We start from the raw sequence: 111,198 nt of genomic DNA, 5'->3' as shown, positions 1-111,198 counted from the left end.
CTTTCGCTGCTCACGCCGTCCGGCCGGTTCTCCGACCGATCCGAGTACGGCGACTACTCCAACGCCCTCTCGCAGTCGCTCGCCCTCCTGGCGCTGGACCGCACCCCGGGCGGCGCCCCGGCGTCGGCCGTGACGTTCCTCGCGGGCACCCAGTGCGCGGACGGCGGTTTCCCGCAGAACTTCGGCGAAGCGACGTGCACGAGCGACGTCGACGCGACCGCGACGGTCGTCCAGGCCTTGCGCGCCGTCGGTGACCCGGTGAACGCCCGCGAGGGCACGTCGTGGCTGGTCACGAAGCAGCACGCGAACGGCGGCTTCGGCGTCGGCGCGAACGCGCCCAACGCCAACAGCACCGGCCTCGCCGCGGAAGCGCTGGCCGGTCATCGTCCCGCCGCCGCGGTCAAGGCGCGGGAATTCCTGCGGTCGCTGCAGACCGGCTGCGCCGGCGCCGAGGCCGACCGCGGCGCGATCGCCTACGACGCCACCGGTCCGAACCCGACGACCGCCCCGCGCGCGACCGCGCAGGCGATCCTCGGTCTGGCCAGGGTTCCGCTGAGCGACCTGCACGGCGGTGGCCGTCCGCAAGCCCCGGTCCTCGCCTGCCCGTGAGGTGAGACCGTTCCCGTAGTTCGCGTGATTGAAGACCGAACTCGCGTGATTGAAGGCGGAACTCACGTGTTACGCCTCCAATCACGCGAGTCACGCCTCTGAGCACGTGAGTCACGGGCAGCGTCACTCGCCGGTGGCGACGCGGCGCGCGAGTTCCACGCGGGACCGCACCCCCAGTGCGGTGAAGATGTTCCGCAGGTGGTGGTCCACCGTCCGGTGGCTGATCACCAGCCGCCGCGCGATCTCCTTGTTCGTCTCCCCCGCCGCCACCAGCCGGGTGATGGCGTCCTGCTGCGGCGTGAGGCCGGCGAGCGATCGGTGCGGAGCGTCGACGGTCTCGCCCGCCGCCCGCAGCCCGGCTCGGGCCCGTTCGGCGAACCGGGTCGCGCCGACGTTTTCGAAGCCGCGCAAGGCATCGCGGAACTGGTCGCGGGCGTCACGGGTCCGGCGATGCCGCCGCAACAAGGTGGCGTATGCGAACCTGGTCCTGGCGAGTTCCACCGCGCCGCCCGCCCGCCGGTGCGCCTCGATGGCCGACTGGAAATGTCGTTCCGCCACACCGGGATCCGACGCCATCAGCGCGTGACAACGGTGGCTCAACGCGAGCCAGCAGGGTTCCGCCCCGGCCAGCGTCCAGCGGTCGAACACCTCCAGCGCGGCACGGGCGCGTTCGGGACGTCCGGCACAGACAGCCGCCTCGACGAGTTGCGGTGTGGCCAGCACGCGGATCACCGGCTGGTCGCCGGAGACGCCCGAAGCGAGATCTTCAAGTCTGCTCAGCGCGTCGTCGGGCCGGTCCTCGGCCAGGTCCAGGCAGGCGTACGCCCACGCGGCGACGGCGGCGGGCCTGCCGAGCCCACGTTCGGCGATGCCCTCGGCCGCCTCGTCCAGCTCCGGCGCACGGTCGCCGAGGAGCGCGGCGGCCAGCCCCAGCAACGTCAGGTGTTCCATCCGCAGGTTGTGGGGCGCGCGCAGGCCGTCGCGGGACGCCGCCCGCGCACACGGGATCCGGTCGAGCGCGATGGCCGAAAGCGCAAGATAGATCAGCGCCCACGGCAGTTCGGCGTGGCGTTTGCCGAGCCGCGCGCGGCTCACCGCGGCCGCCGCGTACTCATGTGCCTGTTCCGCGTGCCCGCGGGCGAAGGCCGCTTCGGCGGCCCAGACGGCTCCGGCGACGTCGGTGTCGGCCATCCCCTTGGCGACGGCTTCCTCCAGCGGGACGACGGCGGCGTCGTGCCGACCGGCGTAAACCGACGTCAAACCCTGGAAATGCGCGAAGGCCAGCCCTTCTCCGGCCGGGACCGTCCGCGCCAAAGCCCGGTAGCCACCGAGGTCGCCGCCGAGCCTCCGCGCCTCGCCCGCCAGCAGCAGCGCGGCGGCCGGATCGGGCAGCAGCCGCGCCGCCGTGCCGAGTTCGTGGGTGGCGACGGCGGGATCGCCGTCGCGCAGCTCGATCTCCCCGTGCAGCAACGCGACCGCGCCCGGTTCGGCGTCGGCTCTGGACAGCAGCAGCCGCGCCCACCCCGGTCTGCCCGCCTGCCAGGCCGCGTCCGCCGCCGCCAGCAGCCGGGCCGCCCGCAATCCCGGATCGGCGGTCAGCGCGGCGGCGCGTTCGAGATGCCGTGCCGCCGCCGCGTGATCCATCGCGGGTGCCGCGGCGAGCGCGTCCGCGAGTGGCTCGGACGGCGTGGCAGTCGCCATCGCGCGATGCCAGAGCGCGTCCGGCCCCTCCTCGACCGAGGCCAGCCGCGCGTGCGCCGCCCGCCGGTCGGCCGGTGAAGCCGCCGCGTACCAAGTCGCCTTCCGCGCGGAAAAGTCCATACAGGTGCCGAGAAAACGCAGACGCTCGTCGAGCGGCATCGCGTCGAGCTCGGCCGTGTACCGAGGCAGCCGGTCACGCAGGATCGGCGAAACCGGCTCCCGTCCGGCCGCCTGCGCGGACGTAAGCGACGCCGCCAGTGCGACCAGATCGGCGGGGTTCCCGTCGCCCAGTTCGACCAGCTGCGGGCGTACCCCGGCGGGCACACCGTGGTCGCGCAGCACTTGATCGGCGGCGGATTCGCTCAACGGTGGCAGCTCGACGGAGTCGAACTCGTCCGATCCGGATCGCGACGCGAGCACCATCCCGACCGGCGCGCCCGCCAACCGCCGGGCGGCGAAACCCAGTGCCGCCAAGGATTCCTGGTCGATCCAGTGCGCGTCGTCGACCCAGCAGATCGTCGGAGCCGAGACGGCGCCGAGCCGGTCTCGCGCTTCCGCGCCGCTGGAGACCGACGCGCCGAACATCCGCTGCAGGGCACCGTACGGCAGCGTGCTTTCCGCCCGCAGGCCCCGCACCCCGACGAGCCGGACGCCGAGGGTGGCGCGCAGCTCGGCGAGCAGGGCCGACTTGCCCAGCCCCTCCGTGCCGCGGATCAGCACGGCGCGCCCGGCGGCCGAGCGCAGCCCGCAGAAGAGGTCGTCCCTGCCCCGCAACGGGTACACAGGCATCCGCGCCTCCTCGAGATCCCTCTCGATGAAACACCAGGCGCAAGTGTTTCACAAGGTCTTGCTCGGCACCCGTCCTTCCACCAGCGCTCCGAGCAGCGTGGACGCCGCGTCGAGATCGGGGGTCCGGGAGGCGAGGACGTCCGAATACAGGAACGCCTCCCCCAGCCGCACGATGGCGTAGCAGAGGCTGTCCAGCCCGACGCTGGGCTCGAAGCCGCCTGCGTCGACGTCGCGGCGCAGGAGCTCGACATGCGCTGCGATCACCCTCGGCTGGACACGGCCGTCCGGGTCGGTGAGCAGCCTGATCGCCAGCACCGGCTCGTCGTCGAGGAAGCGGCGGAACCCCGCGCTCGCCGCCAGCACCGACCGGTATTCCCGCATGATCGCGAGACAGCGCAGTTCGCCGGCCGCGTTGCGCACCACGTCGCCCTCTTCGCGCTCCCAGGTGCGCGCGGCGGCCGTCAGGGTGCGCTCGGACAGGTAGTAGAGGGCATCACCGAGCAGGTCTTCCCGGTTTCCGACGCGACGGAACAGGGTGCTGCGCGAGATGCCCAGATCCTGGGCGAAGGCGGAGGTGTCGACGCGGACACCGCGATCGATCCACCGGGCCGCCGCGCGGACTATGTCCTCGGCTGAGGGATTCACGATCGCCGATCGTACGGGCGCCCGGCCCGGCGGGGGCGACCGCGGACCAAGACCGGCGATTTCACCGATGCAGGCGCCTCCGTCCGTTTGTCAGAGTCCATCACCACGGACTGTGTTCAACGGCGAACGGAGACGGCACCATGCGTAGTACGACCCGGATCCTTTGTGGACTGGCCACCGTCGCGGCACTCACTGTCGCCCCCACGGCCTACGCCGCCGAGAACCCCTACGAACGAGGACCGGACCCGACCGAAAGCAGCATCGAAGCCTCGCGCGGCTCCTTCGCGGTGTCGCAGACCTCCGTGTCGAGCCTGGCCGTGACCGGCTTCGGCGGCGGAACCATCTACTACCCCACCAGCACCGCGCAGGGCACGTTCGGCGCGGTCGCCATCTCGCCGGGATTCACCGCGACACAGTCGAGTATCGCGTGGATCGGCCCGCGGCTGGCGTCGCAAGGCTTCGTCGTGTTCACGATCGACACCAACACCATCTACGACCAGCCCGACAGCCGCGGTGACCAGCTGCTGGCCGCACTCGACTACCTGACCCAGCGCAGCACGGTCCGCTCCCGCATCGACACCTCCCGGCTCGCCGTGGCCGGGCATTCGATGGGCGGTGGCGGTTCACTCGAAGCGGCACAGGACCGGCCGTCGCTGCAGGCGGCGGTGCCGCTCGCGCCGTGGAACACGCAGAAGTCGTGGTCCTCGCTGAAGGTGCCGACGTTCATCATCGGCGGCGAATCCGACACGGTCGCGCCGGTGGCCTCGCACTCGATCCCGTTCTACACCAGCATTCCCGCATCGGCGGAGAAGGCGTACATGGAGCTGGACAACGCCAGTCACTTCTTCCCGAACACGGCGAACACGACCATGGCCAAGTACACGATCTCGTGGCTGAAGCGGTTCGTGGACAACGACACCCGCTACGAGCAGTTCCTCTGCCCCGCCCCGGACGACCGCGCGATCAGCGACTACCGGGACACGTGTCCGCACGCCTGAGTGTCCTCGGCCCCGGCGCACCCGCGCCGGGGCCCCCTTCCGCCGTTGGGAGTTCTTGCGTGACCCTGTCGACCTTCGAGATGTCCGGCGTATCGGTGACCTTCGGTGGTCTCGTCGCGTTGTCGGACGTCTCCCTGACCGTCGCGCCGGGCCGGGTGCTCGGGGCGATCGGCCCGAACGGGGCCGGCAAGACCACGCTGTTCAACGTCGCCTGCGGTTTCGTCCGGCCGGACACCGGCGGGCTGACCTGGCGCGGCACGGAACTGCGGCGGCTGCGCCCGCATCACCTCGCCGGCCTCGGTATCGCGCGTGGCCTGCAGGAACTCGGCTTGTTCGACCGGATGACCGTGCTGGAGAACGTCCTCGTGGGCGCGGGCAGGCACGCGAAATCCGGCTTCTGGTCTTCGCTGCTGGGGCTGACGAAGGACGAGAAGGCCCTGACCGAGCGGGCGATGACGCAGCTGGAGGACTTCGGCATCGCCGACGTCGCCCAGCGCTACCCCACCAGTCTTCCTTACCCGGTAAGGAAAAGGGTCGCTTTGGCGCGAGCGCTGGTCAGCGAACCCGACCTGCTGCTGCTCGACGAACCGGCGGGCGGTCTGTCGTCGGCGGAGATCGACGAGATCGGCACGCTGGTCCGCGGTCTCACCGAACGCATGTCGGTGATGCTCGTCGAGCACCATATGGATCTGGTGATGGGGGTCTGCGACGAGATCGTGGTGCTGGACTTCGGCAGGGTCATCGCCCGCGGCACCCCGGACGAGATCCGCGCCGATCCGGCGGTCCAGGCGGCCTACCTCGGCGAGGAGGTGGCCGGTGCTGACCGTTGAGCGACTCTCGGCGAGCTACGGCCCGGTGCGCGCACTCGATTCCGTGAGCCTTTCGGCCGCCGAAGGCGAGATCACCGCGGTGCTCGGCGCGAACGGGGCGGGCAAGACCACGTTGCTGCGCACCATCTCCGGCCTCGTCCGCCCCTCTGACGGCCACGTCCGTCTCGGCGGCAGAGACTTGAGCCGAGTGTCCACAGAGGACCTTCCCGCGCTGGGGCTCGCGCATGTTCCCGAAGGCCGCGGCGTACTGGCCGAACTGACCGTCGAGGAGAACCTGCGGCTCGGCGCGCTCGGGGCCCGCGGCCGGGTGACGACGGCCGACCTGCGCCGGATCTACGACCTCTTCCCCGTGCTCGCCGACCGCAAGAACGGCCTCGCGCACGTCCTTTCCGGCGGCGAGCGGCAGATGCTGGTCATCGGCCGCGCGCTGCTCTCCCGGCCCAAGGTGCTGCTGCTCGACGAACCGTCCTTGGGGCTCGCACCCAGGATCGTGGCGCGGATCTTCGGGCTGCTGCGCGGTCTCGTCCACGACGAAGGCCTGGCCGTCGTGCTGGTCGAGCAGAACGCGCGCAGCGCGCTGTCCATCGCCGATCACGGCGTCGTGCTCAACCTCGGGCGGGTCGTCGTCCGGCGGGACGCGGCCGCGCTCGTCGCGGACGACGCGCTCCGGCACGCCTACCTCGGATTCTGAAAGGGAGCTTCGTGCAGCAACTGCTCACCACCGCGCTCACCGGCCTGACGCTGGGCGTGGTCTACGCCGCGTTCGCGCTGGCGCTCGTGCTGATCTGGCGGGCGACGCGGATCGTGAACTTCGCGCAGGCGCCGATGGCGATGATCACCACCTACGTCGCGCTCGTCCTGATCGACGCGGGCTGGTCGTACTGGGCGGGTTTCGCCGTCGCCCTGCTTTCGGGCCTGGTACTCGGCGCGCTCGTGGAACGGTTCGTGATCCGGTTCGTTTCGGGGAAACCCGAGGTCAACGCCGTCATCCTGACCCTGGGGCTGTTCATCGTGCTGCAGGCGCTGGCGGCGCTGGTGTTCGGTTCGCGGTACCGGTCGTTCCCGGCACCGTTCGGGCTCACCGGTTTCCAGGTCGGCGGCACGACGATCGCGCTGACCGGGTTCGGCGTGTTCACCATCGCCGCCGTCGGCGTGGTGCTGATCGGGCTCGTGGTGCTGTTCCGCGGTACCGATCTGGGCCTGCGGATGCGGGCCGCGGCCTTCGACCGCGAGGTGGCCCGCCTGCTCGGCGTGCGGGTCGGGCGGATGCTCACGCTCGGCTGGGCGCTGGCCGCGCTCGCCGGTTCGCTGTCGGGTCTGCTGATCGCCGGTGGCGGCCTCGTCCATCCGTCCTATATGGACGGTGTGGTGGTGTACGGCTTCGTCGCCGCGGTGCTCGGCGGGCTGGACAGCCCGGTCGGCGCGGTCGTCGGCGGCGTCGTCCTCGGCCTGTCGCTGAGCCTGGTGAGCGGCTACGTCGGCGCGGAACTGGTGCCCCTCGCCGCACTCGCGCTGCTCATGGCGGTGCTGCTCCTGAAACCCGGCGGCCTGTTCACGAGCGTTCGCGAACGGAGGGTCTGACGTGCTGCGCCGTCATCTGCTGAGTGCGCTCGCCGCGTTGGTCGTCGTCGTGCTCGTGCTGGAGAACTCCGGGCCGTACCTCACCGCGCAGTTCACGACGATGGCGTATCTCGCGATCGCGGCGGGCGGGCTGACCGTCCTTACCGGACTCAACGGGCAGCTCTCGTTGGGACACGGCGCGCTGATGGCCGTCGGCGCCTACTCGACGGCGCTCCTGCTGAAATCGGATGCCTTGCCACTTCTGGTGATCCTGCTCCTGGCGATGGTGATCACCCTCGCGGTCGGGGCGCTCGTGGGGGTCGCCGCCGCCAGGCTGCACGGACCGTATCTCGCCGGGGCGACGCTCGCGCTGGCCGTCGCCGTCCCCGGGATCCCGTTGTTCTTCGGCGAAGCGCTCGGCGGCGAGCAGGGCTTGCCGGTACGGATGCCGGAGATCCCCGGCTGGCTGGCGGACGCCGCGTACTTCGTCACCGGCCAGGACCTCACGTCGATCCGTTACCTCGCTTACCTTTCGTGGTTCGCGGTGATCGCCGTGTTCGTCCTGCTGGCGAACCTGTCGCGCGGTCGCGTCGGACGCGACTGGCGGGCGGTCCGCGACGAGGACGTCGCCGCCGAGCTGGCCGGGATCGACCTCGGCCGCACCAGGGTGCGGGCGTTCGTGGTCAGCGCGGGATGCGCGGGCCTGGCCGGGGCGCTCATGGCGTTGTCCGCGCGGCTGGCGGCGCCGAGCGGTTTCGCGCTGACGCTCTCGCTGTTACTGGTGTCCGCGGTGGTGCTCGGGGGTCTCGGAAGCCTCACCGGAGCGCTCGCCGGGGCCGCGCTGCTGACCTTCCTGCCGCCGCTGGTGACCGGCGCGGGAACGGATCTCGGGCTGTCCGACGTGCAGGCCGCGCATCTGGCGCCGTTGATCTACGGCCTGGTCACCGTCCTGATCGTGCTGCTCGCACCGGCGGGCCTCGCCGGCGGGCTGCGGAAACTCATCCACTGGAGGCGAAGTTCATGAAACGCTGGACCAAGGCCGTGGCCGTCTTCCTGGCCGTGACGGTCACCGCCGCCTGCGGCGCGGGCGGCAGACCCGAGGGCGACCAGAAGGGCTCGACGGTCGGCGTCACCGACACGACCATCAAGATCGGGGCGCATTTCCCGCTGACGGGCGTCGCCGCGCCGGGCTACAGCGAGATCCCCAGTGGACATCAGGCGTACTACGACTACGTGAACGCGAACGGCGGCGTCCACGGCCGCAAGATCGAATTCGTGGTGAAGGACGACGGCTACAACCCGACCACGACCAGCGCCGTCACCAACGAACTGGTGCTCAAGGAAGAGATCTTCGCGATGGTCGGCGGCCTCGGCACGCCGACGCACAGCGCCGTCGTCGACTTCCTGAACAACTCGAAGGTTCCGGACCTGTTCGTGTCGTCGGGTTCGCTGCGCTGGGGCGACGACCCGAAGAAGGCGCCGTTCACCTTCGGCTGGCAGCCGGACTACGAGATCGAAGGCAAGATCATCGGCGACTGGGTGCGCAAGAACCTGCCGAACGCCAAGGTCGGCCTGTTCCTCCAGGACGACGACTTCGGCCGCGACGGCGAGAAGGGCGCGCGGCGCTACCTCGGCCAGCAGATCGTGGAAGTCGCGAAGTACTCGCCGGGCAACACCGACATCGCGCCGCAGATCGCGAAACTCAAGGCCGCGGGCGTGGATCTGGTACTGGGCTTCACCGTTCCGTCGTACACCGCGCTTTCGCAGCTGGCCTCGCTGAAGATCGGGTTCAAGCCGAAGTGGTTCTACAGCAACGTCGGTTCCGATCCAGCGCTCGTCGGTTCCCTGCTCGCGCGGTTCTCCGAGGGCAAGGTGACCAACGGCGCGTCGCTCATCGACGGCGTGGTCACCACCGAATACCTGCCCGGGGTCGACGCGCCGGACAACGCGTGGACGAAGCTGTGGCAGAACATCTGGAAGGCCCACGGCAAGGGCGGCGACCTGACGAACTACCGCATCTACGGCATGGCGCAGGCGTACACGTTCGTCCAGGCGTTGCAGGCGGCCGGAAAGGACCTGACGCGGGAACGGATCGTCGAGGTGCTCCAGCAGTCCGGAAAGGCGTTCGAGGGACCGGGCCTGGCGCCGTTCCGCTACACCGGCGACAACCACCTGGGCATTTCCGGAATGTCGGTGGTCAAACTCAAGGGAGGCGTCGGCAAGGATCTGACCCCGGTACTGGTGACCGACCTCGGCGACGCCCCCATCGAAGCGAACGACTCGGCGGCGAACGACGCGCCGCCGCCGGACGGGATCGCCGGTAGCTGAGTCACCGTGCGGGCAGCACGCGTCCCCGCACCTCGCCGAACCCGATCCGCGAACCGTTCGCGCCGGGCGCGGTGCCGGTGATCACGACCTCGTCGCCGTCCTGCAGGAAGGTGCGCTCCTCCCCCTTGACCGTGAGCGGTTCCTTGCCGCCCCAGGACAATTCGAGGAACGCGCCGCGCTGGCGCTTCTCCGGTCCGGAGATCGTGCCGGAGCCGTACAGGTCACCCGTGCGCGACGAGGCGCCGTTGACCGTCAGGTGCGCGAGCATCTGCGCGGGTGACCAGTACATCTCGCGGAACGGCGGGCGGCTGACCTCCTCGCCGTTCCATTCGATGACGAGGTCGATGTCGAGCCCCCACGGGTCGCTCTCCCGCAGGTACGGCAGCGGTTCCGGATCGGTCTGCCCCGGCAGCGGGATCCGGGCGGCTTCCAGCGCCAGGATCGGCACCACCCACGGGGAGATCGAGGTCGCGAAGCTCTTGCCGAGGTGCGGGCCCAGCGGGACGTACTCCCACGCCTGGATGTCGCGGGCCGACCAGTCGTTGAGCAGGACCGCGCCGAAGACGTGGCGGGGGAAATCGTCCGGCGTGATCGGGGTGTTCAGCGGCGTACCGGTGCCGACGACGAACCCCATCTCCGCCTCGATGTCGAGCCGCGCGCTCGGCCCGAACACCGGCGCCGTGTCGGCCGGGGCCTTGCGCTGACCGTTCGGGCGCACGATGTCCGTACCGGAGACCAGGACCGTGCCGGAGCGCCCGTGGTAACCGACCGGGAGGTGCTTCCAGTTGGGCAGCAACGGTTCCGCGTCGGGGCGGAACAGCCTGCCGACGTTCGAGGCGTGATGTTCGGAGGCGTAGAAGTCGACGTAGTCGGCGACCTCGATCGGCAGGTGCGGTGTCACCCGTCCGATCGCGTGGACCGCGCCGTCGGGGAGTTCGCCGGAGACCAGGTCGCGGATCCGCTCGCGGACCGCCACCCAGCGGTCGTATCCCTGCGCCATGAACGGGTTCAGCGTCGGCGCGGCGAACACGTCGTCGCCGAGCGCCGCGGCCAGGTCGACGACGGAATCGCCGACGCGCACGCCGACGCGCGGGGAATCGCCGTCGACGGAGAACACGCCGTACGGCAGGTTGTCGATCCCGAACAGGGAGCCTGCGGGGATGTCGATCGTGGTCATGCCTCTCCTCGGGGCGCCTCGAGCAGGCCGAGTCCGGCCAGTTCGGTCAGGGGGTCGGTGATGCTGCAGGTGCCGAACGACGTGAAGCCCGCGCGGACCGTGGCGACGCGATCCGCGTCCAGTGCGCGGAGCCGCTCGGCGACGACGGCGCCGTCTCGTTCGGCGAGAACGGCTTCGGCGTCGCCGCCGGTGAGGACGGCGTCGGTGGCGAGCATCAGGTTGAGGAAGCCGTGCTGTTCGAAGCCGGTCTCCGGATCGGTGTTGCGGAGGGCGTGGTGCAGCCCCGCGGTGGCCTTGAACGGCACCCCCGCCGCGACCGCCGCACGGACCGCGGCGGCGAGTTCGGCTTCGTCGGGGTACAGGTCGGCGCGGACGCCGCCGGTGCGGAACTTCGCCTGGTGGCCGGTGCCGGAAAGGGCGGTCAGCAGCGGGACGCGCCGCTCGTCACGCGGGATCTCGACGAAGACCGGCGCGGTGGCGCGGGAAAGCGCGGCGAACACCTCGTCCGGACCCATCCCGTCCGGGACGGCGATCTCGAGCGCTTCGAGTTTCACCGGGAGCTTCGCGACGGCCTCGTTCACTCCGTCGAGCTGCGCGGGTCCGCCGGGCAGGGTCACCGAGACCGGCAGCGGGGTCTCGCGACCGTCCAGCACTTCGGCGAGGTCGCCGAGCGCTGTCGCGGCGATGACCAAGGGCCCGACCAGGCCGGCGTACCAGGCACCGAGATGCTCATCGTGTGCGGCTACGGCGTCCGGTAGTGGAGCCAGGCCCGGCGGGAACACCGCGGCGTCGTCGCACAGCCCGGCGAAGAGCGCGGGAATCGGTCCGCCGTCCACCATGGTCTCCTCCTCGCCGATTTAGTTCACACTTTGACTATCCATCGGGCAGCGTAGTCCGGTCTTCCGGGCGACGGGAAGGCCTACTTGCGGCTCCGGGTGCCGAACTCGGCGCGGCTGGTGATCAGCTTGCCCAGCAGCATCACGAGGATGCGCTGTTCGGTCTCGGTCAACGCGTTCGTCCAGCCGAATTCGCGTTCGTTGTGCTCGCGGAAGACCGAGACCATCTCCTCTTGTCCGGCGTCGGTGAGCGACAACCGCACCGAACGTCCGTCGCGCTCGTCCGGGGCCCGGTCGAGCATCCCCTCGGCGACCAGCGTCTTGACCAGATTCGACACCGCGGCCCGGCTCATCCCGGTCAGCCGGGCGGCGCTGGTCGGTTCGAGCGATCCGGCGAGCCACACCACGAACAGCAGCCGGAACGCCGACCAGGACCGTCCGCGCGGCCGGTGCACCGCGGCTTCGAGATCGTAAGTCACCAGGTCGGAGGCGCGATTGAGGGTCAGCAGCACCTCGGTCGCCAGCTGGTGACGGAAGCCGTACTCCTGCGCGAGCCGCCGGTTCGCCAGCGCCACGAACGACCAGAAGTCCAGCCCGGCCGCGTCCACGTCTTCCATCGGCGCACAGTAACCCGGTCCTGCGAAAATGGTCAAAGTCGAAACTACTTTTACCCGGAACTCGCGTGCTTGGAGCCGGAACTCGCGTGATTCCAGCCGGAACACGCTGTTCCGCCTTCAATCACGCGAGTTCCGGCTTCAATCACGCGTGATTGGCCTGGAGGTTTGTCTATCTTGGGTGCTTGATCATGGAGGTTTCTCCATGGCGAGACGTCGGTCCCGCCCTGTTTGCTGGGGGCATGAGCAGAACGGAAGTGCCACCAGGGACCGGCAGGGCCGTCCGCGTGGCCGCAGGCGACCTGATCCGCGTGATCGACGTCGACGGCGGCCAGGTCGGGGACGTGTTCGCCTTCCGCGACGGCGGCGGGGCCGAACTGGCCGAGCACCACAGCGCGGCGCACACCCGCGCCGGCGTCGACAGGCTGTTCCCCGCCGTCGGCGAGGCCTTCCTGACCGACCTGCGCCGCCCGATCCTCACGCTCGTCGAAGACACCTCACCCGGCGAGCACGACATGCTCATCCCGGCGTGTGACCCGGCCCGGTACACCGCGCTGGGCGCACCGGACCACCGGTCCTGCGCCGTGAACCTGCGAGAGGCGCTGGCAGCGGAGGGCCTGGGCTTCACCGGCCCGACCCCGCAGCCGATCAACGTCTTCATGCGCGTCCCGGTCGGCGAGGACGGACGCCTGAACTGGCTCACCGCGACCTCGCGGCCCGGCGACGCGGTGACCCTGCGGGCCGAGATGGACTGCGTCGTCGTGGTCTCCGCCTGCCCGCAAGACCTCGTCCGGATCAGTGAAGCCGGACTCTCCCCGCTCGCCATCGAAACCGTCCACAATGGAGGAACCCGGTCATGACGACCACCGTCGAACACCCCGCTCTCACCCCGGCCGGCCTCGGCGGTCTCGCGCTGCGCAACCGCTACGCCGTCGCCCCGATGTCCCGCGTCTCCGCGCGGCCCGACGGCACCCCGACCGGCGAAATGGCCGACTACTACGCCGAATTCGCCCGCGGCGGTTTCGGGCTGGTGTTCAGCGAGGGCACCTACCCCGACAGCGAGGCCAGCCAGGGATACCTCAACCAGCCCGGCCTCGCGCGGGACGAACACGTCGCGGGCTGGCGGGTGGTCACCGCCGGAGTCCGCGCCGCGGGCGGCAGGATGATCGCGCAGCTCATGCACGCCGGGGCCATCGCGCAGGGCCATCCGAACACCGTCGGTCCGTCGGCCGTCCAGCCGCGCGGCGAGAAGATGCGCGCGTACGGCGGTTCCGGGCCGTGGCCGGTCCCCCGTGAACTGACCACCGCCGAGATCGACGACGTCATCGACGGCTTCGCGGCCGCCGCCGTGCGTGCCCGTCAGGCCGGCTTCGACGGCGTCGAGGTGCACGCGGCCAACGGATACCTGCTCGACCAGTTCCTCACCGACTACACCAATCACCGCACCGACTCCTACGGCGGACCGGTCGCGAACCGGATCCGGCTGACCGCGCAGGTCGTGACCGCCGTCGCCGAAGCCGTGCCGGAGCTGGTGACCGGCGTGCGGTTGTCGCAGACCAAGGTCAACGACTTCACCTATCGCTGGCCGGGCGGCCGCGCCGACGCCGAGGTGATCTTCGCCGCGGTCGCCGAGGCTGGCGCGCAGTATCTCCACATCGCCAGCGAAGGGCGGAACTGGCTGGAGACGGCGAAACTGGCCGACGGCGGCACGATCACCGCGCTCGCCCGGCAGGTCACCGGGCTGCCGGTGATCGCCAACGGCGGGATGCACGACCTCGCGCAGGCGCACGAGGTCCTGACCGGCGGGCACGCGGACCTGCTGTCGATCGGGCACGGCGCGCTGGCCAACCCCGATCTGCCCGCGCGCGTCGCGGCGGCGGAACCGCTGGCCGAGTTCGACCGGGCGATGGTCTCCCCGACGGTCACGGTGGCGAACGCGCGCCGTTGGCGGGAGAGTCGGCAGGCGTGACGGAAGCAAGCTGGCACGGCGGCGCGGCCGCGGTCGCGACCCTGACCTTCGACGTCGACGCGGAATCCCCGATCCTCGCCCGAGGACGGGGCTACGCGGACCACCTGTCGACCATGTCCCATCAGGCGTACGGGCCCCGGGTCGGGGTGCCGCGCGTCCTCGATCTGCTCGACGAACTGGCCGTGCCCGCGACGTTCTTCGTGCCGGGCTGGGTCGCCGAACAGCGGCCCGGCCTCGCCGCCGCGATCGTGGAACGGGGGCACGAGGTGGCCCACCATTCCTACAGCCACCGGCCGCCGACCGCGATGACCGCGGCCGAGCAGCGAGCCGATTTCGAACGGGGCATGGCGGTGTTCGCCGCGCAGGACATCGAGATCAGCGGTCATCGCGCGGCGGGCTGGGAGTCCACTTGGGACACTCCGGCGCTCGTGGCCGAACACGGGCTGAGCTACGACTCGTCGCTGATGGCCGACGACCGGCCGTACCTGATCGAGACCGGGGCCGGCCGGATCGCCGAACTGCCCGTGCACTGGTCGCTCGACGATTGGGAGCAGTACGCGTTCCTTCCCGCGCCGCACATCGGCTCGGTGATCACGTCGCCGATACGGGTGCTGGAGATGTGGCGCGCCGAGCTGGACGCGATGCGCCGCTATCGGTGCCTGTTCAACCTGTGCCTGCACCCGTTCCTTTCGGGCAGGCCGGGTCGGCTGGAGGCGGTGCGCTCGCTCATCGAGTTCGGGCTCGGGCTCGGTGACGTCCGGTTCGCCCGCTGCCGCGACGTGGCGGCCGCGGCGCTGGCCGACCCCGCCTTGCCCGTGGAACCGTTGCGGCACCTCGAAATCGACCCGGCTGTCTATCCGGACTGAGCCGCTTCCAAGGCCAGGAACAGGTCGACCCGGTCCGCGGTCCGCCCGACGTCGCGGCCGGTCAGCTCGGTGACCTTGGCCAGCCGGTTGCGCAAGGTGTTGACGTGCACGAACAGCGCCGCGGCGGTGGCCGCCCACTGGCCGTCGTGATCGAGGAACGCCCGCAGGGTCGTCTCCAGTTCGCCGTCGCGGACGCGGTCGTGCTCACGCAGCGGGCCGAGCAGGGCGTCGGCGAAGGTGTGCTGCCACTGCTCGTCGTGCGACTCCAGCAGCAGCCGGTAGCTGCCCAGCTCGGCGAAACTCGCCGCGATCGGCCCGCCGCGCCTGCCCCGGAGCACACGGCAGGCTTCGCGGCTACGCGACAACGGCATCCGCAATTCGGCCGCGCCCGGCGCGGGGTCGGCGAGCCCGACGACCACGCGCCCACCGGAAAGCCGGTGCGACACCGCCGCCGCCAGCCGCGGCGCGAAGGCGGCGGGTGACTGCCTTCCCGAACGGAACGGCAGTACCGCGACGACGTCCTGGCTGCCCGCCGCCACGACCGCGGGGAGCCCGTCCGCCAGGAGGAAGTCCGTCACCGCCTCGGCCATCCCCGGCGGGGTCGCGGCTTCGTCCCCCGCGAACGCCAGCGCGATCACCGCCAGCGGCCCGTCCGGATCGACCCCGAAGGCCCGCAGCCTGCCGGGCACCTCCGCGGCCCGCTGCGCGCCGGAGAGCACCATGTCCAGCAGCTCGACGGCGAACCGCATCTCGATCGCCTGCACCGCCTGGTGCCTGGCCACTTCCAGGCTGAGATAGCGGGCGGTCTGCTCCAGCGCGTCCCGCTCCCCGCGCGTCAGCTCCGCCGCGGGACGCAGGCACAACAACGCGGCGTCCGCGTCCCCGATCGCGCCGACGGGGAACAACGCCGCCCGCGTCCCCGCGCCGAGATCCGCTTCCAGCGGCGGCGGATGCCCGGCCAGCGCCTCGGCCGCGGCGCGCGTCTGCCCGGCGTCCAGTTCGGCGCCGGCGGACGCCAGTTCCCGGCCCATCCGGTCCACGACCGCCAGCGGGAGTTCGTGCTCACGGCGGAGGACCGCGAGCACCCCGGACGCGCCCGCTCCCCTCGACAACGCCGAAGTCAGCTCGTCGCCTCGGCGCACCAACGACATCAGCGCGTTCTGCCGGTCGGTGGCCTGGATCGCCGCGGCCGCGCGGGTGACCGCCGTGAACGGCACCGCCACCGAGATCTCCAGCAACGGCAACCCGGCTTCCCGGCAGGCGTCGGCGAGCGCGGCAGGGGTCTCGCGTTGTTCCACGCGCAGGCCGAAGATGATCCCCGCCGCTCCGGCGCCGACCACCCTCGCGACGAAATCCGCCGGATCGACGCGGTCCAGCCACAGGCCGTTGGTCAGCACGACCTCGTGCTCGCGCACGTACGGTCCCGGGTCGGGGAGCTCGGTGTTGTGCACCCACAACACCTGCCCGGCCAGCGCTCCGTCGCGGCCGGGGACGACCACCCGCAGTTCCAGGGCCGGGTCGTCGACCAGCGCCGCCAAGGTCAGCATGACTGTGAATATATCCAGCCGCGCCGGTCCTTTATGGATGAACGGCCATTTCATCGTTTTGTCATGAGCCCTGGTTAGCGTGCCTCGGAGACCCTTCAGGATTCGAGGAGCCCTACTGTGACGGCAGTTTCCAGCACGATCGCCGAGCGCTACACCCTGCTCGAGAAGCTGGGTGGCGACGGGACGGCCGTGCTGTGGCGCGGCGAGGACGGGCCGGACGGTCCGCGGGTCGCGATCAAGGAGCTGCCGCTCCCCACGCACGAGCCGGCCCGCGTGGAGCGACTCAAGGAGGCAGCCCTCGTCGCGGTGGATCACCCGTCGGTGGTGCCCGTCCGCGATGTCGTGGTGGCGGACGGAAGCGCGTTCATCGTGATGGACCCGGTGGAGGGCCGGACCCTGGAGGACCTCGCGTCCGCGGGCCCGCTGCCGCCGCGGTTCGTGGCCGACATCGGCGGAAAGGTGCTCGGCGCGCTCGCCGCCGCGCATACGGCGGGCGTCGTGCACGGGGACGTGCGGCCCGCGAACATCCTGGTGGGTCCCGACGGCGCGGTGAAGCTGACCGGCTTCGGGATCGCCAAGGCCCTCGACCCGGTGGGCACACCGGCCTTCCTCGCCCCTGAAACGATCGCGGGGCACGAAGGCACGCCCCATTCCGACCTCTGGTCGCTCGGCGTGACGCTGCTCAGCGCGAGCGAGGGCGGGAACTTCTTCCAGCGGGCGAACGTCGCGGCCACGCTGTACGCCGTCGTCAACGAGCAGCCCGCCATCGACCGGACGCCCGGCCCGCTCGCGGACGTCCTCCGCGGTCTGCTGGCGAAAGCGCCACACGCGCGCATGCTGCCGGACCACGCGCTTCCGCTGCTGGCCCAGGCGGCGAGCGGGATCGAAACGCCGGTGCCGATCCGGTCCGCGCCGTCGCGTCCCGGCCTGACGCCGCCGTCGGTCTTCGCGGTCCTGGCCGGGGTGGCGAGCATGCTCTTCGGTTTCTACGTGCTGGTGGACGCGATGATGATCCACCGCGCGTACTACGTGTTCGACCTGCTATGGCCACCACTGCTGCTCGCCCGCCTCGGCATCGTGCTGGCGGGCGCGCTGTGGGTGGCCGGTGGTGCGCTCCTGTTCGCCAGGGTCCGCCATGGACAGGTCATGCTCGGCATCGCCGGCGGGCTGACGCTGCTCACCGTGCTGATGCTGAACGCGGTCGACGACGAACGCGAGTACTTCGGCCTCGCCCTGCAACCGGGTCTCACCCTCGACGTCGTCGCCCTCGTCTTCGCCGTGCTGTTGACCATCACCGTGTGGTTCGTCCCGGCGAAACGCCCTGCTGTGGGCTGATCCGCTCACAGCAGAGAAACCGGCGGGCGGCCGGGCCCGGGCGGCATGGTCGGGGCATGAGCGACAACGAGAAACAGCCACTCTTCGACCAACGGCAACGGGAACGGTTCTTCAGCCAGCGTGTGCTGGTCCTCGACGGCCCGCTCGACGACGACAACGGGACGGTCCTCACCACCCAGCTGCTGTCACTGGCGAGCGAGGATCCGCGCAAGGACATCGCGTTGTGGATCCACTCGCCGGGCGGTTCGGTCCCGTCGATGCTGGCGATCCGGGACGTGATGCGGCTCGTGCCGTGCGACGTCGCCACGCTCGCGCTGGGGCTGGCGTGCAGTGCCGGGCAGTTCCTGCTCTCCGCGGGCACCCCGGGCAAACGGTTCGCCCTGCCGCACGCACGGATCCTGATGCACCAGGGTTCGTCAGGCATCGGCGGCTCGGCCGTCGAGGTCGAGGTACAGGCGGACGATCTGCGCTACACGCGGGACACCGTGCTCGGGCTCATCGCCGACGACACCGGACAGCCCATCGACCGGATCTTCGCCGATTCGCTGCACGACCGCTGGTTCACCACCGAGCAGGCCCGCGAATACGGCTTCATCGACCACATCGTCGAAAGCCTCGACCAGGTCGTCCCGGTCCGCACCCACAAACTCGGCCTCGGCACGGAAAGGGGTGCGGGCGCATGAGCACCTACACCATCCCCAACGTCATCTCCCGCAGTCCCGCCGGCGAGCGGATCATGGACGTCTACTCGCATCTGTTGTCGGAGCGGATCATCTACCTCGGGACCGCGATCGACTCCGGGGTCGCGAACGCCCTCATCACGCAGCTGCTGTACCTGGAGGCGGACAACCCCGAGCAGGAGATCAACCTCTACATCAACACCGAGGGCGGCGACCCGTCGGCGATGCTCGCGCTGTACGACACCATGCGCTTCATCAAGGCGCCGGTGGCGACGACCTGTGTCGGCCAGGCCGTCGCGGCGGGCGCGATCCTGCTGGCGGCGGGCGAGGCGGGGCATCGCTTCGTGCTGCCGCACACCCGGGTGGTGCTGCACCAGCCCGCTGCGCAGGGTCGCGGCACGATCCCGGACCTCATCCTGCAGGCCGACGAGGTCGTGCGGGTGCGGACGCAGCTGGAGGAGATCCTGTCCGCCCACACCGGCCGCGCCGTCTCGGATCTGCGCCACGACACCGACCGGGACCGCGTGTTCGACGCGGCGGGCGCCGTCGCCTACGGGCTGGCGGACCGCGTCCTCGACGAACGGGCTTAGCTCGGACTCGACCGCTCAGGCGGCCATGAGCACGGGCCCTCGCGGACGCCGTCCGACCGCGAGGCCCGTGCTGCCGCCCCGGCTGATCGTGCCCGCGATCCCGAAAAGCAGGTCCGCGAGGTCGAGCCCGAGCGCGCCGGTGACCGCGGCGATCATCTCGCTCGACGGCTCCTTGCGTCCGCGCTCGATCTCGGAGAGGTACTGCGGCGAGATCCCGGCGCGTTCCGCGACGTCGACGAGGCGGCCGCCCTGGTCCTCCCGCGCGGCGCGCAGGCTCCGGCCCAGCACGTCACGCCACAGCGGTTCCGGCTCGGGACGCTTCTGCTGGAAAGGGAGGATGTCCGCCATACGGTCATCGTGACATCCGGGCCGGGGCCCGCGTGCGCCGTTCCGCTCAAGGCGAAACCGGGCCACGGAACGCGCGCCGGTACGCGCCCGGCGTCGTGCCGACCTGATCGCGGAAGCGGCGGCGGAGGTTCACGGCCGACGTCAGGCCGACGCGGGCCGCGATCACCTCCACCGGCAGGCCGGTCTCCTCCAGCAGGGTGCGCGCCTCGGTCACCCGGCGCGTCAACAGCCACGCGCCCGGCGTCGTGCCGAGCTGATCGGCGAAGCGCCGGGCCAGCGTGCGCGGCGAGACGTTGAGGTGTGCGGCCAGATCGCCCACCGACAACGGCGTCCCGAGTCGGGTGCCCGCCCATTCGAGGAGACCGTCCAGCTCGTCGCCGGGCGGCGGCGCCGGGACGAACTGCGCCTGCCCGCCGTCGCGATGCGGCGGCATCACCATGTGCCGGGCGACGAGGGCCGCGTGCGCGGCACCGTGGTCACGCCGGACGAGGTGCAGGCAGAGGTCGATCCCCGCGCCCGCCCCGGCGCTCGTGGCGACGTCGCCGTGGTCCACGTAGAGCACGTCCGGCTCCACCTTGATCAGCGGGAACTCCTCCCGCAGCTGAGCGGCGCGCGCCCAATGCGTGGTCGCCGACCTGCCGTCGAGCAGCCCGGTGCGGGCCAGCGCGAAGACACCGGAGCAGATCGTGACGAGCCGCGCTCCCCTGGCGTGCGCGCGCAGGAGCGCCCGGCGCACGGGCGCCGACAGCGGTGCCTCGACCGGGGACCAGCCGGGGATGAGCACGGTGTCGGCGTCCGCCAGGGCGGAAAGGCCCTGCGTCACGGACATCGCGTACCCGGCCGTGGTCGGCACCGCGCCGGGTTTCTCCGTGCAGACGTCGAATTCGTAGTACCGCGGCACCCCGGCCCGCTCCGTACCGAAGACCTCGGCGGCGATCCCGAGCTCGAACGTCGACTGCACCGGCCGCACCAGTGCCCTCACCCGATGCATGGCAGAAAAGTACCCCATGGTGTCTTCCCTGACACTGTCCGGCGGCCGGACGGTCCCGGCAGCATGGGGTCATGCACCCAGAGATCCTCGCCCAAGAGGGCTACACTTCCGTCTCCGTCAAGGAATCCCCCGCGCGCGAGCTCTTCCCCGGAATCCGCCTCCGTCCACTGTGGACAGGCGCGGACGGCGCGCACGCGAATCTGCTGGAAATGGATCCCGGCACCTCGTGGCCGCACCGCGACGTCCACGAACCGGGCCCTGAAGAAGTGTTCGTCGTCTCCGGCACCTTCAACGACGGCGCGCGCGACTATCCGGCCGGGACGTTCTTGCACGCTCCGGCGGGCTCTTGGCACGTGCCCGCCTCGGCGACCGGGTGCACGCTCTTCGTCTTCTATCCCGAAGGCTGAACCGACAGGCCGCTCTCGGTCGCGAGGATTCCGGCGACCGAGACGGCCTGCTCGCCGGTGATCTTCGCGCCGCGCAGGGTCAGCAGACCGCGGACGCCGGACAGGCGCGAGCCGCGGAGGTCGCAGTCCACCGCGGAGGTCGCCGCGAATTCGGTCTCGGTGAAGTCGCAGTCGACGAAGGTCAGCCGGGAAAGGTCGCCGGAGAACACCGTCTCCCGGAACGAACATCCGGAGAACACGACCGCGCCCTTCACTCGCTCGACCGTCACAGAGGCATAGTCGAACCGCGCGTTCTCGACGTACAGATCGGTGGCGGCGGTGATCGCCACGCCGAGCCCGATCGCCCGGCAGCGCAGGATTTCGACCCGGCGGGCCGACAGGTCGCGGATCGCCGCGTTGGACAGGTCGACGCCTTCGAAGACCACGTCGGAGAGCGTCAGCCTGTCGAGCCGGGCGTTCGCCAAGCTCACTTCCGAGACGAGGGAGTGCGCGATCTCGCCGCCACCGCGGACGCCGTCCTGCTCACCGCCGTCGAGATGGACGGTGTCGAAATCGAAGTCGCCGCCGAACACGGCGGGTTCGCTTTCGAGGTCTTCGCGCTCGACCGAAGGCCGCCGCACCTTGATGCCGTCGAAATCCCGGAACTCCATGCCCCGGACCGTACCGGGGCCCGCCTCGGCAGGCGGGCCCCGGCGGTCACGAGGTCAGTCCCGGACGCCCTTCACCGCGTCCTTGATCTTCTCGCCGGCCTGCTTGACGTTGGCCTTGCCCTGCTCGGCCTTGCCTTCCGCCTGCCACTGTTCGTTGTCCGTGGCGTTCCCGGCGGCTTCCTTGGCCTTGCCCTTGAGTTCGTCGATCTTGTTCTCGGCCTTGTCGTTCATCGGAGCCTCCTTCGTTGTCCGTTGACCGACGGATACCCGGCTCACGGCCCCGAAAACGGCGTATTCGCTGTGGCGCCCGCCACGTCACCTTTCGGCGCTCGTGTGGCCGCAGGGGTACTCCGCCCTGGCGACGACCGCCGCGCAGGCCGGGCAGTTGTTCACCGGCCGCTCACGACGGCCCCAGTAGGGATGAGTGGCTCCGCAGAGCGCGGTGACCGGCTCGCCGAGACCGGGGTCCGGGTGGCAGACCCGGCAGTAGGCGTGCGCCGCCCGCTCGATTCCGGCTGTCATGCTCGACCTCCTGACGGGTACATACGGTACGCGTATCGCCGGCGTTCCCCCGGGCGGAATCGGCATGTCCTGTTCGCAGCCAACGGAAACGGCGCGGCGACCAGCGCACTGCCGCGGCTCGGCCGTTATCTCACCCGTGCGGAGAGTTCCGTACACCTCGCCGGAGGTAGCTGTACACGACCAGCCCTTCGTTGACCTCGGCCACCTTGTCGTACAGCCCGCGGGCCGGGGAATCCTCCAGCGTGTTCCAGTACAGGCGGGGGAAACCGCGTTCCTCGGCGTCCCGCGCGACCCACGCGATCATCGCGGCCGCGACACCCCGCCGCCGGGCGCCCGCGTCGACGAACAGGTCCGCCAGATAGCACCGCTGCGCTCCCCAGATCCCCGCGTGGAACAGGTAATGCGCGAATCCGACCGGCTCGCCGTCCAGCCGTGCGGTGATCCCGATCGGCTGCCCGTCGTCGACCAGGCGCCGCCAGGTCCGGTCGTAGGCGTCGTCGTCACGTTCCACGGCGAAGTACGCGTCGTTGTCGCGTGCCAGCGCTTCCCAGGAGGGGCGATCGGACTCGGTCAGGAAGCTGATCTCCACCATCCACCCATCGTGCCCGATGGTCCCCCGATCGTGGCTCCGCGGGCCCCTGAATGGCCGCTGTTCCTCTACTGCGTCCGGTTCTATCGTTCGGACGCATGGCAAGCGACTTGCAGCGGCGCAAGGTGTCGGGGGTCTTCGCCGCGATGGACGTCGACGGCGACGGTTTCCTTGAGGAGCAGGACTTCCAGGCCTTGGCCGACCGCTGGGCGCGGCGGCGCGGGCCGGGTGACGAACGGCGCCTGACCGGCATCATGCTGAGCTGGTGGACGACGTTGCTGGCGGCCTCGGATCTGAACCGCGACGACAAGGTCACCCTGGACGAAGTACTGATGGTGGTCGACAAGCTCCCGGACACGCCGGAGGCCGTGACCGCCACGGCCGACGCGATGTTCGAAGCGGTCGACGAGAACCGCGACGGCCTGATCTCCGCGGCGGAGTATCACCAGATGATCGAGGTGTGGAACGGCCGCCCCACCGACACCGACGCCACCTTCCCGCTGCTGGACTCCGACGGCGACGGAATGCTGTCCCGGGACGAGTTCGCCGCGCTGTGGCTGGAGTTCTGGGCGGGTGACGACGCGGAGGCGCCGGGCACCCTCGTCTTCGGCCCGCTGGCCGTCTGACGGCTTTCGGGCGGACCCCGCGTCCATACGGGCCGACTCCGGCCGCCCGGCACGTCGCCACCGTCCTGGCCGCTCAGGATGGCACGCGTGGAAGCCGACTCGATGGTCTCGCGCGCGATCGCGCTGTGCCTGCGGGACCGGTGGACGGAAGCGGCCGAACTGTTGGCGGGGAACGATTCCTGGCTGGGCGAGCTCTTCGGCGGCCTGGCCGAGCTCTGGGACGGCCGTTCCGCGCGATTCGGCGCGAATCTGACCGAGCGCGAGCGATGGCCGTCGAGGACGGTACCGCGACACCTGAACGACCAGATCGCCTCGTACGTGGCCGCGTTGCTGGTGCTGGGCGAACGAGCACGCGCGGAGAAGCTGCTCGCCGACGAGGCCTTCCCCGAATCCGGCCTGCGGGACAGCGAACGTTCCCTGCTCGCGGCCATGCGCGGACAGCCTGCTCTGGCGATCGACTTCGCGCACCGAAGCCTGGCCGGCCGTTCCGGGCCCGGCCATGACATCGGGGCGTCCGCGATGCACCTGTCGACCGTGTCGGTCCTGCTGTCACGGGGAAAGCCCACCGAGGCGCGGGAACTGCTGACCGCCGCCCGCGCCACGGCTCCGACGCTGGCGCATCTGCTCGGCATCGCCGAAGCCCGCATCGACATCGCGGCGGGCGAAATCGAGCGCGCCACCCGGCGCCTCCACGCGGCGACCCGCGGCCTCGCGGTCGGCACGGACATCGCCTGGGCCGACCTCGCCGACCTCGCGTTGCGGAGGAACGACCGGGCGTCGGCGAAGCAGGCGCTCGACGCGCTGAACGCACTCGCCGCCGCGATGCCGACGGGACGCGTGTTGCTGCATCGTCATCTGGTCCGGGCCTGCCTCGGTGAGGAACCCGCCGACGAATGCCTCTGGCTGGCCCGCGAACGAGACCAGCCGCTCGAACTGGCCGTCGTCGCCGAACGCCTGGCGAGCCGTGCGGCTAGATCACCCCGGCCCGTACGGCGTACGCGACGGCATGCGGACGGTTCTTCAGCTTCAGCCGTCCGGTGATGCCCTGGATGATGTGCTTCACGCTGCGTTCCGAGTAGCTGAGCTCACCGGCGATCTCGACGGTGTCCTTGCCCTCGGCCATCAGCCGCAGCACGTCGATCTCCCGCGTGGTGAGCCCGGCGGTGTTGACGCCCATCGGGTCGAGGACCTCGCGCTGCAGCCGTTCGACGTGTTTGAGCAGTTCGCCGAGCAGGCTCGGCGGGAGCACCCCGCCGCCGGTGGCCGCCGCGCGGACCGCGTGCGCCAGCCGTTCGCCGGTCGTGGCCGACCGCGGCAGGACCGCCACCACCCGGCATTCGATGGCGGGCACGAGCTCCGCCTCGCTGATCTGGCTCACCACGAGCACCACCGGTTTGCCGTCCTCGGCGGCGAGCCGCCGCAGCCAGAGCACGATCTCCGGCGTCAGGCATTCGGCGGCGAACACCAGTACGTCGGTCTCGGCGCGCCGCTCCCAGTCCCGGATGTCGATCCCCTGCTGCGTGCCCAGCTGGCTGGCCAGACCCGCCGTGGTGATCGGATCGGGCGCGTGCACCGCCACGGTGATCTGTCGGGTTTCCGTGTCCACTTCGTCCCCTCCGCTTGTCCGCGGCCCCAGTCGGATGGATGGGACACAGTCTGCGAAAGAGCTCTTCACGAAGTCTCCACGAGACCTCAACGAGGCGTGAAGGACTTCGTGGCCTGCTGAAACGCCTCGACGTACTTGGGCAGCTCGTCCAGAAGCTCGCGGAGCCTGCCCTCGGGGCCGGTGTAGTCCGGGTCGGCGAGGAGGGCGTAGCCGTACGCCAGCGTCCGGCGAAGTTCGGCGACGCGGGCTTCCGCCACGTCGGCGTCCACGACCAGCCTGCCGTTCTGGGCGAGACTGAGCAGGACATCACCGGCGAACAGCTCCTGATCCTGGCTCACCGGCACAGCATGCACAGCCACGCATGCCCGCCACCAGCGCCGGACGACTCTTTGCCCCTGCGAACGTCCGGGTCTGCCCACTCGCCCGTCACCCGTCCGGGCGGCGGAAACCCACATGAACGGACATCCGATAGTCCATCTCTCGGCGAAATCCGGTCATGGCCGGCCAAACCCACACGGTGAGTGTCCGATTGATTGCGAAACCCACATCGGCGCCACTAGGCTTTTCGCCGAGCGGGACACTCTTTTCGGCGGTCGGAAGCACAGGCGGCAGGTCATGGACGAGGTTTCCTCGCTGACGGTGCGGCTGCTGGGCGGTTCCCCCGCTCGCCACGGCGACGGCGAGATCGCGCTGGGTCCTGCCCAGCGGCAGGCGGTGTTCGCCACGCTCGCACTGCACGCCGGCCAGTTCGTCTCCCGCCGGGAGATCATCGACGCCGTCTGGGGCGAGCGGCCTCCGGACAGCGCCACCGGCATCGTGTACACCTACGTCTCGGCGCTGCGCCGCGCGCTGGAGCCCGCCGGCGAACCGCTCGTCGCCAGCCGCGCGGGCTATCGCCTCGACCTGCCGAAGCAGCAGGTCGACGTCCACGTCTTCGAAGCCGAGCTGGACCGTGCCCGCGCGCACCGGCTCGACGGCGCGCACCAGCGGGAGCTGGAGTCGCTGCGGTCCGCGCTCGGGCAGTGGCGGGGCTCCGCGCTCGACGGGATCCCCGGCCCGTTCGCCGAGACCCAGCGCGCGCGGCTGAACGAACTGCGTCTGAGCGCGCTCGAACGTCAGGCCGAGGTCGCGCTGCGGCTCGGCGAGCATCGCGAACTCGTGGACGAGCTCGCCGTGCTGGTCGAGCGCCATCCGCTGCGCGAAGGCCTGCACCGCATGCTGATCACCGCGTTGTTCCGGTCCGGGAGGCAGGCCGAGGCCCTGGCAGCGTTCGACCGCGCCCGCGAGACGATCATCGAGCGGTCCGGCCTCGAACCCGGCCCGGAACTGCTGGACCTGCGGCGACGGATCCTGAACGACGATCCGGCACTGCACGGCCGGCAGGAACGCCCCCGTCGGACGCAGGCCGTCCCCGCCCGGCCGTCCGCTTTCGTCGGCCGCGAATTCGAGCTCGGCCGCCTGCGACGGCACCTCTCCGCCCTGCTCGACGAAGGCCGCGGCGGAACGGTCTGGCTGGACGGCGAGGCGGGCAGTGGCAAGAGCGCGTTCCTGGCCGAGGCGCTGGCCACGGTGAGGAGCAGGACACGCTGGGTCGTGGCCGACGAGCTGAGCGGCGCGGTCCCGATGAGCCTCATCGCCGACTGCCTCGGCGCCGCGGCGCTCGACGATCTCGGCAAAACGGTCACCGAACTCTGCGAAGACGGGCCGCAGGTGCTCGTCTTCGAAGATCTGCACTGGGCCGACGAGGAAAGCCTGCTCGCCTGGCAGCGGCTTCACCGGCTCACCGAGCGCCTGCCGCTGCTGCTGATCGGCTCGGCGCGCCCGCTCCCCCGGCGCCGCACGCTCGACGTCCTCCGCTCGGAGTTCGACGGCGAGATCGTCCCGCTGCCGCCGTTCGACGGCCCGGCCGTCGCCGCGCTCGCCGAAGAGACCATGGCCAGGGCCCCGGGCGACGACTTCCTCCGGTTCGCCGCCGAGTACACCGCCGGGAACGCCGGCTATCTGCGCGAGCTGTTCGCCGAGTTCGCCGACGGCCACGAGCCGGACACCGCGCCGCATGGCAGGCTCTCCGCCGTGGTGGAGACTCATCTCGCCACGCTTTCCGTGCCGGGCAAGCGAACGCTGAGTTCCGCCGCGCTGCTCGGCTCGTCGTTCACCGTCGCGGATCTCGCGGGCGTCACCGGCCGCGAACCGCGGTCGCTCACCGGGGCGGTCGAGGAGGCGCTCGCCGCGCACGTTCTCGAAGCCGAGGGAGAACGTCTGCGGTTCCGCGTTCCGCTCGTTCGAGCGGTGTTCGCCGCGAACACCCCGCCCGCCATCCGCGCCGTGCTGCACCAGGAGATCGCCACGACCATGGCGGACTCCGGCGCGCCCGCGGATCGTGTCGCCGAACAGCTGCTCCAGGCAGGCGACGAGCTGACCGCGCCCTGGATCCCCCGCTGGGTGCTCGACAACGTCCGCGCGCTGTCCGCCGGGACCGCCGTCGAACTGCTCGATGTGCTTTCCCACCAACGGAATCTCACCGAGGAGCAGCACGAGGAGCTGACCGGCGAGCTCGCCGCGCTGCTGCTGCCCGAATCGGCCGCCGTGCCCTCCTGGCCCACCCAGCCCTGGTGCACGCCGCTGCACGCACTCGCCCGGGTGCGCAACCCGAGCGCACCGAGGACGTCCTAAACTGCGGGGACACACACCAGTGATCCGGCCACTTTCGCTGTAAGACGAGAAATGGAGCCGGCGTGACGAACGGGCTGCGCGTCGAGCTGCTCGGGCCGCCTCGTGCCTGGCTGGACGACGTCGAGCTGAAGCTCGGGCCCGCCCGCCAGCGTGCGGTCTTCGCCACCCTGGCGACGCGGCGCGGCCAGGCGGTCTCCCTCGGCGAGCTGATCTCGGACGTCTGGGGCGGGTCGGCGCCCGCCAGCGCCACCGGCAGTGTCCACACCTATGTCTCCGGCCTGCGCGGGGCGATCCGCAAGGCGGGCGGGGACGCGCACGGAATACTGCGTTCGTCCGGATCGAGCTACTCGCTGCGGCTGGACGGGGAAGCGCTCGACGTCCACCGGTTCGAAAGGGACGTCGCCGCCGCCAAAGCGGCACACGCCGATCAGCGGGACGCGGCCGCGCGGCTCACCTCCGCGCTCGGTCTCTGGCGCGGCGAGGCCTACTCCGGCGTGCCCGGCCCGTTCGCCGAAGCGGAACGCGCCCGGCTCGCCGAACTCCAGCTCACCGCCGTCGAACTGCGTGCCACGGCCCTGCTCGGCATCGGCGACCACCGTGAAGTGGTGGCCGAGCTGACCGCGCTGGTGCAGCGGCATCCGTTGCGCGAGTCCCTGCACGAGACGCTCATGCGCGCCCTGCATGCCAGCGGGCGCCAGATCGAGGCGCTCGGCGCGTATCGCGAGGCCAGGCGGATCCTCCGCGACGAACTCGGCGTCGAACCCGGCGCCCCGCTGCGGGATCTGCACCAGCGCATCCTCGACGGCAGCGAAAAGCCCGTCACCGCGCCGAAACCGGTGCCGGTCCGCGTCGTGCCGCCGCCGGTGGCCAAGGCGATCGAACGGGGCGGCCATGGCCACCTGCCCGGCCGTGCCCGGCAGGTCGAGCGGCTCGACGGCTTCGTCACCGACGTGCTCGCCGGCCGCGGCCGCCCGGTCTGGCTCGAAGGCGAACCGGGCATCGGCAAATCGGAACTGCTGATCGCCGGGCTGGCCGGTGCCGCGGCGCGCGGCTGCCAGCTCGCCTGGACCGCGGCCGACGAGCTGCAGCAACGGTTCCCGTTGCAGGTGATCATGGAATGTCTCGGCGTGCACCACGGCGCGGCGGATCCGGCCAAGGCCAAGCTGGCCGGTGAGCTGCACGCCGAACCCGCGCACGGGGACTGGGGCCCCACCGATCCGATCTTGTCCACTGTGGACAAGTTGCTGACGCTGGTCGACGAGACCTGCGCGGCGGGCCCGCTGGTGCTGGTGATCGACGACCTCCACTGGGCCGACGAGGCCAGTGTGCTGTTGTGGCAGCGGCTGGCCGCCGCCACCCGCCAGCTGCCGTTGCTGCTGGTCGCCGCCACGCGCACCGGGCACGGCCGCCGGGACCTGGCCCGGCTGCGTCGCGGAGTCGAAGCGAGGGACGGCGAGATCATGCCGGTCGAGGTGCTGACCGACGACGACATCGCCGCCGTGTTCGAGGTGATCCTCGCGGCGAAGCTCGGGCCGAGCCTGCGCCCGCTGGTCCGGCGCGCGGCCGGGAATCCGCTCTATGCCAGGGAAGTCGCGCACGACCTGGTCCGGAGCGGCGCGGTGAGGATCACGGCGGGCGTGGCCGAGGTGACGCTGGACGGCACCGAGAACGCGCCGCGGTCGTTGCTCGCGGCGGTGGCCAGGACGCTGGAGACCCTCGACCCGGCCACGACCGAGATCCTGCGCACCGCCTCCCTGCTGGGAGCGGAGTTCGCCGTCGAGGACATCGCCACGCTGGCGGGCAAGAGCCCGCTCGAGGTCCTGCAGGAGCTGGAGCCCGCCACCACGGCGGGCGTCATCGAGTACGCCGGCGACAAGCTCGCCTTCCACCATCCGTTCCAGCGGCAGGCGCTCTACGGCGCCATCCCCGAACCGGACCGTGCCGCGCTGCACCGGCGTGCCGCCGAATCGCTCGCGCGGGCGGGCGCGCCGGTCAAACGGGTCGCCGAACAACTGGCGGCCGGGCCGGTGCCGTTCGACCCGTGGCTGGCGGGCTGGCTCACCGCGAACCACGTCGCGGTGTCCAACCGCGCCCCGCATATCGCGGCCGACCTGCTGCGCGGCGCTCTCGACAGCACGGTGCCCACCCGTGAACAACGGGAGACGCTGATCGCCGCGCTGGTCCGCGTGCTGTTCCGGCTCGAACTCACTCCCGAGGCCGAAGCCGAGGAGGCGGTGAAGACCGTCGTGGACAAGGCGGATCTCGCGCAGATGCGGCATTTCCTGGCCGCGCTGCGCTACCGCCGGGGCGACACATCCGGCGCGATCGAGGCGCTCGGCGACACCGCGGACGATCCGTCGATCCCGGAACTCTGGCGCACCAGCACCCGGACGCTGCTCGCCAACTTCCGTCGCGGCACCCTCGACGATCTCGACGAGACTGAACGGATCGCGCGGGGCCTGCACACCGAGGCGGTCGAAGCGGGTGAGCGCTATCCCGCCGCGCACGCGCAGCAGACGTTGTGGCTCGTGCACTCGATCCGCCGGGAGCACGACCGGGCGCTGACCGCGATCGACGCCGCGCTGGAGACCGCCGGCCACGAGGCCGACCTGGCGACGCTGCGGTTCGACCTGCTCGACAACCGGCTCTTCACCCTGCAGAACCTCGACCGGCTCGGCGAGGCCGACGCCACGCTGCACGCCGGGTACGAGACCGCGGCACGGCATGGTCTGCCGACCGGTCCGCAGGTCTCGGCGGCCGTGCACTACTACTGGACAGGGCGTTGGGACGAGGCGCTGGCCGAACTGGACTCGGTCACGGAGGACGGCCCGGCGATCACCTTCTACGGCGTGCGCGAGCCGGGTGCCGCCGCCCTGTTGCTGCACGGGGTCGCCGCGCTCATCGCGGGCCATCGCGACGAACGCGTCGCCGTCCGCGCCCATCTGGAAGCGGCCGAGGCGCACTCGCCGTCGAACTCGTCCGAACGCGAGAGCTGCGACTTCTACCTGGCGGCACAGGCGATGGCCGCCGAACAACGCGGCGAACTCGACGACGCGTTGCGGCTGTTCGCGCCGGTGCTGCGCCCCGACTACGCCCGGATGATGCTGCGCCACCAATGGCTTCCCGACGTCGTCCGCGTCGCGATCGCGGCCGGGAACGACGCCGTCGCCCAAGAGGCGCTCGCCGTCTGCGCCGAAGAGGCGAGCCAAGAGACCGTGCCCGCCAGGGCCACCGCTGCCGCCCTGAGGTGCCGGGCGCTGATCGACGGCGACCCCGAAGGCATGCGGGCCGCGGCCGATCACTACCGCGAGGTCCGTCGGCCCATCGAACTCGCGGCCGCCCTGGAAGACGCCGCCGAACTGCTCGGCCGCGCCGGGTACCTCGAAGAGGCCACCCGCTCGCTCACCGAGGCCTGCGAAGTGCTCGGGCCGGTCGGTGCCACCTGGAGCATCCGCCGCGCGGAAAGCAGGCTGCGCCGCTACGGCGTCTTGAGCCGCGCGGAACGGGGCCCCCGGCACAGCGGGGCGCTGTCGCCGCTGGAACTGCGGGTCGCGCGGCTGGTGGCGGCGAAACTGTCCAACCCGGAGATCGCCGCGGAGCTGAGCCTTCCCAGAAGGACGGTGCAGTCGCTGGTGTCCAGGGTGCTGACCAAACTGCACGCCGATTCCCGGCTGACCGTCGGCGATCAGCTGCCGAGACGACTCGCCTGACCGTACGACCGAGGAGAACCATGACCCGCATGCTGGCTGGATTGACGGCCCTCGTGCTGCTGCTCGCCGGCTGTTCCGGCACGCCGGAAGCCGGCGGCCCGATCAAGCTCACCGTCGCCACCTTCGGCGAGTTCGGGTACGAAAAACTCTTCGACGACTACGAAAAGGCCCATCCGGGCATCACCGTCGAGGGCCGGGTCGCCGACTTCGAGACGCATCACCGGCAGCTGGCCACCGGGCTCGGCGCCGGACGCGGCAGTGCCGACGTGGTCGCGATCGAAGAGCAGTATCTTCCCAAGTTCCGCCAGTCGACGGACAAGTTCAGCGATCTTTCGGAATTCGGCGCGCAGGGCCTCCGCGAGCACTGGCCTGCCTGGAAATGGGACCAGGGCACCGCCGAGGGCGGGAAGTACGTGATGGGCCTCGGTACCGACATGGGCAGTCTCGCGCTCTGCTACCGCCGTGACCTGTTCGCGAACGCCGGCCTGCCGACCGAGCGCGACCAGGTGGCCGCGCTGTGGCCGACCTGGGAGAAGTTCGCCGAAACCGGAGAACGGTTCAGCTCCAAGGCACCGGACGACGTCAAGTTCGCCGACTCGGCGGGCACCGTCTACACGGCGATGCTCAACCAGGCGCAGGAGAACTACTTCTCCAAGGACGACAAGTTCATCGCCGACACGAATCCCAACGTGCGCAAGGCCTTCGAGCTCGCGGGCGGGATGGCGCTGAAGAAGGAGACCGCGGCGGTCACCACCTTCACGCAGCCGTGGACGGTGGCGATCAAGCAGAGCCGGTTCGCCGCCATCACCTGCCCCGCCTGGATGCTCACCCAGATCCAGGAGGCGGGCGGCCCGGAGCTGGCCGGAAAATGGGACGTCACCTCGGTTCCGGGCAAGGCGGGCAACTGGGGCGGTTCGTTCCTGACCGTCCCGAAGCAGGGCGCGCACCGCAAGGAGGCCTACGACCTCGCCGTCTGGCTCACCGCGCCCGAACAGCAGAAACGGATCTTCCTGGAGAGCGGGTTGCTGCCGAGCGCGCTGGGCGCCTATCAGGACAGTGCCGTGCTTTCCCATACCAGCCCGTATTTCAGCGGCGCGCCCATCGGCAAGATCTTCGCCGCGTCCGCCGAGGCCTTGCGGCCGAACTACCGCGGGCTGCGCGACGGTGAGGTGCGGCCGGTGTACGGGCACGCGCTCGGCCGCGTCGAAGAGGGGAAGCAATCCCTGGAGCAGGCCTGGAACCAGGCCGCCACCGAAGGCCGCGCCGCGGCCGCCAACTGAGCGGGGGCGGCGTGACACTGGGGTTTCCGGACGGGTTCCGGTGGGGTACGGCCACGGCGGCGTACCAGATCGAGGGTTCGACGACGGCAGACGGCCGCGGACCGTCCATCTGGGACACTTTCACCGCGAGATCCGGCCTGGCCAACGGTGATCCGGCTTGCGACCACTACCGCCGTTACCGCGAGGACATCGGCCTGCTGCGCGAACTCGGCATACCGTACTACCGGTTCTCCGTCGCGTGGTCGCGAATCATGCCGGACGGCCGCACGGTGGAGCCACGCGGGCTCGCCTTCTACGACCGTCTTGTCGATGCGTTGCTGGAACATGGAATCACCCCGATGGTGACGCTCTACCACTGGGACCTGCCCGAGGCATTGCAAACGGAAGGCGGCTGGCCGAATCGCGAGATCGCGGACCTTTTCGCGGATTACGCGCGTACTGTCCACAAAGTACTCGGTGACCGCGTGCGGCAGTGGACCACGATCAACGAGCCGTTCTGCGCCGCCTTCATCGGCTACGGCAACGGCGATCACGCCCCGGGCATCCAGGACGAGGGCGCGGCGCTGGTCGCCGGACACAACCTCCTCTTGGCGCACGGCAAGGCCGCGCAGGCGTTGCGGTCTGACGGCGGCGAACAGGAAGTGTCCATCGTGCTCAACTTCGCCCCCGTGCTGACCGATGTGGACGACGCCGCCCACCGCGAAGCTGCGCGCAAATTCGACTTCCTGCACAACAGGTTCTTCCTCGACCCCCTGCTGGGCCGCGGCTATCCGCCCGAACTGCTGGCGGACCTGGCGCACCTCGGCACCCTGGAACCGGCGATCGCCGACGGTGATCTGGAGATCATCGCGCAGCCGCTGGACGTCCTGGGCGTCAACTACTACGCGCCCGCCCGCGCGATGCCGCTCGAAGATCCCGAAGCCGACAGCAACTGCCCCCTGCCGGGCCTGCGCGGGATGGACGTCCAGCCGCCACGCGGGGAACTGACCTCGCTCGGCTGGGAGCAGCGACCGGAGTGCTTCACCGAACTTTTGCTGTGGCTGCAAGAACATTGTGGCGGCCTGCCGCTCGTGATCGCCGAGAACGGTGCGGCCTTCGAGGACGAAGTAGTCGAAGGCCGCGTACACGACGAGAAGCGCGTACGGTACTTCGCCGACCACCTCGCCGCCGTACACGCCGCGATCGAGCGCGGCGCCGACGTCCGCGGCTACATGGCCTGGTCGCTGCTGGACAACTTCGAGTGGGCCATGGGGTACACGCAGCGATTCGGTCTCGTGCATGTGGATTTCGAAACTCAGGAACGGGTACTCAAGGACAGTGCCCTGTTCTACGCGGATGTGGTGGCGCGCAACGGTATTTAGCGGTTGGTCTTGGCTGTTGCCGGAAATCGGCGACGTGGTGGACCGACCGGCTTCCGGGTCCCAGGTGCCCGTCGCCGAAAACCGACGACACTCTTGGGGCCGGAAACTGTCGGTGGTCGGTTGTAAGTTCTGGGTGTGGACACTCTCAACGCCACTCTGGCGCTCTTGAAGGAAATCACCGAGTCGGATGCGTTCCGGGAGGTCAATGCTTCTCTGGATTCATTGGGAGACAACGACGCCATCGCCGCAGCAGTCGCGGCGTCGGAAGGGATCGCGAGACTGGAGGCCGTCCGGTTTCGTGCCTTGAGACAGCTGGGACGTCATCGCGACGATGCCGCCAGTGTGGTGCAGGAGGTCGCGTTCGCACTGTCCGTTGTGGACGGTCACGCGGCCGGGCTGGTGTCGACGGCGGCGGCGTTGATGTCTCGCCTGCCTCGCACACTGGGGCTGCTGGATCAAGGCAAAGTGGGTGGATATGGGGCGATGAAAGTCGCCACCGCCACCGCGTGGCTCTCCGACGACGATGCCCGCGCGGTCGACGCGGTCCTGGAGGACCGGATACCGGACCGGAACTCCGATCAGATCCGGAAAGCGGCCAACCACGCCGCGATGATGGCCGACCGTGACGGAGCGGCTCGGCGGACTGAACGCAATCGCGCCGGACGCCGGCTGTCTGTGCGACAGGGAGAGACCGGGGTGGCCTCCATCGAAGTCGAGGACGGCCCGGTGGAGAAAGTGGCCGCCGCCTACACCCGCATCGACCGCGAAGCACGAGCACTGCGGGCCGGTGGAGAGACCCGCACGCTGGATCAGCTGCGGGCGGATGTCGCCCTTGATCTTCTGCTGGGTGGCCAGGGTGGGAAGAGTGAACGGTCCGAGGTGTTTCTCTATATGGACCTCAACACTTATCTCGGGTTGAACGACGATCCGGCGGAGATGGCCGGACACGGGCACATTCCGGCGTCGCTGGCCCGGCAGATCGCCGGCGGACCGAACACCGTGTTGCGGCGGATCATCACCGATCCGCTCTCGGGGCAGGTTCTCGATCTTGGCCGGGATCGGTACCGGCCGACGGCGGGGTTGGATGAGTTCGTGCGGGTACGGGACCGGGAATGCCGAAGACCGGGGTGTCATCGTGTGGCGCAGGCTTGCGATCTCGATCATTCGGTGCCGTGGCAACACGGTGGCCATACCGCGGATACCGAGCTGATCGATCTATGTCGCCGTGATCATCGGTTGAAGGACGAGCCAGGCTGGAACTATCGGTTGGCCTCCGATGGGACCCTCACGATCACCACGCCCACGGGGCGGAGTTATGACAGTTCGCCTCCGCCGCTGCATGAACCCCGTGCCGAGGAACCACCACCGTTCTGAGGCGTCGCCGAAAAACGACCACAACGCCACGGCGCCGACCACCGTTCCCCTGCCCGCGAGCCCTCGACCCCCGTTGCCGAAAAACGGCAACAGCCTGGCAGCTCAACGCCACTCAGCCCCGCGGAGCCCCCCGCATAACCCCGTCGACCACCTTCCTCGCCAACACGATGAACAACCCGACCACCGGCAGCACCCCGATGGTCGCCGCGGTCAGCATCAGCGAGTAATCCGTGAAGTACCCACTAGCCAGCCGCGACAACGCCACCTGAACGGTCGGGTGCGCATTGGGGTCGAGCACGATCAGTGGCCAGAAGAAATCGTTCCACGCGGTCATGAACGTCAACATCCCAAGCACCGCAGCCTGAGGGCGGATGGCGGGCATGGCGACGTTCCAGAACAGCCGCACCGTCGAGCAGCCGTCGACGCGGCCGGCGTCCAGCAGTTCGCCGGGGATCGCCTCCTCGCACGCCTGCCGCATCCAGAACACGCTGAACGCGCCGACCAGTCCCGGCACGATCACCGCCTCCAGCCGTCCGTACCAGCCGAGTTCGCCGACCACCAGGTACAGCGGGATGACACCGAGTTGCGCGGGCACCATGGCGGTGCCGATGACGACCAGGAACAGCGAGTCGCGACCGGGGAACCGCAGCCGCGCGAAGGCGAATCCGGCCATGCTGGAGAGCAGCACGTTCGAAACGGTCACCGTGCCGGCGACGATCAGCGAGTTCTGCATCGCCAACCAGAAATCGACGGTCCCGAAGACCCGCTCGACGTTCTCGATCAGGTTGCCGCCGGGCACCAGCGGCGGAGTCGTCTCACCGAGGGCCGAGTTGTCCTTCGAGGACACCACGAACGACCAGTACAACGGGAAGATCGACGCGACGACGACGGCGAGCAGCAGCCCATAGACGACGAAACCGGTCCGTTCTCTCGCAGCCACGGTCATTCACCGCCCCGCATCCGGCGCACGAGCGAGAAATTGACCAGCGCGAACACCGCCGAGAACAGGAACAGCACCCACGCGATGGCCGCGGCGTACCCGGCGTCGAACTCGCCGAAGCCCTTCTCGTACAAGTACATGGCCAGCGTCTGGAACTGCCGGTCGGCGCCACCGGTGCCGTTGACGCCGGTTTCGTCGAGCAGCTGCGGCTCGGCGAACAACTGCAACCCGCCGATGGTCGAGACGACGACGGTGAAGGCGATCGTCGGCCGGATCGCGGGCACCGTGATCGACCAGAAGCTCCGCCACCGCGAGGCACCGTCGAGCATCGCCGCGTCGTACCGTTCCTGCGGCACGGACTGCATGGCCGCCAGGTAGAGCAGCGCGTTGTAGCCGGTCCAGCGCCACATCACCATCGCGCTCACCGCCACATGCGACGCGAACCGATCCGACCGCCAGTCCACCGGATCGAGCCCCACCAGACCCAGGGCCCAGTTGACGACGCCGTAGTCCTCCGCGAACAGCTGGCTGAACACCAGCGCCACCGCGACCACGGAGACGACGTTGGGCAACAGCACGCTGGCCCGCCACAGGGTCCTCGCCCGCAGGGGACGGTCGAGCAGGGCGGCGAGCCCGAGCGCCGCGAACAGTTGAGGGACGGTCGAAAGGACGAAGATGCTGACCGTGTTGAAGAGCGCGTTGTAGAAATGCGGATCCTGGAGCAGGACACCGAAGTTGTCGAGGCCGGCGAACCCGGTGTCACCGTTGACCAGATGCCAGTGATGCAGCGCCACCCACGCGGTATAGAGCAGCGGGAAAAGGCCGAACACGCCGAAGAGGACGTAGAACGGCGCTGTCATCAGGTATCCGGCGAGCCGCTCGCCCGTACGCTTCAAACGATGATCACCTTGACGCCTGCCTGGCCGATCTCGTCGAGCTCCCGCGGTTCGGCACCGCGGTCGGTGATCAGGGTGTCGACATCGCAGAGGTCCCCGAACCGGGCGAAGTGGTCGTCGCCGATCTTGGTGTGATCGGCCAGCAGCACCGTCCGCCGCGCGGACGCGATGGCCGCGCGCTTCACCATCGCCTCGGCGGTGTCCGGGGTGGTGAGCCCCCGCTCGACGGAAAGGCCGCTGGTGCTGAGGAAAGCGACGTCGACGTAGGTGTCCTTGAGCGCGTCGAGCGCCCAGCCGTCGACCGAGGCCATGGTGTGGCCGCGCAGCCTCCCGCCGACCAGCATCAGCGTGACGCCGGGCCGGTTCGCGAGCGCGCACGCGTTCGGCAGCGAAGGGGTGACCACGGTCAGGTCACGATCCGAGGGGACGAGATTCGCCAGCCTGCCCACCGTCGTTCCCGCGTCGAGCAGGATCGCGCCCCCGTCGGGGAGCTGCTCCAGGGCCGCGGCGGCGATACGGTCCTTCTCCGCGGTCATCACCGCGTCACGGGCGTCGAGGCCCGGCTCGATACCCTGCCGTTCGACGGGAATCGCGCCGCCGTGCACCCGCCGCACCACTCCGCTGCGTTCCAGCGCCGTCAGATCACGGCGGACGGTCTCGCTGGTGATCTCGAAGGCCGCCGCGAGCGTCGCCACGTCGACCCGGCCGTTCCGCCTGGCCTGCTTGAGGATGGCGCGCTGCCGCTCTTCGGCGTACAACGGTCACCTCCGGTCATGGCGGACGAGCGGTCATGGCGACAATAGTTGGTTTCCCGCCGGTCCGACAACGGAACCCCTCCGTCCATTGAGGACAGAGTGTTGCCCGAAACTACGACAGGACTGCCCGTTTGGCCGCCAGGAAAGCGCGTTCCGTGTCGTTGGTGGCCAAGGCGATCGCCTCGTCGTAGGCGGCGACGGCTTCCGCCGTCCGGCCGAGACGGGACAGCAGATTCGCCCGCGTGGCGGGCAGATGGTGATAGCCCGGCAGGTCCAGGTCCTCGATGCCGGCCAGCGCCTCCGCCGGGCCGTGCACTTCGGCGACGGCGACCGCGCGGTTGAGCGCGACCACCGGCGACGGGGCGAGCCGCCACAGCTGGTCGTAGAGCGCCAGCACCTGCGTCCAGTCGGTCGCTTCGCCGTCCGTGTGCACGGCGTTGATCGCGGCCTGCACCTGGTACGGGCCAGGCCGGCCCAGACGCAGGCAGCGCCGCACCAGCTCGTGTCCTTCGGCGATCAGTTCCCGGTTCCACAGCGACCGGTCCTGCTCCGCGAGCACCACCAGCTCACCGGACGGCCCCACCCGCGCCGGCCGCCGCGCTTCGGTGAGCAGGAGCAGCGCCAGCAGCCCGGTCACCTCCGGCTCACCGGGCATCAGCTCGGCGAGCGCCCGCGCGAGCCGGATCGCCTCCAGGCAGAGGTCCGTCCGCAGCAGCTCACCCGACGTGGACGTGTACCCCTCGTTGAACACCAGGTAGAGCACGGTGAGGACGGAGTCCAGCCGCTCGGGCAGTTCGCCCTCCCCCGGCACCCGGTACGGGATTCCCGCGTCGCGGATCTTCTTCTTCGCGCGGACGATCCGCTGGGAGACGGTCGTTTCCGGGACGAGGTACGCCCGCGCGATCTCCCCCACCTCCAGCCCGCCGAGCAGGCGCAGGGTGAGCGCCGCCCGCGCGGGCGGCGAAAGCGCCGGATGGCAGCAGGTGAAGATCATGCGGAGCTGGTCGTCGCGTACCGGCCCCACCTCGCGCGGTTCGTCCGGCGCGTGCAGGAGCAACGCCTGGGCGTGCCGTGCCTCGCGGGTGGATTCCCGGCGCAGGCGGTCGATCGCGCGGTTGCGGGCGGTGGTCACGATCCACGCGCCCGGATTGGGCGGCGTCTTCTCCCACTTCTCGACCGCCGTCGCGAACGCGTCCTGAACGGCCTCCTCGGCGAGCGAGATGTCGCCGAGGAGGCGCGTCAGGGTGGCCACGCACCGGCCGTACTCCGCCCGGTAGATCCCGTCGACGTCCATCACCGCCGGAGCGACGGGTCGCCGAACGGCCGCACCTCGATCGGCTGCCCGCAGGCCAGCGCGCATTTCCGCGCCCAGGCCAGCGCCTGGTCGAGGTCCTCGACCTGGATCACCCAGAAGCCGCCGAGCTGTTCCTTCGTCTCGGCGAACGGGCCGTCGGTGATCGTGGTCGTGCCGCCGGCGGGCCGGACGACCGTGGAGGCGTCCGAATGCTCGAGCCCGCCGACGAAGACCCACGACCCGGCGGCCTTCATCTCGTCGGTGACCTTGCCCGTCCTGGCCAGCATGGCCCGGACCTCGTCCTCGGGCGCGTCCCGCTCGCTTTCGTCGAGCTGGACGGCGAGCAGGTACTGCCTCATCGCGGACTCCCTCGATCGCTGAGGGCGGAAATCATTCCACGGTGACGGACTTCGCGAGGTTCCGGGGCTTGTCGATGTCGTGGCCGAGGATCAGCGCGGCGTGGTAGGCCAGCAGCTGCAGCGGGATCGTGAGCAGGATCGGGTCGAGTTCCGGCTCCGAACGCGGCACCACGAACCGCGGCACGTCGAGATCGCCGAAGTCCACGTCGTCGTGCGTGATCGCCAGCACCTGCCCCTTGCGCGCCTTGATCTGCTGCATCGCGGCCAGGTTGCGGTCGGCGAGGTCGTCGGACGGCACGATCGCGACCGTCGGCAGCTCCTCGTCGATCAGCGCGAGCGGGCCGTGCTTGAGTTCCGAGGTCTGGTAGGCCTCCGCGTGCCGGTACGAGATCTCCTTGAACTTCTGCGCGCCCTCCCGCGCCACCGGGAAGCCACGGACCCGGCCGATGAAGAACAGGCTGCGCGCGTCGGCGCAGATCTTGGCGTGCTCGGCGATCTGGGACTCGGCTTCGACGATGGCCGCGACCTGCTTCGGCAGCGCCCGCAACGCCGCGACGATGCGCTGCCCGTCCGCGTTGGACAGGTCGCGGACGCGGCCGAGGGCCAGCGCGATCATCGCGAAGCCGACGGCCATGTTGGTGAGCGCCTTGGTCGAGGCGACCGCGATCTCCGGACCGGCGTGCAGGTACAGGCCGCCGTCGCAGGCCCGCGCGATCGTCGAGCCGACGACGTTCACCAGGCCGACCACCCGGCCGCCCTTGCGCTTGACCTCTTCGACGGCGAACGCGGTGTCCGCGGTCTCGCCGGACTGGCTGACCGCGATGTAGAGGGTGTCCGCTTCGATGATGGGGTTGCGGTAGCGGAACTCGGACGCCGCCTCCGCGTCGGCCGGGACCCGTGCCAGGTCCTCGATCATGGTGGCGCCGATCTGGCCCGCGTAGTACGCCGAACCGCAGCCGAGGATCTTCACACGCGCGAAACCGCGCAGATCACGGGGAGTCAGGTTCAGACCGTCCAAACGGGACACTCCGAACCGGTCGTCGAGGCGGCCCCGGATCATGCGCTCCAGGCATTCCGGCTGCTCCTGGATCTCCTTGTACATGTAGTGCTGGTGACCGCCGAGGTCGAGATCGTCGGCCTGGATGTCGATCGCGGTCGCGGCCTTGCCGGTGTCGCTCTCGTCGACGGTGAAGGTGCGGTAGCCGGTGGCGGAGACGCTGGCGAACTCGCCGTCGTCGAGGTGCACCACCTGCGACGTGTGCCGGACCAGCGCGGAAAGGTCGCTGGCGACGAACATCTCCCGGTCGCCGACGCCGATGATCAGCGGCGAGCCGTTCCGCGCGACCACGACACGGTCGGGGTGTTCGGTGTCGGTCACGGCGATCGCGTAGGTGCCGGTGACGCGGGAGACGGCCTCGACGACCGCGTCTTCCAGCGTCTTCGCACCCGACCGCGCGATCAGATGGGCGAGCACCTCGGTGTCGGTCTCCGACGACAGCGTCACCCCCGCCTGGGTGAGCTGCTCCCGCAGCGCGTCGGCGTTGTCGATGATCCCGTTGTGCACCACGGAGATCCGGCCGTCTTCGGACACGTGCGGATGGGCGTTCGCCTCGGTCGCGGGACCGTGCGTCGCCCACCGCGTGTGCCCGATGCCGACCTTGCCCGCGAGCCGCTTGGGCAGCGCGGCCGTCAGGTTCCGCACCCGCCCCACGATCCGGTGCACCTGGGCGCCCTTACCGCCGAGGACGGAGATCCCGGCCGAGTCGTAGCCGCGGTACTCCAGCCGCGTCAGCCCCTCGATCAGGATCGGAGCGGCGTTCTGGCCGCCGATGTAGCCGACGATTCCGCACATGACGAGTCAACCTCACAAAGAAAACGGACGGGCGTGGTCCGTCAGCCGTAGACGATGCGGCGCAGTTGCCGCTCGGACAGGTCGGGAGGCGCGACGAGACGGCGGCTCAGCTCACCGGCGATCAGGGGGAAGATCTCGGGGTTCTTCCTGCCCTCCGCCTGCAACTGGGCGTGCCTGGACCGGACGTACTGCTCGGCGGGCTGCCGGTAGAACGCCAGGACGTCCTCGACGACACGGGCGGCGATGGCCGTCGACAAACCTGTCGACAAGGCCACCTGCTCGACGATGTCCGCGTCCTCCACGGAGCTCATCATGCACATCCGGCTGCCGAAACGCCAGTTCTTGCCCGAAATCGGGCAAGAACTGGCTCGTGAGCCGACACGGACCTCGGCGGCCGACTCGGCCGACGCCGCCGCGCCTAGGATCGGCTCATGCTCGAGAACCTGCTCACGCCGGAGACCAGGACCGATCCGTACCCGTTCTACCGTCAGGTCTTCGACCGCGGCCCGGTCTTCGCGGCCGCCGACGGGTTCTTCGTGGTCAGCGGCTTCGAAGAGGCGTCCGCCCTGCTCAAGAGCCCCGCGTTCGGCCATGGGGAGCCGGAGGTGCTGCCGGATCCGCACGAGAACGAGCCGGTGGACGAGCAGGGCCGGGTGGTCCGGTCGTTCCTCGCGCTCGACCCGCCCGATCACACGCGGCTGCGGCGGCTGGTCTCCAAGGCGTTCACGCCGAGGATGATCGAGCAGCTCGCCCCGAGGATCGAGGAGCTGGCGAAGGAACTCGTGGCGAAAGCGCTCGAAATGGGCGAATTCGACCTGATGACCGAGATCGCGAAGCCGCTGCCGGTCGTCGTCATCAGCGAGATGCTCGGGGTACCCCTCGCCGACCGCGGGCGTTTCGAGGGCTGGTCGCACGCCATGGGGCGCGCACTCGACCCGTCCTTCCTCATCGCGAAGGAGACCGTCGCTGCCCGGCGTGAGTTCGTCGCCTACTTCCGTGAGCTGGCGAAGGAACGGCGGAAGCGGCCGACCGGCGACCTGTTCTCGGATCTGGTGTCGGTCTCCGACGAGGGCGACCGGCTCAGCGAAGGCGAACTGGTGATCACCGCGATGCTCCTGCTGGTCGCCGGGCACGAGACGACGACCAACCTGATCGGCAACGGGATCCTCGCGCTGCTGAACCATCCGGAGCAGCACCGGGAACTGGCAGGCGACCGGTCGAAGATCCCGAACGCGGTCGAGGAGATGCTCCGGTACGACTCCCCCGTCCAGCTGACGACGCGGCTCGCCCTGCGGGACACGACGATCGGTGACGAGGTCGTCGGCAAAGGCGCCCAGGCGGTCGTACTGCTGGGAGCGGCCAACCGTGACCCGCGCACACACGAGAACCCGGACCGCTTCGACGTGGATCGCCCCTCGCCGAGGCATCTCGCGCTGGGACAGGGCATCCACTTCTGCCTCGGCGCCCCGCTCGCGCGGATGGAGGGCCGGATCCTGTTCGAGGCGCTGCTCGGCGCCGGCCGCGCCTTCCACCGGACCGCCGATCCGGTCTGGGTGAAGCAGGTGACGCTGCGCGGCCTCGAAAGCCTGCGGCTCGAATTCGCCTGAAAGTCCGGTTTTCGACCTTAGGCGGTTGCCGACCGGCGCCGGACTGCGCATGCTTTGCGCCAATCCGGCGTCGGCGGGGGTGCCCATGTACCAGGAACGCGAGGTAAGAACCGGTCAGTTCCATCGCGCCCTCTCCGAGGCGGTGGAGCATCGCGGCCTTTCCCTGTCCCGTATCCGCGCGCATCTGGCGGCACGCGGCGTTTCCGTGGCCGAATCGACCTTGAGTTACTGGCAGCGCGGGCTCCGCCATCCGTCGACACCGCGGTCGCTCGACGTCGTCCGCGCGCTCGAAGCCGTGCTCGGCCTGCCGCCGGACAGCCTCATCGTCCTGATCGGCCCGCAACGACGTTCCGTCGGCGACGACCGCAGGCCCTCGGTCGCCGAACTGCGGCAGAGCTGGGCCGAAACCTGTTCACTGCTGGACGAGCTGAGCGCGTCGCCCGGCACGGAGGGCAACGCGAAGCTCGACGTCGTGACCGTCGTCGACGTGCTCACCATGACCGGCGAAGGACGGATCTCGGAGATCACCTCGACCATGGTGGTGCGGGCACGGGAGCCCGGCGCGGACGGTTTCGTGGTGACCCATCAGGACGAGCCCGGCACCGACATGGAGGCCACGACGGTCTTCGCCACCGACGGCTGCCGAAGAGGCAGAGTGCGCCGAAGCGCCACATCGCCGGGGATGGTGTTCGAGCTCCTCTTCGACCGCGGTCTGGCCGAAGGGGAAACGCACACATTCGCGTTCACCCTGCGGCTGGCCGCGTCGGTCCGTTCGACCTGTTTCCACCGGACGGTGCGGTCGCGCATGTCGGCGTACCTGCTTCGCATGCGTTTCGACGGCGCGCTCCCCGCGCGATGCGTCAAAACCGTGCGGGAGCGCGAAGAACTCGCCCCCGTGGTCAGCGAGCCGCTGCATCCCGGACCGGGTGCGACGGTCAGTGCGTACTTCGAGGAACTCGACGTCGGCATCGCGGGGATCGACCTCATCTGGGAGTGAGCCGGCGCCGCCGCCACACCGCGACCAGCACGACACCCACTCCGGCGACCCCGGCGGTGATCAGGCCGGCCACGATCCCGATCGGAATCCCCGTTTCGGCGGGCGGGGCCACCGGCTGCGTGAAGCCGATCCCGCCGCCGCGCTGGTAGTCCGATCCCGGCAGTTTGTCGGCATAACGGCCGTGTACTTCCCTTTGGTAGTCGGAAAGCGGGACGAACTTCCCCACCGGCGACTGCGGCAGGCTCGCCTGCAGCAGCACCACACCGTCGGGCCCCAGTTCGTACCAGCCGTTGATCTGGGGTTCGTTGAGCAGGACCGCGCCGGGCTTCAGCCGCGCGCTCAGGGTCTCTTCGTCGTTCCCGGAGAACACGCTCGCCGCGACCCACTTCCCCGGTCCTTCCGGCATCGCCTGCAGTGTGGCCTTCTGCCCGGAATCCGCGGTGGCCGTCACGGCGACGGATCTGAGCATGCCCGCCGGGGCCCCTTCGACGCCCCTGACGAAGTCGGGATTGAGGGTGTAGACCGGGATTCCCTTCTCCGCCATGGTGATCCGCCGCGGTTCGATGTGGTCGACCTGCCGGAAGTTCGATCTCGCGAGTCCGATCGCGTCGGGCTGCCCGGCGACACGCACGGCCGCCGCGACGTCGCCGTCCGAGGGCGGGACGACTCCTTCGCTCGCCGAGGCGGGCGGCGTGGCGGGCAGCAGCGTCGCGACGGCCACCGCGAGACAACCGGCGAACTTCCGGCAGATCGTGTTCATGACCGCGCCTCAGCCCTTCCGGATGTTGACGATGGTGTCGTTCCAGCGGAACTGGCCGTTGCTGCGGTACTGGTTGTAGTTCCAGGTCTGGTAGCGCTGGTAGGTGGGCCACGGGTCGCCGACCATGATCGACTGGTTCGCCGAGTCGTAGCCGTAGATCACCTCGGCGTGACCACCGCCGGAGGTCCAGTAGATCCCCGTCAGGTTCAGGATCCCGGCGTCGATCTGGCTGACGACCGAGCTGAAGCCGATCGGGCCGCCCGCGTCCTGCGCGGAGAAGCCGGTGCCGCGGAAACCGCGGACGATCTCGTAGATCTGGGCCGGCTGGTTCGGGCAGTACCCGGCCGAGGTTCCCTTGCCGGCGGCGCAGAACTGGGCTTGGGTGGCGGAGCCGCCCATCGACCGCTCGATGCTCGAACCGTCCGCGGCCCAGCACCATTGGTTGTACTGCTGCACCTGCTGGGTGTAGTTCAGCTGCTTGGACGCGGCCGTCGCGGCGACCGTCATCGCGGTCCCGGCCACCGGCGCGATCTCCCGCACTTGAGTGTGGGTCTGGGTCTTGATCAGGCCGCTGGGCCGGTCCCCGTCGCCGGACTGCGCCAACGCGGTGGCGGGCAGCATGCTCAGCGCGAAGACGGCGGCTCCGGTCGCCAGCACGGCCCTCGAAAGGCTCTTCACAGATGTCTCCTTTGACACGGGGATGGGGAGATCACCGTGCGCCGCCCCGGCTTCGGGAACAACGCCCTCACCAGGCGCGAAAGAGGATCTGTGATCGTTCACGGTCCGCCACCGGCGGAGTACGGGCCGCCGCGCAAGATTCACGGTGCCTTCACAAAGGCTGTGAATCCGCCACGGGTGTCGCGAGCGTGGTGGGCTGAGACCGGCCCCGCAAGGTGACGTCCTCCGTCGCCTTCCACCGCGAGGCCTCGGCTTCGGCGGCCGACTCGATCGCCGTCCACGAAGCGAGCAGACGGGCTTCGACGTTCTTCGCCAGCTCGGTGAGCCTGGCCGCTTCGTTCACCGGATCGCCGATCACCGTGTACTCGAACCGCCGCGGGTCGCCGACGTTCCCGGCCACCACCTCGCCCGTCGCCACCCCGATCCCGGCCGGGCATTCCGGCACCTCCGCCGCCAGCCTGCGCGCGATCGCCCGTCCCGCGGAAAGCGCGAGGGTCGCGTGGTCCTCCAGCCGCACCGGCGCGCCGAAGATCGCGAGCGCGGCGTCACCGACGAACTTGTTGACCAGCCCGTGGTTGCGGTCGACCTCGTCGACCACCACCGCGAAGAACCGGTTGAGCAGGCCGACGACCTCCTCGGGCGGACGGCTCGCGGCCAGCGCGGTCGAGCCGATCAGGTCGACGAAAAGCACCGACACCGTCCGGACCGTGCCACCGAGTTCGGCCGACGTACGCATCGCCTCGCTCGCGACGTCCTCTCCGACATGCCTGCCGAACAGGTCCCGCAAACGTTCGCGTTCGGCGAGACCGACGGCCATCCCGTTGAAACCCGCCTGCAGCAGACCGAGTTCGGTGCCGTCGTAGACCGGGATCTCGACGGTGAAGTCACCGGCACGGACCCGGCCCAGCGCGTGCTGCACCGACCGGATCGGGTTCACCACGGCGCGGGCGGTGAACACCGTCACCAGCAGCCCGAAGACCAGCACCACCAGGCCGAGGGCGATCACCGAGATGGCGAGTTTCGTCGTCGACACGTCGCCGCGTGCCCACGCCAGCACCGCCGTGACCACCAGCCCCGCCACCGGCACCCCGGTGCCGAGGCACCAGAACAGCAGCATCCGCAGGTTCACCCCGCCACTGAGCGGCCGCGCCGGCACCGTGCCGGACAACGCCAGCGCCGCGTACGGCCGCAGGATGAATTCCCCGGCCAGATAGGCGATCGCGCACACGACCACCCCCGCGAACGCGACGACGAGCAGTTCGGTGAGCACGACCCGCGGCTGCACCAGCGCGGCCAGCACGCCGAACACCACGGTCGCGATACCCCACAACACCGCCTGGACCAGCGTCAGGCGCAGCGGGACCCGAAGGCTCGACGCGCGTTCTTCGTCGGTCGGCGTCCGGCCCTCGGCCGCCCACCGCAACGTCCGCAGCGCGCCGCGGGTGCCCCACAGCGCGCCCACCACCACCGCGGAGACCACGTAGACCGGAACCGCGATCGCGGTCACCCGGATGAGTTCGCCGGACATGCCGGGGGCGGGCATGAGCAGCGCCGCCAGCCCGACCACGACCAGCGCGCCGATGACGTTGGTCGCGATCAGCGTCCCGGTGAGCAGTCCCTGGACGCGACGGCGCAACACGGCCGGGTCCTGAGCGAGCGGGCCGAGCAGCCAGGAGCCGAACGGCCCTTGCCCGCGGCCCCGAACAGAGGAGTCGTTGTCTGATCGCACCCGTGTCCCGCCGTTCACCCGGTTTGAGTGAACGACTGTACACCGAAAGGGTCGCGCCCGTCAGCGGACGGTGCCGGAGCCGATCAGGGTGGTGGCGTCGAGTTCGGTCAGCCCGTCGGCGCGCAAGGACTCGAGGTAGCGCTCGCGCACCCGCTCGACGACGTCGGGCTCCAGATCGTCGAGCAGTCCCCGGAATCCGGAGCCGATGACGACCAGCCAGGCGATCTCCGGTGTCATGGTCAGCCGCAGTTCGTTGACCACGACGTCGACATCGGACAGATTCCGCCCGGAAAGCCACTCGGCATAAGGACCCGCCTGGTCGATGCGGTCGATCAGGCTCGGTTCACGCTCCGGCGGCGGCGCGGACTCGGTCACCGCCGCGACCGCGCGGCCGAGATGACGGCCCGCGGCCACCATGGCCCCGCCGCGCCAGATCGTGAACACGGCCCGGCCGCCGGAACGGGCCCTGGCGATCAGCCGCTCGGTCCCGTCCGTCATGTCGGGGAAGAAGAAGATGCCGAGCGCGGACTGCACGACGTCGTAGCCGCCGGTGTCCCACGCCGTCGCGTCCGCCTCGTGCGCGCGCAACTGCGGCAAGCCTGCCGAAAGACGGCGCAGCTCGCCGATCATCGGACCGGAGAGGTCGAGCGCGTCCACCACACCCTCGGCACCGACCGCGTGCGCCGCCGGAATCGCCGAAGCCCCGGTGCCGCAGCAGGCGTCGAGGACACGGTCTCCCTCGGTGAGCCCGGCAGCGGCCACCGTTGCCGCCCCGATCGGCTCCCACAGATACCGCCCGAGCGCGGCGAAATCGGCGGCGGCCGCGTCGAAGGCGCGCTGGGTTCCCACTTTGCGAGAGGACATGCCGCGACGATATCCGTTTCGCGCTCCGTGCGAACCCGCCTGCGACGGACGGAGGCCGCGGGAACGCCCATCCAGCGGGCGATTCGAGGACGTTCCGGCCCTAGCGTGGTCGGTATGAGGAAAACTCTGCTCGCGCTGCTCGGCGCGGCCGCCGTCCTGGGCTCGATCGCCACCCCGGCCGCCGCGACCACGCTGGAGACCAGGGAGTTCGTCGGCTACGGATCGAGCGACTTCGGCCTCGCGCTCTTCTACGCCCGCCAGGACGCCAAGAAAAAGGCGGAACGGGCCGGGTTCACCGACTGCGAGGAATACTCCAAGATCGTCATTTCACCCTACGACGCGACGGTCTTCTGGCGCTGCACGCGCTGAGACCGATCCGGCGCGGCCGTGGCTCCGAATACCGGACATGGATCAAGGAGACCTCGTCCCGGACTTCACCCTGCCCGACGACACCGGCCAGGACCGCACGCTGTCGGAGTTCCTGTCCACCGGCCCGGTCGTGCTGTTCTTCTACCCCGCCGCGATGACCGGGGGCTGCACGGCCGAGAGCTGCCACTTCCGCGACCTTGCCGCGGAGTTCCGCGAGGTCGGCGCCCACCGCGTCGGGATCAGCCCGGACGGGATCACCAAGCAGCGGGAATTCTCCACCCTGCACGGCTTCGACTACCCGCTTCTGTCCGATGTGGATGGAGAAGTCGCCAAACTCTTCGGCGTCTGGCGCCGGTTCAGCCCATTGCACGCCAAGCGGCGCACCTTCGTGATCGACACCGATCGCCGGATCCTCGCGGTGATCAAGAGCGAGCTGAAATTCGACGTCCACGCCGACAAGGCGCTCACGACCCTGCGGGAACGGACTCCCCGCACCTGACCCGGTCCTCGTGAGGACGGTTCTTGAGAAGAAGTAAGTCAAAGGTGTCGTGGTCGCGGGCGGGTCGGTGGTGGGGTGAAGGCTCCCTTCGCCGCGTCTAATGCGGTGCAGGGAGCCTTCGCCCCGGCCACTCGCCCGCGCCGGCCACTTCCCACCGGCGAACGTGTCGCGAAAGCCACTTTCGCGACGTCTGATGTCCCGAAAGTGGCTTTCGCGACACGTTCGGCAGGCGGAAGAGCTCGGTGACTCCCTACGCCACGTTTGCCTTATCCCTCAACAACCGTTCTTACCACTCACGAGGCGGGAAAGGGCGGCCGTGCCGTCGAAGAGCGACCGTGAGCGGGCCGTGATCCCGGCGTCCCTGGCGGCGAGCGCGGAAGCGACGTCCTCCAGCCGCCGGGATCGCCGCAGTTCCGGCATCAGTGCGCGCAGGGGCGCGACGCGGTAGCCCGCCAGCCGCAGCTGATGCACGATCCGCGCGTCCCGCACCTGGGACGGCGTGTACCGCCGCGTCCCCCGCTGATCGCGGCCGGGCACGACGAGCCGTTCCGTGTCCCAATGCCGCAGGGTCGACGGGCGCACGCCGAGCGCCGACGCGAGTTCGGAGACGCTCATCGAGTCCGAGCCGCGCACGTCTTCGATCGGCTCCCTGGAGATCACCCGGACGGCTTCCCTGGCGTCCTGGAGATCCGCGCGTTCGGCGTCGAGCCCGGCGTGGGCCGCGTCGAGGCGCGCGAGGACCTCGGGGAGCGGATCCCGGTGCACGGCGCGGACGATCTCCTTGGCCTCGACCGGCCCCACCGCGGCGGCGAGCGCGCGGTAGGCCAGCGCGGACCGGAGGTGGATCTCGCCGTAACTCCGGTAGCCCGAAGCCGTCCGCGACGCCGCCGGGAGCACGCCGTCGCGTTCGAGATTGCGCACCTGCTGGACGGAGTATCCCGACAGGCGCGCCACCTCAGCCGTGCGCATCGATTTGAGACTTGACACCTTGACTCCGTCGAAAAAGCACTTGAACCCTCCACAAGCACTTTAATGCCACGCTTGAGCACATGACCATCGAAGAGATCATCGGCCTCGTCTCGGGCCTCGACGGCGTCCTGACCCTCACCCCGGGGCCGGGTGACGAATGGCCGGAGCTCAGCTGGGGCGACGCGTTCTTCTACTACTCCCCCGACGGCGTCGTCCCGACGAACGTCCAGCCCTTCGCGACCATCGTGACCAAGAACTACCCCGGCGACGAGACCTCGCGGCTGGATCGCCCGGACACGTTCCGCGTGAACATCCACGCCGGCAAGAAGGAGTTCGCCCGCGGTCTTGGCCAGAACCCCGCCGATACCGACATCCTGATCGCCCATCCCGTGTACGGGAACGCGGGCTGGCTGGCGGTGGTGAACCCGGCGTCGAACACCGGAACGGCCACCCGCGAACTGCTCGAAACGGCCTATCGGCTGGCCCGCGCCCGGTACGAGCGGCGGGCGGAATCCGCGCGCGACCGGTAGAGCGAATATCGTGGGGCGGTGGGCCGGAATCTTCGAACCCGTGAGCGGCTCAGGCCGGTCGACCTCGCGCGCGAGCACGGCCTGTCCGCCCAGGCGGTCCGCAACTACGAGGCGGACGGCATCCTCCCCGCCGCCGAACGCGGCCCGCAGGGCTATCGCACCTACACGCCGCTGCACGCGCAAGCCCTGCGTGCCTTCCTCGCCCTCGTGCCGGGACACGGCCACGCGACGGCGGCGTCGATCATGCGGGCGGTCAATCAGGACGACGTCGAGGAGGCGCTCCGGCTCGTCGATGAAAGCCACGCGCAACTGCTCGACGACCGCCGCACCCTCCAGGCCGTCACGGCCGCGCTCCGGGATCTCGAACCCGTGCCCCAGGAACGGGGCGACCTGTTCGTCGGACCGCTGTCCCGGAAACTCGGCGTCCGGCCGGCCACCCTGCGCGAGTGGGAACGGGCGGGCCTTCTCCGTCCCGAGCGTGACCCGAGGACGGGCTACCGTGTCTACAACGCGGCGGACGTCCGCGACGCGAAGCTGACCCATCAGCTCAGGCGGGGCGGCTATCTCCTGGAGCGGATCGCGCCGGTGCTCGACCAGGTCCGCTCGGCGGGCGGCGTCGTTCCGCTCGAGTCGACGCTGCGCGACTGGCACGCCCGGCTCGCGGCGAGGGGACGCGCCCTGCTCTCCGGTGCCGCCGCGCTGGACGCCTACCTCGCTGACACTTTTGGGACAATGACACTTCCGCGCAATTGAATACGCGGGCAATTCGCGCTTTCCGCATACGAAAGTAGGTCCGCGATCACGGATCCTACTTTCGGCGCTACGACATGCCGTACGGGCACTCGTACTGTGCGTCACGTCGAGATGAACCGCCCGGTCCCCTGCGCTTTCCGAACATATTCCGGCGGTTCGTCGTTCCCTCCTTATCGAAGGAAATTCGCATGCGAATTCGCGGACCCGTCATGCTCACCCTGTTCAGCGTCTGCGCCGGAATCGGCGCGCTCGCCGTCCCGGCGACCGCCGCGCCGGTCACGTCCTACGACCAGACGATGCTCGAGACGCTCGCCGCCCAGCTCAAGGTCAGCCCGCTTCAGGCCGCCCAGAAGCTGGACCATGAGAAGAACCTGATCGCGTCGCTGGACAACGTCAGAAATCGTGGCCTCCACACCGACGGCGCGTACTTCGACAACGCAGGCGCCCTCGTGGTGAACGCCGACGCCGGTTCCGCGAAGGAGCTTCGCTCCGCCGGGCTGTCCCCGCGCACCGGTGCTCGCGGCGAGAACGCGCTGAACGCCCTGTCCGCCAAGGTCGGCACGGTGATCGGCAAGGACGTCACCCAGGTGCAGTCCTGGGGTCCGGAACTCGCGGCCGACCAGGTCGTCGTCACCGTGCAGCCGGGTGCCGACAGCGCCCTCGTGCGCCGTCTCACCGCGCTGCCCGGCGTCGCGGTCCAGACCGGTGTCGCCAACGGAAACACCACGCAGGCCGACGTCATCCCCGGCCAGATCATGGACCTCGACCCGGGCACCAACTGCTCGCTCGGCTTCCCCGGCACCACCAGCAGCGGCAACAACGTGCTGCTCACCGCCGGGCACTGCGTCGAAGGCAACCCGGACATCCTCAACCGCAACGGCGTCCACATCGGCCGCGGTGTCGCCACCCAGTTCCCGTCGACCGACATGGGCCTGATGGACATCGACGCCGAAGACACCGGCCGCGGCTACGTGGACACCCGCAAGGGCACCACGGTGCGGATCACCGGCAGCTCGAAGGCGCCGGTCGGCACCACGCTGTGCAAGGCGGGCAACACCACCGGCTGGACCTGCGGCAAGATCACCGCGTACAACCAGACCGTGCGCTACAGCGGCGAAAGCGTCGCCACCACCGGGCTGGCGAAGTCGACCGTCTGCACCGAGGGCGGTGACAGCGGCGGCGCCTACATCGCGGGCAACACCGCGCAGGGCATGACCTCCGGCGGCCCGGCCGACGGCCACGACTGCGGTTACAACGAAGGTGCCAACGCCACCGGCTCGTACTCCTACTACCAGCCCGTCGTGGACGCGGCGAACAAGTACGGCGTCACGCTGACCCGTTCCTGACGAACGAAACGACGATGCCGGGGAGCCATCGCTCCCCGGCATCGTCGTTTCTAGGAGTTCAGGATCTGCTCGCGCAGGATGTCCGCGTGGCCGCCGTGCTGGGCGAGTTCCCGCAGCATGTGCAGGTACACCCAGCGCAGCGGGAGCGGGCCGCGCCGGTTCCCGTGGAGCAGGTCGTCCAGATCGAGGGCGGCCGCGGCCTTGCGGGACACCTCGCAGGCTTCGCGGTACGCCTGCCGCACGGAGGCGATCGTGTCCTCCTCGGTGAGGATGAACGATTCGTCGGGTGTCTCGGGGAGACCGATCTCGGTCCGCGGGCGGCAGGTGATGCCTTCGACGAACCACACCTTTTCCACGAAGGTCGCGTGCTTCACCAGACCGAGCAGGGTCGTCCGGGAGGGGACGAGCGACCGGCGTGCCTGTTCCTCGGTCAGCCCTTCCAGGGATTCGTCCAGGACACGACGATGTTCGTCGAGGAAGACCTCGAACTGCTCGCGGAACGGGTGGTTGAGGACTTCCAGCGTGGACATGCGCGAAGCATCGCAAAGGTTCTCGATCTCGGGCAACCTACTTCAGGAAGCCGATCAGTTCGGCGCTGACGAACGCCGGATTCTCTTCGGCGAGCCAATGTCCCGCCTTCGGCACCTCGACCGCGCGGGCCAGGTTCGCGACGCGCGGCGCCAACGTGGCCTTCTGCGGTTCGAGCAATCCTTCCGCTGTCATCAGCAAAGTCGGCGTGGAGATGGGTTTCGCGCCGGCGTTCGCGGTCACGTCCTGCCCGAGCGTCCGGTAGAGCTCGAAACCGCCGTGCAGGACCTCCGGCCTGGAGTAGGTGCGGGCGTACTCGTCGATCTCCGCGTCGTCGAACGGTGACGGCGCGCCGGGACCGCCGAAGGCCGTTCCCGAGTAGGCGACCTGGGGATAGAACAGGGACAGGTACTCGCGCACGTCGTCGCCGACGACGGCTTCGGGAACCGTCTTCTGCGAGTGGAACGCGATATGCCAGCTCAGGTTCCGGTAGGCCGTCGCGTCGAGCGCGGGTCCCGGCAGCGGCAGATCGAGATAGGCGAGTTTGGTGAGATCGCCGGGGAATTGCGCGGCGTATTGGAAGGCGACGGCGGCCCCGAGGTCGTGGCCGACGACGCGGGCGTCGCGCAGGCCCAGCCGTCCGGCGACGAGGCCGTGCACGTAGCGGGCGAGGGTGGCCTTGTCGTAGCTGGGCGGCGAGCCGTCGCTGTCGCCGAGACCGGGCAGGTCGAGGGCGTACACCGTGAAGTGTTCGGCCAGCGCGGGCATGACCCGGTGCCAGCCGTACCAGGTCTGCGGCCAGCCGTGCAGCAGCACGAGCGGGGCGCCCTTGCCGCCGGTGACGTAATGCATCTTCACCCCGTCGACGTCGGCGAATTCGTGCCGGAACCCCGGGGGCGGCGTGGCGGTGACCGGAGGTGAACCGCAGGCCGTCAGCAGGACGAGGGCCGCGACGAACGCGGCGGCTCGGTGGAACATGGGGATCTCCGTTTCAGCGCCCGGTGGCGCCATCGATCAGTTCGCGCAGGATGTCGGCGTGTCCCGCGTGCCGCGCGGTCTCCTCGATCAGGTGGGTCAGCGTCCAGCGTCGCGATGCCCGGCGGGGCCCCGCCGCGGTGAGGTCGTCCCAGGAGGCGATCGCTTGATTCGCCTCGGCGACGGTTTCCCGGTAGGCGGCCAGAATCGACGCCGTCGTGTCGTCCGGGCCCGGGTGGAACGTCGCCTTCCAGTCGGTGACGCGGTGGCCGAGCAGCCAATGCCGTTCCACCTGGGTCAGGTGCTGGACCAGGCCCAGCAGATTCGTGCCGGACGGCACGCCGGGAACGCGGGCCCGGTCTTCCGGAACGCCTCCGGCCTTGGCCATGACCGCGGCGCGAAGATAGTCGAGGAACCCGGCGAGCACGTCCTTCTCGCCGGCTCCGGTCGACGGCGGCCCGGTGTCGCGTTTCCGGCTCATCGCCCGGCCCGCCGGAGGATCAGGATGTGGTCGACGACGGTCGCGGTCCGGCCCGCCGGGCCGGTGGCCAGGCGTTCGGCCGCCTCCGCGCGGTCGATCGACCAGACCGCCGGGTCGAGGTCCAGTCCGGCCGCCACCTCGCCGGGAGTGGCGAACTCGGCGTCCTGATCCCACGACCACGGCGCGGCGGAACCGTGGTCGACGACGACCAGCCGCCCGCCGGGATTCACCGAGCCCGCGGCGGTGCGGAGCACCCGCGCCCGGTCCAGTTCGAAGGGCGTGTGGAAGTACTGCGCGGACACCAGGTCGTAGGTGCCCTCGGGGAAGTCTTCGGCGAGGTCGACGCGAAGCGCCGTGATCGGCTCGCCGCGTGCCTGGAGCGAGCGCACGGCCGCTCCGGAGATGTCGACCGCGGTCACCCGCCAGCCTCGGGCCGCCAGCCAGAGCGCGTCTCCCCCGGCTCCGCAGCCGAGGTCCAGCGCGGTGCCCGGGGTCAGCGAGCCCGCGATCTCGGCCAGTCTCGCGTTCACCTCCGGCGTTCCGGCGGCCCGCCGTTCGTGGAGTTCGTCCCAGAATCTCGTAGCGCTCATGATCGCACCTTCGCCGCCGGTCCGCCGGTTTGGCACGAAAACTTGCCGACCTGGCAAGATCGAGGGCATGGACGAAACGGACGAGGTGCTCGACGCGGTCGGCCCGCGGTTACGAGCGCTGCGCAAACACCGCGGCCTGACCCTCGCCGAACTGTCGGCGGCGACCGGGATCTCGGAAAGCACCTTGTCACGGCTGGAAAGCGGCGGGCGGCGGCCGACGCTCGAACTGCTGCTCCCGCTCGCCCGGGTGCACGGCGTGCCGCTCGACGACCTCGTCGGCGCTCCCCGGACCGGTGATCCGCGGATCCATCTGCAGCCGATTCACCGCCACGGCATGACGTTCCTGCCGCTCACCCGGCGCGCGGGCGGGGTGCAGGCGTTCAAGATGCTCATCCCCAGCCGGGACGCACCGGCGGAACCCACGCCGCAGACCCACGGCGGCTACGAATGGGTGTATGTCCTCAATGGACGGTTGCGGCTGGTGGTCGGCGACCGGGACATGGTCCTCCCGCCGGGTGAGGCCGCCGAATTCGACACCGCGCTCCCGCATTGGCTCGGCTCGGCCGACGGGCACGCCGTCGAAACCCTCGTCCTGTTCGGACCGCAGGGCGAACGCGCCCATGTGCGGGCGCGTTAGAGCCAGTCGTGCTCGCGCGCGTACCGGGCGGCCTCGTGCCGGGTCTGCGTCTGGGTCTTCTGCATGGCGTTCGAGAGATAATTGCGCACGGTGCCCTGCGCGAGGTGGAGCCGTCCGGCGATCTCGGCGACCGAATAGCCCTCGCCGGTCACCCGCAACACCTCCAGCTCCCGCTCGGTGAGCGGACAGTCGTCGACGACGGCGAGCGCGGAGACGTCCGGGTCGATCCAGCGTTTTCCCTGATGCAGCGTGGCGATGACGAACGTGATGTGCGACGGGTCGGCGGCCTTGCTGACGAAGCCCTGGACGCCGAGTTTGAGGGCCTTGCGGAGCACACCGGGTTTCGCGTGCCGGGTCAGCATGAGGATGACCTGGTCCGGCCGGGTACGCCGGATCTCCGCGACCGCGCCGAGCCCGTCCACACCGGGCATTTCGAGGTCGATGACGAGGACGTCGGGCTCGTGCCGCAGGGTGGCCTCGACTGCCTCGTCGCCGTTCTCCGCCTCGGCCAGGACGGTGATCTCGCCTTCGAGCGGGAGCAACGCGGCCATCGCCTTGCGCAGCAAGGCTTCGTCGTCGGCGAGCACCACCGTGGTCATCGTTCCTCCAGGGCCGGGAAGGACGCCGCCGTCACGAACCGCCCGTCTTCCTGCTCCACCGTCAGTTCCCCGCCGTCGGCGACGACGCGTTGTTCGAGCGCGGCCAGCCCGCGGAGTTCGGGCAGTGGCGTTCGCGGGGCGCCGTCGTTGACGATACTGATGCTCCATTCCGACAGGGTGATCCGCACGCGGGTCGCCTGCGCGTGGCGCAGGATGTTGGTCGTGGTCTCGCGCAGGACCTGGCCGAGCAGCCTGCCCGCCGCCGGATCGACGTCCGCCTCCCGGTCGACGCGCACGCGGATCCCCGCGGCCTCGAAGAGGTTCCTCGCGTTCTCCAGTTCGGCGGAGAGGTTGAGCCGGCGCTGGGCGTAGGCGAGTTCCTTCGTCTGGGTGATCGTGTCGGCCACGAGCGCGTGGATCTCCGCCAGTTCCTGTTTGGCCCGCCCGGCGTCGATGTCCACCAGTTTCGCGGCGAGCGCCGTCTTGAGCTTCACGACGTGCAGCGTGTGGCCCTGGATGTCGTGCAGATCGCTCGCGAACCGGACGCGTTCCCTGATCACGGCCAGTTCCGCCTCCCGCTCGCGCGACTCCTCGAGCTCCTTGACGACGTCGTAGAACCGTTTGTTGGGGAACATCAGGCCGAGCACGACGGCGGTGATCGCGGCCGGCACGAACACGAAACTGACCAGCTCACCGGACACGTCCTCGTGCGAGACCAGCAGTCTCAACGCGCCCACCGCGGCGATGTAGCCGACGAGCGCGACGGCCGCCGGGATCCGATGGCGTGGCAGTTGCGGGACGACCAGGGAACCCACGAGGAAGACGCCGAAGAACGCCGAACTGCCGCCGACGAGCAGCACCGAGAACGGCCACACGGCCGCCGTGATCACCAGGCACGGGATCGCGACCCGCAGGACCTCGCCCGCCGCCCAGCGCACGAAGGCGACCAAGGCCGCCAGCACACCCACGCTCAGGACGACCGCGTGCCACCAGGTCCGCGAATCCGAGGCGACCACGATCACGCCGCCGACGACGAGCAGCGGGACGAACATGGTGAGGTTCAGCTTGCGCAGCTGTCCCTTCGCCGGCTCGGTGTCCACATCAGACATGAACCCAGTATCGGCTCTCCTTCGGCGGGGGCAACAGTGACACCACGTCATGGTTTCCTCGTGACGTGGCCGCACTGGCCGGGGCGTGCCCGGACGGCTGAGATCGAGGTATGACAGCGATCGACGTTGACCGTCTGAACGTGAAATACGGCGACTTCCACGCCGTGAAGGATCTGTCCTTCCAGGTCCGGCAAGGCGAGTTCTACGCCCTGCTGGGCACGAACGGGGCCGGCAAGACCTCGACCTTGGAAACCCTGGAAGGACACCGGAATCCGACGTCGGGCACCGTCCGGGTGCTCGGGAAGAGCCCGCGGGACCGCGCGGCCGTGCGCCCCGAGATGGGCGTCATGTTGCAGGAGAGCGGTTTCTCACCGGATCTGACGGTGAAGGAGTCGATTCGCCTGATCGGGGCGCTGACCCGCCGCACGGACCGGCTCGAACGGGTGCTCGGCATCGTGGACCTGAGCCGCAAGGCCGACACGAAGGTGTCCCAGCTTTCGGGCGGTGAGAAGCGGCGGCTCGACTTCGCGACCGCGGTGTACGGCTCGCCGCGGCTGGTGTTCCTGGACGAGCCGACCACCGGGCTGGACATCCAGTCGCGGGACGCGCTGTGGGACGCGGTCGACAACCTGCGCGAGGACGGCTCGACGATCGTGCTCACGACGCATTACCTGGAAGAGGCACAGCAGCGCGCCGACCGCATCGGCCTGATGCACCGGGGCACGTTCCACCGGGAGGGCACGGTCGCCGAACTGACGCGGACGCTGCCGTCGGTGATCCGGTTCTCCCTGCCGTCCTCGGCTCCCGCGCTGCCGGTGCAGGGCAAACGTCAGCACGACGGGAAGTTCGTCATCGAGACCTTCGGGCTGCAGAAGGACCTGCACACCCTGCTCCGGTGGGCGCAGGACCACGCGATCGAACTACCGGATCTCGAAGCGGGACCGACCCGGCTCGACGACGTGTTCCGCGCCATCGAAAACGACTGAAGGACTGAGTTCTCATGCTCTCGATAGCCCGTAGCGAACTGATCCAGATCTTCCGGAACCGGTCGGTCCTCATCACCAGCTTCGTGATGCCCCTCGCCATTTCCGCGTTCTTCGTCTACCAGCACGAGGTCTTCGCCAAGATCGGCAGCCTCGGCTATATCGCGGCGATCGTGATGTTCACCGTGTGCGCGTTCGGTCTCTACACCAGCGCCGTGACCACGCTGGCCTCACGACGGCAGAACCTGTTCCTGAAGCGACTGCGCTCCACCGCGGCCGGCGACGCGTCCATCCTGGCCGGGCTGGTGCTGCCGGTCACGGTCATCTCACTCGTCCAGGTGGCCGTGATCATGACCGTGCTGGGCGTCGTCACGGACACGCCCGCCAACGTCGGTCTGCTGGTGGTGGCGGTGCTCGCCAGTGTCGCCATGATGATCGGCCTCGGCCTGGCCACCGCGGGTCTGACCAACTCCCCCGAACACGCGCAGGTGACCACCCTGCCCGTCAGCCTCGGCGTGATCGCCGTGGCGAGCTGGGTCGGCATCTCCGGCACTGACGATCTGACGCTGCTCAAACGCCTGCTGCCCGGGGGTTCGGCCACCGAACTCGCCGTCAACGCGTGGAACGGCGGCGTGGCTCTCACCGATTCGCTGCTCCTGCTCGCCCCGACCCTCGCGTGGGTCGTCGTCGCCGTCGTCCTGGCGACGCGGCTCTTCCGCTGGGAGCCGCGCCGATGACCGGCAGATCCGGTCGGCTGGAAGCCTGCCGCTCAGCAGGTAGTCACGCACTGCCGTGTCGACGCACGCGTCACCCTTCAAGAAGACCGAGTGGCGGTACGCGCCTTCCACCGTCACCATGCTCGACCCGGCGAGCGCCCTGCGCATGGCGAGTTGTCCCGCGTAGGGCGTCGCCGGATCGCCGGTCGAGCCGAGGAGCAACGCCGGCGCGGTGGTGCGGATGCGGGTGGCGGGTTCGGCGGGGGCCACGGGCCAGAACGCGCACGGGGTGATGTTGCGGGACAACGGGCCGAAGAGGGGCTCGGCGGCGCGATGCTCCTGGATGTCCCGGTAGTAGGTCATGGGATCGCGGTCGGCCGCGCGATCGGCGCAGACGACCGGTGTCCCGGCCCGGTCGGTCGCGGCGCCGGAACCCGTCGTCAGGCCGTCGAGAAGCGCGCTCAACGCGGGCGAAGGCGTGGCGGGCAGACCGGCCGCGGCGGCTCGGAGAGTCAGTACGGTGGCGGTGAACTCGGCCTGCGAAGCGGGCCTGTCGTCATAAAGGTTCGCGAAGAACACATACGGCATCGTGTGACCGTCCACTGTGTACTTTCCGACCGCGAACGGCCGCCGCTCGGCCGAACGCGCGATGTCCCGCACGGTCGCCAGGACCTGGTCCACGGTCTCCCCCAGGCCCTTCGCCGTCCGTGCCCAATTTCGCAACGCGGCGTCGAGCGACGGCGCGGTCGGGCGGAGCAGCCCGGGCCCGTAGGCCTCGGGATCCACCGCCGAGTCGAGCACGAACCGATCGGCTCGCGCGCCGAACATCTGGAGATACACCGCGCCGAGGTACGTCCCATAAGAGGCGCCGATGTAGGAGATCTTCCGCTCGCCGAGCGCCTCGCGGACGAGGTCCATGTCCCGTGCGGTGTTGCGGGTCGACGCCGCCCGCAACAACATGGGGTCGTTACCCGAACAACCGCGTGCCAGTTCTTTCGCGAGGGCCACACTTTCGCCGAAACTCTTCAAGTCGGGCCCGGCCGACCGCGTGAACGTGTCGGTCTGCCAGTCGCACCGCAGCGGCGAACTGCGCCCGACGAACCGCGGATCCATGCCGACGAGGTCGTACCGCGCGGCGATCTCCGGCATGAACGCCCCCGCCAAGACCAATTCCCTCGCCGGCCCGCCCGGCCCTCCCGGGTTGAGCAGCACCACGCCGCGGCGGCGCGCGGGATCGGTGGCCTTCATCCGGGCCAGCGCGACCGTGATCCGGCGCCCGCGCGGATGGCGGTAGTCGACCGGCACGGCGACGTCGGCGCACTGCGCGCCCGCTTTGTCCAGCTCCACGCCGACGCTGTCGCCGGGCCCGGTCGCGCAACCGTGCCAGGTGATCGACTGGGCCGCGGTGGCGGTCGCCGGGGTCAACGCGGCGGCGACCAGTAATGCCACCAGGGCGGCTGTTTTCCTTGGCAACGCGAACTCCCTGATGTCGAGGAAAATCCCGGGTTTCAGGCTAGGGAGCCGGCTTGTGCGGGGGCGTCCGTCTGCGGTCGGAGACGTCTAGCCCGCTGGGGGGCTTTTCGGGGTTTCATGGCATGAAAGCAGGATGAAAGCGCTCCCGGGATCGTAGGTGCCTCGCCCGAGGTGGGCGGGGAAACAGCTGACGCGAGTCCGGATCCGCCCCGATGGGTGCGTGGTCCGGGCGCTGTCGGCAGATCACGAGGGGATTGTCATGAGAGCTCGTTCGAGGGTCGTCGCAGGTCTTGTGTCGGTGTTCATGGCGCTCGCGCTGACGTTCGTCGGCGCGGGATCCGCGGCGGCGGACCAGTCGAAGTCCCTCTCCGGGAAGTCACCGGACGGCGGCGCGAGCTTCAGCGGGACGCTGACGTGGACCGGCCGGGGCAGCTTCAAGGCCGACGTCACGTTGAAGGACGCGAAGTGCGACGGGAACCCCGTCTACTTCTACTTCATCATCAACAAGGGGTGGACGAGCGAGTGGCAGGGCAAGCGGCGCGACAACAACGAGGGCTGCGGCAAGACCATTACCTGGAAGGGCATCTCGGGCTCTGACAGCAACGGCATCTACGGGCCCACACTGCGGGTGTGCACGGACATCCGGCCGGGGTTGGACTCTTGCAAGGATTACGGCAACGACAACCCGTACTTCCCGTGACCGGCCTCCCGGCCGATCGGCTCGGGCTCCTGGGTCGATCGGCTCGGGAGCCTTCGGGGTGAACGCCCGGTGGACAACGCCCGCGAGGGGTCGTCGAGAAACGCGATCGTGCCCGGCCGGTGCGTGTGCGAGCGGTCGTCGAGCAGCGGACCGACGTTCGACGCGGCCCGTGCGGTACCAATGCCCATCAAGCAAGTAGGTGATCGGGGCGGCGGATCTGATCACGGGCCGCTGACCCGAACTTACGAGGTCGGCCGCCCTTCCATTGGGGGGGATAACGCCGCGAACCCGGGAAGACCTCCGGCTGACGCGCCATGGCTCACCACTAATGGGCAGCACTGCGTGAGCTCAAAACTCCCGGAACGCCGACGCCTGAGCTCGTTGCGTGGCTGCGGCCTGCGCGTTCAACCCGTCGCACCAGCTCGGATATACCCGGAACCCACGTTTGCCCGGCCGTTTCCCTGAGGTGATGCCGAGTTCGGCGAGATGCGCGCCGGTGAACCGGAAAACACCGCGTCGGCCGTGTTGCTCGACGAAGACAAGCAAGCCTGCAGCGGGATCGTCGTCACTGAACGGGGTCGTCGTTCCGCTCGCGTCCCTCTGCCAGAAGGCGACGAAAGCGCCCGGCTTGGCCGGAGTGTTTCGCGCAGTACGGATATGCCACGCCTCGTCGCAGATCTGGACGATTCCCGCCTCGTAGTCGCTGTTCTGCGTCTCGGGTGTCACACCCACTCCGGCCGCATAAGCCTCGAACGCGCTGAACTGCACACCGCCAAACTAGCTGCTCGAGGCCAGGGCATGCCGAGGGGCCCGTCGCCTGGGTGGCGGGCTCTTCGGGGTTCAGACGTGGTGCAGGGTGTTGCGCCGAGGTTGTCGGAGTGGGTCTCGGTATTGGGGTGGGATGAATTCCGGTAACCCGTCGGCGGCCATGCGTACTTCCCAGTCGCCGTGGTGGATCAGCCGGTGGTGGAAGCCGCAGAGCAGCACGAGGTTCCGGAGATCGGTGGGTCCGCCGTCTGCCCAGTGCTCAATATGATGAGCGTGGCAATTCTTCGGCTTCCGATGACAGCCCGGGAAGGCGCAGCCACCGTCGCGGATGTTGAGCGCGCGTCGTTGGCCTGGGGTGACGAATCTTCGGAGGCGCCCCATATCGAGGGGTTCGCCCGAGGCACCCATCACGACCGGCACCATCAGGCAGTCGCAGGCGGCGAGCCGGGCTTCCCGCGCCGTCATCGTCCCCACAAAGTCGAGACACGCGGTCCCGAGACCCGACTTCAGTTCCGCAAGTCCGACGGTGACATGCACGAGGGTGCGGTAGCCGCTGGTCCCCGGTTGGTCCGGGCACGCGATCGCCAGATCGAGCAGCTCGGCCCAGGCATCTCCCAGGCGCTCGCACTTCATCCGCAGATCCGCCTGACCGAACTCATCCACCGGCCGCGGCTGCGCATACGCCTCCAACGCCGCCGCCGTGCGAGCACCGGTCTCGTCATCGAGGAGGCCGGTGAGTTTCCAGAAGCCGTCTTTGCGGCGTTCCAGGGTGATCTCGCGGCGTGGCTCCTTCGGCTCAGGATCTTTGGGTTCCTTGCCGTCGGGATTCAGCAAGCCTTGCAGGTTCGCCTCGGCCTTGGCGAGCTGCCGCGGACCGGCGCTCGGCGCGAGATTGGCGAGGATCTGCTCCGCACCCGCCCGATCCTCAGCCGAAATGTCGGCCGGAAGGTTTTTCAAGATCTCCAGGATCTGATCAATCCGCTCATCCCCAACCAACCCCTGAACAGCGACCGCAGCAGTCGCGGGAGCGACCGGCGGAACCTCCGTGCCATCCAACGCACGCGTCGGATTCAACGCGATCGCCCGCTTCACGATCGGACCCGCCTCACCCCGCGACAACCCCGCGATCTCCGCGAGCCAGCTCGCCGTACTCCCATGCCCATACAAGTCTTTGACGCCCCGAGACTCGATCTCCGCCAGAAACCGCCCCAGACAAGCGGTCGCTATCCGGATCACCTGCAAAGCGTGCTGCACGCCATGGGCAAGCTCCAGCTTGCCGGCACGCCACAGCTCCTGCGGCAACTCGGGAAGGAAGGTCTCGGACACCCCTCCACCATACCGCAACTTTGTCGAACATGTGTTCGTAATTTTACGCAACCGGCAAACCGCACGAACAACACCGAAGAGTGAAACAGCCGCCAATGCCGAATCACCCTGCGATACCCCCACGCATTTAGTCGACTGAATGCGGAAACCAAGCGCCCCGGACCGGAAGAAACCCGGCCCGGGGCGACCCCCAGCGGCAACCCCAAGATCAGCGGTCACGTTCCTTGGCGAACAAGGACTTCGACCACACGTACCCGACAACCGAGAGCAGGACGCACCAGCCGAGTGCGAGCCAGCCGCTGTTGCCGATCGGAGTCCCGAGCAGCAGACCGCGAATGGTCTCGATGACGGGCGTGAACGGCTGGTAATCGGCGAACCAGCGCAGCCAGGCCGGCATCGAATCGGTCGGCACGAATCCGCTGCCGAGGAACGGCAGCAACATGAAGATCATGGGTGTATTACTGGCCGTTTCCACGCTCTTGGCCGCCAGCCCCAGCGCCACCGAAAGCCACGTGAGCGCGATGGTCAGCAACAACAACACTCCGACGACGGCGAACCATTCGCCGACCCCCGCCGTCGGGGAGAAGCCGATGAGGAGCGTGACCCCGAAGACCACGGCGAGCGCGAACGCCGTCTGGATGAACGCGCCGACGACGTGCCCGGTCAGGACCGAGGCCTTGCTGATCGCCATCGTGCGGAACCGCGCGATGATGCCCTCGGTCATATCCGTCGCCACCGAGATCGCGGTGCCGAGTGCGGCGCTGCACACGGTGACGAGCAGGATGGCGGGCGTGACATAGCCGACGTACTCGGCCCGGCCGCCTCCGCCGCCGAGACCGTTCCCGAGTGTGCCGCCGAAAACGTAGACGAACAGCAGCAGGAACACGATCGGCTGGCCGATCAGCATGATGGTGAGCGACGGATACCGTTGCATATGCCGGATGTTGCGGCGCAGCATGGTCGTCGAGTCGCGCACCGAAAGGGCGAGGCTGCTCATCGGGCCATCTCCTTGGTCGCTTCGGTCCGGTGACCGGTGAGGCTGAGGAACACGTCGTCGAGGTCCGGCGTGTGCACGGTGAGGCTGGCGACGGCGACGGCTTCGTCGTCGAGCCGGTCCAGGACGGCGCGCAGGGCGGCGACGGTGCCGTCGGTCGGCACGCGAAGGGCTAGGGCCTCGTCGTCCGAAGTGGACACTCGAAGCACGCGGGTCGCGTCACGCAACGAGACCGCGTCGGGGAACTTCAGTTGCATGTGCCCGCCGGGTACGCGTCGCTTCAGTTCGTCGGGCGTGCCGAGCGCGACGATCCGGCCGCCGTCGAGTACGGCGACCCGGTCGGCGAGCTGATCCGCTTCCTCCAGGTACTGCGTCGTGAGGAAGATCGTCACCCCGCCGTCGACGAGGTCGCGGATGATCTGCCACATCGTGCGGCGGCTGCGCGGGTCGAGACCGGTGGTCGGTTCGTCGAGGAAGATGACCTTGGGATCGCCGATCAGCGTCATCGCCAGATCGAGTTTGCGGCGCATGCCACCCGAAAACGTCGATGGCGTCTTCTTCGCGGCGTCGGTCAGCTCGAAGCGTTCCAGGAGTTCGGCGGCACGTTTGCGGCCCTCGCGGCGCGGCAGATGGTGCAGATCCGCCATCAGGAACAGGTTTTCCTCGCCGGTGAGCAGATTGTCCACCGCGGAGAACTGGCCGGTGAGGCCGATCGCGGCACGGACACCGTCGGGGTCGGTGGCCAGGTCGGCTCCGGCGATGGTCGCGCCACCGGCGTCCGGAGTGACCAAAGTGGACAGGATGTTGACCGTGGTGGTCTTGCCCGCGCCGTTGGGGCCGAGCAAGGAGAAGACGGTGCCGGACGGGACATGCAGGTCGATACCGTCCAGGACGACCTTGTCGCCATAGGACTTGCGCAGTCCGGTCGCGGAAATGGCCGGGTTTCGCATCGGGATTCCCTTCAGGAACGGTGGACGATGATGTCGCCGACGGCGGTACCGGCGTGGATTTCGACCTTGTCGGTCGCGTCGCCGGGAGCGGCGGAGGCGGTCATGTCGTTGACGACGCGGCCGAAGCCGGTGTTCACGTCGAGCCAGGCGGCGCTGCCCTCGCGGATGCCGATTTCGACGTCCCCCAGCGACGTTTCGAGGGTGAGCGTGCCCCTGGCCGCGTCGAGGACACGGACGGATCCGTTGGCGGTCTTGGCTTCGACACCGCTTTCGGCCTTGTCGACGGTGATGTCGCCGTTGGCCGAGCGGAGGCGGATCGAGTCGGCGACGGTCCCGACGGTGGTGGGCCCGTTGGAGTTCTTGACCACCGCGGTGCCGTCGATCGCGCCGACCTGCACGCGGCCGGAACTCGTGCTGATGTCGGCGTTGCCGTCGGCGTGCTCGACGACGATGTTCCCGGACGCGGTGTGCAGTTTCAGCTCACCGGTACGGTCCAGCCGGATGTGCCCGGTGCCGGATTTGTAGCGGCAGGCGCCGATCCGCCCGGTCACGGTCAGGTCGCCGAGTCCGGTGCTCCCCTGCACCCGGGAGCCGGCGGGCAGTTCGATGGTCACGTCGATCGACCTCGTCCGCCTGGAGAAGTCGAGCAGGCGCATCTTCGGCGCGCGGACGGTCAAGGTGCCGCCGGAGAATTCGACGACGGTGCGCTTCGCGGCGTCGACGTCGGACTCGTTGTTCTCGTCGAGCGGGGCGACTTCGACGACCGTGTCGGTGCGGTCTCCGGCGACGATCCGGACGTTGCCGACGACGGGTTCGAGGTCCGCGAGAATGGGTTCCGGGGTGGCGAAAGAAGGCATGGTTGTCCCCTCAGAGGTGGTGTGATCGGTGTTTGTGCTGGTCCGGGAGGTCTAGCTGACCCAGCCGGTGTAACGCTGGACGCCGCGATGGCCGCCGCTCACCGGGGCGGGCGGCATGGCCCGCTCCGTCGGCTGCAACGCCGCGGACGCGGCTCGCACGAGCCACGCGTTGACCGAACGGCCTTGCGCGGCCGCCGCTTCCTCGACGCGTGTCTTGAGGTTTTCCGGGAGCCGGAAGTTGATCCGGGCCGTGGCCCCTTCCTCGTCCGGCAGCGGCGGCTCCGGCGCGACAGGTGCGGCTGGAGCGGTAGGTGCTGCCTGCTCGACCGCGGGAAGCGTGACGGCGAAGCTGGCTTCCCCGGCACGCAGCCGGACCTCGACCGAACCCGGCGCGAGGTCACGGGTGATCTCGTCCGACGCGGCGGACAACGCGTCCAGCAGCGCGAGACGAATGGCCGACGCGAGCGGCGCGGTCAGGCGTTCGGCGAGCGCGCTCGCCTCGGCTCCCCCCGCCTCGGCGGCGACGGCGAGTTCCCGGCGAACGGTGTCCACAAAGGGCGTCAAATCCATGATGCCATCATGGCACCATTGTGGCGCCACCGCAAGGACAAGTTGGCGCCATATGATGCCAAAGTGGCGTCTTCGCAGGTCAGGGTCACTTTTGCCCCTTCGGCCAGTCTCGGCTGGCGGGGGAAGCAGGACACGGCCGAACGCGTTGCCGGTGTCGTTCACGGCGGGCGAGAATCGCCACGAGCCGTGCGAAAAGGAAGCGACCCGCCGCCGGATGTGGGGGTCACCCGAGGCGGGCCGCTACCCGGTTCCACCGTACAAGAGGTCCGCTCGCGTATGCGGGCAACGCTTTTTGTCCTTGCGGCCCTTGACAAATCGAAGATCCACAGTGGACGGAAGACGGGCACATGCGAACAGTTCGGGTGAGCGTCTGCGCCCTGGACCCCATCACGAAGGCCGGCATGGTCGACCTTCTCGAGACACGCGCGTCCGTGGTGGTGACCGAAGGCCGGACACGGGCCGAAACCGACGTCGTCGTCGCCGCTTTCGACCGGCTTTCGGCCGACGCGGTCGCCGCGTTGCGCGCGGTCGCCGCCGAACTCGGCAAGCCGATCGTGCTGGTGACCGACCGGATCGAGGAGGGCGGCCTCACGGCGGCGGTGGTGTGCAAGGTCGTCGCCATTCTGCCGAGGTCGGCGATGACCGACTCCCGCGTGGCCGACAGCGTCCGTGCCGCCGCGTCGCGCGCCGTGGCCCCGCCGCGCGATCTCCTCGGCAGGCTGGCCGACCAGGCCGAGCGGCTCCACCGGGAGTTGCTCGCGCCGGACGGACCGGCGGGCGCCGCGCTCTCCTCGCGGGAGATCGACGTCCTCCGCCTGATGGCCGACGGGTTCGACACCCAGGAGATCGCGACCGAACTCGCCTATTCGGAACGGACGGTGAAGAACGTCATCTACGCGGTCACCGACCGGCTGAGGCTGCGGAACCGGTCGCACGCGGTGGCCTACGCGATCCGGGAAGGGGTCATCTGAAGGCGCTCAGATGAGACCTTCGCGGAGCGCGTAGGCCACGACGTGGGTGCGGTTGCGCAGATTGAACCGGCTGAGCAGGCCGTGCAGGATGTTCTTCACGGTCCGGTCGGAGTAGGCCACCCGCCGGGCGATCTCGCCGGTGTCGAATCCCTCCGCGAGCAACCGGAGCACTTCCGTCTCGCGGGGCGACAAGCCACTGAGCGTGAGCTCGCGCGGCTGGAGAACTTCCTTGTGCAGCCGCGAAATCCCGCGCAACAGACTGCCGAGCTGATCGGCGGGCAGATCGCCCCGGCCGGCGTGGGCGTCGGCGACCGCGCGCAGCAACCGCGCCGGCGTCGCCTCGGAACGCGCGACGACTACGGTCAGCCCGCGCTCCACCGCGGCCCACAGTTCGGCCTGGTTGGGGTGGTCGGCCACCAGCACCAGCCGGGCGGATCCGGCCGGGATGTGCCTCGGGTCGTCGCCCGCGACCGCGACGAGGACGTCGGCCTTCGCCGGGTCTTCGCGCAAGGTGATGCCGGGGCCTCCGCCGAGCGCGCTGCGCAGCCCCGCCAGGACGAGCGGATCACCTGCGTGCACGGCGACCCGGATCTCCCGCCGCTCCTCGGTCCGGACGACCGGGCGGACGGGCGTCGTCATGATCGTCGACATGCCTTCCAGGTAACCGGCCGCGGAGAAGGCGGGACAAGCGGAAGCAGGGGGCAGCTTTCCGTCATCGCAAGCCTGCCGGTTGAATGGACCGCGGTGGAGGCGAACGAGACGCGGTCGGTGTTCGGCAAGCTCCTGCTCGAGCACCGGCGGGCCGCGGGATGGACGCAGGGGCGGCTGGCCGAGGCCTCCGGTATCAGTGTCCGCGCCCTACGCGAGCTCGAACGCGGCCGCGCGCGGGCAGCCCAGCGACGCTCCGCCGAGGTGCTGGCCGACGCGCTCGGCCTGACCGGCCGGGACCGCGAGTTCTTCCTGACCGTCGCCAAGCAGGGGCGGCGCCGGAATCCGGCGCTGGCCGCCCAGGTCGCGGCGACCTGCGCGCTGCCCGCGCCCACCGCGGATCTGTCCGGCCGCGAGAACGAGCTGGACCAGCTTTCCGCGAAGGTCGCCGAGGGCGGTGGCGTGGTCGCGATCGTCGGGCAGGCCGGGGTCGGGAAGACCGCGCTCGCGGTGACGGCGGCGGATCTGTGGCGCGCGGAGTTCCCGGACGGGGGCTACGCGGTGGATCTGCGCGGGATGGACGAGGAACCGCTCAGCGCCCGGGCCGCGCTCGACCGGCTGCTGCGCGCGTTGGACGTCGCGCCGGGGCAGGTGCCCGCCTCCGAAGCCGAACGGTCGGCGTTGCTGCGGATGCTGCTCGAAGGACGGAAGATCCTGCTCCTGCTGGACAACGCCGCCGACGAGGCGCAGATCCGTCCGCTGCTGGTCGCCGGGCCCGGCTCTCTCACCCTGATCACCTGCCGTCGCACTCTCGCCGGGCTCGAAGGCGCCCGTTGGCTGGGGCTCGAACCGTTGTCGGACGACGGCGCGACCGGACTGCTCGCCAAGATCGTCGGCGCCGACCGGATCCGCGCGGAGCCCGCCGCGGCCCGCGAACTCGTCGAACTGTGCGGATTCCTGCCGCTCGCGGTCCGGATCGCGGGCAACCGGCTCGCCACCCGGCCGCAGTGGTCCCTTGCCCAGCTCGCCGACCGGCTGCGCGACGAAAGCACCCGGCTGCGCGCGCTCGCGGCGGGCGATCTGCAACTGCGCTCGGCCTTCGACCTGTCGTATCGCGCGGTCTCGGCCGAGGCACGACGGCTGTTCCGGCGGCTGGCGACCGTGCCCGGCGCGGATTTCGGCCTGGAGCTCGCGATCGTCGTCTCCGGCGCGGCCGCCGCCGACGTACGCGATCATCTCGACGAACTCGTCGACGCCAGCCTCCTGCAGACCACGGCGGAACCCGAACGGCATCAGTTCCACGACCTGATCCGTCTGTTCGCGGAGGAACGGTTCGAGGCGGAAGAGGAGCCCGCCGCGCGTGACATCGTGCTCGCCCACCTGCTCGACAAGGCGGCCGAAGCGGCCAGATTGTTCTATCCCAAGGCATCCGACACCGGCCGGTTCGGCTCGCGGGACGAGGCCGCCCGCTGGCTGGACGTCGAAGGCGGGAACTGGGTCGCCGCGCATCGGCTGGGGGCGCGGAAGGGACGGCATCAGCAGGTCCGCGACCTCGCCATCGCCTTGCACTGGTACTCCGACGGACGAAGTGCCCAGCGGCCGTGGTGGGAGATCTTCTCGCTCGGTGCCGCCGCGGCGGGCGCGCTCGGCGACGCCGGTGCCGAAGCGAAGCTGCTCAACTTCGTCGGCTGGGCCGCCAGCGTTTGTCTCGGTGACGAGAAGGGTGCCGTGGCGGAGCATCGCCGCGCGCTGGACATCGCCGTCCGGATCGGCGATCAGGTGGAGCAGACGTGGGCGTGCATCTACCTCGGCCAGGTGCTGCGGTTGACCGGGCAGGGCGAGGAAGCGTTCGAGTTCGCGAAGCGCGGGTACGAACTGGCGCACGAACTGCCGTTCTGGGACGGCCAGACCACGGCGCGGAACATGTACGGGCGCGCGTTGCTCAACGCCGGACGGCACACCGAGGCGCTCGCCGTGCACCGGGCCGTGCTCTCCGACGCCGAACGGCTGGCGGGCGACACGTATCCCGATTTCCACCGGCTGCTGAAGACCCTGACCCTGCGCGCCATCGGCGACGTGCTCGCCGATCTCGCCGAATGGCGGGAAGCGGCGGGCCAGTACCGCACCAGCCGGTGGCTCGCCTGGGAAGGCGGTTTCGGCGGGCTGGAAGTGATCAGCGCGATCCGCGAGGGACGGGCTTGGCGGGAGGCCGGCGCCTTCGACGAGGCCAGGGAATGCCTGACCCTGGCCGTGGACCTCTCCCCCGGGCCGTCGTTCAGCGCGTGGCGGGAACAGGCGTTGGCCGAGCTGGCGCTCTTGCCCGAGTGATCGGCGGCTCGTGCGCCAACTAAGCTTCGGGCCGACGGAGCGGGAGGGCCGATGACCAACGCGGACGGGCAGAGCCCGCGGGAGCGCTATCGCGACCAGGTGCGCGCGGAGATCAAACAGCACGCGTGGGAGCAGATCGCCACCGCCGGGGTGCCCGCGCTGTCGCTCAACGCGATCGCCAAACAGGTGGGCATGAGCGGTCCGGCCCTGTACCGGTACTTCGCCAGCCGCGACGACCTGATCACCGCGCTCATCCGCGACGCGTACCGGAGCCTCGCCGACACCGTCCGGGCGGCGTTCGACGGCGGTGCCGACCTGGCCGGTCTCGCCGTCACCATCCGGGACTGGGCCCGGAGCGACCCGCAGCGCTATTTCCTCATCTACGGCACACCCGTCCCCGGCTACCACGCGCCCGAAGACACCACCGCCATTTCGAGCGAGGTCATGGCCGTGCTGCTCGAAGCGTGCCGCGCGATCCCCGTGGACGGCCCGGAAACCCCGTTCGACAAGCACCTGGACGGTCACCGTGATTGGGCGGGCGACGATCCGGCCCCGTCCGCGACCCTCCACCGCGCGCTCGCCTTCTGGACCCGCCTGCACGGTGTGCTCTCGCTCGAACTCGCCGGCCATTTCACCGGAATGAAATTCGACCCCGATCTGTTGATCTCGGACGAGCTGGACGACCTCACGACCCGGTGACCGGCCGATCGCCGTCGCACTGAACCTTTCCCGCCTCTCGAGCGTCTTGCCCTGTGACGTTGCCACGGTTGACATGCAACGTTGTAACGTTATAGCTTCTAAGTACCGCAAGAGCTACTAACATGGTTATCCGGGCGCTTCGGGGGGACTTCGTTCATGATTCACGGGGAGAAGATCAGCAGGAGGACCGACCGCGTCAGAGTCGCCGTGCACGCCCCGGATCTGCTGGCCGGGCTGGGCACGACGAGCATCCTCGGCGCCGACGAGCGGCTGGACGTGCTGTCCGACGCCGACCTCGGGGCCGCCGAAGTCGTCGTGACCGTCGGCGACTCGATCGGCGACGGGGTTTTCGCCTTCCTGCGCCAGGTTCGCGCCGCGTCGTCGCTCCCGGCGCCACCGAGATGCGTGATCGTCACCGACCATTTCCCGGTCCAGGTCCTGATGACGGCCATCGAATGCGGCATGGCCGCGCTGCTGCCACGACGCGACCTCGACGGCGAGCACCTCGTGCGGACGATCCTCGCGGTCAGCCAGGGCGCGGGCGCGCTGCCGCCACGCCTGCAGGGCAGCCTGCTCTCCCAGCTCGAACGGATACAGGAGGACCTGCTGGTCCCCAACGGGCTCGCGTTGTCCGGACTGTCCGACCGGGAACGCGAGGTGCTCCGCCTGCTCGCCGACGGCCATGGCACGGAAGAGATCGCGGCCAAACTCGCCTATTCGGAGAGCACGGTGAAGAACGTCCTCCACCGCGTGATGTCGCGGTACGGCCTACACAACCGCACGCACGCCGTCGCCTTCGCGCTGCGCACGGGCTCGATCTGAAGAAGCCGTCCAGAGTGGACGAATAAAGGCGAACATTTCCCCGCCCCCTTCAACTTATAGCGGACATGGGGGCTTGCGGCAAGGCCCCGGTCGTCCCCCAGAATTGCCCGCCGAAGCCGGAAACTGCGGAAACGGGAGTCGCATAGTGCGTGTTTTGCTGACGTCGTGGGGGTCACGCGGGGATGTCGAACCTTTGGTGGCGCTCGCGATCGAAGTGCGGGAACTCGGCGCGGAAGCGGTGGTGTGCGCGCCGCCGGACGAGGAATTCGTGAAATTGCTGGAGCAGGCCGGTGTGCCCTCGGTGCCGCTCGGCCCGACGGTGCATTCGGTGGTCGCCGGGCCGAAACCGCCGACGGGGGAAGACGCGTTGAAGCTCGCCCCGGCGCTGGTGGCCGCCCGGTTCGAAACACTTTCCGCCGCGGCGGAAGAAGGGTGCGACGCGATCCTCGCGACCGGCCTGCTGCCCGCCGGCGCGCGGGACGTCGCGGAGAAACTCGGAATTCCTTACGTGTACGCGTGTTTCCACACCTTCGGGCTGCCGTCGCGGCATTTCGCCCCGGGGATGCGGCCGGGCACGCCGTCGCCGGAGGGCGAGACCGACAACCGGGTGCTGTGGCGGCAGGACGCCGAACGCGTCGACGCCCTGTACGGCGGCGCGCTCAACAGTCACCGGGCGGCGATCGGGCTGCCGCCGGTGGACAACGTCCGCGATCACGTCTTCACCGGCTCGCCGTGGCTGGCGGCGGACCCGGTTCTGTGCCCGTCGGAGGGGATGACGGATCTCGATCTCGTGCCGACGGGAGCGTGGATCCGGCCCGACGATCGCCCGCTCCCGGCCGCTCTGGAGGAATTCCTCGATTCCGGTGAGCCGCCGGTGTACGTCGGCTTCGGCAGCATGGCCGCGTACGCGCCGAAGGACATCGCCCGGGTCGCCATCGAGTCCGCCCGCGGACTGGGACGGCGGATCCTGCTCGCCCGCGGCTGGGCGGGTCTGGCTTCGATCGACGACGCCGGCGACTGTTTCGTCGTCGGCGAAGTCAACCAGCAGGCGCTCTTCCGCCGGGTGGCCGCCGTCGTGCACCACGGTGGCGCGGGTACCACGACGACGGCCTCCCGGGCGGGCGCGCCCCAGGTGGTCGTCCCCCGGATCGCGGACCAGCCGTTCTGGGCCGGGCGGGTGGCGGAACTGGGAATCGGTGTGGCACACCAGGATCCGCTGCCGACCGTCGAATCCCTGACCGCCGCGCTCACCACGGCCCTCTCCCCCGCGACCGGCGCGCGGGCGAAGGCCGTGGCGGACACGATCCGGACCGACGGGGCGACGGTGGCCGCGAAACTGCTCGTGAGCGCCAAGGACGGTTAGAACCGTTTACCACTCACGCGGTTTGAGTACCTCCTCGCACCACTGACGGAAGGTGGTCGGCGTGGTGGCCGCCGGGGTCCGCGGTTCGGCGTTGTCGATCCCCGCCTCCTTCGCGGCCATCATGTCGACCATCCCCTGCGCCATCGCCTTGGACCGGCCGTGTTCGAGCTGCGTCGCGCGGAAGGCGTCCATGGGCACCCGCTGATAGCGGACCGGGCGCCCGAGGACGTCGGACATGATCTCCGCGAGATCGTTCTGGGACAGGTCCTCCGGCCCCAGGACCGGAACGTCCGCGACCCCCTGCCACGACCGGTCGAGCAACCATCCGGCCGCCACGTCGGCGATGTCGCGAGTCGCGCAGGTCGGCGCCCTGAGGTCGCCGGAAAGCGGGCCGAAGAAGACACCCTCCTCGCCGATCGATCCGGCCTGCCACAGGATGTTGTCCATGAACGTGGGCATCGTCAGCGCGCGGTAGGCCACGCCCGTGCCCGCGATCAGGTCGTCCATGGCGTGCGAGGCCGACAGGTATCCGGTGTTCTCCGCGAAGCCGCGGCCGAGCGCCGAGATGCCGACCACGCGTGACACGCCGTGCTTTTCGATGGCCGCGCAAGCCGGCCGGGTGAAGTCCAGATAGGCGGCTTCGAGGCTTTCGGCACGGCGGTCCGCGGCGACCAGCCAGAAAACGGTGTCGGCGCCGGCGAAGGCTTCGTCGACGACAGCGGCGTCGCTGTGCGAACCCTTGACGATCTCGACGTGCTCGCGGACGTGGTCGGGCAGACGGGCGGGATCGCGGGCGATCACGCGGATCGGTTCGCCACGTTCGAGAAGGGTGCCGAGCACCCGGCTGCCGATCTGTCCGGTCGGCGCGGTGACGACGATCATGAAGACTCCGAGGTGATAGAGGATTTTCGACGTCACCCAGTCAAGCCACGACGGCCGTCGAGCTGAAGGACCGCCTGGGTCGCCATTGATACCCTGGGGATATGAGTGACCTGGAGACGCGGCAGCTCAAGTACTTCGTCGCGGTCGCGGAGGAGCTGCATTTCGGCCGGGCGGCCGAGCGGCTTTCGATGGCGCAGCCACCGCTGTCCAGGGCGATCCGGGACCTCGAACGACGGCTGGACGTCCGGCTGCTCGAACGCACCACCCGTCAGGTCACGCTGACGAGCGCGGGCGAGGTCTTCCTGCGGGACGCGAGGACCGCGCTCGAAGCGGTCGCCGCGGCGGAACGGCGGGCACGGCAGGCGGGCCGCCCCGATCCCCGGCTGCGCCTGGCGTTGAAGGCCGATCACGACGCCGGATTGCTGCCGAAGATCATCGAGGCCTACGAAGCCGAAGAAGGCGCCCTGCCGATCGAGTTGGTCCTCGGCGGCCGGGGCGAACAACCGTCGCAACTGCGCGACGGGCGAGCGGACGTGGCACTCGTGCCGTCCCCGTTCGACGCGCGCCGCCTGGACTTCGAGCCGCTGCTGACCGAACCCCGGCTCGTGGCGCTGGCGGCGAACGATCCGCTGGCGGCACGGTCTCGGCTGACCCTGGCGGATCTCGAAGGCCGCCTTCTCCCCGACGGCGCACCGGCCGGCCAGGGGCCCTCAGCCGAGCCACCCACCACCGCGGCACCCCACGGTCCCGTCTCGGATCTGACACAGATCTTCAAACTGGTCGAACTCGGCGCCATCGTCTGCTTCCTGCCGGTCTCGGTGGCGGATCGCTACCGGCGGGCGGGCATCACGTACCTGCCCGTCGACGATCTGGAGCCCACGACGCTCGCGGTGATGTGGCCGCAGGACTCCCGCTCACCGGCCGTCGCCGCCTTCGTCCGCGCGGCGACCACGGTGGTGACGACGGCGTACGCCCTCGGTCACCGCAGCTGAACGCGGCCCAGCAACCGGTCGACGACCTCGGGGAGCGGCTGTTCCTCTGGGCCTTCCAACCACAGCACGTTCCCCGTCCGCAGCGTGGCGAGGAAGGTCGCCGCGGTGAGCCTGGCCAGCTCCTGGTCGAGGCCGTGACCCCTGGCCAGCAAAACCGCGATCAGGTCGCGCTCGAGGGCGAACTGATCGCCCGCCTGCCGCGCGAGCAGCGACGGATGCCGCCGCAGCAGCCGTAGCTGCGCCACCCACTCGCGGTCGGGGACGGGATGCGCGCGGTACAGCTCCCGGCAGGCCGCACGCAGCGCCTGCCAGGGCTTTTCGCCGGGCGGCCTGCCTTCGACCAGCGACACCAGCAGCCCGGTGCGTTCGCGGTCGGCGTGCAGGATCGCGTCCTCTTTGTTCGCGAAGTAGTTCGAGAAGGTCCGCCGGGACACGCCCACCGCGTCGGCGATGTCCTCGACGGTCACGCCGTCGAGACCGTGCTCCATCGCCAGCCGGAGCGCGGCCTCGTGCAGTGATTGCCGCGTCGCCGCCTTCTTGCGGGTGCGGAGCGTGTCGAGGGTGTCCACCAGGACAGCGTAGCGACGGGAATAAAGTTCCCACTGTGCAAGTTTGCACAATGAGCAACAACCGCCGCTCGAAAGGACGCCATGAAGACCGAGGCACCGTCAGGAGCGATGGGACACCGGCAGGTGCTCGAATCGCTGTCCGGCCTGCTGCTCGCGCTGCTCGTGGCGATGATCAGCTCGACGGTCGTGTCGACCGCCCTGCCGCTGATCATCGGCTCGCTGAACGGCACGCAGACGCAGTACACGTGGGTGGTCACGGCCACCCTGCTGGCGGCGACGGCCACCACACCCATCTGGGGCAAACTCGCCGACCTGTTCAACAAGAAGACGCTGGTGCAGATCGCGATCGTGATCTTCGTGATCGGCTCGACGATCAGCGGATTCAGCCAGAACACCGGACAGCTGATCGCCGCCCGCGCGTTCCAGGGCATCGGCGTCGGCGGCCTGCAGGCGTTGGTCCAGGTCGTGATCGCGGCGATCATCCCGCCGCGTGAACGCGGCCGCTACAACGGTTACCTCGGCGCGGTCATGGCGGTCGCCACGGTCGGCGGGCCGCTGCTCGGCGGCCTGATCGTGGACGTGCCGTGGCTCGGCTGGCGCTGGTGCTTCTTCGTCGGCGTGCCGATCGCGGTGGCGGCGTTCATCGTGCTGCAGCGGACCCTGAAACTGGAGACCGTGCGCCGGGAGAACGTCCAGGTCGACTACCTCGGCGCCGGGCTCATCGCCGCGGGCGTGAGTGTGCTGCTGATCTGGGTCTCGTTCGTGGGCAACGGCTTCGACTGGCTGTCCTGGCAGACGGCCCTCATGGTGGCGGGCGGCGTCGTGCTCCTCGTCCTCGCCGTGCTGGTGGAACGGAAGGTCCGCGAACCCGTCGTCCCGCTGCACATCATCACCCAGCGCACCCCGGCCCTGGCGATCGTCGCGAGCCTCGCGGTCGGGATGGCGATGTTCGGCGGCGCGGTGTTCCTCGGCCAGTACTTCCAGATCGGCCGCGGCTACTCCCCCACCGAAGCCGGTCTGCTGACCATCCCGCTGATGGGCGGCGTGCTCGTCTCCTCGACCGTGTCCGGTCGCCTGATCAGCCGCACCGGACGGATGAAGCCGTACATCGTGGCGGGCACCATCACCCTGGTGATCGGTTTCCTCGGGCTGGGCACCGTCGACCACGCCTCGCCGCTGTGGCTGGTGGGCATCGCGATGGCGGTGGTCGGCATCGGCGTCGGCATGACGATGCAGAACCTCGTCCTCGCCGTGCAGAACACCGTGCCGCTGCGGGATCTGGGCGCGGCCAGCGCGTCGGTCACGTTCTTCCGGTCGCTCGGCGGCACCATCGGCGTCTCGGTGCTGGGCGCGGTACTCGCGAACCGGGTCACCGCCGACCTGTCCACCGCGCTGCACGTGCCGGCAGGGAGTGCGTCGACGGGCAGCGTCAGCGCGCTGAACCTCAAGGCACTGCCGCCGGAGGTCCAGGCGATCGTGCACACCGTGTACGGCGACGCGACCGCGCACATCTTCCTGATCTCCGCGGCGGTGGGCGTCGTGGGCGTGATCGCGGCACTGCTGCTCAAGCCGCTCACCCTGCGCACCACGCTCGATGTGGAGACGGAGCCGGAAGTCCCGGTCGCGCGATGAACGGGGCCTTCGAGTCCACTGTGGAGCGTTTCGGCCCGCCCCGGCATCACACGGGGCGGGCCATCCTGGCCGGGGTCGACGGCTCGGACACGGCGATGCGGGCGGCCGCCTTCGCCTTCGGCATGGCCCGGCGCGAGGGCGGCAGGCTGATCGTCGCCTTCGTCTGCCGTCCGACGCTCGGCCCCGCGGTCGCGGCGACGGTGGAACTCGACACGGCGACGCGGCTCTACGAAGAGATCCGCGAGCAGATCCGCACGGCGGCCGACGAGCTGGAAGTGCCGGTCAGCTTCCTGAGGATCTTCGGCGATCCGTACACCGCGCTGCGCGACACCGCCGACCGGAGCCTGGTCGACACCGTCGTGGTCGGCGCCTCACAGCAGGCCGGACACCGGTTCGCGGGGTCGGTCGCGACCAAGCTCATCCGGACCGGGCACTGGCCGGTGCTGGTCGTTCCCTGACGACCGGCCGCCGAGGAACGACACGGCCCCCACCGCCGCGACGACCAGCGCACAGCCCGCCAGCTGCAGCGGTGTCGGCCACTGGCCGAGCAGCGCGGCCCCGAACAGGATCGCGGCGGCGGGTTGCAGCATCAGCACGGCGGACCCGCCGCTCGCGGGCAGGGCCGACAGCGCGCGTCCGATCAGGAGCCAGCCGAGCACCTGCCCGGTCACGGCCAGCACGAACAGCCAGACCAATGCCGACACCGGCGGCGTGACGTCGAGATTCCCGGCGAACAGCCCCGAAAGACCGCCCACGCTCGCCGACGCCGCGGTCGCCGTGGCGAGCATCGTCGTACGGCCGCCGCCGTCGGTTCCGGCGCGGCGCAACAGGATCAGGTACCCGGCGTAGGCCACGCCCGCCAGTACCGCCATGACGGTTCCGTACCAGGGATCGCTGCCCGCGGCACCGCCGTCCGCCAGTCCCCCGGCCAGCGCCGTCCCCGCCAGCATCACCGGGATGGACAGCCAGAACGCCCGCGGCGGCCGTTCGCCGAACCACAGCAACCCGGCCAGCGGGACGAGGACCACCTGGACGTTCACCAGCGCCGTGGCGACGCCCGCGCCGACGGAGAGGATGGCCTCGCTCCAGAGCACCATGTCGATCCCGAGCAGGACACCGGCCAGCACGTGCCGGCGTCGCGCGGCCGGGGTCGGTCGCTGTCCTCGCTCGCGGGACCGCGCCAGGATCACCAGGATCGGCAACGCGAACAGGCAGCGGAAGAACGTCGCCGTCGTCGAGCTGACGCCGGACAACGCGACGAGCGGGGCGGACAGGGCGATCGCGAGGGCTCCGAGCACTCCTTGTACCCGCGGATCGATGAGGATTCGGTGGTGCCGCATGTCTTCGATTCGATCGCACGACGACCGCGAGGACCAGCGAGATCCTCTTACCCCGAGGGTTAAGCTCGGCTAATGAGTGGCGATCTGTCCAATGTGGAACGGCTGCGGATGCTGCACGCGGTGTGGCGGCGGGGATCGCTCGCCGCGGCGGCCGAGCTGCTGCACGTGACGCCGTCGGCGATCTCCCAGCAGCTGACCAAACTGGAACGGGAGGCGGGCACCGGGCTGCTCGTGCGGCACGGGCGCGGCGTGCGGCTCACCCCGGCGGGACTGCTGCTGGCGCAGCGCTCGGACCGGGTGCTCGCCGAACTCCGCGCCGCCCGCGCCGATCTGGACTCCCTGACCGGCGAGACGACCGGCGTCGTCGAGATCGGCGCGATTCCCTCGGGCGTGCACACGTTCATCACGCCCGCGCTCACCGGGCTCGCCGTCCGCCACCCCGGCATCGAGGCGCGGCTGCACGAGGTCGAACCCGAGGTGGCCCTACCCGCGCTGGCCGACGGCGTCTTCGACGTCGTGGTCGTCGAAAGCTGGGAGAACCTGCCGCTCACCCGGCCACCCGCCACCCGCTGGACCGAACTGCGCGACGACTCGGCGATGATCGTGCTCCCGGCCGGACATCCGCTGGCCGGGGCGGATTCGGTGCGCGCCGAGGAGCTCGCGGAGGAGATCTGGGTCGCGTGGGCGCGCCCGACCCTGGCGAACGCCTGGATCCGCCAGACCCTGCGCGAACGCGGGATCGAGCCGATCGTGCGGCATACGGTCAGCGGTTTCGGCACGCAGTTCGCCGTCGTCGCCGGGCTGGGCGCGGTCACGCTGGTGCCGAGCATGGCCACCACGATCGCGCCGCCGACCGTCGTGTGCGCCCCGCTCGAACCGGCCCTGCACCGGCAGCTGTACGCCGTGCAGCCGCAGGGGGAAACGCGGCCTGCCGTCGCGGAATGCGTCGAGGCACTGGTGGAGGCCGCGAGATCTTGGGGCTCGTGAGTGGCCTGACAGGGGTTGCGAAAGTGGCTTTCGCAACGTCGGCCGTGGCCGGGTGAAGGCTCCCTTCGCCGCGTCTAATGCGGCGAAGGGAGCCTTCACCCCGGTCACTCACCCGCGCCGACCACGCCACTCACGAGGCGGATCAGGCGCGGCCGCAGAGGGCGTGGTCGATCACCGGCTCGACCGGATGCACCTCCGGCAACGGGGCACCGGGGATGTACGGCGTGAGGGTGTTCAGCGAGACCATCACGCTGCGCTTACCGTCTTCGGTCACGCCGTTCCCCGTCAGATAGCCGGGCAGCGAGCCGCCATGGCCCCAGTAAGCGCCGCAGGAGCTGGTCGTCTTCTGGAGGCCGAGACCGTACTCGCCGAGCCCCGGCGCGGGCACGGTCTTCTTCATTTCGGCCAGCAGGGCGGGTTTGAGCACCTTGCCGCCCAGCAGCGCCCGCAGGAACTTGTTGCCGTCCTCGGTGGTGCTGTTGATCGAACCGTCCGCTCCCCCGCCCATCGACGGGTTCATCAGCGTCACGTCCACCCGCCGTCCGAGCAGCGGCGGGTTCGAACCCTCGACGACGAACCGGTCGTAGCCGCGCGCGTGCGGCGCGGGGATGAACGGCGACGTATGGGGCAGGGTGGTCTCGCGCAGGTCCAGCGGGCGGACGATCCGGTCGATGATCGCCCGCCGCCAGTCCTGGCCGGTCACTTTCTCGGTCACCAGCCCGGCGAGCACGTAGTTGGTGTTGGAGTAGCCCCAGCTCCTCCCCGGCGCGAACTCCGGCGGCTTGCCGACCGCCAGTTTCACCGCCTCCGTCGCGCTGAGCTCGTCGAAACGGTGACGTAGGAAGCCTTTCTCGGTGAAGAGGTCGAGTTCCGCCATGTAGTCGTGCAGACCGCTGGTGTGTTGCAGCAACTGCCGGATGGTGATGGCCTTGCCGTCGTTGCCGTTCCCGCTCACCACCCCCGGCAGCCACCGGTCCACGGTGTCCTCCAGGGAAAGCCGTCCCTCACCGACGAGCTGGAGCATCGTCGCGGACAGGAAGGTCTTGCTGAAACTGGCGATCCGGAAGTGGCCGTTCCACGGCATCGGGGTCCTGGTCCGCAGATCGCCGTGACCGCTGCGCACCTTGAAGCTTCCCCTGTCCGTGCTCACCTCCATGAGCACGCCGGGAGAACCGTTCGCCACGAGCGTGTCGGCGTCGCGCTGCAGTGTCCGGTGCAGGGGTGGCGCCGCGGACGCGACGGCCGGGGAAACGAGCGTTGCCGCGCAGAGTACGGCGATGACCACTGAAGTGCGTTTCATACCGGCAAAACTACGAAGCCGCGGGCATACCGGGCATCGGCTTGGAGGACGATGTCGCCTCCCTCCCTGGTACTAATGGAGCACAGGGATCTCCTCAGGGTTTCAGGTCCATCCGGAGGAACGTGGTGACGCGGAGGAGTTTCGGCGGACGCGTCACGCCGTCGGGGAACTCGTCCGGTCCGACGAGCCGGGGTCTGGTGAGGGCCACTTCCCGTCCATCGATCCGAAGCCGCGCCTCCCGTGCCGCCAAGATGTTGCGCACCCAGTCCGCGTCCGGGCCGTACACCGGGACGAACAGGTAGCCGCCGTCGACGGGATGCGCGTCGAGCGGCGTGTGGTGGGTCTTTCCCGAGGTGCGGCCGACGTGGATCAGCACCGGGTACTTCCCGCCGGCGATCGCGCGGGGGTTGAAGACCCGTTTGTTGACGTGTCCCCACCATCTCGGCATCGGCATCGTGCTCTCCTCTCAATGGCCTTACACCTGTAAGGCTGGCTTACGCCTGTAAGGTTGTCAACGTGCCGCCTCGCCGATCACTGACCAGGGAACGCGTACTGGAAGCCGCGATCGAAGTCGCCGACCGCGGCGGCGTGGAGGCGATGACGATGCGCCGCGTCGCGCGGCATCTCGGCGTCGAGGCCATGTCGCTGTACCACCACGTGCCGAACAAGGACGCGATCCTCGACGGCGTCGTCGACGTCGTGTTCGCCGCGATCGAACTGCCCGGCGCCGAAACCGGCGATTGGCGGGAGGCGATCCGCGTACGGGCTTCGTCCGCACGCGCGGTGCTGTCGCGGCACAGCTGGGCACTCGGTCTCGTGGACTCCCGCCGGAATCCGGGGCCGGCGACCCTGCGCCACCACGACGCCGTCTTGGGCGTGCTTCGGCGGGCGGGATTCACGCTTCCCATGGCGGTGCACGCGGTCTCGCTCATCGACAGCTACATCGGCGGTTTCGTGCTGCAGGAGGCGAATCTCCCGGCGAGCGGGGAGATCGCGGAAGTCGCGGACGACATCCTGGAACATCTGCCGCCGGGCGAATTCCCTTATCTGGCCGAGGTGATCACCGGCCACGCCCAGCGTCCGGACTACGACCACACGAGCGAATTCGACTACGGGCTCGACCTCATCCTGGAAGGTCTCGAAGCCCGCCGGAGATGACTCAGCGCGTCAGGCCCGGCAACACCAGGGCGAGCCGTGCCACCGGCGGCAGCGGCGACGGCTCCGGCACGGCCCGGAAGGCCTGGATCACGAGCGCGGCGAACCGCCGGGACGCCGCGACCTGCGCGGCCGCCGAAGCGGCCTGGATCCCGTTGTTGGCCATGAGCATGAGGATCAGGTCGTCGAGGACAAAGTCGGGCCGCAGTCTTCCGGCGTCCTTGGCCCGGCTTGCCAGCTCGGCGATCGCCTTGAGCGCGTGGTCGCGGGCCGCGGTGAAATCCATCGCCTTGGGGAAGGCCGAGACGAAGGCGGCCGTGAAACCCCGGTCGCGCGAGTGCAGCTCGCAGATCTTCTCGATCACGGAACAGAAGCCACGCCACGGATCCGGGTCGGCCAGCCCGTCGTCCACGACGATCTGACAGGCGCGCATCTGGTCGGCGAAGGCCTCCGTCGCCAGGATCTCCTTGGTCGGGAAATGGCGGTACAGCGTGGCGGGGCCGACTTCGGCGCGGCGCGCGACCTCCCTCAGCGGCACGTTCAGGCCTTCGGTGGCGAACAGCGCGCGAGCCGCTTCGAGAATGCGTTCGCGGTTGTCCAGGGCGTCGGAGCGCGGGATCCGAGGCAAACGATCGGTCACCACTCTCACTTTAGCCGAAACGGACGGGGGCGTCCGTTAACGTCCGCCGCGGCAGTGATCGACGACCAGGAGACGAAAATGCGCGCAGTCGAGATCCGGATGTTCGGCGCCCCCGAGGGCCTCGCCGTGATCGACCTCCCCTCCCCCGTCCCCGCCGAGGGGGAAGTGCTGATCGGCGTGGAAGCGATCGGCGTCGGCGGCGTCGACACCGTGATCCGGAGCGGCGCCCTCGCCGGTTTCGGTTTCCGGGAAGGGCACATCCCCGGCAACGAGGTCGCGGGCACCGTCACCGCGGTCGGCGACGGTGTCGATCCGGCCTGGGCCGGGCGGCGCGTCTGGGCGTTCACCGGCGAGGCAGGCGGCTACGTGGAACAAGTCGCCATCCCGGCCGAGAAGGTCGTGCCCCTGCCCGACAACCTGCCCGCCGCCGACGCGGTGGCGCTCGGCACTTCTGGCATGGTGGCCTGGTTCGCCCTCGCCCACGCCCATTTCGCGGCGGGCGAATCGGTGCTGGTGCGCGGGGCGGCAGGCAGCATCGGGATCATGGCCGTGCAGCTCGCCGCGAGCGGTGGCGCGAGCGCCGTGGCGGTGACGACGTCCTCGTCCGAACGCGGCGACCGCCTGCGCGAACTCGGCGCGACCCACGTCCTCGACCGCTCAGGCGCGGGCGACGGCCCAGCGGGTTACGACGTGATCATCGACGTCGTGTCCGGTGTGGACATGCCGTCCTTCTTCGACAGGCTGAATCCGAACGGCCGCCTGGTCGCCGTCGGCGTGGTCGCGGGAATGCCGCCGTCGGACTTCGGCGCGAAACTGATGGCGTCGTTCCGGAAGTCCTTGTCGTTCGCCGCCTTCAGCGCGGACTCGATCCCCGAGCCGGATCGGCTCGCGGCGAGCGCGGACCAGTTCGCCGCGGCGGCGCGCGGTGAACTGCGTTCCGTGGTGCACGAGCTGCTGCCACTGGAGAAAGCCGTTCTGGCGCACCGGAAGATGGACGACGGCGAGGTGTTCGGCAGGATCGTGCTGACTCCGTAGCCAGGTCCATTGTGGAGCGCCCTTGTCACCCGGTCAGTGCAAGTTTCCCCATCGCGTGCGCTATCGCACTAGGCTGCCCACTCGTGCCCGATCCGATGCCCGAGGGACCCGGCTTCACGGCGGTCGATCTGCGGCCGCTCTCCGAAGGCGAGGGCACCGGCGCGTACTGCGTGAACGACGCGGGGACGATCGTGGGCGAGTCGGGTTCGTGGCCGGTGTGGTGGGACGGCGACGGTGCCCCCACGCCTTTTCCGATCCTCGACGGCTGTTCCGGCGGCCGCGCGATCAGCGTCAACGCCGCGGGACTCGTGGTGGGCTCGCTCTACGTCGGCGAGCACCTCCGGCCGGTGTGCTGGCGGCCCGACGGCCGGGTGTGCGCGCTCGAACTCCCCGACGGCGCGGTCTCCGGCACGGCGTGCCGGGTGAACGCACGCGGATCGGTGCTGGGCAACGTGATGTGGCCAGGCTACCGGTGGCGGGCGCTGCGCTGGGGACCCGGCGGTGAGGCCGTCGAACTCGCCGCCCTTCCCGGCGACGGCGAGACACAAGGCCACGACCTGAACGGATGGGACGAGGTCGTCGGCTCGGCCAAGAACGGCACGGGCAGCCGGACCGCGGTGCGCTGGACGGCCGAGGGGAAGATCAGCAAACTGCCCCCGCCACGCCGCGCGACGGCCTGCGGGATCACCGACTCCGGCGCCATCCTCGGCGACGGGGTCGTGTGGAACCGCGACGGCGGCACCGTCCTGCTGACCGGTGACCCGGAGTTCTCCGCGGGCCAGCTCGTCCGGATCACCGGGCGCGGTGTCGCGATCGGCTGGGGCGTGACCCCGGACCGGCGCGGCACCTGCGCCCGCTGGGATCCCGACGGACGCCCCACCGTGCTCCGGCCCTTGCCGTCGGACGACGCCACCACGTGTTTCGACATCGACGACGCCGGGACGGTCGTCGGCGAATCCGCCGGCCAGGGCACGGTGCGGCCGGTCCGCTGGGACGCGGACGCGACACCGCTCCCGCTCCCGTCGCCTGCCGGGCTCACGGCGATCGTGGCCCAGCACATCAACACGAGCGGGACCGTCATCATCGGCTACGGCTTCGCCGCGGACAGCTCCACCTATCGCGGGATCGCCTGGCTCCGTTCGTGATCACGACGGCTCGATCGCCCGCCGCATCGCCTCATCGAGCGGGGTCCCGAGCCGGAGTGCCGCCAGCCCGGCGGCGAAGATCGCGCCGGTGACCGCGCCGACCATCGCCGCGGCGTCGATCTCGTCGAGTTCGCCTTCGCAGGATCGGCACAGCGCGGCCGAAAGCCGCTGCTGAGCGTCGAACGCCCGCTGCAGCATCGTCGCGCGCAACGACGGCACCGACGTGATCAGCTCCAGGCGGATCCGCTCCGGTTCGCCCGCCGGATCACGGAGCCCGGCTCCGGCCTCGGCCAGCATCCGCAGCATCGCCCGCCGCAGAAGCCCGGCCGGCGTCTCGCCCGCCCCACGCGCCATGAGCACGTCAAGCCCCGCGTCCAGGATGCGTGACCCGTCTTCGGTGAGGACCAGGTCCTCCTTCGTGGCGAAGTGATTGAAGAACGTCGCGGGGGACACCTCGGCGGCCGCGGCGATCTCGGCGGTGGTCGTCCCGTCGTAGCCCTGCCGCTCGAAGAGGCGATACGCGGTTTCGATCAACGTCTTCCGGGTGCGCCGCTTCTTCCGTTCGCGCAAGCCCGCCGGTTCGGTCATGACGCCAGCATACTGGATGAACTCCAAAAGTAGAGTTACTCTAACTTTGGAGTCACTGGGAGGAGAAGAACCATGACCATCGACGCGTTCCTCGACCGGCTGGAGTACCGCGAGCCCGTCCGGCCCGATCTGACCACCTTGCGGAACCTGCACCGCGCGTGGCGGCTGCGAGTCCCCTACGAGAATCTCGACGTGCAGCTCGGCAGGCCGATCCTGCTCACCCCGGAGGCGTTGACCGACAAGTTCGCGCGCCGCGGCCGTGGCGGCCTCTGCTACGAGATGAACGGAGCGCTCGGTCTCTTGCTGAAGGCGGTGGGATTCGCGGTGACCATCGTGGAGGCCGCCGTCCTGCGCTCGACGCGCGGCGAAGGCCAATGGGGCAACCACATCGCCCTGCTGGTCGACGTCGACGGCGAGTCCTGGCTCGCCGACACCGGGATCGGGGACGCGTTCCTCGAGCCGCTCCCCCTGCGGGAAGGCACGCACCGGCAAGGAGAACTGACGTTCCGGATGGAACGTCTCGACAGCGGGACCTGGCGGGCGCACCACCATTCCGGCGGCGCGATCGACTCCTGGGACTTCCGCACCGCACCCCGCGAGATCGCCGAATTCGCCGAGCGCGCGCGGACCAAATCACCGGATTCCGTGTTCGCCAAGGTGCTCGTGGCGCAACATCATCGCGACGGCCGCGAGCTCGCCCTTCGCGCGCGCACGGTCAAACGCGGCGACGGAGACCGCCACACCCTGTCCTCTCTGGACGAATTCGCCGGGACACTGCGGGAATTCCGGGTCCCACTGGACGACGTCGGCGCCGACGAGCTGGCCGCCCTGTGGGCCAAGACCGAGGAACAACACGAAACCTGGCTGGCCCTTCAGGGATTGAACCCGCGCGTCCGGGGTATGCCCTGATCATGGAAGTCGACGCCGTCGTGGTCGGGTCGGGGCCGAACGGCCTGGTCGCGGCCAACCTGCTGGCCGACGCGGGCTGGGAGACGCTGGTCATCGAGGCGACGCCGAAGCCCGGCGGCGCGGTGCGGACCGAAGAACTCACCGCGCCGGGTTTCCGGAACGACGTCTACAGCGCCTTCTACCCGCTCGGAGCGGCCTCACCGGTGCTCGCCGGGCTAGGTCTCGAGGAGCACGGCCTGCGCTGGCGGCACGCCCCGGCGGTGCTGGCGCATGTGCTGCCCGACGACCGGTACGTCCTGCAGTCCCGCGACCTCGAACGCACCGCGCGTTCCGTCGCGGAGTTCGACGAACGGGACGCGGACAACTTACGGGCCGAACACGCGAGCTGGCGGCGTCTGCGCGAGCCGCTGCTGGACGCGATCGTGCGTCCCTTTCCGCCGGTTCGGTCGGGAGCGCGGCTGTTCAAGACGCTCGGCACCGCGGAGGCGCTCCGGCTGGCGAGGATGCTGACGCTGACCGCTCGCGGGCTCGGCAAGGAGAAATTCGACGGTGCGGGCGCCCGGCTGCTGCTCGCGGGCAACGCGATGCACACAGATCTCGGCCCGGACCAGGCCGGGAGCGGTGTCTTCGGCTGGCTGCTGACCATGCTCGGCCAGGACGTCGGGTTCCCGGTCCCGGAGGGAGGGGCCGGACGGCTGACCGATGCGCTGGTGAACCGCCTGACCGCCAAGGGCGGCGAGATCGTCTGCGGCACTCCGGTCATTGAGGTGATGCTCTCGGCCGGCCGGGCGGTGGGTGTCCGTGACGCGGACGGGCGGACGGTTCGTGCCCGCCGGGCCGTGCTCGCCGACGTCCCCGCTCCCGTGCTGTACCGGGATCTCGTCGGTGCCGAGCATCTGCCCGCGCGGCTGGTGTCCGATCTGGACCGGTTCGTCTGGGACGACGCCACGATCAAGGTGGACTGGGCGTTGTCCTCACCCATCCCTTGGAGCGCCGCCGAAGTCGGGCAGGCGGGAACCGTCCACATCGGAGCGGATCTCGACGGGCTCGCCGGCATCGCCAACGATCTCGCCTGCGGGCGGGTGCCCCATGACCCCTTCCTGCTGCTCGGGCAGATGACCACCGCCGACCCGACCCGCTCCCCCGCCGGGACCGAATCGGCCTGGGCCTACACCCATGTGCCGAGGGGCGATTCCTGGCCGGATTCCCGGTTACGGCGCCATGCCGACCGGATGGAGGAGGTCATCGAGAGGCACGCGCCCGGCTTCCGCGACCTGATCGCCGGCCGCGCGATCGCCGGGCCCGCCCAGCTGCAGAAAGGAAACCACAGTCTGGTGGAAGGCTCGATCAACGCCGGGACCGCGGCGATCCAGCAACAGCTCTTCTTCCGGCCCGTCCCCGGTCTCGGCCGGGCCGACACTCCGATCGACCGGCTCTTTCTGGCGTCCGCGTCGGCGCATCCCGGCGGGGCGGTGCACGGCGCCCCCGGGTCGAACGCCGCCAGGGCCGCCCTCGCCAGGGACGGCTGGGCCGGTTCCGTCTACCGGGCGACGGTGCGTGCCGCGCATCGCGCCGTCTACCGATGAGGACGCCGCGGATGAAGATCGTCGTCACCGGCGCGAGCGGGAACATCGGGACCGCCTTGCTCCGGGCTCTGAACGGCCACGACGTGATCGGGGTGGCACGCCACCGGCCCGATACGACCGCCGCGGCCTATTCGTCGGCCCGCTGGGTCCAGCAGGACGTCGGCGCGAACGACGCTTGGGAGACACTGACCGAGGTCTTCGACGGCGCGGACGCTGTCGTGCACCTCGCCTGGGCGATCCACCCGCGCGCGGACGATCCGGCGATGCGCCGCACCAACGTCGCGGGCAGCGCGAACGTCCTGCGCGCGGCCGCCGACGCCGGCGTGGAGCACATCGTGTGCGCGTCCTCGGTCGCCGCCTACACCCCGGCCGCCCGCTGGCGCGAGGTCGACGAGGACTGGCCCTGCGGCGGGCTCGCCGAAAGTGCTTACAGCGCGGGAAAAGCGGCTTTCGAGACGCAGCTGGACGACTTCTGCCGTCGTTACCCCGACATCGGAGTGGCACGGATCCGTCCGTGCGGCGTCGTGCAGCCGGACGCGGCGGCCGAGTTCTCCGGATGGCTGCTCAGCCCGCTGGCGCCGCCGTTGCCGCTCGGCGGCGACTGGCTCCCGGTGCCCTTGTGGCCGGGACTGCGGATGCAGGTGGTGCACTCCGACGATGTGGCGCAAGCGATCCGGGCGATCCTCGACCGCCGCGCGACCGGGGCGTTCAACCTCGCCGGTGAGCCGGTACTGAAAAGCCGCGACCTGGCCAAGCTGGCAGGCGGGCTCAGGATTCCGGTACCGCTGAAGCTGCTGACCACGCTGGCTTGGCCGAGCTGGCGGCTGGGGCTGCAACCTCTGCACCCGTCCTGGTTGCGCCTGGCCGATCGAGCGTCCCTTGTGGACACTCGACGCGCGCGAGAGGAACTCGGCTGGCGGCCGCGCCACGACCCGGCGGCGACGATCACCGACCTCCTCGCCGCCATCCGCGCCGGCCGCCACGGCGACAGCCGCCCCCTCGACCCGCCGCGGGACCGGATCCGGTTCGGGCGGCCGAGCCATCAGGACCAGTCCGCCGGCTAAGCGGCTGCGCGCCCCTTCGCGAGATCCGCGAGACGCCGTAAGGATTCCCGGTTCCGCGGCACCAGGAAGAGCGCCTGCGCCGCTTCCGGCAACACCCGACCCGGCCCGCGGGTCGCCTGCTCGGACATCAGGATCTCCGTGGTCCCCGGCTCGGTTTCCCGCAGTTCCAACCGGATCCGGGCGGTACCGAACGGCCAGGCCCGCGCCTCGAGTTCGAGCAGCCGCGGCGGGTCGGCGACGTGCACCTTGGTGACGTCGTCGAGCAGGACAGGCCAAGACCCGACGCAGTGATGGATGCGCGTTCCCCGCGCGGGCCAGCCCTTGTCCACGTCACGGATATGGGAGGCGCCCACCACCCAGGCCGCGTAGGTCCACCCGTCGGCGAGCACCTCGAACACGCGCTCGGGAGAAGTGTCTACCGTCATCTTCACGTCGACCATGAACCATCCCGCCCTGATACCGGTCCGCCCTGTCTCACCCCGGGCGAATACCCTGCGGCGGCAAGGGCAAACCCGTACGCGTTCAGCCCACCCGGTCCAGCACCGCTTGCGTGTACCCGGCGGTGTCGGCCGTCCCGCCGAGATCGACGGTGCGGACGCCGTCGGCCAGCGCGCCGAAAGCGGCGGCCAGCAGATCCTCTCCGGCTTCGGGATGTCCGAGGTGGTCGAGCATCATGGCCGCGGACCACAAGGCCCCCAACGGATTCGCCTTGCCCTGCCCCGCGATGTCGGGAGCGGAGCCGTGCACCGGCTCGAACATCGACGGAAACTCCCGCTCCGGGTTGAGATTCGCCGCCGGAGCGACCCCGATGCTCCCGGCCATCGCGGCCGCCAGGTCGCTCAGGATGTCCCCGAAGAGGTTGGAACCGACGATCACGTCGAACCGTTCCGGCGCCAGGACCAGCTTCGCGGCGAGCGCGTCGATGTGCTCCTTTCCGGTGCGCACGTCCGGATGCCGCCCCGCCACCTCCTCCACCACTTCGTCCCAGAACGGCATCGTGTGGACGATCCCGTTGCTCTTCGTCGCCGAAGTCACGTGGTTGCGGCGGGTCTTGGCCAGTTCGCAGGCGTACTCGACGACGCGCGTGACCCCCTTGCGGGTGAACACCGCCTCCTGCACGGCCAGTTCGTCTTCGGTGCCCCGGCCGAGCCGCCCGCCGATCTCGGAATACTCACCTTCGACGTTCTCGCGGACCACGACGAGGTCGACGTCCCCGGCGCCGCGCAACGGGCTCGGCACCCCGTCGAGCACCTTGACCGGCCGCAGGTTGACGTACTGCCGGAAACCGCGCCGGATGGGGATCAGCAGCCCCCACAGCGACACGTGGTCCGGCACTCCCGGCCAGCCGACCGCGCCCAGCAGGATGGCGTCGTGCCGCCGGATCCGGTCGAGCCCGTCGGACGGCATCATCGCGCCCTCGGCGAGGTAGCGCTCGCAGGACCAGTCGAAGGAGTCGTAACGGAATTCGATCCCGTGCCGTTTGCCGACGGCGGCGAGCACCGCCTGGGCGGGCGGCAGCACTTCGGCGCCGATGCCGTCGCCGGGGATGAGCGCGATGCGGTAACTGGTCATGGGTCCAGTTGACGGTGAAGCGGGCGCGCGCGTCCAAGACCCAGTTGCTGCCGCGTTGAGAGGCTGCGCCTATCAGCCCCTGGTCGGACCGCACGCTCCGGTCAGACCGGGGGACGAGCACCGAACTGGGCCCTTGGTCCGATTCGCCGATCGCCTTGGCGGGCCAGCATTTCCGGCATGATCGAGCTCAGGGAATTGACCAAGCGCTACGGCCCGGCGGTCGCCGTCGACAACCTGTCGTTCCGGGTCGAACCCGGCCACGTGACCGGTTTCCTCGGCCCCAACGGGGCGGGCAAGTCCACCACCATGCGGGCCATTCTCGGCCTGGACGCTCCGACCTCCGGCGAGGCGTTGATCAACGGCAGGCGGTACGCCGCCATCGAGCGCCCTCTGCATCACGTCGGCGCGTTACTCGACGCAGCCGCCGTCCATGGCGGGCGCCGCGCCTTCGATCACCTGCACTGTCTGGCCCGCAGCAACGGAATCGGCAAGGCGAGGGTGAGGACGGTGCTGGACCGCGTCGGTCTCGCCTCCGTCGCGGGCAAACGGATCGGCGGTTTCTCGCTCGGCATGAGACAACGGCTCGGGATCGCCGCGGCCCTGCTCGGTGATCCCGGGATCCTCCTGTTCGACGAACCGGGCAACGGTCTCGATCCGGAAGGGATCCGGTGGATCCGCGACCTCATGCGCTCGCTGGCGGGCGAAGGCAGGACCGTCCTCGTCTCCAGCCACCTCATGAGCGAAATGGAACTCACCGCGGACCACATCGTCGTCATCGGCCGGGGCAGGCTGATCGCGGAAGCCTCGGTCCCCGAACTCGCCGAACGATTCCGGCGCGACGTGCTGGTGCGCACACCGGACGACGCCGAGCTGGCCAGGCTGCTGCGCACAGCGGGTGCGACCGTCACCCGCCAGACCGATGGAAGCCTTGCCGCACAAGGACTCGACGCGGCGGCGATCGGCGACATCGCCTTGCGACACCACATCGCCGTGCACGAGCTGACGCCGCGCAGCGACTCCCTCGAAGACGCCTACCTCAAGCTCACCGACGACAGCACCGAATACCGTGCGGGAAGGACGACCTCGTGATCGACATCATCGCCTCGGAGACCATCAAAGCGAGATCGATCCGCTCGACCTGCGCCCTGCTCGGCTTTTCGGTCGCGGCCGTTCTCGTCGGCGGCCTGATGGCCCTGATCTCCGCGGGCGCGTGGGACGCGGCCACCCCGGACGAGCGAGCGCATTTCGGCGGCCTCGGTGACGGAACCTCCGTCCTCACCGTCGTGCAACTGTGCTTGATGACGTTCGGCATCCTCACCGCGACGGCCGAGTACTTTACCGGGATGATCCGCACCAGCCTGGTCGCGGTCCCCGTCCGGCGGAAACTCCTACTGGGCAAGGTCATGGTCGTCGCCGCGACCAGCCTGATCACAGGCGAAGCGGTCGCCGTTGCGACCTTCTTCGTGAGCAGGCTGGTGATCGGCGACCGGCCGATCGGGCCCTTGACCTCCGTGGCCACCGGGCTTCCGGTGATACTGGCCGAAGGCCTGCTCATGATGGTCGTCGCCCTGATCGCGCTCGGTCTCGCCACGGTGATCAAGTCCACGGCGGGAACCTTGGTCGCCATGGCCGTCCTGCTCTTCGCGTTGCCCATGGCGCCGCAGATGCTGCTTCCCGCGCCATGGAACGACCGGATCACCGCGGTCCTGCCCTCGGAGCTGGCCGTCCAACTCAGCGGCACGGAAGCCCAGCTGTCTCCGCTCGGCGCACTCGTCGCGATGGCCGTGTGGGTGACGGCCGCGACCTACGCAGGATTGGCCGCCATCGGCAGACGAGACGCCTGATTCAGGCCGCCACAGCCAAGTCGAGGAAGGCCGCCGCAGCAGGGCTCAGCCGCCCCGGCCGATGCACCAGCGACACCGCCAGCGAATCGGGGCAGTCGAGCGCCCGGACGGACGCGCCCGCCGCTTTCGCCAGCGCGCGCCAGGAATCGCTGACCACCGCGATGCCGACTCCGGCGAGAACGAGCGGCAGAACGGCTTCCCGATGTTCCACTTCGACGGCGAACCGGCTGCCGGGAGCTTCACGGAGCACGGCATCCGCCACACGGCGCATGCCTGTGCCCTGCTGGCCCACGATGAGCGCGGCCCCGGCGAGTTCGGCGGGGCGGACCGGGTCCGTGGCGGGAAGCGCCGCCTCGTCGCGGGCCAGCAAGGCGAAGCGCTGCGTCTCCAGATGCGACGCCTCCAGGCCAGGCAGTTCCGCCGCCGTCGGCGAGGCCGCGACCACGCCGAGTTCGACGTCGCCGGTCGTGAGCATCTTCCCGACGTCGGCGGGTGTGCTCGCCGCGCGGACGGAGATCCGCACCAGCGGGTTGGCGGCGGCGAAGGCGGCGATGAGGTCCGTGAGCGGGCTGACCGATTGCGACGGCATCGACGCGATGACCAGTTCCCCGCCGAGGAGACCGTCGACGGCTTCGACCGTCGCCCTGGCGAGCTCCAGCCCGCGCAGGACCTCCCGCGCGGGCGCCACGAGCGCGTGCCCCGCAGCGGTCAGCACCAGGCGACGGCCGGTCCGGTGGAACAGGAGACTCCCGAGATCTCGCTCGAGCGTGCGCAAGGACTGGGAGACCGACGGTTGGGCGACGAAGAGCTGCTCAGCGGCCCGGTGGACGCTTCCGGCGTCGACGACGGCCAGGAAGTACTTCAGTTGACGGGCATCCACTCCGGCCTCCTCGCGGTCGATAGTCGAGGCCTATCAGCTTGCCAGCTACCCGGTCTTGGACCGGCGAGCCACCCGAAGGGCTTACTGGGTCGCTACGAGGGACGGCACCGGCGCCGTCCCGCCGCGAGCCCGAGGAGGGCACCGTGTCCGATGCCTGGCTCCTTGCCCACACCGGTATCGCCATCGTGGGCATCGTCGTGATGATCACCTGGCTCAAGACGCCCCCGATCTTCGGCCTGCTGATCGGCGCCACCTATCTGGGGCTCGCCACGGGGCTCGGGGTGGACGGCACGACCGAAGCGCTCGCCACCGGATTCGGTGACGTGATGGCCGAGATCGGCATGCTCATCACGTTCGGGGTCGTCATCGGGTCATTGCTCACGGCCACGAACACCCTGCATCGCGTCCTCGAACGGCTCTTGGGCGTCTTCGGCGAGAAACGGGTGCCGATGGTGTTCGCGGTCTCGCTGTCGACCGTGTTCACGTCGATCTACTCCGACGTGGTCCTGGTGCTCACCGCGCCGCTCGCCCGGCGCCTCGGCGGCAGGCTGGGCCCGCGGGGTGTCGCGCTCATGGGCGGCGCGCTGACCGCGGGGATCGAGGTCGGGCTCGTGTTCGTCGTCCCCGGCGTCGCCGCGCTGGCCGTCGCGGGACTTCTCCGGGTGCCTCTCGGCGAGATGTTCCTGTTCGGACTGACCGTCGGAGTCCCGACAGCGGTCCTCACGACGCTCGTCTTCACCGTGTTGCTGCGCCGGGCGCTCCGGTGGAATCCGGCCACCGACGAGCTCAAGTCCGACACCGGCGGCGAAACAGCCGTCACCACCACCGTCACCCGGCAACTTCCCCTGTCGCTGTCCGTCTCACCGGTCCTGCTTACCTTGTCGTTGATCGCCCTCGGCGCGCTCGCGGACGCCTTCCGCTTCCCGCTCGGGCCTGTCTCGCTGCTGAGCGAGCCGGTGATCGCGATGGCGATCGGCGCCGGCCTCGCGCATCTGCTCGCCCGGCGCGTCCTTCCCCCGTCCGAAGTCAACGCGGCCGTCGGCAAGGCGCTCGCGCTGGCCGGCCCCATTCTCGTGCTGTCCGGGCTCTCCGGCTCGGTCGCCGAGGTGATCGGCAAGTCGGGGCTGCGCGACGTGCTGGCGAGTTCGTTCGGCACCGGTTTCCTGCCGCCCTTGGTACTCGTCTGGCTGATCGCCGCGGTCCTGCACATCGCGATGGGATCGATCTCGATCTCCGCGATCACCGCGGCGGGCATCCTCGCGCCGATCGCGGGCTCACTCGGCGTCCCGGTGGTGCTGGTCGCCCTCGCCGCCTGCTCCGGCGCCCTGTTCCTCCCTCACGTGAGCAGCAACTTCTTCTGGATGTTCCAATCCCTGCTCGGGCTGAGCACCCGGGGCACGTTCAAGACCCACACCGTCGCCATGTCACTGGCGTCGGTGATCTCGCTCCCGATCGTGCTGGTGCTCGGCCTCGTCGTCTGACAGCGCGACGTCAGTCGCGCCAACGGTTGTTGAGGAAGGCGTCGTCCTCGTCGTCGGCCGGTGCCGGGCGGGCGCGAGGAGCACGCCGGGGCGTGTCGCGTCCGGTGGGGACGGGAGGCGGCTCCGAGCCGAACGGAGCCGCCATGTCCACGGAGTCGTCTTCGAACGCCGACGTGTTCCCCGGCTGCGCGTGCGACCGATCGGTGCTCCAACCGGATTTCGTCTTGCGCTGCCCCAATTCCCGCCGGTGCTCGACGTACCGCTGGGCGGTCTGGACCTGTTTGGTCATGAACTCCTGCGAGCTGGCCTTGATCTCGTCGGCCCGCTGATCCCGCAGTGCCCGGCGCTCCGACTGCTCGCGGACGAGACCGTCCAGGGTCGCCCTCATGGCGGCGGTGTCCTCGGCGCTCATCTGTTCTCCCCTGCCCCGGCTCACCGCTTGCGGGTGACCGACTGATCCTCATCGTCCAGCAACGACCCGGTGATCCGGCCGGTGGGTTCGTTGATCTGGTCGAACACCTCGCCCTCGATCCGGTACGCGCGGTTGGTCCGTTCCTGGTCTCCGCCGCCCTGGCCGCCCGCTCCGCCGGCACCCATGCCACCCATCGGGGGCATCGCGCCGCCACCGAACGACTGGCCCGCCGTGCCGCTCATCGGAGCGGACGGGGCACCCGCGGCCACATGCTGCGGCTGCTGTGTCCCACCACCGGTGTGCACGCCCTCGGTCAGCGGCTGACCGGCCGCGGGGCTCGCGGACTCGAAGGGCATCGACGGTGCCGACGCACCTCCGCCGCCGCCGCCGAAACCACCGCCGCCGCCGGAACCGCCGACGTCGCCGCCGCGGATCCCGTCGGGGACGGTCCCGCCGCCACCCTCATGTGGGGTGAACGCCGGCTTGGAGTCGGGCTGCACCGTCCCGGTGACGGGAGACGCCGGATGCGATGCCTTGTCCGTGGCGGGTTTGTCCTCGCCGAGGGTGTACGTGGTCGGCTTGCCGGTGCCGTCGTCGACGGTGACGACCGTCGGCCCGGACGGACCGTCGGGACGTTCGGCGGTGATCTTCACATCGCCGTCCTGGATGTGGATCTTGCCGTCCGGCCCCGGACGGTGGACGCCGTCCTTGTCCGGCTTCCCGTCGTCCGAGCCGGGAGTGGAGCCCAGCTTGGACTCGTCGCCGTCGCCGGTCCAGTCGAGCTTGAAGTCCTTGGCGGGCCCGGAACCGTCCCCGACCTTGATCTCCATCTCGCCGTCTTTGTCCGGCTCGGTCATCTCGAAGGTCTTGTCGCCCTGCTTGACCTTGAGTGTTTCGCGCTCGCCGTCCTCGGCCTTGTCGCCGTCCTCACCGGGTTTGTCGCCGGTCAGCTTGTCGCCGCCTTCGCCGGGCAATTCTTCGCCGAGCTTGTCCAAGGCTTCCGAAGCCTTCTTCTTCGCCTCGTCCGCGGACTTCTCGCCATCCTTCGAGCCGCCGTCCTGGGAATCGCCGTCGCCCATGCCGCCGGGGGCGTCGCCCAGTTTCTTCAGCGCTTCGGAGGCCTGCTTCTTCGCGTCTTCAGTGGCCTTCTCGGCCGCTGCCTTGGCCTCGGCCGCGGCGTCCGTGTTGCCACTGCCGCCAGGACCACCGCCGGTACCTCCGCCACCCGGACCGGAGCCGGAGCCGCCGAGGTCGCCACCGGTCGGGCCGTCACCGAGTTTGCCCAGCGCCTCGGAAGCCTGCTTCTTCGCGTTTTCGGCGGCCGCCGCTGCCTGCTTCTTCGCCTCTTCGGCGGCGGCCTTCTGCTCGTCGCCGTTCGATGGTGGCGGCGCCGAGCCCGATGGCGACGTCTGGTCCTTCTTCTCGTCCGGTCCACCACCGGTGCCGCCGCCCGGTCCACCGCCAGGCGATCCTCCGCCTTCGGGGATGTTCACGTCCGGGATCGGCGGGGGCTTCTGCGCCGCCGGGCCGGTGCCGCCGCCGGGGCCGGAACCACCCGATCCGGGGCCACCACCGGGACCTCCGCCGGTGCCACCCTCGGGGCCGCCGCCCGGCCCACCACCGGTACCGCCGGTGAAGTCCGGACCCTGGCCCGAACCACCGGGACCACCGCCAGGTCCGCCACCGGGGCCACCGGGGCCACCGGTTCCCGAACCGCCAGGGCCGCCACCCGGCCCGCCACCTGTGCCACCCTGGCCACCGGTGAAGTCCGGGCCCTGGCCACCGGGTCCGCCGCCCGTGCCGCCGGGTCCGCCCGCACCGCCGGCGCCGCCCTTGTCACCCGCGCCTTCGAACTCGTTCTTGACCTTGCCCATCACCTTGTCGAGTTCGTCGTAGGCCTGGTCGACGAACTCCTTGGTGTCCTTGCAGGACTTGGCGAAACCCTCGTAGATGATGGTCCACATCTCGGGGATGAACTGCCGCTGGATCCACTGCTTGGCGAGATTCTGGCCCGCCTTCTTGAACTCGTCGTCGTCGCAGCAGCCGTCGTTGTTCAGCTGCTGGACCAGATTGGAGCCGAAGTTGACGTCCATCCAGCCCGCGATCGCGCCGAGATCCTCCTTGCCGCTCTTCTCGCCGGCGGCGATGGCGACGACCTTCTGCGCCATCGGGAAGTCCGCTTTGCCGACGATCTCCTTGTAGAGATCGATGACCGTGTCGGCCTTTCCCTTGCACAGCTTGAACACCGCCGCACTGGTGTGCAGCGTCGCTTCGCTCGCGCTGTTCAGCGTCTCCGAGAGCTTCTTGGCCTTGGGGAGGATCTTCTCGTTGTAGTTGTCCGAGGAGGCGTCCGCCGCCTTGCCGGTCCACGTCCCGTAGAGGGTGTTCAGCTGGGAACCGGTGTCGTCGATGGTCTTCTGGACGGTCTTCGAGCCGGTCTTGAAATGGGCGGCGTCGTCGACGAAGTTCTTGAAGTTGATACCGCGCTGCTCGTCGAACGGCTTCTTGATGTCCTTCTCGAAGTCGAGCGCGCGGGTGGTGCCCCGGCAGTCTTCCGGGAGCTTCCCCAGCAGGGAGCCGAAGGTTTCGAAGACCTTGAGCGCGGGCGCGGCGGCGTCGAAGATCTCGTCCGACGTCTTGGTCCCCGCACCCTCGGCGGTGGGTTCCTTGGTGCCGTCGAGTTTCTTGCTGCCCTCGTCGACCGCCTTCGACTCCGCCTTCCGGTTGAAGCTGGCCTGATCGCCCGCGCCCTTCGCGCTGTTGTAGACCTTGTCGAGGTCGTCGTCGTAGGGCAGGAACGGAAGGGCGTTGTAGGACGCCGCGTACTTCTCGGCTTCCTTGCGCTTCTGCTTGATCTCCTCCGGCTCCTGGTCCGCCGTCCACGGCGGGGGCGCCGGATGCGTCCGCATCCACGAACCGATGAGCTTGGTCTTCTGCTCGGCGGGAACGGCCGGGTCGTCGAGGACGGCCTTGACGTCGGTCCAGGTGGTTTTGGTGGCCACTAGCGCATCCCCGTCTTGGTGATCTTGTTCTTCTGTTCGTCCTCGTTGGTGCCGTACGCGGTACCCGCGGTGCCGAGGTTCGTGCCGAACGAGCCGAGTGTGGTGCTGTACCCCTGGACCGACGCCCACAACGCCGCCACCCCGTCGGTGTACTTCTTCGCGTGGTCGCCGTGCGCCTGGCCGAAACCGGCCGCGTTCACCGGAGTGTTCGACAGATCCGGGTTGTCTTCGAGCAACTGCTCCGTCAGCTTTCCGATGTTCTTCGACGCCGATGAAAGCGCATCGGTCGCCGCGGTGAAGCCCCCGCTCATTCTTTTCAGCGCCTTTCGTCGGATCCGTCGGCTTTACCGCCGAGTGCCTCTTCGAGCACTTCGGCCACCGACCCGATGTCGGTGAACCGGTCCAGCTGGTCCAGATCAATCCTCACGTCGTGGTAGATCTCCAGCGCCGACAGGAGTTTTATCCGTCCCTTGGAGTCGATACCCAGCTCTTCGAGCGGCGCGTCGGACTCGATTTCGGCGGGATCAAGCCGAAAAGTCTCACTGACGACCTTCACGACCTCCGCGCGGTGATCACCCACGGGGCCGACTATAACGCGCCCTCGCCGCAGCCCGCGCGACCTTGCCACTGGAAGTGCGCGGAAGGTCACCGGAGGGAACCAGACGGACAGATCGCAGCGTCAGATCATGTTCCCGTGAAACGGCGCGCAATACCACTCTCGTCACTTCTTTGACATCCGCGTCGGCGTTCTTTGCCCATTCGGCTACCAACATCGCCCCTTCGCCCCTTTCGTCCGAGACACCGAATGCGGCGACGCGGTCGCGGCGGATCGCCGGATGTGCCTCCCCCGCCACGGCTTCGATGTCCTGCGGGTGGAAGTTGCGGCCGTCGATGACGATGAGATCCTTGAGCCTGCCGGTGATGTAGAGCTCCCCGTGGTGGAACACGCCGAGGTCACCGGTGCGCAGCCAACCGCCGACGCCGTCGAGTTCGCCTCCGAACGCGGCGGCGTCACCACGGCCCCAGTATCCCGACGCGACGTTCGGTCCGTGGATCCAGATCTCCCCCACGAGGCCGTCGGGTCGCGCCACGCCGTCGCCGACGATCCGGACCCGCTGGCCGAGCGGGCGCCCGACGGAGACGAGTTCCTGGCCGTCCGGAACCTCGATCGCTTGGCCCTGTGCCAGGGCTTCTCTGTCGAATACCGCGCTTCGCGGACCTTCGGCGCCCGCGCTCGCGACGTACACAGTGGCCTCCGCCAGGCCGTAAGACGGACGGTGCGCTTCGGCGCGGAACCCCCGCGGACCGAAGGCCTCCAGGAAGCGCGCGACCGTCCGTGGCTGCACCGGTTCGGCGCCGTTGAGCGCGACCCGGACGCCGGAGAGATCGAGGTCTTCCCCTGCTTCTTCGGCGGCTTCGACGGCCAGGTCGAACGCGAAGTTCGGCGCGGCGGTGAACACGGCCGGGTGATCGGCGAGCTGCCGCAGCCAGCGCACAGGGCGATGCACGAATTCGGCGGGCGACATGAACACCGATCGCGCTCCCGCGTGAACCGGCAGGCACAACAGCTGGATCAGGCCCATGTCGTGGAAGAACGGGATCCATCCGGCACAGGTCGTGCCCTCGTCGACGGCGTACGCCCGGCTCGCCTGCCAGCAGGCGGCGGCCACCGCCCGGTGCGGGATCACGGCACCGGCGGGCTCCCGGGTGGATCCGGACGTGTACTGCAGATACGCGGGGCTTTCCGGCGCGACGGGGACCGGATCGATCCCCGGCCCGGAGAGCTCGTCCACCACGATCAGGTGATCCGGCTCGCCGGCTTCACGTACCTTCGCGACGGCGGCCGAAGAGGTCAGCCAAACCCTTGCGCCGCAGTCCGCCAGCACCCCGGTGAGCCTGCCGCGCTGGGATGCGCTGCCCGGTGCCATCAACGGCACGGCCACCAGACCGGCGGCGAGGGCACCGAAGAAGGCCAAGGGGTAATTCAGGTCCTGGCCGGTGAGCACGGCGACGCGATCGCCCGGCCGTGTGACCAGGCGCAGTGCTCCCGCGACCACTCGCACTCGGGAGACGAACTCCGTCCAAGTGACCGTGCTGTCCACACCGGCACTGTGGTCCTGGTGCGTGAACAGCGGCCGCGGGTCGGCCTCACGAGCGAACAGCCGCTCGACGATCGAGGTGCGCAGCACCTGTTCCGGCACATCCTCCGGCGACGCGGTCATGTCCCGCAACGTACTGGAACCGCCGCGAGAGCGCGCGGAGGGCCCATCGGCCGACCGTCCTAAGTAGACGCTCAACGGCGGCGTTCGCTCTTGGGAATTCCGGACAGAAGACCGGACATTCCTCGCTCTTTCGCCGGTCACGGCCCCACACTCGGCGGGCAGTGTGTTTCTTTCCCCCGGCCTTGGAGGAGTAACCATGCGTCGAAGAATCGCCCTGGCACTCGGCGGCGCCGCCGTCCTGACCGCGAGTCTCACTTCCGCCGCCTTCGCCCCGGTCGCGCAGGCTTCCCCCGGATTGCTCGCCGCGATGCAGCGTGATCTGGGGCTCACCGCCGCGCAGGCATCGACCCGGCTCACCCAGGAAATGACCGCCTCGCGGGTGCTGCCCGCCGCGCAACGGGCCGCCGGCGCGGCGTTCGGCGGCGCCTGGTTCGATCCGGCGCGCGGCGCACTCGTCGTCGGGGTGACCGATCCCGCGGCGGCGTCCGCGGTCCGGGAGGCAGGCGCCGAACCCACCGCGGTCGCGATCAGCGCGGCCCGGCTCGACGCGGCCAAGGCCGAAATCGACAAGTCGGCCAAGACCCGGCCCGCCCCCGCCGCCGTCAGCGGCTGGCGCGCCGACCCGCGCAGCGGCAGCGTCGTGGTCGCGCTGCGGCCGGGCGCACACGGTGCCGACGTCGACGACTTCCTGGCCAGGGCAAGGAAATCCGGCCCGGTCACGACGGTCACCGCGCCCAAGGCCGAACCGTTCGCGGCCGGTACCGTCGGCGGCGACCCGTACTACATCAACGGGAACACCCGCTGTTCGATCGGGTTCAGTGTCCACGGTGGATTCGTCAGCGCCGGCCACTGCGGCGGCACCGGCAGCCCGGTCGTCGGCTGGGACGGCTCGGCGATGGGCAACTTCGCCGGTTCTTCCTTCCCCGGCAACGATTACGCGTTCATCCGGATCGGCAACGGCTGGTGGACCGCGCCGGTCGTCCTCGGCTGGGGCACCGTGAGCGACGCGCTCGTCCGCGGCTCGTGGGTCGCGCCTGTCGGCACGTCGGTGTGCCGGTCCGGTTCGACGACGCACTGGCACTGCGGCACCGTGCTGGGGCACAACGAGACGGTCAACTACTCGCAGGGCGCCGTCCACCAGATGACCCGCACGAACGTCTGCGCCGAACCCGGCGACTCCGGCGGTTCCTTCATCACCGGCGACCAGGCGCAGGGCGTCACCTCCGGCGGCTGGGGCAACTGCGGTTCCGGGGGTGAGACCTGGTTCCAGCCGGTGAACGAGATCCTGCAGAACTACGGTCTGTCGCTCGTCACCGCCTGACGCAGGCCGTGAAGGCCTCCTTCATTACCTTCAGGGTAGTGAAGGAGGCCTTCACGGACACGCGAGCGGCCTAGCGCCAGTGCCTCGGCGGGAGTTCCACTTCGACTCCCGTGACCGTCGCGGTCGGCCTGCGGCGAAGCCACCGGCCCGCGCTCGTGACATCGATCAGGTCGGCGGTGAAGGCCTTGCGCTGCGCGGGTGTCACCGCGTGCCAGCGCATCTTGAACACCGGCCGGACCGGCGCGACGAACGGCCGGACCGGCTCGTGGGCGCGAGCGAACACGGCCTCGAAGTCCCGGATGGGCACGTACACCAGTTCCAGGTCGATCAGTGGCTCCGGTCCCCCGGCCCGATGACGGCACCGCGCGAGGATCCGGGCGAACTCGTCCACCGCGAGCCGCACGACGCCGGGCACCTGGTTCTGCCAATGGCCGAGGAACGGCGCGTTGATCGCCCCCGCCGTCAGCTCGTCCGGCAGCACGATCACCGCCCGGACCGCGATTCCGGCGAGCTCCACGTGCAGCCGGGTCCACCTGCCGTCGGTGTCGAGGAAGAACCGCGGTGGTGGTATCCCGCCACCCTGCCGGATCCGTTCCTTCACCGCGACGAACGGATGGTCCGATGGTTCGGCGTCCAGGGCCTCGCGGCCGTCCGGCAGGACGAACACGAACTCGAGTCGATCGCCGACGAGCTTCACCCCCGCCGGGAACAACGAGCCGAGAACGCCGATGAGCGCCGAGCCGGCGACGAGTGCGTGGTGACTGGACGCGACTCCGGTCATCGCCGGCTTCCCCCGTTCGTCTTCAGACCTGCAACTCCGTCTCGACGCGCTTGAGATAGTGCCGGGCCAGCGCGAGATTCGCCTGGTCCCGGTCCAGCACCAGGTACAGGAAGAGGGAGCTCCTGGCGTTCACGGAATCCAGCAGCCGGATCAAATGGTATTGGCGGTGCAACGTGATGAGGATGTCCTCGATGCTGTCGTTGAGCGACAACGCGGACATGACCCGCATCTTCGACCTGACGACATCGGTGTTACCCGCCGCCGCGACCTCCAGATTGAGCCAATCACCTCCCCCGCTGGTGCCGAGTGACATCCCGCTGTCGTAATCGACCAGCGCGACACCGACCGCCCCGGCGATCGACATGCATTCCTTGAGCGCGTTATCGATGTTCATCGAACTCACTTTCCTGGTTTGACGACTAAGCGGCCAGTATCGAACTGATCCGATCGATGACCGGGCGGCATTCGAAAAGAAGGCGGCCGACATTCAGCTGTTTGTCTCCCATGATGACCATGAGCGCCATCCGGTCGATGGCGTAAACGGCCATGTAGCCGTCACTGCTGAACACGACGGTCTGCCGCAGCGTGCCCTTGCCCGTCACTTCGGCCGCCTGGCGCGCGATCCCGAGATTCGCGGCGGCGAGCGCGGAAACCTCCGCGGGGTCGATGTTCTTCGCCGCGTCGGCGACGATCGGTATTCCGTCGACAGCGGCTATCACCGTGTCGGTCACCCCGGCGACATTGTCCCGCAAGGTCCGCAATTCGGCGATCAGTGCGTCGAAATCCACGACTCATACTCTCTTTTTCCGAAGGCCCATCACTGAATGACACGAGGCAATGATCACTCGTTGGAGGTTTCTCGACCGCGATGGACCGTACCACCGAAATCAGCCGTCACCTATGCGTCGAACCGACGTCAGAGGCGCATCACGCGATCGGCTCATACACTTTCCGTGTACGCACCAGGTCATGGGTTTCTTCGTACCGTCGGCACCGGAAATCGGCGCGGTACGCGAATTGCCTACCGCCGGGGAAGGGCGAACAACCGGCCGAGCGCCAAGCGGCTTTCTTCGGACATGGCGCGGTAGATCACCAAGCGCTGGTCCTGATCCTCGAGCGGGGTGAGCACTTCGTAGTCCAGTTCGACCAAACCGGCCTCGGGATGCCGCATCACCTTGCGCCCGCGGCCGTTGACCTTGACGTCGCGTTCCGCCCACAGTCGCGCGAATTCCTCGTCGGCGGTGAATTCGGTGATCAGCCCGGTCAGGGCCTGGTCGTCCGGATGCGCGGCCCACGCGGCGCGCAGATGGGCGATGCCCTCCCGCACGACACGTTCACGATCCGCGTAGAACTCGCGGATCTCGGGGTGTTTGAGGCACAACCACATCGCGTTCCGCTGCGACGGCGGCAGGGTGCCGAAGTCCACCAGCAGCCTCGCCATCTCGTCGTTCCAGACCAGGATGTCGTAGCGGTGGTTCATCAGCATGGCGGGCAGCGGCGAAAGATCCGCGACCAGCCGGGCCAGCGACGGTGCCGCGGTGGTGGCGGGCTTGTCGGCGTTGCGGGGACGCTGCCGGGCCAGATCGAAGAGGTAAGCGCGTTCGTCGGGAGCCAGGCGCAGCGCCCTGGCCAGCGCCTCCACGACGTCGGCCGACGGCCGCAGCCCACGGGCCTGTTCCAGCCGCACGATGTAGTCGACGCTGACCGCCGCCAGTTCGGCGACCTCCTCGCGGCGCAGCCCCGGGGTCCGCCGGGACCGACGGCGCGACGGCAGGCCGAATTCCTCCGGGTCCAGGCGTTCACGCCGGGTCCGCAGGAACGCGGCCAGCTCCTGTGTCGTGTCCACGGTGGAGGTCGTCATGTCCGGTCCAACAGCCAGGGTAGGACCCCTGTTCCCAGGAAGTGTTCTCCCTTATCCCCCGCTCGCGGCGGTCGCAGACTCGTCGTCGACAACGGAACACGAGCACAGGAGGACCCGATGTCGCTCACCCTCGACACCTATCGGCTGCTGGGCCGGTCCGGGCTGCGGGTTTCCCCGCTGGCACTGGGCGCGGCCACCTTCGGCACGGAATGGGGCTGGGGCGCCGAGCAGGACGAGGCACGCAAGCTGTTCGACCGCTACGTCGAACGCGGCGGCAACTTCATCGACACCGCCAACACCTACACCAACGGCAGCTCCGAGCGGCTGCTGGGCGAATTCGCCCGGGGCCGCCGCGAAAGCCTCGTACTGGCGACGAAGTACACGACCCTGCGCCGCCCCGGCGACCCGAATTCCGGGGGCGGCCAGCGCAAGAGCCTGTTCGCGTCGGTGGAAGCCAGCTTGCGGCAACTGGACACGGACTACCTCGATCTCCTTTACCTGCACCTGTGGGATTTCACGACGCCGGTCGAAGAGATCCTGCGCGGGATGGACGATCTGGTCCGGCAGGGCAAGGTCCTGTACGTCGGGATCTCCAACACCCCGGCCTGGGAGGTGTCGCGGATACAGGCGATCGCCGACCTGCGCGGCTGGTCTCCACTGATCGCGCTGCAGATCGAGTACAACCTGATCGAGCGCACCGGGGAACGTGACCTGATCCCCATGGCCCGCGAGATGGGACTGGGCGTGGTGCCCTGGTCGCCGCTGGCCGGCGGGGTGCTCACCGGGAAGTACAGCCGAGCCGATCTGTCCGCGACGCCGTCAGAAGACGGCACCCGCAAGGACTTCAACCTCGCCTTGGGCACACTCACCGAGCGCAACTTCGCCATCGTGGACGTCGTGCAGGAGGTCGCCGCGGAACTCGGCCACACTCCCGCCCAAGTCGGTCTGGCCTGGACCCTGCGGAACCCGGGCGTGACGGCACCGATCATCGGCGCCCGCACCACCGAGCAGCTGGAGGACAACCTCGGCGCACTGGAGGTCGAGTTCACCGACTCGCACCTGGCCCGCCTCGGCGAGGCCTCCGCGATCGAACTCGGCTTCCCGCACGACATCCTCGCCAGGGACTCGATCCTCGCGCTGACCCGTGGCGACATGACGATCGAACCGCGCCGCTGAACCTCGTGGATGGGCCCGGCAGGCGACGCCTTCAGTTGCGGATGATCCTCCGTTCCGTGGCGACGGCGACCGCACCGGCACGGCTGTCGACACCGAGTTTGTCGTAGATGTGGACGAGGTGTGTTTTCACCGTGGCTTCGGAGATGAACAGGCGCGCGGCGATCTGCCGGTTGATCAACCCTTCCGCCACCAACTGCACGATCTCGGTCTCACGAGGGCTCAGCGCGGGCGCCGGAGCCCGCATATGCCCGAACAGCCGGGCCGCGACCTGCGGCGCCAACGCGGTCTCTCCACGCGCGGCCGCGTGGATGCCCTTGAAAAGGTCCTCGGGCGGTCCCGCCTTGAGCAGGTAACCGGTGGCGCCGGCGGCCACCGCCCTGGTGATGTCCAGCTCGGCGTCGTAGGTGGTGAGCACCAGCACCTTCGGCGGATCCGGCAGGGCGGTCAGGCGTTCGGTGGCGCTCACGCCGTCCGGACCGTCGCCGAGCTGCAGGTCCATCAGCACGACGTCCGGCTTCTGGGCGGTCGCGAAGCGCACGGCCTCTTCGGCGCTCGCGCACTCGCCGATCACCTCGAAGCCGGGCTCACCGGCCAGCAACGCGGCGATACCGGCCCGCACGACCGGATGGTCGTCGACGATCAGCACCCGGACGGTCATCGAGCCTCCCTGGTGGGCACGGCGACGGCGAGCGCGGTGCCCTCTCCCGGCGCGCTCTCGACGACCATCTCACCACCGAGTTCGGCGACCCGCTCACCGATCATCCGCAACCCGTTCCCCCGCAAGCCGCTCGCGCGGGTCGAAGCCGGGGCGAAACCGACGCCGTCGTCTCGAATGTCGAGGACGACCTTGTCGGCCAGATAGGTCAGTGTGACGGCGGCCTTCGTCGCCCTGGCGTGCTCGCTGACGTTCGCCAGCGCGCTCTGCGCGACCCGGAGCAGACACGCCTCCACCTCGGGTTCCAGGGGATACGGATCCCCACTGGTCTCGAAGCGCACCGGATGCGTGGCGGCGAACGTGACCTGCTCGGCGAGCGCGCTCAGGGTCTCGCCGAGGCCGGTGCTCTCCAGCCGCGGCGACCCGAGACCTTTGACGAACCGGCGGGCTTCGTCGAGGTTGTCCCCCGCCGCGTCGACGGCGCGGGACACGTGGGCTCTGGCCAGTTCCGGGTCCGTGTCCCACGACCGCTGCGCCGCCTGCAGGAGCATCCGCAGACTCGAAAGCCCCTGCGCGAGGACGTCATGGATCTCTCGCGCCAGCCGCTCCCGTTCCTCCACCATCCCGGCCACTCGCTGACTCTCGGCGAGGTCGATCCTGGTGCGCAGGAGCTCCCCGACGGTCTGACCCAGTTCGTGCCGGTCCCGGTCGAGTTGCAGGAACGTCATCGTGGCCATCAGCGCGACCGCGATGGGCGCGAGCACGATGCTCGGATCGAACCCGTCCGCGATCCTCAGCTGGGCGAGGATGGTCGCGACGGTCAGGAGCACGACCACCGCGATCATCATCCGCGGGCGCAGCATCTGCAGGCAGACGAAGAACAACGGCACGGCGCACCAGGCGAAACTCGGCGCGGCCACCACCAGTGCCAGCCAGACCGCGATCACCGCCGTCAGCCACACCGGACGCCACCGGTCGAGCGCCTCCCAGCTCAGCACACCCGCCACGTAGACCAGCGCGAGCGCGCCGGTGAGCACGAGGATCAGCGGGGTGGCACCGCTCAATCCGTGCCCCGCGACGAACCGTGCCACGGACGCTGCGAGCAGCAGGAAGAACCCGGCGTGCATCGCGGCGTTCAGCCCTGTGGTCTCGCCCAGATGCGGTTTCATTCCGGTCCTCCCTTCCTCGCCGATGATCGTATGTGGGAAGGCGGGGTGCTCCGCATCAATCGTTCGGTTGATGCCCGCACCGACCGCTCGGCGTCCGATCGATATCCGCTCTCCCGATTCGCCCCGGCCCGCCAGGCGGGAAAGTCGAGGGAGAACGAAACACCCCCTCACCGCAAAGGAAATCCGATGAACGCCAAGCTCCCCCGCACTCGTCTCGTCCTGGGCATGACGGCCGGCCTCGCGACCGTCGCGCTGGCCACCGGCGTGGGCGCGGCGCAGGCACAGCAGGACCGCAAGCCGCAGCCGCCCGCCGCCGCGCAGGCCGTGGTGCAGACCAGCGTGCTCGGCGTCGACGCCGCCACCCGCGCCGCGCAGGCCGCGCTCGACGCCGCCGAGAAGGAGGGCCAGCGAGTCACCGTCGCCGTGATCGACCGGTCGGGCGACGTCCGCGTCCTGCTCAAGGGCGATGGCGCCGGGCCGCAGACGGAGGAGTCCGCCAAGCGGAAGGCCTTCACCGCGGTCTCCTTCGGACAGCCGACCTCCGCGCTGGCCAAGAACGCCCAGGGCGACGGTCCGACCATCCGCGACATCCCGGGCACGCTCTTCCTCGGCGGCGGTGTGCCGGTCGCCGCGAACGGCGGCCCGATCGCCGGGATCGGTGTCGGCGGCGCGCCCAGCGGCGACCTCGACGAGAAGTTCGCCGCGGCGGGCCTGCGCGCCATCGGGGAACTTCGCTGATGATCGGTGAGCGGGCGATCGTGGCTCTGCTCGCCGCCCTCGTGCTCGGTGCCTGCTCCCCGCAGGCACCGAGCGCGCCACCCCCGGCGGCACCGAGCACCACCACCACGCCACCCGCGTCGTCCCAGCCACCCCGTCAAGGAGTCCCTGTGAGCCAACTCTTCGAAGCCGACGCCAACCGGGTCCGGCAGGCCGTCGACGACGGCGCCGACCTGGAGATCCGTGACGATCGCGGCCGGACCCCGTTGCTCGTCGCCGTCACCGAGAACCGGCTCGAGATCGCCGAAATCCTCGTCAAGGCGGGCGCCGACCCGAACGCGCTCGACGGGCGGCACGACACACCTTGGCTGGTCACCGGGGTCACCGGCAGCGTCCCGATGGCGAAGCTGCTGCTCGGAGCCAAGCCGGATCTGACCATCACCAACCGGTACGGCGGGGTCTCGCTGATCCCCGCCTCCGAACGCGGGCACGCCGAGTACGTGCGGCTGGTGGCGGGCAGCGGAATCGACGTCGACCACGTGAACGACCTCGGCTGGACCGCGCTGCTGGAAGCGGTGATCCTCGGCGACGGCGGGCCGCGCCATCAGGAGGTGGTCCGGGCGCTCGTCGCCGCGGGCGCCGATGTGAACCTCGCCGACAAGCAGGGCGTCACTCCTCTCGCTCACGCCCGGACCAAGGGCCAGACGGCCGTCGCCCGAATCCTCGGCGAAGCCGGGGCACACTGACTCCGGCGGGGCTGGTCGACCCTCCGGACCGGGCCCTCACCTGGCGATTATTTTCTGTTATGCCAATTGACACAAGTCTCCACGGCTGGCTACGGTTCAGCCGTGGAGCAGGCACGAGGACGGGGCAGGCCGCGCAAAGACCCGGCGGCACTGGCCCGATGGACGCCTCCTGAAGGGTGGTCACGGCTGGTCGCGTGGATCTCCCCTGAAGAAAAGAAGGCGCTGAAGCACGTGGCCGTCGAAGCCGACGTTTCCGTGGCGGAGCTGATACGGGCGCTCGCCGGTGGGCTGACCGCCGGCGCCATCACTCCTGAGGAACTCATCGGGCACGTCGTGAAAGGCAAGACAGTCATGGAGAAGATCCCCACGCTTTTCGAGCGCGACGAGCGCTTCCACGTCGTCGACCGGCCTCGCGCCGAGTGCGCCTGGGTATTCGACGGTGCCGGGGTGGGAACCGAGAAACTCGACGGCACCAACGTCCGGCTGACCGTGCGCGCGGGACAGCTGGTCCGGGTCGAGCGGCGCCGCAACCCGAGCAAGGCGCAGAAGCAGCAGGGCATCGTGGACGGCTGGTACGTGGACACCGACAGCGAATCCGCCGACGACAAGTGGATCCTCGCGGCGGCCGGGAACACCGACGTGTCCGGCTGGCCGGACGGGGAGCATCCGAGCGAGGCGCTCGGCCCTCGCATCCAGGGCAATCCCCTCGGTCTGGAAGAGCACCGATGCGTCCCGTTCGATCTCCAGGCACCGGCGTTGCCCGAAGTACCGCGCAGCTACCACGAACTGCGGGACTTCCTCGACACGCTGGACAGCCGGTTCTCGCCCGGGCACGTGGCCGAGGGCGTCGTGTTCCACCATCCCGACGGCCGCCGGGCCAAGATCAAGCGCAAGGACTTCCCCCGCGCGGTGATGGCCTAGCCCGCCGCCGGAGTGACCTCACATCCGGCGGCGGTGTCTCGTCGTACCCGGGACACCACACGCGACCAGGGGGACGAAACCCATGAACGAACCGACGCTCGATCCGGGACTCAAGGCGATCGTGAGTGAGCGGCGCCAGCTGATCGGGCTCGCGTACCGCCTGATCGGCTCCCTTTCCGAGGCCGAGGACGTGGTGCAGGAGACCTACACCCGTTGGTACGCCTTGTCCCCCACGCAGCGGGAAGCGATCGAGTCCCCGGGAGCCTGGCTGACGACGGTCGCCAGCCGGATCTGCCTGGACCTCCTCGGGTCGGCGCGTGCGCGGAGGGAACGCTATGTCGGCGAGTGGCTTCCCGAACCGCTGCCGGGGCATGTCGAGTGGACGACCGGGCGGCCGCCCGCCGTCGACCCGGCCGACCGGATCACCCTCGACGAGTCGATCAACATGGCGTTCCTCGTCGTGCTCGAATCGCTGACCCCGGCCGAGCGGGTCGCGTTCGTCCTGCACGACGTGTTCCGTTACGCCTTCGCCGAAGTCGCGGAGATCGTCGGCCGCAGCCCGGCCGCCTGCCGCCAGCTGGCGTCCTCCGCGCGACGACGTATTCGCGCGACGCAGGTCGCGCCCACCCCGGTCGCCCGGCAGGCCGATCTCGTCAGGGAATTCAAGAAGGCTTGGGAGGCGCAGGACATCCAAGCGCTCATCGGTCTCCTCGATCCCGACGTGAAGGCGGCCAGCGATGGCGGCGGGGTCGTCAGGGCGGCACTGCATCCGTTCGAAGGGAGCGACGAGGTCGCCTCCTATCTGATGACGTTGGCGCGGTGGACGTCCGGTCTCGATCTGGTGGAGCGGGACGTCAACGGCCTGCCCGGCCTCGTGCTCCAGCAGGCAGGACAGACCGTCGCCGTCTTCGCGTTCCACGTCGCCGGGGACCGCATCCAGCACATCTGGGGGATGCGGAATCCGGAGAAGCTCCGGCCCTGGTCCGGAGCCTGACCGCTACGCCGCGAGGGCGCCGAGTTGCCGTAGCTGGGTAAGGACGTCCACGACACCCCAGATCTCGGCGACCCGCCCTCCGGCGAAGCGGAGGATGAAGATCTCGTTGTAGGAAACGGTCTTCC

General features: G+C 69.8%; 118 protein-coding genes and 1 pseudogene (2 of these 119 only partly in view). 56 read left to right on the top strand and 63 right to left on the bottom strand.

Translation table 11 applies throughout. The annotated features are described in order from the left end of the window. Window positions 1-609 carry the 3' portion of a prenyltransferase/squalene oxidase repeat-containing protein gene (locus AJAP_RS13200; RefSeq protein ID WP_038511156.1) on the top strand. 399 nt of this gene lie to the left of the window's left edge, so only the last 609 of its 1,008 coding nucleotides appear in the window; the start codon falls outside the window, past its left edge; its stop codon occupies window positions 607-609. Between the two features lie 123 nt (window positions 610-732). Here the strand turns inward: AJAP_RS13200 and AJAP_RS13195 are convergent, their stop codons facing one another. Together AJAP_RS13195 and AJAP_RS13190 are read right to left on the bottom strand one after the other, a co-directional pair. Next, window positions 733-3,099 carry a helix-turn-helix transcriptional regulator gene (locus AJAP_RS13195; protein ID WP_038511153.1) on the bottom strand — a complete coding sequence of 789 codons (2,367 nt, stop codon included), beginning with the start codon at window positions 3,097-3,099 and terminating at the stop codon, window positions 733-735. A gap of 48 nt (window positions 3,100-3,147) precedes the next feature. Further along, entirely contained in the window at window positions 3,148-3,744 is a 597-nt protein-coding gene (locus AJAP_RS13190) for a QsdR family transcriptional regulator (protein WP_038511150.1), read from the bottom strand. Between the two features lie 140 nt (window positions 3,745-3,884). On the opposite strand from AJAP_RS13190, the gene bdeA reads away from it, so the two are divergent. The 6 genes from bdeA to AJAP_RS13160 are packed head-to-tail and all read left to right on the top strand — an operon-like array spanning window position 3,885 to window position 9,460. Further along, complete coding sequence (bdeA, locus tag AJAP_RS13185; RefSeq protein ID WP_037345357.1) at window positions 3,885-4,742, top strand: bis(hydroxyethyl) terephthalate hydrolase; 858 nt, start codon at window positions 3,885-3,887, stop codon at window positions 4,740-4,742. Between the two features lie 59 nt (window positions 4,743-4,801). After that, a complete protein-coding gene (locus tag AJAP_RS13180) occupies window positions 4,802-5,572 on the top strand; it encodes an ABC transporter ATP-binding protein (RefSeq protein WP_038511148.1) in 771 nt (256 codons plus the stop codon). After that, the gene (locus tag AJAP_RS13175) at window positions 5,559-6,263 is read left to right on the top strand and encodes an ABC transporter ATP-binding protein (protein WP_038511147.1); all 705 of its coding nucleotides are present in this window, start codon (window positions 5,559-5,561) and stop codon (window positions 6,261-6,263) included. Before AJAP_RS13180 ends, AJAP_RS13175 begins: the two co-directional genes overlap by 14 nt. Before the next feature lie 11 nt (window positions 6,264-6,274). Then, window positions 6,275-7,153 (top strand): branched-chain amino acid ABC transporter permease, encoded by an 879-nt coding sequence (locus AJAP_RS13170; RefSeq protein ID WP_038511144.1) that lies wholly within the window; start codon window positions 6,275-6,277, stop codon window positions 7,151-7,153. A gap of 1 nt (window position 7,154) precedes the next feature. Beyond that, window positions 7,155-8,156 (top strand): branched-chain amino acid ABC transporter permease, encoded by a 1,002-nt coding sequence (locus tag AJAP_RS13165; RefSeq protein ID WP_038511141.1) that lies wholly within the window; start codon window positions 7,155-7,157, stop codon window positions 8,154-8,156. Further along, window positions 8,153-9,460 carry an ABC transporter substrate-binding protein gene (locus AJAP_RS13160; protein WP_038511138.1) on the top strand — a complete coding sequence of 436 codons (1,308 nt, stop codon included), beginning with the start codon at window positions 8,153-8,155 and terminating at the stop codon, window positions 9,458-9,460. Before AJAP_RS13165 ends, AJAP_RS13160 begins: the two co-directional genes overlap by 4 nt. 1 nt (window position 9,461) lies before the next feature. Here the strand turns inward: AJAP_RS13160 and fahA are convergent, their stop codons facing one another. The 3 genes from fahA to AJAP_RS13145 form a co-directional block, all read right to left on the bottom strand. Next, window positions 9,462-10,637: a fumarylacetoacetase gene (gene fahA / locus AJAP_RS13155; RefSeq protein WP_038511136.1), complete on the bottom strand. Its 1,176-nt coding sequence runs from the start codon at window positions 10,635-10,637 to the stop codon at window positions 9,462-9,464. Next, window positions 10,634-11,476: a hypothetical protein gene (locus AJAP_RS13150; RefSeq protein WP_038511134.1), complete on the bottom strand. Its 843-nt coding sequence runs from the start codon at window positions 11,474-11,476 to the stop codon at window positions 10,634-10,636. Before AJAP_RS13150 ends, fahA begins: the two co-directional genes overlap by 4 nt. 80 nt (window positions 11,477-11,556) lie before the next feature. Next, window positions 11,557-12,090, bottom strand: a complete 534-nt coding sequence (locus tag AJAP_RS13145) for a MarR family winged helix-turn-helix transcriptional regulator (protein WP_038511132.1) — start codon at window positions 12,088-12,090, stop codon at window positions 11,557-11,559. 239 nt (window positions 12,091-12,329) lie between these two features. Between AJAP_RS13145 and AJAP_RS13140 the strand changes: the two genes are divergently transcribed. The 3 genes from AJAP_RS13140 to AJAP_RS13130 are packed head-to-tail and all read left to right on the top strand — an operon-like array spanning window position 12,330 to window position 14,922. Next, window positions 12,330-12,947, top strand: a complete 618-nt coding sequence (locus AJAP_RS13140; RefSeq protein WP_038511131.1) for a DUF1989 domain-containing protein — start codon at window positions 12,330-12,332, stop codon at window positions 12,945-12,947. Then, complete coding sequence (locus tag AJAP_RS13135) at window positions 12,944-14,056, top strand: oxidoreductase (protein WP_038511130.1); 1,113 nt, start codon at window positions 12,944-12,946, stop codon at window positions 14,054-14,056. The genes AJAP_RS13140 and AJAP_RS13135 overlap by 4 nt, the downstream gene beginning before the upstream one ends. Then, window positions 14,053-14,922 (top strand): polysaccharide deacetylase family protein, encoded by an 870-nt coding sequence (locus tag AJAP_RS13130; protein WP_038511127.1) that lies wholly within the window; start codon window positions 14,053-14,055, stop codon window positions 14,920-14,922. The genes AJAP_RS13135 and AJAP_RS13130 overlap by 4 nt, the downstream gene beginning before the upstream one ends. On the opposite strand, the gene AJAP_RS13125 is transcribed toward AJAP_RS13130, so the two are convergent. Continuing rightward, window positions 14,910-16,469 carry a PucR family transcriptional regulator gene (locus AJAP_RS13125; RefSeq protein ID WP_038511125.1) on the bottom strand — a complete coding sequence of 520 codons (1,560 nt, stop codon included), beginning with the start codon at window positions 16,467-16,469 and terminating at the stop codon, window positions 14,910-14,912. The genes AJAP_RS13130 and AJAP_RS13125 overlap by 13 nt on opposite strands. 117 nt (window positions 16,470-16,586) lie before the next feature. Here AJAP_RS13125 and AJAP_RS13120 point away from each other — a divergent pair, with 117 nt between their 5' ends. Genes AJAP_RS13120 through AJAP_RS13110 form a run of 3 tightly spaced genes read left to right on the top strand, consistent with a single transcriptional unit; the run spans window position 16,587 to window position 19,074 of the window. Beyond that, window positions 16,587-17,804 (top strand): serine/threonine-protein kinase, encoded by a 1,218-nt coding sequence (locus tag AJAP_RS13120; RefSeq protein WP_038511122.1) that lies wholly within the window; start codon window positions 16,587-16,589, stop codon window positions 17,802-17,804. A gap of 56 nt (window positions 17,805-17,860) precedes the next feature. Then, window positions 17,861-18,487, top strand: a complete 627-nt coding sequence (locus tag AJAP_RS13115; protein ID WP_038511119.1) for a ClpP family protease — start codon at window positions 17,861-17,863, stop codon at window positions 18,485-18,487. Then, window positions 18,484-19,074, top strand: coding sequence for a ClpP family protease (locus AJAP_RS13110; protein ID WP_016335566.1), 591 nt, complete (start codon window positions 18,484-18,486; stop codon window positions 19,072-19,074). The genes AJAP_RS13115 and AJAP_RS13110 overlap by 4 nt, the downstream gene beginning before the upstream one ends. Window positions 19,075-19,089: 15 nt before the next feature. Here the strand turns inward: AJAP_RS13110 and AJAP_RS13105 are convergent, their stop codons facing one another. Together AJAP_RS13105 and AJAP_RS13100 are read right to left on the bottom strand one after the other, a co-directional pair. After that, a complete protein-coding gene (locus AJAP_RS13105) occupies window positions 19,090-19,422 on the bottom strand; it encodes a helix-turn-helix domain-containing protein (RefSeq protein WP_038511116.1) in 333 nt (110 codons plus the stop codon). Window positions 19,423-19,468: 46 nt separating this feature from the next. Next, window positions 19,469-20,413 carry a GlxA family transcriptional regulator gene (locus AJAP_RS13100; protein WP_038511113.1) on the bottom strand — a complete coding sequence of 315 codons (945 nt, stop codon included), beginning with the start codon at window positions 20,411-20,413 and terminating at the stop codon, window positions 19,469-19,471. 71 nt (window positions 20,414-20,484) lie between these two features. Here AJAP_RS13100 and AJAP_RS13095 point away from each other — a divergent pair, with 71 nt between their 5' ends. Further along, window positions 20,485-20,820: a cupin domain-containing protein gene (locus AJAP_RS13095; RefSeq protein ID WP_038511111.1), complete on the top strand. Its 336-nt coding sequence runs from the start codon at window positions 20,485-20,487 to the stop codon at window positions 20,818-20,820. Here the strand turns inward: AJAP_RS13095 and AJAP_RS13090 are convergent. The 4 genes from AJAP_RS13090 to AJAP_RS13080 form a co-directional block, all read right to left on the bottom strand. Next, complete coding sequence (locus tag AJAP_RS13090) at window positions 20,805-21,470, bottom strand: pentapeptide repeat-containing protein (protein WP_038511108.1); 666 nt, start codon at window positions 21,468-21,470, stop codon at window positions 20,805-20,807. The genes AJAP_RS13095 and AJAP_RS13090 overlap by 16 nt on opposite strands. Before the next feature lie 54 nt (window positions 21,471-21,524). Next, entirely contained in the window at window positions 21,525-21,701 is a 177-nt protein-coding gene (locus AJAP_RS13085) for a CsbD family protein (protein WP_034316186.1), read from the bottom strand. An 84-nt stretch (window positions 21,702-21,785) separates the two neighbouring features. Next, window positions 21,786-21,992 carry a hypothetical protein gene (locus AJAP_RS42950; RefSeq protein ID WP_084098134.1) on the bottom strand — a complete coding sequence of 69 codons (207 nt, stop codon included), beginning with the start codon at window positions 21,990-21,992 and terminating at the stop codon, window positions 21,786-21,788. A 130-nt stretch (window positions 21,993-22,122) separates the two neighbouring features. After that, a complete protein-coding gene (locus AJAP_RS13080) occupies window positions 22,123-22,584 on the bottom strand; it encodes a GNAT family N-acetyltransferase (protein WP_038511104.1) in 462 nt (153 codons plus the stop codon). 95 nt (window positions 22,585-22,679) lie between these two features. Here AJAP_RS13080 and AJAP_RS13075 point away from each other — a divergent pair, with 95 nt between their 5' ends. Together AJAP_RS13075 and AJAP_RS13070 are read left to right on the top strand one after the other, a co-directional pair. Then, the gene (locus AJAP_RS13075; protein ID WP_174492021.1) at window positions 22,680-23,207 is read left to right on the top strand and encodes an EF-hand domain-containing protein; all 528 of its coding nucleotides are present in this window, start codon (window positions 22,680-22,682) and stop codon (window positions 23,205-23,207) included. A gap of 87 nt (window positions 23,208-23,294) precedes the next feature. Then, complete coding sequence (locus tag AJAP_RS13070) at window positions 23,295-24,248, top strand: hypothetical protein (protein ID WP_228694926.1); 954 nt, start codon at window positions 23,295-23,297, stop codon at window positions 24,246-24,248. Here AJAP_RS13070 and AJAP_RS13065 read toward each other — a convergent pair. After that, on the bottom strand, window positions 24,178-24,813 hold the full coding sequence (locus AJAP_RS13065) for a helix-turn-helix transcriptional regulator (protein ID WP_037345324.1): 636 nt from the start codon (window positions 24,811-24,813) through the stop codon (window positions 24,178-24,180). The genes AJAP_RS13070 and AJAP_RS13065 overlap by 71 nt on opposite strands. A gap of 86 nt (window positions 24,814-24,899) precedes the next feature. Then, window positions 24,900-25,151, bottom strand: coding sequence for a hypothetical protein (locus AJAP_RS13060; RefSeq protein ID WP_038522963.1), 252 nt, complete (start codon window positions 25,149-25,151; stop codon window positions 24,900-24,902). Window positions 25,152-25,428: 277 nt separating this feature from the next. On the opposite strand from AJAP_RS13060, the gene AJAP_RS13055 reads away from it, so the two are divergent. The 5 genes from AJAP_RS13055 (at window position 25,429) to AJAP_RS13035 (ending at window position 35,211) form a co-directional block, all read left to right on the top strand. Continuing rightward, window positions 25,429-27,486 carry a BTAD domain-containing putative transcriptional regulator gene (locus AJAP_RS13055; protein WP_038511101.1) on the top strand — a complete coding sequence of 686 codons (2,058 nt, stop codon included), beginning with the start codon at window positions 25,429-25,431 and terminating at the stop codon, window positions 27,484-27,486. Between the two features lie 62 nt (window positions 27,487-27,548). Continuing rightward, entirely contained in the window at window positions 27,549-31,196 is a 3,648-nt protein-coding gene (locus tag AJAP_RS13050; protein WP_038511098.1) for a BTAD domain-containing putative transcriptional regulator, read from the top strand. 20 nt (window positions 31,197-31,216) lie between these two features. After that, window positions 31,217-32,476 carry an ABC transporter substrate-binding protein gene (locus AJAP_RS13045; RefSeq protein ID WP_038511095.1) on the top strand — a complete coding sequence of 420 codons (1,260 nt, stop codon included), beginning with the start codon at window positions 31,217-31,219 and terminating at the stop codon, window positions 32,474-32,476. Window positions 32,477-32,487: 11 nt separating this feature from the next. Continuing rightward, complete coding sequence (locus AJAP_RS13040; protein ID WP_038511092.1) at window positions 32,488-33,837, top strand: GH1 family beta-glucosidase; 1,350 nt, start codon at window positions 32,488-32,490, stop codon at window positions 33,835-33,837. 213 nt (window positions 33,838-34,050) lie between these two features. Next, window positions 34,051-35,211, top strand: a complete 1,161-nt coding sequence (locus AJAP_RS13035) for an HNH endonuclease signature motif containing protein (RefSeq protein WP_084098624.1) — start codon at window positions 34,051-34,053, stop codon at window positions 35,209-35,211. A 112-nt stretch (window positions 35,212-35,323) separates the two neighbouring features. On the opposite strand, the gene AJAP_RS13030 is transcribed toward AJAP_RS13035, so the two are convergent. From AJAP_RS13030 to AJAP_RS13000, 7 genes are all read right to left on the bottom strand, one after another. Then, a complete protein-coding gene (locus tag AJAP_RS13030) occupies window positions 35,324-36,157 on the bottom strand; it encodes a carbohydrate ABC transporter permease (RefSeq protein WP_084098132.1) in 834 nt (277 codons plus the stop codon). After that, window positions 36,154-37,047: a carbohydrate ABC transporter permease gene (locus tag AJAP_RS13025; RefSeq protein WP_038511090.1), complete on the bottom strand. Its 894-nt coding sequence runs from the start codon at window positions 37,045-37,047 to the stop codon at window positions 36,154-36,156. Before AJAP_RS13025 ends, AJAP_RS13030 begins: the two co-directional genes overlap by 4 nt. Next, window positions 37,044-37,805 carry a DeoR/GlpR family DNA-binding transcription regulator gene (locus AJAP_RS13020; RefSeq protein WP_038511088.1) on the bottom strand — a complete coding sequence of 254 codons (762 nt, stop codon included), beginning with the start codon at window positions 37,803-37,805 and terminating at the stop codon, window positions 37,044-37,046. Before AJAP_RS13020 ends, AJAP_RS13025 begins: the two co-directional genes overlap by 4 nt. A 109-nt stretch (window positions 37,806-37,914) precedes the next feature. Beyond that, entirely contained in the window at window positions 37,915-39,096 is a 1,182-nt protein-coding gene (locus tag AJAP_RS13015; protein WP_038511085.1) for an RNA polymerase sigma factor, read from the bottom strand. Next, window positions 39,096-39,455, bottom strand: a complete 360-nt coding sequence (locus tag AJAP_RS13010; RefSeq protein ID WP_038511083.1) for a YciI family protein — start codon at window positions 39,453-39,455, stop codon at window positions 39,096-39,098. The genes AJAP_RS13015 and AJAP_RS13010 overlap by 1 nt, the downstream gene beginning before the upstream one ends. A gap of 31 nt (window positions 39,456-39,486) precedes the next feature. After that, on the bottom strand, window positions 39,487-41,307 hold the full coding sequence (glmS, locus tag AJAP_RS13005) for a glutamine--fructose-6-phosphate transaminase (isomerizing) (RefSeq protein ID WP_037345307.1): 1,821 nt from the start codon (window positions 41,305-41,307) through the stop codon (window positions 39,487-39,489). A gap of 41 nt (window positions 41,308-41,348) precedes the next feature. Then, complete coding sequence (locus tag AJAP_RS13000) at window positions 41,349-41,621, bottom strand: hypothetical protein (RefSeq protein WP_038522954.1); 273 nt, start codon at window positions 41,619-41,621, stop codon at window positions 41,349-41,351. Window positions 41,622-41,738: 117 nt separating this feature from the next. On the opposite strand from AJAP_RS13000, the gene AJAP_RS12995 reads away from it, so the two are divergent. Beyond that, window positions 41,739-42,914, top strand: coding sequence for a cytochrome P450 (locus AJAP_RS12995; protein ID WP_038511080.1), 1,176 nt, complete (start codon window positions 41,739-41,741; stop codon window positions 42,912-42,914). 25 nt (window positions 42,915-42,939) lie between these two features. After that, window positions 42,940-43,911, top strand: a complete 972-nt coding sequence (locus AJAP_RS12990; protein WP_228694925.1) for a helix-turn-helix domain-containing protein — start codon at window positions 42,940-42,942, stop codon at window positions 43,909-43,911. Here AJAP_RS12990 and AJAP_RS12985 read toward each other — a convergent pair. The 4 genes from AJAP_RS12985 to AJAP_RS12970 all read right to left on the bottom strand — a co-directional run bounded on the left by AJAP_RS12985 (window position 43,898) and on the right by AJAP_RS12970 (window position 47,942). Further along, a complete protein-coding gene (locus tag AJAP_RS12985) occupies window positions 43,898-44,671 on the bottom strand; it encodes a hypothetical protein (protein ID WP_038511077.1) in 774 nt (257 codons plus the stop codon). The two genes, AJAP_RS12990 and AJAP_RS12985, sit on opposite strands and share 14 nt — an antisense overlap. A gap of 9 nt (window positions 44,672-44,680) precedes the next feature. Then, window positions 44,681-45,349: a papain-like cysteine protease family protein gene (locus AJAP_RS12980; protein WP_038511074.1), complete on the bottom strand. Its 669-nt coding sequence runs from the start codon at window positions 45,347-45,349 to the stop codon at window positions 44,681-44,683. Window positions 45,350-45,500: 151 nt separating this feature from the next. Next, entirely contained in the window at window positions 45,501-47,078 is a 1,578-nt protein-coding gene (locus AJAP_RS12975; RefSeq protein ID WP_038511073.1) for an adenylate/guanylate cyclase domain-containing protein, read from the bottom strand. A 60-nt stretch (window positions 47,079-47,138) separates the two neighbouring features. After that, window positions 47,139-47,942 (bottom strand): class I SAM-dependent methyltransferase, encoded by an 804-nt coding sequence (locus AJAP_RS12970; RefSeq protein ID WP_038511070.1) that lies wholly within the window; start codon window positions 47,940-47,942, stop codon window positions 47,139-47,141. Between the two features lie 114 nt (window positions 47,943-48,056). Between AJAP_RS12970 and AJAP_RS12965 the strand changes: the two genes are divergently transcribed. Together AJAP_RS12965 and AJAP_RS12960 are read left to right on the top strand one after the other, a co-directional pair. After that, entirely contained in the window at window positions 48,057-48,311 is a 255-nt protein-coding gene (locus AJAP_RS12965; RefSeq protein ID WP_038511068.1) for a hypothetical protein, read from the top strand. A gap of 37 nt (window positions 48,312-48,348) precedes the next feature. Next, window positions 48,349-48,810, top strand: a complete 462-nt coding sequence (locus AJAP_RS12960; RefSeq protein WP_038511067.1) for a peroxiredoxin — start codon at window positions 48,349-48,351, stop codon at window positions 48,808-48,810. Window positions 48,811-49,083: 273 nt separating this feature from the next. On the opposite strand, the gene AJAP_RS12955 is transcribed toward AJAP_RS12960, so the two are convergent. After that, window positions 49,084-49,779 (bottom strand): MerR family transcriptional regulator, encoded by a 696-nt coding sequence (locus AJAP_RS12955; protein WP_038511065.1) that lies wholly within the window; start codon window positions 49,777-49,779, stop codon window positions 49,084-49,086. An 80-nt stretch (window positions 49,780-49,859) separates the two neighbouring features. Between AJAP_RS12955 and AJAP_RS12950 the strand changes: the two genes are divergently transcribed. The 3 genes from AJAP_RS12950 to AJAP_RS12940 all read left to right on the top strand — a co-directional run bounded on the left by AJAP_RS12950 (window position 49,860) and on the right by AJAP_RS12940 (window position 52,408). Further along, window positions 49,860-50,309: a DUF6194 family protein gene (locus tag AJAP_RS12950; protein WP_038511062.1), complete on the top strand. Its 450-nt coding sequence runs from the start codon at window positions 49,860-49,862 to the stop codon at window positions 50,307-50,309. 18 nt (window positions 50,310-50,327) lie between these two features. Then, complete coding sequence (locus AJAP_RS12945) at window positions 50,328-51,062, top strand: TioE family transcriptional regulator (protein ID WP_038511059.1); 735 nt, start codon at window positions 50,328-50,330, stop codon at window positions 51,060-51,062. 188 nt (window positions 51,063-51,250) lie between these two features. Next, entirely contained in the window at window positions 51,251-52,408 is a 1,158-nt protein-coding gene (locus tag AJAP_RS12940; RefSeq protein ID WP_038511053.1) for a S1 family peptidase, read from the top strand. Between the two features lie 50 nt (window positions 52,409-52,458). Here AJAP_RS12940 and AJAP_RS12935 read toward each other — a convergent pair whose 3' ends face one another. Genes AJAP_RS12935 through AJAP_RS12920 form a run of 4 tightly spaced genes read right to left on the bottom strand, consistent with a single transcriptional unit; the run spans window position 52,459 to window position 54,982 of the window. Beyond that, window positions 52,459-52,938, bottom strand: a complete 480-nt coding sequence (locus AJAP_RS12935; RefSeq protein WP_038511051.1) for a DinB family protein — start codon at window positions 52,936-52,938, stop codon at window positions 52,459-52,461. Between the two features lie 37 nt (window positions 52,939-52,975). After that, on the bottom strand, window positions 52,976-53,914 hold the full coding sequence (locus AJAP_RS12930) for an alpha/beta fold hydrolase (RefSeq protein WP_038511048.1): 939 nt from the start codon (window positions 53,912-53,914) through the stop codon (window positions 52,976-52,978). Window positions 53,915-53,927: 13 nt separating this feature from the next. Next, on the bottom strand, window positions 53,928-54,392 hold the full coding sequence (locus AJAP_RS12925) for a DinB family protein (RefSeq protein ID WP_038511045.1): 465 nt from the start codon (window positions 54,390-54,392) through the stop codon (window positions 53,928-53,930). Beyond that, entirely contained in the window at window positions 54,389-54,982 is a 594-nt protein-coding gene (locus tag AJAP_RS12920) for a class I SAM-dependent methyltransferase (RefSeq protein ID WP_038511043.1), read from the bottom strand. Before AJAP_RS12920 ends, AJAP_RS12925 begins: the two co-directional genes overlap by 4 nt. Window positions 54,983-55,049: 67 nt before the next feature. Here AJAP_RS12920 and AJAP_RS12915 point away from each other — a divergent pair, with 67 nt between their 5' ends. Next, window positions 55,050-55,619, top strand: a complete 570-nt coding sequence (locus tag AJAP_RS12915) for a helix-turn-helix domain-containing protein (RefSeq protein WP_038511041.1) — start codon at window positions 55,050-55,052, stop codon at window positions 55,617-55,619. Here the strand turns inward: AJAP_RS12915 and AJAP_RS12910 are convergent. After that, the gene (locus AJAP_RS12910) at window positions 55,616-56,218 is read right to left on the bottom strand and encodes a response regulator transcription factor (protein ID WP_038511038.1); all 603 of its coding nucleotides are present in this window, start codon (window positions 56,216-56,218) and stop codon (window positions 55,616-55,618) included. The genes AJAP_RS12915 and AJAP_RS12910 overlap by 4 nt on opposite strands. Next, the gene (locus AJAP_RS12905; protein WP_084098130.1) at window positions 56,215-57,318 is read right to left on the bottom strand and encodes a sensor histidine kinase; all 1,104 of its coding nucleotides are present in this window, start codon (window positions 57,316-57,318) and stop codon (window positions 56,215-56,217) included. Before AJAP_RS12905 ends, AJAP_RS12910 begins: the two co-directional genes overlap by 4 nt. A 119-nt stretch (window positions 57,319-57,437) precedes the next feature. On the opposite strand from AJAP_RS12905, the gene AJAP_RS12900 reads away from it, so the two are divergent. Both AJAP_RS12900 and AJAP_RS45225 read left to right on the top strand, forming a co-directional pair. After that, window positions 57,438-58,313 carry an ABC transporter ATP-binding protein gene (locus AJAP_RS12900; protein WP_038511033.1) on the top strand — a complete coding sequence of 292 codons (876 nt, stop codon included), beginning with the start codon at window positions 57,438-57,440 and terminating at the stop codon, window positions 58,311-58,313. A 14-nt stretch (window positions 58,314-58,327) separates the two neighbouring features. Continuing rightward, on the top strand, window positions 58,328-59,047 hold the full coding sequence (locus AJAP_RS45225) for an ABC transporter permease (protein WP_084098128.1): 720 nt from the start codon (window positions 58,328-58,330) through the stop codon (window positions 59,045-59,047). A 21-nt stretch (window positions 59,048-59,068) separates the two neighbouring features. Here the strand turns inward: AJAP_RS45225 and AJAP_RS12895 are convergent. Beyond that, window positions 59,069-60,274: pseudogene (locus tag AJAP_RS12895) on the bottom strand (alpha/beta hydrolase); the annotation flags it as partial. Between the two features lie 484 nt (window positions 60,275-60,758). Between AJAP_RS12895 and AJAP_RS12890 the strand changes: the two are divergent. Further along, window positions 60,759-61,199, top strand: coding sequence for a hypothetical protein (locus AJAP_RS12890; RefSeq protein ID WP_228694924.1), 441 nt, complete (start codon window positions 60,759-60,761; stop codon window positions 61,197-61,199). On the opposite strand, the gene AJAP_RS43605 is transcribed toward AJAP_RS12890, so the two are convergent. From AJAP_RS43605 to AJAP_RS12860, 7 genes are all read right to left on the bottom strand, one after another. Continuing rightward, complete coding sequence (locus AJAP_RS43605) at window positions 61,169-61,387, bottom strand: hypothetical protein (protein WP_143202751.1); 219 nt, start codon at window positions 61,385-61,387, stop codon at window positions 61,169-61,171. The genes AJAP_RS12890 and AJAP_RS43605 overlap by 31 nt on opposite strands. Before the next feature lie 160 nt (window positions 61,388-61,547). Continuing rightward, complete coding sequence (locus tag AJAP_RS12885; protein ID WP_038511030.1) at window positions 61,548-61,967, bottom strand: MepB family protein; 420 nt, start codon at window positions 61,965-61,967, stop codon at window positions 61,548-61,550. A gap of 72 nt (window positions 61,968-62,039) precedes the next feature. Beyond that, window positions 62,040-63,293, bottom strand: a complete 1,254-nt coding sequence (locus AJAP_RS12880; protein ID WP_038511027.1) for an HNH endonuclease signature motif containing protein — start codon at window positions 63,291-63,293, stop codon at window positions 62,040-62,042. Between the two features lie 208 nt (window positions 63,294-63,501). Then, the gene (locus tag AJAP_RS12875) at window positions 63,502-64,290 is read right to left on the bottom strand and encodes an ABC transporter permease (RefSeq protein WP_038511025.1); all 789 of its coding nucleotides are present in this window, start codon (window positions 64,288-64,290) and stop codon (window positions 63,502-63,504) included. Then, window positions 64,287-65,237, bottom strand: coding sequence for a daunorubicin resistance protein DrrA family ABC transporter ATP-binding protein (locus AJAP_RS12870; RefSeq protein WP_038511022.1), 951 nt, complete (start codon window positions 65,235-65,237; stop codon window positions 64,287-64,289). The genes AJAP_RS12875 and AJAP_RS12870 overlap by 4 nt, the downstream gene beginning before the upstream one ends. Window positions 65,238-65,248: 11 nt before the next feature. Beyond that, a complete protein-coding gene (locus tag AJAP_RS12865; protein WP_038511020.1) occupies window positions 65,249-66,094 on the bottom strand; it encodes a DUF4097 family beta strand repeat-containing protein in 846 nt (281 codons plus the stop codon). Window positions 66,095-66,145: 51 nt separating this feature from the next. Then, window positions 66,146-66,664: an Arc family DNA-binding protein gene (locus AJAP_RS12860; protein ID WP_038511017.1), complete on the bottom strand. Its 519-nt coding sequence runs from the start codon at window positions 66,662-66,664 to the stop codon at window positions 66,146-66,148. 401 nt (window positions 66,665-67,065) lie between these two features. On the opposite strand from AJAP_RS12860, the gene AJAP_RS12855 reads away from it, so the two are divergent. Next, window positions 67,066-67,635 carry a helix-turn-helix transcriptional regulator gene (locus tag AJAP_RS12855; RefSeq protein ID WP_084098621.1) on the top strand — a complete coding sequence of 190 codons (570 nt, stop codon included), beginning with the start codon at window positions 67,066-67,068 and terminating at the stop codon, window positions 67,633-67,635. A gap of 6 nt (window positions 67,636-67,641) precedes the next feature. On the opposite strand, the gene AJAP_RS12850 is transcribed toward AJAP_RS12855, so the two are convergent. Beyond that, on the bottom strand, window positions 67,642-68,286 hold the full coding sequence (locus AJAP_RS12850; protein ID WP_038511012.1) for a helix-turn-helix transcriptional regulator: 645 nt from the start codon (window positions 68,284-68,286) through the stop codon (window positions 67,642-67,644). A 93-nt stretch (window positions 68,287-68,379) separates the two neighbouring features. Here AJAP_RS12850 and AJAP_RS12845 point away from each other — a divergent pair, with 93 nt between their 5' ends. From AJAP_RS12845 to AJAP_RS12830, 4 genes are all read left to right on the top strand, one after another. Further along, on the top strand, window positions 68,380-70,611 hold the full coding sequence (locus tag AJAP_RS12845) for an ATP-binding protein (protein ID WP_038511011.1): 2,232 nt from the start codon (window positions 68,380-68,382) through the stop codon (window positions 70,609-70,611). Between the two features lie 51 nt (window positions 70,612-70,662). After that, window positions 70,663-71,310: a TetR/AcrR family transcriptional regulator gene (locus tag AJAP_RS12840; RefSeq protein ID WP_038511008.1), complete on the top strand. Its 648-nt coding sequence runs from the start codon at window positions 70,663-70,665 to the stop codon at window positions 71,308-71,310. A gap of 156 nt (window positions 71,311-71,466) precedes the next feature. Beyond that, complete coding sequence (locus AJAP_RS12835; protein WP_038511006.1) at window positions 71,467-72,132, top strand: helix-turn-helix transcriptional regulator; 666 nt, start codon at window positions 71,467-71,469, stop codon at window positions 72,130-72,132. Window positions 72,133-72,277: 145 nt separating this feature from the next. Continuing rightward, window positions 72,278-73,495 (top strand): glycosyltransferase, encoded by a 1,218-nt coding sequence (locus tag AJAP_RS12830; RefSeq protein ID WP_038511003.1) that lies wholly within the window; start codon window positions 72,278-72,280, stop codon window positions 73,493-73,495. Window positions 73,496-73,501: 6 nt separating this feature from the next. On the opposite strand, the gene AJAP_RS12825 is transcribed toward AJAP_RS12830, so the two are convergent. Then, window positions 73,502-74,377 carry an NAD(P)H-binding protein gene (locus tag AJAP_RS12825; protein WP_038522943.1) on the bottom strand — a complete coding sequence of 292 codons (876 nt, stop codon included), beginning with the start codon at window positions 74,375-74,377 and terminating at the stop codon, window positions 73,502-73,504. Window positions 74,378-74,478: 101 nt separating this feature from the next. Between AJAP_RS12825 and AJAP_RS12820 the strand changes: the two genes are divergently transcribed. After that, window positions 74,479-75,369, top strand: coding sequence for a LysR family transcriptional regulator (locus AJAP_RS12820; RefSeq protein ID WP_038511000.1), 891 nt, complete (start codon window positions 74,479-74,481; stop codon window positions 75,367-75,369). Here the strand turns inward: AJAP_RS12820 and AJAP_RS12815 are convergent. Then, the gene (locus AJAP_RS12815; protein ID WP_037345250.1) at window positions 75,357-75,938 is read right to left on the bottom strand and encodes a TetR/AcrR family transcriptional regulator; all 582 of its coding nucleotides are present in this window, start codon (window positions 75,936-75,938) and stop codon (window positions 75,357-75,359) included. The genes AJAP_RS12820 and AJAP_RS12815 overlap by 13 nt on opposite strands. A gap of 81 nt (window positions 75,939-76,019) precedes the next feature. Here AJAP_RS12815 and AJAP_RS12810 point away from each other — a divergent pair, with 81 nt between their 5' ends. Next, the gene (locus tag AJAP_RS12810; protein WP_038510998.1) at window positions 76,020-77,570 is read left to right on the top strand and encodes an MDR family MFS transporter; all 1,551 of its coding nucleotides are present in this window, start codon (window positions 76,020-76,022) and stop codon (window positions 77,568-77,570) included. Next, window positions 77,567-78,028, top strand: a complete 462-nt coding sequence (locus AJAP_RS12805) for a universal stress protein (RefSeq protein ID WP_051972433.1) — start codon at window positions 77,567-77,569, stop codon at window positions 78,026-78,028. Before AJAP_RS12810 ends, AJAP_RS12805 begins: the two co-directional genes overlap by 4 nt. On the opposite strand, the gene AJAP_RS12800 is transcribed toward AJAP_RS12805, so the two are convergent. Then, window positions 77,942-78,910, bottom strand: a complete 969-nt coding sequence (locus AJAP_RS12800; RefSeq protein ID WP_038510995.1) for a DMT family transporter — start codon at window positions 78,908-78,910, stop codon at window positions 77,942-77,944. The genes AJAP_RS12805 and AJAP_RS12800 overlap by 87 nt on opposite strands. Window positions 78,911-78,982: 72 nt before the next feature. Between AJAP_RS12800 and AJAP_RS12795 the strand changes: the two genes are divergently transcribed. Beyond that, entirely contained in the window at window positions 78,983-79,897 is a 915-nt protein-coding gene (locus tag AJAP_RS12795; protein WP_038510994.1) for a LysR family transcriptional regulator, read from the top strand. Window positions 79,898-80,039: 142 nt separating this feature from the next. Here the strand turns inward: AJAP_RS12795 and AJAP_RS12790 are convergent, their stop codons facing one another. Both AJAP_RS12790 and AJAP_RS12785 read right to left on the bottom strand, forming a co-directional pair. Then, the gene (locus AJAP_RS12790) at window positions 80,040-81,197 is read right to left on the bottom strand and encodes a serine hydrolase domain-containing protein (RefSeq protein WP_228694923.1); all 1,158 of its coding nucleotides are present in this window, start codon (window positions 81,195-81,197) and stop codon (window positions 80,040-80,042) included. A 94-nt stretch (window positions 81,198-81,291) separates the two neighbouring features. After that, entirely contained in the window at window positions 81,292-81,651 is a 360-nt protein-coding gene (locus AJAP_RS12785) for a nitroreductase/quinone reductase family protein (RefSeq protein WP_038510988.1), read from the bottom strand. Window positions 81,652-81,713: 62 nt separating this feature from the next. Here AJAP_RS12785 and AJAP_RS12780 point away from each other — a divergent pair, with 62 nt between their 5' ends. Next, a complete protein-coding gene (locus tag AJAP_RS12780) occupies window positions 81,714-82,355 on the top strand; it encodes a TetR/AcrR family transcriptional regulator (RefSeq protein ID WP_038510985.1) in 642 nt (213 codons plus the stop codon). Window position 82,356: 1 nt separating this feature from the next. Here AJAP_RS12780 and AJAP_RS12775 read toward each other — a convergent pair whose 3' ends face one another. Further along, window positions 82,357-82,992, bottom strand: a complete 636-nt coding sequence (locus AJAP_RS12775) for a TetR/AcrR family transcriptional regulator (protein WP_038510983.1) — start codon at window positions 82,990-82,992, stop codon at window positions 82,357-82,359. 78 nt (window positions 82,993-83,070) lie between these two features. Between AJAP_RS12775 and AJAP_RS12770 the strand changes: the two genes are divergently transcribed. Both AJAP_RS12770 and AJAP_RS12765 read left to right on the top strand, forming a co-directional pair. After that, window positions 83,071-84,027, top strand: coding sequence for a zinc-binding dehydrogenase (locus tag AJAP_RS12770; RefSeq protein WP_038522938.1), 957 nt, complete (start codon window positions 83,071-83,073; stop codon window positions 84,025-84,027). A gap of 83 nt (window positions 84,028-84,110) precedes the next feature. Continuing rightward, complete coding sequence (locus tag AJAP_RS12765) at window positions 84,111-85,172, top strand: hypothetical protein (protein WP_084098124.1); 1,062 nt, start codon at window positions 84,111-84,113, stop codon at window positions 85,170-85,172. Here AJAP_RS12765 and AJAP_RS12760 read toward each other — a convergent pair whose 3' ends face one another. Then, window positions 85,173-85,760 (bottom strand): TetR/AcrR family transcriptional regulator, encoded by a 588-nt coding sequence (locus AJAP_RS12760; protein WP_038510978.1) that lies wholly within the window; start codon window positions 85,758-85,760, stop codon window positions 85,173-85,175. A 72-nt stretch (window positions 85,761-85,832) separates the two neighbouring features. Between AJAP_RS12760 and AJAP_RS12755 the strand changes: the two genes are divergently transcribed. Genes AJAP_RS12755 through AJAP_RS12745 form a run of 3 tightly spaced genes read left to right on the top strand, consistent with a single transcriptional unit; the run spans window position 85,833 to window position 89,319 of the window. Beyond that, entirely contained in the window at window positions 85,833-86,669 is an 837-nt protein-coding gene (locus AJAP_RS12755; protein WP_038510975.1) for an arylamine N-acetyltransferase family protein, read from the top strand. 2 nt (window positions 86,670-86,671) lie between these two features. Further along, on the top strand, window positions 86,672-88,255 hold the full coding sequence (locus AJAP_RS12750; protein WP_038510973.1) for a phytoene desaturase family protein: 1,584 nt from the start codon (window positions 86,672-86,674) through the stop codon (window positions 88,253-88,255). A gap of 11 nt (window positions 88,256-88,266) precedes the next feature. Further along, window positions 88,267-89,319: an NAD-dependent epimerase/dehydratase family protein gene (locus AJAP_RS12745; protein WP_038510971.1), complete on the top strand. Its 1,053-nt coding sequence runs from the start codon at window positions 88,267-88,269 to the stop codon at window positions 89,317-89,319. Here AJAP_RS12745 and AJAP_RS12740 read toward each other — a convergent pair. Beyond that, on the bottom strand, window positions 89,316-89,759 hold the full coding sequence (locus tag AJAP_RS12740) for an SRPBCC family protein (protein ID WP_038510968.1): 444 nt from the start codon (window positions 89,757-89,759) through the stop codon (window positions 89,316-89,318). The two genes, AJAP_RS12745 and AJAP_RS12740, sit on opposite strands and share 4 nt — an antisense overlap. A gap of 82 nt (window positions 89,760-89,841) precedes the next feature. Further along, the gene (locus AJAP_RS12735) at window positions 89,842-90,891 is read right to left on the bottom strand and encodes a tartrate dehydrogenase (protein WP_038510967.1); all 1,050 of its coding nucleotides are present in this window, start codon (window positions 90,889-90,891) and stop codon (window positions 89,842-89,844) included. A gap of 177 nt (window positions 90,892-91,068) precedes the next feature. On the opposite strand from AJAP_RS12735, the gene AJAP_RS12730 reads away from it, so the two are divergent. Next, window positions 91,069-91,980, top strand: coding sequence for an ABC transporter ATP-binding protein (locus AJAP_RS12730; protein ID WP_038510963.1), 912 nt, complete (start codon window positions 91,069-91,071; stop codon window positions 91,978-91,980). Next, window positions 91,977-92,735, top strand: coding sequence for an ABC transporter permease (locus tag AJAP_RS12725; RefSeq protein ID WP_038510961.1), 759 nt, complete (start codon window positions 91,977-91,979; stop codon window positions 92,733-92,735). The genes AJAP_RS12730 and AJAP_RS12725 overlap by 4 nt, the downstream gene beginning before the upstream one ends. Window position 92,736: 1 nt before the next feature. On the opposite strand, the gene AJAP_RS12720 is transcribed toward AJAP_RS12725, so the two are convergent. Continuing rightward, complete coding sequence (locus AJAP_RS12720) at window positions 92,737-93,615, bottom strand: LysR family transcriptional regulator (protein WP_038510958.1); 879 nt, start codon at window positions 93,613-93,615, stop codon at window positions 92,737-92,739. 143 nt (window positions 93,616-93,758) lie between these two features. On the opposite strand from AJAP_RS12720, the gene AJAP_RS12715 reads away from it, so the two are divergent. Then, entirely contained in the window at window positions 93,759-95,096 is a 1,338-nt protein-coding gene (locus AJAP_RS12715) for a GntP family permease (RefSeq protein ID WP_038510955.1), read from the top strand. Window positions 95,097-95,106: 10 nt separating this feature from the next. Here AJAP_RS12715 and AJAP_RS12710 read toward each other — a convergent pair whose 3' ends face one another. The 5 genes from AJAP_RS12710 to AJAP_RS12690 are packed head-to-tail and all read right to left on the bottom strand — an operon-like array spanning window position 95,107 to window position 100,732. After that, the gene (locus AJAP_RS12710; RefSeq protein ID WP_038510952.1) at window positions 95,107-95,508 is read right to left on the bottom strand and encodes a hypothetical protein; all 402 of its coding nucleotides are present in this window, start codon (window positions 95,506-95,508) and stop codon (window positions 95,107-95,109) included. A gap of 20 nt (window positions 95,509-95,528) precedes the next feature. Then, on the bottom strand, window positions 95,529-98,510 hold the full coding sequence (locus AJAP_RS12705; protein WP_038510950.1) for a WXG100 family type VII secretion target: 2,982 nt from the start codon (window positions 98,508-98,510) through the stop codon (window positions 95,529-95,531). Next, complete coding sequence (locus AJAP_RS12700; RefSeq protein ID WP_038510947.1) at window positions 98,510-98,821, bottom strand: hypothetical protein; 312 nt, start codon at window positions 98,819-98,821, stop codon at window positions 98,510-98,512. The genes AJAP_RS12705 and AJAP_RS12700 overlap by 1 nt, the downstream gene beginning before the upstream one ends. Before the next feature lie 5 nt (window positions 98,822-98,826). Continuing rightward, window positions 98,827-99,090, bottom strand: a complete 264-nt coding sequence (locus AJAP_RS12695; protein WP_037345229.1) for an acyl carrier protein — start codon at window positions 99,088-99,090, stop codon at window positions 98,827-98,829. After that, complete coding sequence (locus tag AJAP_RS12690) at window positions 99,083-100,732, bottom strand: fatty acyl-AMP ligase (protein WP_038510943.1); 1,650 nt, start codon at window positions 100,730-100,732, stop codon at window positions 99,083-99,085. The genes AJAP_RS12695 and AJAP_RS12690 overlap by 8 nt, the downstream gene beginning before the upstream one ends. 196 nt (window positions 100,733-100,928) lie before the next feature. Here AJAP_RS12690 and AJAP_RS12685 point away from each other — a divergent pair, with 196 nt between their 5' ends. Continuing rightward, window positions 100,929-102,053, top strand: a complete 1,125-nt coding sequence (locus tag AJAP_RS12685) for a S1 family peptidase (protein WP_038510941.1) — start codon at window positions 100,929-100,931, stop codon at window positions 102,051-102,053. 70 nt (window positions 102,054-102,123) lie between these two features. Here AJAP_RS12685 and AJAP_RS12680 read toward each other — a convergent pair whose 3' ends face one another. The 4 genes from AJAP_RS12680 to AJAP_RS12665 form a co-directional block, all read right to left on the bottom strand. Further along, entirely contained in the window at window positions 102,124-102,834 is a 711-nt protein-coding gene (locus AJAP_RS12680; protein WP_038510938.1) for a hypothetical protein, read from the bottom strand. Between the two features lie 22 nt (window positions 102,835-102,856). Then, window positions 102,857-103,228: a hypothetical protein gene (locus AJAP_RS12675; protein WP_038510936.1), complete on the bottom strand. Its 372-nt coding sequence runs from the start codon at window positions 103,226-103,228 to the stop codon at window positions 102,857-102,859. Between the two features lie 25 nt (window positions 103,229-103,253). Further along, window positions 103,254-103,622, bottom strand: a complete 369-nt coding sequence (locus AJAP_RS12670) for a roadblock/LC7 domain-containing protein (protein ID WP_038510933.1) — start codon at window positions 103,620-103,622, stop codon at window positions 103,254-103,256. Between the two features lie 233 nt (window positions 103,623-103,855). Then, window positions 103,856-104,695, bottom strand: coding sequence for a helix-turn-helix transcriptional regulator (locus tag AJAP_RS12665; RefSeq protein WP_038510931.1), 840 nt, complete (start codon window positions 104,693-104,695; stop codon window positions 103,856-103,858). Window positions 104,696-104,812: 117 nt separating this feature from the next. Here AJAP_RS12665 and AJAP_RS12660 point away from each other — a divergent pair, with 117 nt between their 5' ends. Then, window positions 104,813-105,871, top strand: a complete 1,059-nt coding sequence (locus AJAP_RS12660) for an aldo/keto reductase (protein WP_038510928.1) — start codon at window positions 104,813-104,815, stop codon at window positions 105,869-105,871. Between the two features lie 31 nt (window positions 105,872-105,902). Here the strand turns inward: AJAP_RS12660 and AJAP_RS12655 are convergent, their stop codons facing one another. Further along, window positions 105,903-106,529: a response regulator gene (locus tag AJAP_RS12655; RefSeq protein ID WP_037345210.1), complete on the bottom strand. Its 627-nt coding sequence runs from the start codon at window positions 106,527-106,529 to the stop codon at window positions 105,903-105,905. Continuing rightward, window positions 106,526-107,695, bottom strand: a complete 1,170-nt coding sequence (locus AJAP_RS12650) for a sensor histidine kinase (RefSeq protein ID WP_038510924.1) — start codon at window positions 107,693-107,695, stop codon at window positions 106,526-106,528. The genes AJAP_RS12655 and AJAP_RS12650 overlap by 4 nt, the downstream gene beginning before the upstream one ends. Before the next feature lie 186 nt (window positions 107,696-107,881). On the opposite strand from AJAP_RS12650, the gene AJAP_RS12645 reads away from it, so the two are divergent. The 4 genes from AJAP_RS12645 (at window position 107,882) to sigJ (ending at window position 111,073) form a co-directional block, all read left to right on the top strand. Then, window positions 107,882-108,433 (top strand): GlcG/HbpS family heme-binding protein, encoded by a 552-nt coding sequence (locus tag AJAP_RS12645; protein WP_037345206.1) that lies wholly within the window; start codon window positions 107,882-107,884, stop codon window positions 108,431-108,433. A 149-nt stretch (window positions 108,434-108,582) separates the two neighbouring features. After that, complete coding sequence (locus tag AJAP_RS12640) at window positions 108,583-109,158, top strand: ankyrin repeat domain-containing protein (protein WP_038510921.1); 576 nt, start codon at window positions 108,583-108,585, stop codon at window positions 109,156-109,158. 102 nt (window positions 109,159-109,260) lie between these two features. Further along, on the top strand, window positions 109,261-110,079 hold the full coding sequence (locus tag AJAP_RS12635) for an RNA ligase family protein (RefSeq protein WP_228694922.1): 819 nt from the start codon (window positions 109,261-109,263) through the stop codon (window positions 110,077-110,079). An 82-nt stretch (window positions 110,080-110,161) separates the two neighbouring features. Further along, on the top strand, window positions 110,162-111,073 hold the full coding sequence (gene sigJ, locus AJAP_RS12630; RefSeq protein WP_038510919.1) for an RNA polymerase sigma factor SigJ: 912 nt from the start codon (window positions 110,162-110,164) through the stop codon (window positions 111,071-111,073). Window positions 111,074-111,076: 3 nt separating this feature from the next. Here sigJ and AJAP_RS12625 read toward each other — a convergent pair whose 3' ends face one another. Beyond that, on the bottom strand, window positions 111,077-111,198 hold the end of the coding sequence (locus AJAP_RS12625) for an ester cyclase (protein ID WP_037345201.1). It continues 313 nt past the right edge of the window; the window shows 122 of its 435 coding nt (coding positions 314-435); its start codon lies off the right edge, out of view — the gene reads right to left on this strand; the stop codon is at window positions 111,077-111,079.

Origin of the sequence: Amycolatopsis japonica, assembly GCF_000732925.1 — a bacterium.
In the GTDB taxonomy this organism is placed as follows: domain Bacteria; phylum Actinomycetota; class Actinomycetes; order Mycobacteriales; family Pseudonocardiaceae; genus Amycolatopsis; species Amycolatopsis japonica.
This window is presented reverse-complemented; position numbering and strand designations above follow the sequence as displayed.

Coding starts and splice junctions, on each gene's coding strand:
- AJAP_RS12645 (WP_037345206.1), top strand. CDS start 107,882: ATGAACGCCAAGCTCCCCCGCACTCGTCTCGTCCTGGGCATGACGGCC.
- AJAP_RS12760 (WP_038510978.1), bottom strand. CDS start 85,760: ATGACCGAACCGGCGGGCTTGCGCGAACGGAAGAAGCGGCGCACCCGG.
- AJAP_RS12770 (WP_038522938.1), top strand. CDS start 83,071: ATGCGCGCAGTCGAGATCCGGATGTTCGGCGCCCCCGAGGGCCTCGCC.
- AJAP_RS13135 (WP_038511130.1), top strand. CDS start 12,944: ATGACGACCACCGTCGAACACCCCGCTCTCACCCCGGCCGGCCTCGGC.
- AJAP_RS12660 (WP_038510928.1), top strand. CDS start 104,813: ATGTCGCTCACCCTCGACACCTATCGGCTGCTGGGCCGGTCCGGGCTG.
- AJAP_RS12850 (WP_038511012.1), bottom strand. CDS start 68,286: ATGTCGACGATCATGACGACGCCCGTCCGCCCGGTCGTCCGGACCGAG.
- AJAP_RS13030 (WP_084098132.1), bottom strand. CDS start 36,157: ATGACCGTGGCTGCGAGAGAACGGACCGGTTTCGTCGTCTATGGGCTG.
- AJAP_RS12740 (WP_038510968.1), bottom strand. CDS start 89,759: ATGGTCGACGTGAAGATGACGGTAGACACTTCTCCCGAGCGCGTGTTC.
- AJAP_RS12675 (WP_038510936.1), bottom strand. CDS start 103,228: ATGAACATCGATAACGCGCTCAAGGAATGCATGTCGATCGCCGGGGCG.
- AJAP_RS12855 (WP_084098621.1), top strand. CDS start 67,066: ATGGTCGACCTTCTCGAGACACGCGCGTCCGTGGTGGTGACCGAAGGC.
- AJAP_RS13110 (WP_016335566.1), top strand. CDS start 18,484: ATGAGCACCTACACCATCCCCAACGTCATCTCCCGCAGTCCCGCCGGC.
- AJAP_RS13080 (WP_038511104.1), bottom strand. CDS start 22,584: ATGGTGGAGATCAGCTTCCTGACCGAGTCCGATCGCCCCTCCTGGGAA.
- AJAP_RS12935 (WP_038511051.1), bottom strand. CDS start 52,938: ATGTCCACGCTGGAAGTCCTCAACCACCCGTTCCGCGAGCAGTTCGAG.
- AJAP_RS13075 (WP_174492021.1), top strand. CDS start 22,680: ATGGCAAGCGACTTGCAGCGGCGCAAGGTGTCGGGGGTCTTCGCCGCG.
- AJAP_RS12680 (WP_038510938.1), bottom strand. CDS start 102,834: ATGACCGGAGTCGCGTCCAGTCACCACGCACTCGTCGCCGGCTCGGCG.
- AJAP_RS13000 (WP_038522954.1), bottom strand. CDS start 41,621: ATGATGAGCTCCGTGGAGGACGCGGACATCGTCGAGCAGGTGGCCTTG.
- AJAP_RS12860 (WP_038511017.1), bottom strand. CDS start 66,664: ATGGATTTGACGCCCTTTGTGGACACCGTTCGCCGGGAACTCGCCGTC.
- AJAP_RS12960 (WP_038511067.1), top strand. CDS start 48,349: ATGGATCAAGGAGACCTCGTCCCGGACTTCACCCTGCCCGACGACACC.
- AJAP_RS12655 (WP_037345210.1), bottom strand. CDS start 106,529: ATGACCGTCCGGGTGCTGATCGTCGACGACCATCCGGTCGTGCGGGCC.
- AJAP_RS13150 (WP_038511134.1), bottom strand. CDS start 11,476: ATGGTGGACGGCGGACCGATTCCCGCGCTCTTCGCCGGGCTGTGCGAC.
- sigJ (WP_038510919.1), top strand. CDS start 110,162: ATGAACGAACCGACGCTCGATCCGGGACTCAAGGCGATCGTGAGTGAG.
- AJAP_RS12735 (WP_038510967.1), bottom strand. CDS start 90,891: ATGACCAGTTACCGCATCGCGCTCATCCCCGGCGACGGCATCGGCGCC.
- AJAP_RS13160 (WP_038511138.1), top strand. CDS start 8,153: ATGAAACGCTGGACCAAGGCCGTGGCCGTCTTCCTGGCCGTGACGGTC.
- AJAP_RS12650 (WP_038510924.1), bottom strand. CDS start 107,695: ATGAAACCGCATCTGGGCGAGACCACAGGGCTGAACGCCGCGATGCAC.
- AJAP_RS13140 (WP_038511131.1), top strand. CDS start 12,330: ATGAGCAGAACGGAAGTGCCACCAGGGACCGGCAGGGCCGTCCGCGTG.
- AJAP_RS42950 (WP_084098134.1), bottom strand. CDS start 21,992: ATGACAGCCGGAATCGAGCGGGCGGCGCACGCCTACTGCCGGGTCTGC.
- AJAP_RS12795 (WP_038510994.1), top strand. CDS start 78,983: ATGAGTGGCGATCTGTCCAATGTGGAACGGCTGCGGATGCTGCACGCG.
- AJAP_RS12995 (WP_038511080.1), top strand. CDS start 41,739: ATGCTCGAGAACCTGCTCACGCCGGAGACCAGGACCGATCCGTACCCG.
- AJAP_RS13015 (WP_038511085.1), bottom strand. CDS start 39,096: ATGGACGTCGACGGGATCTACCGGGCGGAGTACGGCCGGTGCGTGGCC.
- AJAP_RS12750 (WP_038510973.1), top strand. CDS start 86,672: ATGGAAGTCGACGCCGTCGTGGTCGGGTCGGGGCCGAACGGCCTGGTC.
- AJAP_RS12710 (WP_038510952.1), bottom strand. CDS start 95,508: ATGAGCGCCGAGGACACCGCCGCCATGAGGGCGACCCTGGACGGTCTC.
- AJAP_RS12955 (WP_038511065.1), bottom strand. CDS start 49,779: ATGCGCACGGCTGAGGTGGCGCGCCTGTCGGGATACTCCGTCCAGCAG.
- AJAP_RS12825 (WP_038522943.1), bottom strand. CDS start 74,377: ATGATCGTCGTCACCGCGCCGACCGGACAGATCGGCAGCCGGGTGCTC.
- AJAP_RS13125 (WP_038511125.1), bottom strand. CDS start 16,469: ATGCTGACCTTGGCGGCGCTGGTCGACGACCCGGCCCTGGAACTGCGG.
- AJAP_RS12910 (WP_038511038.1), bottom strand. CDS start 56,218: ATGACCACGGTGGTGCTCGCCGACGACGAAGCCTTGCTGCGCAAGGCG.
- AJAP_RS12755 (WP_038510975.1), top strand. CDS start 85,833: ATGACCATCGACGCGTTCCTCGACCGGCTGGAGTACCGCGAGCCCGTC.
- AJAP_RS13010 (WP_038511083.1), bottom strand. CDS start 39,455: ATGAGGCAGTACCTGCTCGCCGTCCAGCTCGACGAAAGCGAGCGGGAC.
- AJAP_RS45225 (WP_084098128.1), top strand. CDS start 58,328: ATGCTCTCGATAGCCCGTAGCGAACTGATCCAGATCTTCCGGAACCGG.
- AJAP_RS12800 (WP_038510995.1), bottom strand. CDS start 78,910: ATGCGGCACCACCGAATCCTCATCGATCCGCGGGTACAAGGAGTGCTC.
- AJAP_RS12805 (WP_051972433.1), top strand. CDS start 77,567: ATGAACGGGGCCTTCGAGTCCACTGTGGAGCGTTTCGGCCCGCCCCGG.
- AJAP_RS13055 (WP_038511101.1), top strand. CDS start 25,429: ATGGACGAGGTTTCCTCGCTGACGGTGCGGCTGCTGGGCGGTTCCCCC.
- AJAP_RS12730 (WP_038510963.1), top strand. CDS start 91,069: ATGATCGAGCTCAGGGAATTGACCAAGCGCTACGGCCCGGCGGTCGCC.
- AJAP_RS12890 (WP_228694924.1), top strand. CDS start 60,759: ATGAGAGCTCGTTCGAGGGTCGTCGCAGGTCTTGTGTCGGTGTTCATG.
- AJAP_RS12810 (WP_038510998.1), top strand. CDS start 76,020: ATGAAGACCGAGGCACCGTCAGGAGCGATGGGACACCGGCAGGTGCTC.
- AJAP_RS13100 (WP_038511113.1), bottom strand. CDS start 20,413: ATGCATCGGGTGAGGGCACTGGTGCGGCCGGTGCAGTCGACGTTCGAG.
- AJAP_RS12965 (WP_038511068.1), top strand. CDS start 48,057: ATGAGGAAAACTCTGCTCGCGCTGCTCGGCGCGGCCGCCGTCCTGGGC.
- AJAP_RS13090 (WP_038511108.1), bottom strand. CDS start 21,470: ATGGAGTTCCGGGATTTCGACGGCATCAAGGTGCGGCGGCCTTCGGTC.
- AJAP_RS12865 (WP_038511020.1), bottom strand. CDS start 66,094: ATGCCTTCTTTCGCCACCCCGGAACCCATTCTCGCGGACCTCGAACCC.
- AJAP_RS12820 (WP_038511000.1), top strand. CDS start 74,479: ATGAGTGACCTGGAGACGCGGCAGCTCAAGTACTTCGTCGCGGTCGCG.
- AJAP_RS12915 (WP_038511041.1), top strand. CDS start 55,050: ATGGACGAAACGGACGAGGTGCTCGACGCGGTCGGCCCGCGGTTACGA.
- AJAP_RS12685 (WP_038510941.1), top strand. CDS start 100,929: ATGCGTCGAAGAATCGCCCTGGCACTCGGCGGCGCCGCCGTCCTGACC.
- AJAP_RS12985 (WP_038511077.1), bottom strand. CDS start 44,671: ATGAACACGATCTGCCGGAAGTTCGCCGGTTGTCTCGCGGTGGCCGTC.
- AJAP_RS12690 (WP_038510943.1), bottom strand. CDS start 100,732: ATGACCGCGTCGCCGGAGGATGTGCCGGAACAGGTGCTGCGCACCTCG.
- bdeA (WP_037345357.1), top strand. CDS start 3,885: ATGCGTAGTACGACCCGGATCCTTTGTGGACTGGCCACCGTCGCGGCA.
- AJAP_RS12790 (WP_228694923.1), bottom strand. CDS start 81,197: ATGAAACGCACTTCAGTGGTCATCGCCGTACTCTGCGCGGCAACGCTC.
- fahA (WP_038511136.1), bottom strand. CDS start 10,637: ATGACCACGATCGACATCCCCGCAGGCTCCCTGTTCGGGATCGACAAC.
- AJAP_RS12700 (WP_038510947.1), bottom strand. CDS start 98,821: ATGAGCGGGGGCTTCACCGCGGCGACCGATGCGCTTTCATCGGCGTCG.
- AJAP_RS12875 (WP_038511025.1), bottom strand. CDS start 64,290: ATGAGCAGCCTCGCCCTTTCGGTGCGCGACTCGACGACCATGCTGCGC.
- AJAP_RS13105 (WP_038511116.1), bottom strand. CDS start 19,422: ATGGCGGACATCCTCCCTTTCCAGCAGAAGCGTCCCGAGCCGGAACCG.
- AJAP_RS13095 (WP_038511111.1), top strand. CDS start 20,485: ATGCACCCAGAGATCCTCGCCCAAGAGGGCTACACTTCCGTCTCCGTC.
- AJAP_RS12870 (WP_038511022.1), bottom strand. CDS start 65,237: ATGCGAAACCCGGCCATTTCCGCGACCGGACTGCGCAAGTCCTATGGC.
- AJAP_RS12930 (WP_038511048.1), bottom strand. CDS start 53,914: ATGTTCCACCGAGCCGCCGCGTTCGTCGCGGCCCTCGTCCTGCTGACG.
- AJAP_RS12970 (WP_038511070.1), bottom strand. CDS start 47,942: ATGTCCTCTCGCAAAGTGGGAACCCAGCGCGCCTTCGACGCGGCCGCC.
- AJAP_RS12840 (WP_038511008.1), top strand. CDS start 70,663: ATGACCAACGCGGACGGGCAGAGCCCGCGGGAGCGCTATCGCGACCAG.
- AJAP_RS13085 (WP_034316186.1), bottom strand. CDS start 21,701: ATGAACGACAAGGCCGAGAACAAGATCGACGAACTCAAGGGCAAGGCC.
- AJAP_RS12835 (WP_038511006.1), top strand. CDS start 71,467: ATGATTCACGGGGAGAAGATCAGCAGGAGGACCGACCGCGTCAGAGTC.
- AJAP_RS12950 (WP_038511062.1), top strand. CDS start 49,860: ATGACCATCGAAGAGATCATCGGCCTCGTCTCGGGCCTCGACGGCGTC.
- AJAP_RS13045 (WP_038511095.1), top strand. CDS start 31,217: ATGACCCGCATGCTGGCTGGATTGACGGCCCTCGTGCTGCTGCTCGCC.
- AJAP_RS13115 (WP_038511119.1), top strand. CDS start 17,861: ATGAGCGACAACGAGAAACAGCCACTCTTCGACCAACGGCAACGGGAA.
- AJAP_RS12665 (WP_038510931.1), bottom strand. CDS start 104,695: ATGACGACCTCCACCGTGGACACGACACAGGAGCTGGCCGCGTTCCTG.
- AJAP_RS13145 (WP_038511132.1), bottom strand. CDS start 12,090: ATGGAAGACGTGGACGCGGCCGGGCTGGACTTCTGGTCGTTCGTGGCG.
- AJAP_RS12920 (WP_038511043.1), bottom strand. CDS start 54,982: ATGAGCGCTACGAGATTCTGGGACGAACTCCACGAACGGCGGGCCGCC.
- AJAP_RS12785 (WP_038510988.1), bottom strand. CDS start 81,651: ATGCCGATGCCGAGATGGTGGGGACACGTCAACAAACGGGTCTTCAAC.
- AJAP_RS12745 (WP_038510971.1), top strand. CDS start 88,267: ATGAAGATCGTCGTCACCGGCGCGAGCGGGAACATCGGGACCGCCTTG.
- AJAP_RS43605 (WP_143202751.1), bottom strand. CDS start 61,387: ATGGGCATTGGTACCGCACGGGCCGCGTCGAACGTCGGTCCGCTGCTC.
- AJAP_RS12900 (WP_038511033.1), top strand. CDS start 57,438: ATGACAGCGATCGACGTTGACCGTCTGAACGTGAAATACGGCGACTTC.
- glmS (WP_037345307.1), bottom strand. CDS start 41,307: ATGTGCGGAATCGTCGGCTACATCGGCGGCCAGAACGCCGCTCCGATC.
- AJAP_RS12940 (WP_038511053.1), top strand. CDS start 51,251: ATGCGAATTCGCGGACCCGTCATGCTCACCCTGTTCAGCGTCTGCGCC.
- AJAP_RS13195 (WP_038511153.1), bottom strand. CDS start 3,099: ATGCCTGTGTACCCGTTGCGGGGCAGGGACGACCTCTTCTGCGGGCTG.
- AJAP_RS12925 (WP_038511045.1), bottom strand. CDS start 54,392: ATGAGCCGGAAACGCGACACCGGGCCGCCGTCGACCGGAGCCGGCGAG.